The 114,084-nt window shown below is 73.1% G+C and carries 98 protein-coding genes, 1 pseudogene and 1 riboswitch (1 of these 100 running past the window's edge); of the genes and pseudogenes, 54 read left to right on the top strand and 45 right to left on the bottom strand.

Going from position 1 to position 114,084, the window contains the following annotated elements:
• Window positions 1-1,379, top strand: partial view of a LuxR C-terminal-related transcriptional regulator gene (locus tag ACIRPH_RS22075; protein ID WP_402917153.1) — the 3' portion only. It extends 898 nt beyond the left edge of the window; 1,379 of the gene's 2,277 nt are visible here — the last part of the coding sequence; its start codon lies beyond the left edge, outside the window; the stop codon is at window positions 1,377-1,379.
• Window positions 1,380-1,578: 199 nt separating this feature from the next.
• Here ACIRPH_RS22075 and ACIRPH_RS22070 read toward each other — a convergent pair whose 3' ends face one another.
• The 3 genes from ACIRPH_RS22070 to ACIRPH_RS22060 all read right to left on the bottom strand — a co-directional run bounded on the left by ACIRPH_RS22070 (window position 1,579) and on the right by ACIRPH_RS22060 (window position 6,631).
• A complete protein-coding gene (locus tag ACIRPH_RS22070) occupies window positions 1,579-2,940 on the bottom strand; it encodes a glutamine synthetase family protein (RefSeq protein ID WP_267948838.1) in 1,362 nt (453 codons plus the stop codon).
• A 280-nt stretch (window positions 2,941-3,220) separates the two neighbouring features.
• Window positions 3,221-6,247, bottom strand: a complete 3,027-nt coding sequence (locus ACIRPH_RS22065; RefSeq protein ID WP_402917150.1) for an AAA family ATPase — start codon at window positions 6,245-6,247, stop codon at window positions 3,221-3,223.
• 204 nt (window positions 6,248-6,451) lie between these two features.
• A complete protein-coding gene (locus ACIRPH_RS22060; protein WP_402917148.1) occupies window positions 6,452-6,631 on the bottom strand; it encodes a hypothetical protein in 180 nt (59 codons plus the stop codon).
• 265 nt (window positions 6,632-6,896) lie between these two features.
• Here ACIRPH_RS22060 and ACIRPH_RS22055 point away from each other — a divergent pair, with 265 nt between their 5' ends.
• The 3 genes from ACIRPH_RS22055 (at window position 6,897) to ACIRPH_RS22045 (ending at window position 10,191) form a co-directional block, all read left to right on the top strand.
• Entirely contained in the window at window positions 6,897-7,550 is a 654-nt protein-coding gene (locus tag ACIRPH_RS22055; protein WP_402917146.1) for a hypothetical protein, read from the top strand.
• 90 nt (window positions 7,551-7,640) lie between these two features.
• Window positions 7,641-7,979: a hypothetical protein gene (locus ACIRPH_RS22050; RefSeq protein ID WP_402917144.1), complete on the top strand. Its 339-nt coding sequence runs from the start codon at window positions 7,641-7,643 to the stop codon at window positions 7,977-7,979.
• 415 nt (window positions 7,980-8,394) lie between these two features.
• Window positions 8,395-10,191: a carbohydrate-binding module family 20 domain-containing protein gene (locus tag ACIRPH_RS22045; protein ID WP_402917142.1), complete on the top strand. Its 1,797-nt coding sequence runs from the start codon at window positions 8,395-8,397 to the stop codon at window positions 10,189-10,191.
• Between the two features lie 174 nt (window positions 10,192-10,365).
• Here the strand turns inward: ACIRPH_RS22045 and ACIRPH_RS22040 are convergent, their stop codons facing one another.
• Entirely contained in the window at window positions 10,366-10,980 is a 615-nt protein-coding gene (locus ACIRPH_RS22040) for a M15 family metallopeptidase (protein ID WP_402917140.1), read from the bottom strand.
• A gap of 166 nt (window positions 10,981-11,146) precedes the next feature.
• Between ACIRPH_RS22040 and ACIRPH_RS22035 the strand changes: the two genes are divergently transcribed.
• Together ACIRPH_RS22035 and ACIRPH_RS22030 are read left to right on the top strand one after the other, a co-directional pair.
• Window positions 11,147-11,821: a response regulator transcription factor gene (locus ACIRPH_RS22035; protein ID WP_402917138.1), complete on the top strand. Its 675-nt coding sequence runs from the start codon at window positions 11,147-11,149 to the stop codon at window positions 11,819-11,821.
• Window positions 11,818-12,957, top strand: a complete 1,140-nt coding sequence (locus ACIRPH_RS22030; protein WP_402917136.1) for a sensor histidine kinase — start codon at window positions 11,818-11,820, stop codon at window positions 12,955-12,957. Before ACIRPH_RS22035 ends, ACIRPH_RS22030 begins: the two co-directional genes overlap by 4 nt.
• 208 nt (window positions 12,958-13,165) lie before the next feature.
• On the opposite strand, the gene ACIRPH_RS22025 is transcribed toward ACIRPH_RS22030, so the two are convergent.
• On the bottom strand, window positions 13,166-16,216 hold the full coding sequence (locus tag ACIRPH_RS22025; protein WP_402917794.1) for a bifunctional [glutamine synthetase] adenylyltransferase/[glutamine synthetase]-adenylyl-L-tyrosine phosphorylase: 3,051 nt from the start codon (window positions 16,214-16,216) through the stop codon (window positions 13,166-13,168).
• Between the two features lie 558 nt (window positions 16,217-16,774).
• Window positions 16,775-18,199 carry a type I glutamate--ammonia ligase gene (gene glnA, locus ACIRPH_RS22020; protein ID WP_402917134.1) on the bottom strand — a complete coding sequence of 475 codons (1,425 nt, stop codon included), beginning with the start codon at window positions 18,197-18,199 and terminating at the stop codon, window positions 16,775-16,777.
• Between the two features lie 330 nt (window positions 18,200-18,529).
• Between glnA and ACIRPH_RS22015 the strand changes: the two genes are divergently transcribed.
• From ACIRPH_RS22015 to ACIRPH_RS22005, 3 genes are all read left to right on the top strand, one after another.
• On the top strand, window positions 18,530-19,012 hold the full coding sequence (locus tag ACIRPH_RS22015) for an RDD family protein (protein ID WP_402917132.1): 483 nt from the start codon (window positions 18,530-18,532) through the stop codon (window positions 19,010-19,012).
• A gap of 170 nt (window positions 19,013-19,182) precedes the next feature.
• Window positions 19,183-20,604: an LCP family protein gene (locus ACIRPH_RS22010; protein ID WP_402917130.1), complete on the top strand. Its 1,422-nt coding sequence runs from the start codon at window positions 19,183-19,185 to the stop codon at window positions 20,602-20,604.
• A gap of 188 nt (window positions 20,605-20,792) precedes the next feature.
• A complete protein-coding gene (locus ACIRPH_RS22005) occupies window positions 20,793-22,181 on the top strand; it encodes an LCP family protein (RefSeq protein ID WP_402917791.1) in 1,389 nt (462 codons plus the stop codon).
• A gap of 679 nt (window positions 22,182-22,860) precedes the next feature.
• On the opposite strand, the gene ACIRPH_RS22000 is transcribed toward ACIRPH_RS22005, so the two are convergent.
• The 4 genes from ACIRPH_RS22000 to ACIRPH_RS21985 form a co-directional block, all read right to left on the bottom strand.
• Entirely contained in the window at window positions 22,861-23,586 is a 726-nt protein-coding gene (locus ACIRPH_RS22000) for a DUF4191 domain-containing protein (protein WP_402917129.1), read from the bottom strand.
• A gap of 216 nt (window positions 23,587-23,802) precedes the next feature.
• The gene (gene lipA / locus ACIRPH_RS21995) at window positions 23,803-24,756 is read right to left on the bottom strand and encodes a lipoyl synthase (RefSeq protein WP_402917128.1); all 954 of its coding nucleotides are present in this window, start codon (window positions 24,754-24,756) and stop codon (window positions 23,803-23,805) included.
• Window positions 24,757-24,852: 96 nt separating this feature from the next.
• Entirely contained in the window at window positions 24,853-25,554 is a 702-nt protein-coding gene (gene lipB / locus ACIRPH_RS21990; protein ID WP_402917126.1) for a lipoyl(octanoyl) transferase LipB, read from the bottom strand.
• Between the two features lie 9 nt (window positions 25,555-25,563).
• Complete coding sequence (locus ACIRPH_RS21985) at window positions 25,564-26,496, bottom strand: TIGR01777 family oxidoreductase (protein ID WP_402917124.1); 933 nt, start codon at window positions 26,494-26,496, stop codon at window positions 25,564-25,566.
• Window positions 26,497-27,088: 592 nt separating this feature from the next.
• On the opposite strand from ACIRPH_RS21985, the gene ACIRPH_RS21980 reads away from it, so the two are divergent.
• The gene (locus ACIRPH_RS21980) at window positions 27,089-28,291 is read left to right on the top strand and encodes an aromatic acid exporter family protein (protein WP_402917122.1); all 1,203 of its coding nucleotides are present in this window, start codon (window positions 27,089-27,091) and stop codon (window positions 28,289-28,291) included.
• 135 nt (window positions 28,292-28,426) lie between these two features.
• A complete protein-coding gene (locus ACIRPH_RS21975; protein ID WP_402917788.1) occupies window positions 28,427-29,476 on the top strand; it encodes a glucose 1-dehydrogenase in 1,050 nt (349 codons plus the stop codon).
• 196 nt (window positions 29,477-29,672) lie between these two features.
• Here the strand turns inward: ACIRPH_RS21975 and ACIRPH_RS21970 are convergent, their stop codons facing one another.
• From ACIRPH_RS21970 to ACIRPH_RS21945, 6 genes are all read right to left on the bottom strand, one after another.
• A complete protein-coding gene (locus tag ACIRPH_RS21970) occupies window positions 29,673-30,239 on the bottom strand; it encodes an NADPH-dependent FMN reductase (RefSeq protein WP_402917120.1) in 567 nt (188 codons plus the stop codon).
• A gap of 209 nt (window positions 30,240-30,448) precedes the next feature.
• The gene (gene sucB, locus ACIRPH_RS21965; RefSeq protein ID WP_402917785.1) at window positions 30,449-32,209 is read right to left on the bottom strand and encodes a 2-oxoglutarate dehydrogenase, E2 component, dihydrolipoamide succinyltransferase; all 1,761 of its coding nucleotides are present in this window, start codon (window positions 32,207-32,209) and stop codon (window positions 30,449-30,451) included.
• Between the two features lie 122 nt (window positions 32,210-32,331).
• Entirely contained in the window at window positions 32,332-33,708 is a 1,377-nt protein-coding gene (gene lpdA, locus ACIRPH_RS21960) for a dihydrolipoyl dehydrogenase (RefSeq protein ID WP_402917118.1), read from the bottom strand.
• A gap of 142 nt (window positions 33,709-33,850) precedes the next feature.
• On the bottom strand, window positions 33,851-35,368 hold the full coding sequence (locus tag ACIRPH_RS21955) for a leucyl aminopeptidase (protein WP_402917116.1): 1,518 nt from the start codon (window positions 35,366-35,368) through the stop codon (window positions 33,851-33,853).
• A gap of 306 nt (window positions 35,369-35,674) precedes the next feature.
• Entirely contained in the window at window positions 35,675-36,433 is a 759-nt protein-coding gene (locus tag ACIRPH_RS21950) for an adenosylcobinamide-GDP ribazoletransferase (RefSeq protein ID WP_402917783.1), read from the bottom strand.
• 68 nt (window positions 36,434-36,501) lie between these two features.
• Window positions 36,502-37,497 (bottom strand): bifunctional adenosylcobinamide kinase/adenosylcobinamide-phosphate guanylyltransferase, encoded by a 996-nt coding sequence (locus ACIRPH_RS21945; RefSeq protein ID WP_402917781.1) that lies wholly within the window; start codon window positions 37,495-37,497, stop codon window positions 36,502-36,504.
• A gap of 206 nt (window positions 37,498-37,703) precedes the next feature.
• Here ACIRPH_RS21945 and ACIRPH_RS21940 point away from each other — a divergent pair, with 206 nt between their 5' ends.
• Window positions 37,704-37,910 carry a hypothetical protein gene (locus tag ACIRPH_RS21940; RefSeq protein ID WP_402917114.1) on the top strand — a complete coding sequence of 69 codons (207 nt, stop codon included), beginning with the start codon at window positions 37,704-37,706 and terminating at the stop codon, window positions 37,908-37,910.
• Between the two features lie 373 nt (window positions 37,911-38,283).
• On the opposite strand, the gene ACIRPH_RS21935 is transcribed toward ACIRPH_RS21940, so the two are convergent.
• Entirely contained in the window at window positions 38,284-39,291 is a 1,008-nt protein-coding gene (locus tag ACIRPH_RS21935) for an aldo/keto reductase family protein (protein ID WP_402917112.1), read from the bottom strand.
• Between the two features lie 143 nt (window positions 39,292-39,434).
• The gene (locus tag ACIRPH_RS21930; RefSeq protein ID WP_402917110.1) at window positions 39,435-40,109 is read right to left on the bottom strand and encodes a DUF3043 domain-containing protein; all 675 of its coding nucleotides are present in this window, start codon (window positions 40,107-40,109) and stop codon (window positions 39,435-39,437) included.
• Between the two features lie 96 nt (window positions 40,110-40,205).
• Here ACIRPH_RS21930 and ACIRPH_RS21925 point away from each other — a divergent pair, with 96 nt between their 5' ends.
• The 7 genes from ACIRPH_RS21925 (at window position 40,206) to rpsD (ending at window position 45,982) form a co-directional block, all read left to right on the top strand.
• Entirely contained in the window at window positions 40,206-40,973 is a 768-nt protein-coding gene (locus ACIRPH_RS21925) for a PspA/IM30 family protein (RefSeq protein WP_402917108.1), read from the top strand.
• Complete coding sequence (locus tag ACIRPH_RS21920) at window positions 40,970-41,248, top strand: hypothetical protein (RefSeq protein WP_330161715.1); 279 nt, start codon at window positions 40,970-40,972, stop codon at window positions 41,246-41,248. The genes ACIRPH_RS21925 and ACIRPH_RS21920 overlap by 4 nt, the downstream gene beginning before the upstream one ends.
• A gap of 345 nt (window positions 41,249-41,593) precedes the next feature.
• Window positions 41,594-42,514 carry a zinc metalloprotease HtpX gene (gene htpX / locus ACIRPH_RS21915; protein WP_402917105.1) on the top strand — a complete coding sequence of 307 codons (921 nt, stop codon included), beginning with the start codon at window positions 41,594-41,596 and terminating at the stop codon, window positions 42,512-42,514.
• A gap of 44 nt (window positions 42,515-42,558) precedes the next feature.
• On the top strand, window positions 42,559-43,158 hold the full coding sequence (locus ACIRPH_RS21910) for a hypothetical protein (RefSeq protein WP_402917103.1): 600 nt from the start codon (window positions 42,559-42,561) through the stop codon (window positions 43,156-43,158).
• Between the two features lie 295 nt (window positions 43,159-43,453).
• Window positions 43,454-43,801, top strand: a complete 348-nt coding sequence (locus tag ACIRPH_RS21905) for an iron-sulfur cluster assembly accessory protein (protein ID WP_267948866.1) — start codon at window positions 43,454-43,456, stop codon at window positions 43,799-43,801.
• A gap of 234 nt (window positions 43,802-44,035) precedes the next feature.
• The gene (locus tag ACIRPH_RS21900; RefSeq protein WP_402917101.1) at window positions 44,036-45,007 is read left to right on the top strand and encodes a carbohydrate kinase family protein; all 972 of its coding nucleotides are present in this window, start codon (window positions 44,036-44,038) and stop codon (window positions 45,005-45,007) included.
• 363 nt (window positions 45,008-45,370) lie between these two features.
• Window positions 45,371-45,982, top strand: a complete 612-nt coding sequence (gene rpsD, locus ACIRPH_RS21895; RefSeq protein WP_402917099.1) for a 30S ribosomal protein S4 — start codon at window positions 45,371-45,373, stop codon at window positions 45,980-45,982.
• A 174-nt stretch (window positions 45,983-46,156) separates the two neighbouring features.
• Here the strand turns inward: rpsD and ACIRPH_RS21890 are convergent, their stop codons facing one another.
• A complete protein-coding gene (locus ACIRPH_RS21890; protein WP_402917097.1) occupies window positions 46,157-46,405 on the bottom strand; it encodes a sulfurtransferase TusA family protein in 249 nt (82 codons plus the stop codon).
• Between the two features lie 537 nt (window positions 46,406-46,942).
• Between ACIRPH_RS21890 and coxB the strand changes: the two genes are divergently transcribed.
• From coxB to ACIRPH_RS21870, 4 genes are all read left to right on the top strand, one after another.
• Entirely contained in the window at window positions 46,943-47,764 is an 822-nt protein-coding gene (gene coxB, locus ACIRPH_RS21885) for a cytochrome c oxidase subunit II (RefSeq protein ID WP_330161710.1), read from the top strand.
• Window positions 47,765-49,432, top strand: coding sequence for a cytochrome c oxidase subunit I (gene ctaD, locus ACIRPH_RS21880; protein WP_402917095.1), 1,668 nt, complete (start codon window positions 47,765-47,767; stop codon window positions 49,430-49,432).
• Between the two features lie 10 nt (window positions 49,433-49,442).
• Window positions 49,443-49,868, top strand: coding sequence for a cytochrome c oxidase subunit 4 (locus tag ACIRPH_RS21875; RefSeq protein WP_267948872.1), 426 nt, complete (start codon window positions 49,443-49,445; stop codon window positions 49,866-49,868).
• Between the two features lie 243 nt (window positions 49,869-50,111).
• Window positions 50,112-51,410: an Ig-like domain-containing protein gene (locus tag ACIRPH_RS21870; RefSeq protein WP_402917093.1), complete on the top strand. Its 1,299-nt coding sequence runs from the start codon at window positions 50,112-50,114 to the stop codon at window positions 51,408-51,410.
• 30 nt (window positions 51,411-51,440) lie between these two features.
• On the opposite strand, the gene ACIRPH_RS21865 is transcribed toward ACIRPH_RS21870, so the two are convergent.
• The 5 genes from ACIRPH_RS21865 to ACIRPH_RS21845 all read right to left on the bottom strand — a co-directional run bounded on the left by ACIRPH_RS21865 (window position 51,441) and on the right by ACIRPH_RS21845 (window position 57,346).
• Window positions 51,441-52,589 carry a glycosyltransferase family 4 protein gene (locus tag ACIRPH_RS21865; protein WP_402917091.1) on the bottom strand — a complete coding sequence of 383 codons (1,149 nt, stop codon included), beginning with the start codon at window positions 52,587-52,589 and terminating at the stop codon, window positions 51,441-51,443.
• Between the two features lie 312 nt (window positions 52,590-52,901).
• A complete protein-coding gene (locus tag ACIRPH_RS21860) occupies window positions 52,902-53,942 on the bottom strand; it encodes an NlpC/P60 family protein (RefSeq protein WP_402917090.1) in 1,041 nt (346 codons plus the stop codon).
• A gap of 343 nt (window positions 53,943-54,285) precedes the next feature.
• Window positions 54,286-55,287 (bottom strand): NlpC/P60 family protein, encoded by a 1,002-nt coding sequence (locus tag ACIRPH_RS21855; RefSeq protein WP_402917088.1) that lies wholly within the window; start codon window positions 55,285-55,287, stop codon window positions 54,286-54,288.
• A 389-nt stretch (window positions 55,288-55,676) separates the two neighbouring features.
• Complete coding sequence (locus ACIRPH_RS21850) at window positions 55,677-57,068, bottom strand: NYN domain-containing protein (RefSeq protein WP_402917086.1); 1,392 nt, start codon at window positions 57,066-57,068, stop codon at window positions 55,677-55,679.
• Window positions 57,065-57,346 carry a hypothetical protein gene (locus ACIRPH_RS21845; protein ID WP_267948878.1) on the bottom strand — a complete coding sequence of 94 codons (282 nt, stop codon included), beginning with the start codon at window positions 57,344-57,346 and terminating at the stop codon, window positions 57,065-57,067. Before ACIRPH_RS21845 ends, ACIRPH_RS21850 begins: the two co-directional genes overlap by 4 nt.
• 131 nt (window positions 57,347-57,477) lie before the next feature.
• On the opposite strand from ACIRPH_RS21845, the gene ACIRPH_RS21840 reads away from it, so the two are divergent.
• The 4 genes from ACIRPH_RS21840 to ACIRPH_RS21825 are packed head-to-tail and all read left to right on the top strand — an operon-like array spanning window position 57,478 to window position 60,710.
• On the top strand, window positions 57,478-59,202 hold the full coding sequence (locus ACIRPH_RS21840; protein WP_402917084.1) for a DEDD exonuclease domain-containing protein: 1,725 nt from the start codon (window positions 57,478-57,480) through the stop codon (window positions 59,200-59,202).
• Entirely contained in the window at window positions 59,180-59,944 is a 765-nt protein-coding gene (locus ACIRPH_RS21835; protein ID WP_402917082.1) for a rhomboid family intramembrane serine protease, read from the top strand. Before ACIRPH_RS21840 ends, ACIRPH_RS21835 begins: the two co-directional genes overlap by 23 nt.
• 55 nt (window positions 59,945-59,999) lie before the next feature.
• Complete coding sequence (locus ACIRPH_RS21830; protein WP_267948881.1) at window positions 60,000-60,275, top strand: Lrp/AsnC family transcriptional regulator; 276 nt, start codon at window positions 60,000-60,002, stop codon at window positions 60,273-60,275.
• 6 nt (window positions 60,276-60,281) lie between these two features.
• Window positions 60,282-60,710, top strand: a complete 429-nt coding sequence (locus ACIRPH_RS21825; RefSeq protein WP_402917079.1) for a protein-tyrosine phosphatase family protein — start codon at window positions 60,282-60,284, stop codon at window positions 60,708-60,710.
• 96 nt (window positions 60,711-60,806) lie between these two features.
• On the opposite strand, the gene trpD is transcribed toward ACIRPH_RS21825, so the two are convergent.
• The 3 genes from trpD to ACIRPH_RS21810 all read right to left on the bottom strand — a co-directional run bounded on the left by trpD (window position 60,807) and on the right by ACIRPH_RS21810 (window position 62,619).
• Window positions 60,807-61,892, bottom strand: a complete 1,086-nt coding sequence (gene trpD / locus ACIRPH_RS21820) for an anthranilate phosphoribosyltransferase (RefSeq protein ID WP_402917077.1) — start codon at window positions 61,890-61,892, stop codon at window positions 60,807-60,809.
• 146 nt (window positions 61,893-62,038) lie between these two features.
• Window positions 62,039-62,161, bottom strand: coding sequence for a hypothetical protein (locus tag ACIRPH_RS21815; RefSeq protein WP_267948884.1), 123 nt, complete (start codon window positions 62,159-62,161; stop codon window positions 62,039-62,041).
• Window positions 62,162-62,181: 20 nt separating this feature from the next.
• Window positions 62,182-62,619, bottom strand: coding sequence for a hypothetical protein (locus ACIRPH_RS21810; protein WP_402917075.1), 438 nt, complete (start codon window positions 62,617-62,619; stop codon window positions 62,182-62,184).
• A gap of 553 nt (window positions 62,620-63,172) precedes the next feature.
• Between ACIRPH_RS21810 and ACIRPH_RS21805 the strand changes: the two genes are divergently transcribed.
• The 4 genes from ACIRPH_RS21805 (at window position 63,173) to ACIRPH_RS21790 (ending at window position 67,474) form a co-directional block, all read left to right on the top strand.
• Window positions 63,173-63,727, top strand: coding sequence for a heme-copper oxidase subunit III (locus tag ACIRPH_RS21805; RefSeq protein ID WP_402917073.1), 555 nt, complete (start codon window positions 63,173-63,175; stop codon window positions 63,725-63,727).
• Window positions 63,728-63,822: 95 nt separating this feature from the next.
• Complete coding sequence (locus tag ACIRPH_RS21800; protein WP_402917071.1) at window positions 63,823-64,683, top strand: cytochrome c; 861 nt, start codon at window positions 63,823-63,825, stop codon at window positions 64,681-64,683.
• Window positions 64,676-65,818 carry a Rieske 2Fe-2S domain-containing protein gene (locus ACIRPH_RS21795; protein ID WP_402917069.1) on the top strand — a complete coding sequence of 381 codons (1,143 nt, stop codon included), beginning with the start codon at window positions 64,676-64,678 and terminating at the stop codon, window positions 65,816-65,818. Before ACIRPH_RS21800 ends, ACIRPH_RS21795 begins: the two co-directional genes overlap by 8 nt.
• A 3-nt stretch (window positions 65,819-65,821) precedes the next feature.
• Window positions 65,822-67,474 (top strand): cytochrome bc complex cytochrome b subunit, encoded by a 1,653-nt coding sequence (locus ACIRPH_RS21790; RefSeq protein ID WP_402917067.1) that lies wholly within the window; start codon window positions 65,822-65,824, stop codon window positions 67,472-67,474.
• A 356-nt stretch (window positions 67,475-67,830) separates the two neighbouring features.
• Here ACIRPH_RS21790 and ACIRPH_RS21785 read toward each other — a convergent pair whose 3' ends face one another.
• The 4 genes and pseudogenes from ACIRPH_RS21785 to ACIRPH_RS21770 all read right to left on the bottom strand — a co-directional run bounded on the left by ACIRPH_RS21785 (window position 67,831) and on the right by ACIRPH_RS21770 (window position 72,491).
• A complete protein-coding gene (locus ACIRPH_RS21785; RefSeq protein WP_402917779.1) occupies window positions 67,831-68,340 on the bottom strand; it encodes a GNAT family N-acetyltransferase in 510 nt (169 codons plus the stop codon).
• 225 nt (window positions 68,341-68,565) lie between these two features.
• Window positions 68,566-69,012 (bottom strand): annotated as a pseudogene (locus tag ACIRPH_RS21780) (SAM-dependent methyltransferase); the annotation flags it as partial.
• 116 nt (window positions 69,013-69,128) lie between these two features.
• On the bottom strand, window positions 69,129-70,223 hold the full coding sequence (gene rsgA, locus ACIRPH_RS21775; RefSeq protein ID WP_402917065.1) for a ribosome small subunit-dependent GTPase A: 1,095 nt from the start codon (window positions 70,221-70,223) through the stop codon (window positions 69,129-69,131).
• A 468-nt stretch (window positions 70,224-70,691) separates the two neighbouring features.
• Window positions 70,692-72,491, bottom strand: a complete 1,800-nt coding sequence (locus ACIRPH_RS21770) for an AMP-dependent synthetase/ligase (protein ID WP_402917063.1) — start codon at window positions 72,489-72,491, stop codon at window positions 70,692-70,694.
• Window positions 72,492-73,031: 540 nt separating this feature from the next.
• Here ACIRPH_RS21770 and ACIRPH_RS21765 point away from each other — a divergent pair.
• Window positions 73,032-73,526 carry a hypothetical protein gene (locus ACIRPH_RS21765; protein WP_402917061.1) on the top strand — a complete coding sequence of 165 codons (495 nt, stop codon included), beginning with the start codon at window positions 73,032-73,034 and terminating at the stop codon, window positions 73,524-73,526.
• Between the two features lie 141 nt (window positions 73,527-73,667).
• Window positions 73,668-74,615 carry an ROK family glucokinase gene (locus ACIRPH_RS21760; protein ID WP_402917059.1) on the top strand — a complete coding sequence of 316 codons (948 nt, stop codon included), beginning with the start codon at window positions 73,668-73,670 and terminating at the stop codon, window positions 74,613-74,615.
• Window positions 74,616-74,735: 120 nt separating this feature from the next.
• On the opposite strand, the gene ACIRPH_RS21755 is transcribed toward ACIRPH_RS21760, so the two are convergent.
• Window positions 74,736-75,554 carry a lysophospholipid acyltransferase family protein gene (locus ACIRPH_RS21755; protein ID WP_402917057.1) on the bottom strand — a complete coding sequence of 273 codons (819 nt, stop codon included), beginning with the start codon at window positions 75,552-75,554 and terminating at the stop codon, window positions 74,736-74,738.
• A 403-nt stretch (window positions 75,555-75,957) separates the two neighbouring features.
• Here ACIRPH_RS21755 and ACIRPH_RS21750 point away from each other — a divergent pair, with 403 nt between their 5' ends.
• Genes ACIRPH_RS21750 through macS form a run of 3 tightly spaced genes read left to right on the top strand, consistent with a single transcriptional unit; the run spans window position 75,958 to window position 78,971 of the window.
• A complete protein-coding gene (locus tag ACIRPH_RS21750; protein ID WP_402917055.1) occupies window positions 75,958-76,755 on the top strand; it encodes an alpha/beta hydrolase in 798 nt (265 codons plus the stop codon).
• The gene (locus ACIRPH_RS21745) at window positions 76,752-77,666 is read left to right on the top strand and encodes a hypothetical protein (protein WP_402917053.1); all 915 of its coding nucleotides are present in this window, start codon (window positions 76,752-76,754) and stop codon (window positions 77,664-77,666) included. Before ACIRPH_RS21750 ends, ACIRPH_RS21745 begins: the two co-directional genes overlap by 4 nt.
• Before the next feature lie 3 nt (window positions 77,667-77,669).
• Window positions 77,670-78,971 (top strand): MacS family sensor histidine kinase, encoded by a 1,302-nt coding sequence (macS, locus tag ACIRPH_RS21740; protein WP_402917776.1) that lies wholly within the window; start codon window positions 77,670-77,672, stop codon window positions 78,969-78,971.
• Here macS and ACIRPH_RS21735 read toward each other — a convergent pair.
• The gene (locus ACIRPH_RS21735; protein ID WP_402917773.1) at window positions 78,935-79,519 is read right to left on the bottom strand and encodes a molybdopterin-dependent oxidoreductase; all 585 of its coding nucleotides are present in this window, start codon (window positions 79,517-79,519) and stop codon (window positions 78,935-78,937) included. The genes macS and ACIRPH_RS21735 overlap by 37 nt on opposite strands.
• A gap of 453 nt (window positions 79,520-79,972) precedes the next feature.
• Here ACIRPH_RS21735 and aroF point away from each other — a divergent pair, with 453 nt between their 5' ends.
• Window positions 79,973-81,019, top strand: coding sequence for a 3-deoxy-7-phosphoheptulonate synthase (gene aroF / locus ACIRPH_RS21730; RefSeq protein WP_267948895.1), 1,047 nt, complete (start codon window positions 79,973-79,975; stop codon window positions 81,017-81,019).
• A 66-nt stretch (window positions 81,020-81,085) separates the two neighbouring features.
• Here the strand turns inward: aroF and thiI are convergent, their stop codons facing one another.
• From thiI to thiO, 7 genes are all read right to left on the bottom strand, one after another.
• The gene (thiI, locus tag ACIRPH_RS21725; RefSeq protein ID WP_402917050.1) at window positions 81,086-82,375 is read right to left on the bottom strand and encodes a tRNA uracil 4-sulfurtransferase ThiI; all 1,290 of its coding nucleotides are present in this window, start codon (window positions 82,373-82,375) and stop codon (window positions 81,086-81,088) included.
• A gap of 340 nt (window positions 82,376-82,715) precedes the next feature.
• Window positions 82,716-83,741: a 6-phosphofructokinase gene (locus ACIRPH_RS21720; RefSeq protein ID WP_402917048.1), complete on the bottom strand. Its 1,026-nt coding sequence runs from the start codon at window positions 83,739-83,741 to the stop codon at window positions 82,716-82,718.
• A 164-nt stretch (window positions 83,742-83,905) separates the two neighbouring features.
• Window positions 83,906-84,562: a response regulator transcription factor gene (locus ACIRPH_RS21715; protein ID WP_267948898.1), complete on the bottom strand. Its 657-nt coding sequence runs from the start codon at window positions 84,560-84,562 to the stop codon at window positions 83,906-83,908.
• A gap of 204 nt (window positions 84,563-84,766) precedes the next feature.
• Window positions 84,767-86,734 (bottom strand): Stk1 family PASTA domain-containing Ser/Thr kinase, encoded by a 1,968-nt coding sequence (gene pknB / locus ACIRPH_RS21710; protein ID WP_402917046.1) that lies wholly within the window; start codon window positions 86,732-86,734, stop codon window positions 84,767-84,769.
• A gap of 505 nt (window positions 86,735-87,239) precedes the next feature.
• Entirely contained in the window at window positions 87,240-88,022 is a 783-nt protein-coding gene (locus ACIRPH_RS21705; RefSeq protein WP_402917044.1) for a thiazole synthase, read from the bottom strand.
• Between the two features lie 2 nt (window positions 88,023-88,024).
• The gene (gene thiS / locus ACIRPH_RS21700) at window positions 88,025-88,240 is read right to left on the bottom strand and encodes a sulfur carrier protein ThiS (RefSeq protein WP_267948901.1); all 216 of its coding nucleotides are present in this window, start codon (window positions 88,238-88,240) and stop codon (window positions 88,025-88,027) included.
• Between the two features lie 8 nt (window positions 88,241-88,248).
• Window positions 88,249-89,457, bottom strand: a complete 1,209-nt coding sequence (gene thiO, locus ACIRPH_RS21695; protein WP_402917770.1) for a glycine oxidase ThiO — start codon at window positions 89,455-89,457, stop codon at window positions 88,249-88,251.
• A gap of 29 nt (window positions 89,458-89,486) precedes the next feature.
• A riboswitch (TPP riboswitch) is annotated at window positions 89,487-89,599 on the bottom strand.
• Between the two features lie 107 nt (window positions 89,600-89,706).
• Here thiO and ACIRPH_RS21690 point away from each other — a divergent pair.
• Window positions 89,707-90,084: an Rv2175c family DNA-binding protein gene (locus tag ACIRPH_RS21690; protein ID WP_402917042.1), complete on the top strand. Its 378-nt coding sequence runs from the start codon at window positions 89,707-89,709 to the stop codon at window positions 90,082-90,084.
• A 67-nt stretch (window positions 90,085-90,151) separates the two neighbouring features.
• A complete protein-coding gene (thiE, locus tag ACIRPH_RS21685) occupies window positions 90,152-90,820 on the top strand; it encodes a thiamine phosphate synthase (protein ID WP_402917040.1) in 669 nt (222 codons plus the stop codon).
• An 84-nt stretch (window positions 90,821-90,904) separates the two neighbouring features.
• Here thiE and ACIRPH_RS21680 read toward each other — a convergent pair whose 3' ends face one another.
• The 3 genes from ACIRPH_RS21680 to ACIRPH_RS21670 form a co-directional block, all read right to left on the bottom strand.
• Entirely contained in the window at window positions 90,905-91,798 is an 894-nt protein-coding gene (locus ACIRPH_RS21680; protein WP_402917038.1) for an SDR family oxidoreductase, read from the bottom strand.
• A gap of 68 nt (window positions 91,799-91,866) precedes the next feature.
• The gene (locus ACIRPH_RS21675) at window positions 91,867-93,192 is read right to left on the bottom strand and encodes a DUF418 domain-containing protein (protein WP_402917036.1); all 1,326 of its coding nucleotides are present in this window, start codon (window positions 93,190-93,192) and stop codon (window positions 91,867-91,869) included.
• A 111-nt stretch (window positions 93,193-93,303) separates the two neighbouring features.
• Entirely contained in the window at window positions 93,304-94,395 is a 1,092-nt protein-coding gene (locus ACIRPH_RS21670; protein WP_402917034.1) for a polyprenyl synthetase family protein, read from the bottom strand.
• A gap of 205 nt (window positions 94,396-94,600) precedes the next feature.
• Here ACIRPH_RS21670 and metF point away from each other — a divergent pair, with 205 nt between their 5' ends.
• Window positions 94,601-95,530 carry a methylenetetrahydrofolate reductase [NAD(P)H] gene (gene metF, locus ACIRPH_RS21665; RefSeq protein ID WP_402917768.1) on the top strand — a complete coding sequence of 310 codons (930 nt, stop codon included), beginning with the start codon at window positions 94,601-94,603 and terminating at the stop codon, window positions 95,528-95,530.
• Here metF and ACIRPH_RS21660 read toward each other — a convergent pair.
• Together ACIRPH_RS21660 and ACIRPH_RS21655 are read right to left on the bottom strand one after the other, a co-directional pair.
• Window positions 95,442-96,056, bottom strand: coding sequence for a GNAT family N-acetyltransferase (locus ACIRPH_RS21660; protein WP_402917032.1), 615 nt, complete (start codon window positions 96,054-96,056; stop codon window positions 95,442-95,444). The genes metF and ACIRPH_RS21660 overlap by 89 nt on opposite strands.
• A 271-nt stretch (window positions 96,057-96,327) precedes the next feature.
• Window positions 96,328-96,822: a transcriptional regulator gene (locus ACIRPH_RS21655; RefSeq protein WP_013154123.1), complete on the bottom strand. Its 495-nt coding sequence runs from the start codon at window positions 96,820-96,822 to the stop codon at window positions 96,328-96,330.
• Window positions 96,823-97,320: 498 nt separating this feature from the next.
• On the opposite strand from ACIRPH_RS21655, the gene pyrR reads away from it, so the two are divergent.
• The 14 genes from pyrR (at window position 97,321) to ACIRPH_RS21585 (ending at window position 113,897) form a co-directional block, all read left to right on the top strand.
• The gene (gene pyrR / locus ACIRPH_RS21650; RefSeq protein ID WP_402917030.1) at window positions 97,321-98,004 is read left to right on the top strand and encodes a bifunctional pyr operon transcriptional regulator/uracil phosphoribosyltransferase PyrR; all 684 of its coding nucleotides are present in this window, start codon (window positions 97,321-97,323) and stop codon (window positions 98,002-98,004) included.
• Window positions 98,004-98,912 carry an aspartate carbamoyltransferase catalytic subunit gene (locus tag ACIRPH_RS21645; protein WP_402917028.1) on the top strand — a complete coding sequence of 303 codons (909 nt, stop codon included), beginning with the start codon at window positions 98,004-98,006 and terminating at the stop codon, window positions 98,910-98,912. The genes pyrR and ACIRPH_RS21645 overlap by 1 nt, the downstream gene beginning before the upstream one ends.
• Window positions 98,913-99,062: 150 nt before the next feature.
• The gene (locus ACIRPH_RS21640; RefSeq protein ID WP_402917026.1) at window positions 99,063-100,364 is read left to right on the top strand and encodes a dihydroorotase; all 1,302 of its coding nucleotides are present in this window, start codon (window positions 99,063-99,065) and stop codon (window positions 100,362-100,364) included.
• A 59-nt stretch (window positions 100,365-100,423) separates the two neighbouring features.
• Window positions 100,424-101,569: a glutamine-hydrolyzing carbamoyl-phosphate synthase small subunit gene (gene carA / locus ACIRPH_RS21635; RefSeq protein ID WP_402917024.1), complete on the top strand. Its 1,146-nt coding sequence runs from the start codon at window positions 100,424-100,426 to the stop codon at window positions 101,567-101,569.
• Between the two features lie 16 nt (window positions 101,570-101,585).
• Window positions 101,586-104,888 (top strand): carbamoyl-phosphate synthase large subunit, encoded by a 3,303-nt coding sequence (carB, locus tag ACIRPH_RS21630; protein ID WP_402917022.1) that lies wholly within the window; start codon window positions 101,586-101,588, stop codon window positions 104,886-104,888.
• 292 nt (window positions 104,889-105,180) lie between these two features.
• Complete coding sequence (locus ACIRPH_RS21625; protein WP_402917020.1) at window positions 105,181-106,080, top strand: dihydroorotate dehydrogenase electron transfer subunit; 900 nt, start codon at window positions 105,181-105,183, stop codon at window positions 106,078-106,080.
• 37 nt (window positions 106,081-106,117) lie between these two features.
• Window positions 106,118-107,059: a dihydroorotate dehydrogenase gene (locus ACIRPH_RS21620; RefSeq protein WP_402917018.1), complete on the top strand. Its 942-nt coding sequence runs from the start codon at window positions 106,118-106,120 to the stop codon at window positions 107,057-107,059.
• 319 nt (window positions 107,060-107,378) lie between these two features.
• Window positions 107,379-108,086 carry an orotidine-5'-phosphate decarboxylase gene (pyrF, locus tag ACIRPH_RS21615; RefSeq protein ID WP_402917016.1) on the top strand — a complete coding sequence of 236 codons (708 nt, stop codon included), beginning with the start codon at window positions 107,379-107,381 and terminating at the stop codon, window positions 108,084-108,086.
• A 414-nt stretch (window positions 108,087-108,500) separates the two neighbouring features.
• Window positions 108,501-108,824: an integration host factor, actinobacterial type gene (gene mihF / locus ACIRPH_RS21610; RefSeq protein ID WP_267948916.1), complete on the top strand. Its 324-nt coding sequence runs from the start codon at window positions 108,501-108,503 to the stop codon at window positions 108,822-108,824.
• Window positions 108,825-109,143: 319 nt separating this feature from the next.
• A complete protein-coding gene (gene gmk, locus ACIRPH_RS21605) occupies window positions 109,144-109,731 on the top strand; it encodes a guanylate kinase (RefSeq protein ID WP_402917014.1) in 588 nt (195 codons plus the stop codon).
• A gap of 144 nt (window positions 109,732-109,875) precedes the next feature.
• Window positions 109,876-110,142: a DNA-directed RNA polymerase subunit omega gene (gene rpoZ, locus ACIRPH_RS21600; RefSeq protein WP_267948918.1), complete on the top strand. Its 267-nt coding sequence runs from the start codon at window positions 109,876-109,878 to the stop codon at window positions 110,140-110,142.
• 201 nt (window positions 110,143-110,343) lie between these two features.
• A complete protein-coding gene (coaBC, locus tag ACIRPH_RS21595; RefSeq protein WP_402917765.1) occupies window positions 110,344-111,534 on the top strand; it encodes a bifunctional phosphopantothenoylcysteine decarboxylase/phosphopantothenate--cysteine ligase CoaBC in 1,191 nt (396 codons plus the stop codon).
• A 299-nt stretch (window positions 111,535-111,833) separates the two neighbouring features.
• The gene (metK, locus tag ACIRPH_RS21590) at window positions 111,834-113,027 is read left to right on the top strand and encodes a methionine adenosyltransferase (RefSeq protein ID WP_402917011.1); all 1,194 of its coding nucleotides are present in this window, start codon (window positions 111,834-111,836) and stop codon (window positions 113,025-113,027) included.
• 180 nt (window positions 113,028-113,207) lie between these two features.
• The gene (locus tag ACIRPH_RS21585) at window positions 113,208-113,897 is read left to right on the top strand and encodes a hypothetical protein (RefSeq protein ID WP_402917009.1); all 690 of its coding nucleotides are present in this window, start codon (window positions 113,208-113,210) and stop codon (window positions 113,895-113,897) included.
• The last annotated feature ends 187 nt before the right edge of the window (window positions 113,898-114,084 follow it).

Genomic DNA, 114,084 nt, shown 5'->3' with positions numbered 1-114,084 from the left:
GGCGCAGTGCGCTCCGCGGACTGGAACAGGCCCGCGCCGTCGGCGACCGCTACAGCGAGGCGGACCTCCTCGTCACCCTCGGCACCCTGTCCTCCACGGAGGAGCACGAGGCCGGACTGCGGATACTGGCCGGCGGCATCTCCCTCGCCCGGGAGTCGGGCTTCGTCGAAGTGGAACTGCGCGGCCTGAACAACCTGGGCGGCGCGTTCCAGCGGATCGGCAGGGGGGAGGAGCACGGCCGGATCGCCGAGGAGGGGCTGCGCCGCTGCGCGGAACTCGGCGTGGCCCGCACCCAGAGCGACCCCTTCCACCTGGGGATCGCGGTCAGGCTCTCCCACCAGGGCCGTTTCGCGGAGGCCGAGGAGCGGCTGGCGATGATCACCGGCGACACCGTGTTCATGGCGCGGGCCCGCACCCTCCGGATGAACATCGCCCACCACCGGTGGGACCTGCGCGGGGTCCGGGAGGCGATGGAGGACTTCCGGAGGCTGCTGCCCGAGCACGGCAGCTCACCCTCCGAGTACCTCCCCCTCCGCTTCACGGACATGCAGCTGGCGGCTGAGGAGGGGCGCCACGGCGAGGCCTTCGACCTGGCCGTGCTCCAGCTCGACAGCGGCGCGGATCACCGCGCCCCCTTCTCCGACGAGCTGTACGTGCTCGGACTGGCCCCGGTGGGCGACGTCGTCGACCTCCTGCGCGGGGAACCGGGCCGTGAGGGGGAGGTCCGCGTCCTCGCCGCCGGGCTCCGCAAGGTCTTCGACGGGTTCCCGCACGGCACCCGGCACCCCGGGCTCCTCCTGCTGCGCCACCAGGTCATGGCCCAGATCGGCGAGGCCCCCGAGGAGGCGCTGGCCGAGGCGGAGGCCGCGGTCTCCCTGGCCGGCGACCGGGAGGACGTGCTCACCGAGGGGCGCATCGGGCTGGTCGCCGCCCGGGCCGCCCTGCGGGCCGGCGACCGGGAACGGGCGGGCGCCCACCTCGCCGCCGTCCAGCGCCTCGCCCGCAGGTACGGACTGCGGCTGTTCGCGCGCCAGGCGCAGCGGCTGTGCCTGCGCCACGGGCTGCCCGATCCCGGGCGGTCCGCCGCGGTCGGCGCCTCCCCGGTCCCCCCGGCCCTCACCGACGGGTCGCCCCCCGGCGGGGGACCGGGGGCGTCCGCGGCCGCTGCCCGCGGGGGCGGGCGGCCCGCCGGCCTCACGCCGCGTGAGGCGGAGGTGCTGGCCGAGGTCGCCAAGGGGCGCACGAACCGGGAGATCGGCGAGGCGCTGTTCATCTCGGCGAAGACCGTGAGCGTGCACGTGACGAACATGATGGCGAAGCTGGGGGTGTCCAACCGCAACGCGGCTGCGGTGCGCGCCCGCGAACTCGGCCTGGGGTGACCCGGGCCCGGGCGCGGCCCGACCCGGTCTCCCGCGGGTCCGGGTCCGCCGAGGCACGCGCGGGGCGTCGGCGCGGGCGGTGCAGGGCGCCGAGGGCCTTCCGGTCCGGTGGTGGACGTCGCCGTCCACACCGGTGCCGGAGGCCCTCTTCGCCTGGGTCGGGAGGGGCGGACGCCACCGACCTCCGTGGCCGGTGCCCCTAGAGCGTCGGCAGGTACCGCTGGAGCTCGTACGGCGTGACCTGCCGCCGGTAGGAGTTCCACTCGGCCTTCTTGTTGCGCAGGAAGAAGTCGAACACGTGCTCGCCCAGGGTCTCGGCGACCAGTTCGCTGTTCTCCATGATCCGCAGCGCCTCGTCCAGGCTCTGGGGCAGCGGCCGGATGCCCAGCGCGCGGCGCTCCGCGTCGGTCAGCGCCCAGACGTCGTCCTCCGCGCCCGGGGGCAGCTCGTAGCCCTCCTCGATGCCCTTCAGCCCGGCGGCCAGGATGACGGCGTAGGCCAGGTAGGGGTTGCAGGAGGTGTCCAGCGAGCGGATCTCGATCCGGCTGGAGTTCGACTTGCCGGGCTTGTACATGGGCACGCGCACCAGGGCCGAGCGGTTGTTGTGGCCCCAGCAGATGTACGCCGGGGCCTCGCCGCCCATCCCGGCGGAGGCCGCGGGGTCGTCCCACAGGCGCTTGTAGGAGTTGACCCACTGGTTGGTGACCGCGGTGATCTCGTCGGCGTGGCGCAGCAGGCCCGCTATGAACCCGCGGCCCACCTTGGACAGCTGGAAGTCCGCCCCGGGCTCGTAGAAGGCGTTGCGGTCGCCCTCGAACAGCGACAGGTGGGTGTGCATGCCCGAACCCGGGTACTCGGTGAACGGCTTGGGCATGAACGTCGCGTAGACGCCCTGCTCCAGCGCCACCTCCTTCATCACGAGCCGGAAGGTCATGATGTTGTCGGCCGTGGTCAGCGCGTCCGCGTACCGGAGGTCGATCTCCTGCTGGCCGGGACCGCCCTCGTGGTGGCTGAACTCCACGGAGATGCCCATGGCCTCCAGCATGTTGATGGCGTTGCGCCGGAAGTCGTGCGCGCTGTTGTGCGGGGTGTGGTCGAAGTAGCCGCCCGAGTCGTTGGGCTCGGGGAACTCGCCCATCTCGGGCATCTTCTTCAGCAGGTAGAACTCGATCTCGGGGTGCGTGTAGAACGTGAACCCCAGGTCGGAAGCCTTGCCGAGCTGTCTCTTGAGCACGTGGCGCGGGTCCGCCGGCGAGGGGGAGCCGTCCGGCATCAGGATGTCGCAGTACATCCGCGCGGTGCCGTGGGGCTCGTTGCGCCAGGGCAGGACCTGGAACGTGGACGGGTCGGGCTGGGCCAGCATGTCGGCCTCGTAGACGCGGGCGAACCCCTCGATCGCCGAGCCGTCGAAGCCGATGCCCTCGGAGAAGGCGGCCTCCAGTTCGGCGGGGGAGATCGCCACGGACTTGAGGTACCCGAGCACGTCGGTGAACCACAGCCTCACGAACCGGATGTCGCGCTCCTCCAACGTGCGGAGCACGAATTCCTGCTGTCGATTCACGATCAACCTTCCTCGCTGCCGGTCGGTCCGGCGCCGGTCCGCTGCCTGCGGAGCCGGGCCGGGCACGGTGTCCCAGGGCCAGTGTGCCGTGCGGATATTTCCGGGGTATTTCCGCACACGCCCACCAGGCTGCCCGGACCGCCCCCGCACACGCATTATGACCTGTGACGGGGGGCCGGGGGCCAACGACCCACGCGCCCTTCGCCACACCGGCGCGCGCGGGCCCGCGCGCGCCCCGCGGGACGGCCGGGACCGCGTCCGGCCGCCGCCGGGGACGGCGTCAGCCCAGGCCGAGTTCGCGCAGCCGGGCCCCGGCCGCGGTCCGGTTGGGCACGCCCAGCTTCGCCAGGATGTTGGACACGTGCACGCTGGCGGTCTTGGCGGAGATGAACAGCTCCCCGGCGATCTGCGCGTTCGTGCCGCCCGCCGCCAGCAGCCGCGCCACCTCGCTCTCCCGCGCGGTCAGCCCCGACGGCGCGGCGGGCGGGGCGCCGCCGTCCCCCAGCGCCACCCCCATCCGCCGCGCCAGGTCCGCGGAGGCGTTGGCCAGCGGCACCGCGCCGCAGGCCTCGGCCGCCCCGTGCGCCCCGCGCACCAGGCACGCCGCCCGCGAGCGGTCCCCGGCCGCCACCGCCGCCGCAGCCGTGCGCAGCCGCGCCGCGGCCAGGTGCAGCCGCATCGGCGTGGCCTCCCACGCCGCCACCGCGGACGACCACCGCTCCAGGGCCTCCCCGGGCTCCGAGCCGTCCGCCTCCCCGAGGCGGGCCCGCACGGACGCCCGGTAGGCCTCCTGGGCGGTCCCGTGGGACGGCATCGACGACACCACCCCGGCCACCAGGGCGCCCACCCGGCGCGCCAGCGCGACCGTCTCCGCCGGGCGGCCGGGCACGGAGCCCGGACCGGGGGCGGCGGCCCGGCGCACGGCCTCGGACATCGCGTCCGCCAGCGGCCACGTGTACCCGTGCGCCTCCTCCAGCGCCATCTGCTCCAGCGCGCTCTCCGCCAGGGACAGCGCCGCGCCGACGGAGCCCTCGACCAGGTCGGTCTCCAGCTGCCCCAGAACGGCCAGCTGCACGATGTTCATCCGGGAGCCGGTCAGCGCCCGCTCCCGCTCCGCCGCCGACGCCGCCCGGCGGGCCGCGGCCAGGTCCCCCTGCGCCGCCGCGGCCCGCGCCAGGACCGCGTCCATGTAGGTGTGGTGCGTGTTCGAGGAGCTGGCGCGCAGGATCGGCTCGACGATCCTCCTGGCCTCGGCCAGGTTGCCCAGCTCGAAGTGGATCTCGGCCCGGTTCTGGTGGTTGAACGTCTTGTGGACCGAGGCCCAGCCCATCGCCTCGTGGCGGGCCAGGGACTCCTCCAGCACCGCCAGCCCCTCCTCGTGCCGGCCCAGCTCCCGGAGGAAGTGCGCGAGGTTGCCCGCTCCGCGCGCCTCCAGGGCGGGGTCCGAGGTCGCCGCGCCGTGGCGGATGCCCGCCTCGATGAGCGGGCGCCCCCGTTCCAGGTCCCCCGCCTGCATGTGGAGGCCGCCCAGGGTGATGCGCGCGTCGGCCGCCGCGCGCATGTCGCAGGACCGGGACGGGTCGGCGAGGGCGAGGACCTTCTCGGCCAGGCCCCGGGAGGTCCAACCGGCCCGTTCCAGCTCGCGCAGGCGCACCCGGTCGGGGACCTCCTCCCGGTCGATCCTGTGGAGGGCGGTCTCCCGGGCGAGGATGGACAGCAGCAGGGCGTACCCGGGCATGTGGGGCGGGTGGAGTTCCAGGGCCCGGGTCAGGTCCGCGATGCCCCCGCCGCGGGCCTCCTGGGAGCGCGCCATGCCCCGGCGGCGCAGCAGCTGCGCCCGCACGGCCCGCGTCGCGTCGTCGTCGCCGTCCTCGGGCAGGGAGGCCAGGGCCTCGTCGGCGAGTTCGACGGCGCGCCGGTGGCGCCCCGCCTCCACCGCGGCGCCGGCGGCCAGGCTGCCCACCTCGGCCCAGCTCCTGCCCTGCACGCGCTCGCGGGCGTCCGGGACCCGGTCCCACAGGGCCAGGACGCGTTCGAGCATGGCCAGCTCCTCGCCGTAGGCGAGGGTGTCGCCGGCGCGCACCGCGGCCCACCAGGAGGCCTGGAGGGCGCTGGGCAGCTCCTGTGCGGCGTTGTAGTGGTGTGCCTGCTCGGCGGCGCGGCGGTCGAACGGGACCGAGTCGGGGTACTCGTCGATGAGCTGCGCGAAGCGCATGTGCAGCCGGGCGTGGGGGCCGGGGAGGATCTCCTCGTGCACGGCGTCGCGCAGGAGGGCGTGCCGGAACCGGTAGCCGGTCCGGTCCGCGCGCAGCACGTTGGAGTCGACCAGGGTGTGCAGGGCGGCCTCCAGCTCCCGCTCGGGGAGTTCGGCCGCGTGGTGGAGCATGTCGTGCTCGACCAGGCCCGACACGGCGCCGACCGAGGCCACCCGCAGGACCGACAGGGCGGTGGCGTCGAAGCGGTGGAGCGGCTCCAGGAGCAGGTCGCGGAACTGGTCGGGAACCTCCGGCCCCTCGCCGGACCGGTCGACCGCCGCCGAGGCCAGCGCCTCGACGAACAGGGGGACCCCCTCGGTGCGCCGGTACAGCTCGTCCGTCTCGTGGGGTGTGAGGGCGGAGCCCCGTATCGCGGCGGCCTGGGCCCCGACCTCGGCGCGGCTGAGCGGCCCCAGCCGCAGCGGCTCGACGCCCGGCGCGCGCTGGAGCTCGGGGAGGAGGCGGCGGAGGGGGTGGCTGCGGTGGAGGTCGTCGCTGCGGTAGGTGGCGACGATCTGGACGCCGGGGAGGTCGAGGTTGCGGACCAGGAAGACGAGGAGGTCGCGGGTGGCGTGGTCCGACCAGTGCAGGTCCTCCAGGACGACGGTGACCCCGCCGCCCTCCGCAGCGCGGTCGAGCAGGCGCAGGACCTGCTCGAAGAGGATGCCGCGGTTCTCCGGACGCTGGACCGGCACGTCGCCCAGCTCGGGGAGGAGGCGGGCGAACTCGCCGAGGCCCCCGGGCGCCGCGGCCTCGAAGGCGGCCCGCCCGCGTTCGCGCAGCAGCTGGCGCAGGACCGCCGTGAAGGGCGCGTAGGACAGCCCGTCGACGCCGAGCTGGAGGCAGCCGCCCGTGAACACCGTCCCCGGGGGGAGGGCCGAGACGAACTCGCCGACCAGGCGGCTCTTGCCGACGCCCGCGTCGCCGCCGACCAGGACCATGCCCGACGCCTCGCCGCGGCAGCGCGCGGCGTGGTCCCGGAGGAGCCGGAGCTCGGGCTCACGGCCGACGAAGACGGTACTTATCTCGGCAAGTAGGGGCATACCGCACATTATGTCGAGCGCCGGTGACTCTTCCAGGGGTTTTCACCCGGCCGGGACCGCCGGCGCCGCCGGACCGAGGGGGCCGCCCCGTGTCGCGGCGCCACCGGGTCCCGCACCGCCGTGCAGCGCCGCCCGGGAACGTGCGGCGGCCCCGGGAGGACCCGGGGCCGCAGGGGGGGCGGGGGCGCCGGGGCGGGCCCGGGGACCCCACGGTCAGGCCGCCCGGCCGTAGCGCCGGCGGGTGCGGAGGAGGCCGCCCCGGCGGCGCTCCTCCCGGCGCCGGGCGCGCAGTTCGGTCCGGGCCTTCAGCGCGGCGCGGACGTCGGCCATCTCGCGGACGCGCTGCTCCGTCAACAGCCGGGCGTTGGCCGCGAGCAGTTCGCTGTGGAACATCGTGTGTCCTCTCTCCGTCGGCGCGGACCCCGTGTCCCGCCGTCCTGGTGACCACGATCGTCCTAAGAACCCCTCCGGGGCATCGGGAGGATGCCCCGTCCTGCGGCCGGGGACCGCCCCGCCGCCCCCCGGAACGGGCTAAGACGCCCCTTCCGCCCCGGGACGGGAAGGAGTCCGCCCGCCCAGGGCGTGTCACCGCACGGATTCGGGCGATCACCCGTAGTTGTCTAGTGCTGTCGGATCGCGAACACACAGGAGGCACGGGATGGCTCGGCTCGTTCGGGGAAGCAGTCGGAGCACGGTGTCCGGCCGGGGCGGCGCGTTCGCGGCGGGGCTGGTGGCGGTCGTCCTGGCCGCCGCGCCCGTGCCCGCGTCCGCGGAGGAGAACCCCCGGGGGCTGCCCGGGGCCGCCCCCGGCGAGGAGGGGCGGATGCCCCTGGTGGGGCTGGCGGTGGCGGTGGGCGACGAGCCGGCCAACCCGGGCGAGGAGGTCACCCTGCGCACGACCGTGGCCAACAGCGACGGCGATCCGGTCCGGGACGCGCTGCTCGCCCAGCACTTCCCGGAGGAGCTGGAGGTCCTGGAGGTCGACGGCGGGGGGACGGCCGACCAGGGCATCGTGAACTGGAGGGTGGAGGTCCCGGCGGGGGAGGAGGCCGTGTACACGGTGCGCGCCCGGGTGGCGGAGGGGGCCCCGCCCGACAAGAGGGTGATGAGCACGGCCTGCCTGCTGCTCGACCGCGACGCGGACCCGGCCGCGTGCGCCAGCGACACGGTGGTGGTCACCGAGGTCACGGCGATGTCCCGGGTCTCGGAGTACGTCGGCCGGGAGTGGCTGCTCAGGTCGGTGGGGGCGGCCCTGGTGGTGGGGCTGGCCTGGCTGATGTGGCGGCGGAGGGGGGTTCTGCGCAGGGGGTGAGCCGAGGGGGAGGGGCCGGGCGCCGGTTTTGTTACGTCAGTGTGTCATCAAAACGGGGTTCAAAACTACGGCTCGTAGTAGTGTATGGCCATGGACATCCTCTACTCCGCGCTCGTCTTCCTGCACATGCTCGGCCTGGCCGGCATCATCGCGGGCTTCCTCATGCAGCTCATGACCGACAACGCCAAGGCGCCCAAGGTCCTGTTGCACAGCTCGCTGCTCCAGTTCGTCACCGGGCTGCTCCTCGTGGGGGTCGCCGAGATGGCCGACCTCTCCGAGCTGGACCACGTCAAGATCGCCGTCAAGCTGGTCGTCGCCCTCGCCGTCGTGGTGCTGGGCGTCCTGAACCTGCGCAAGCCCGCCAGGAACCTCGCGACCATCGCGGGCGTGCTCGCCGTCGTCAACATCGGCGTGGCCGTCTTCTGGTAGCGCCTCCCGCGCCGGACGTTGCGCAGGCGGCTCCCGCAGGCCGCCCGGGACGGGGGCCGGTGGCGGTGCGGATCCCACGATCCGCACCGCCACCGGTTTTTTTGTGCGTGCCTTTCAGTAATCTTGCAGAAATTTTCTGTAGTCGGTCATGTGCGCACCGTGGTGCGTTCGCCCAGTTCACAGGGGGTCCCGGGCGGCGGCCTGGGGGGGTCTGCGCACGTCGTGGGCGCCGTTCTCGCACGTCGGTGCGGATGTCGTCACTCTTGGTGAGGGGAGGGGTGTGGCCGAAACGAGCTGTTCACAAGGGCGGCTCGTTCTGTTAGCTTCGTCACTCCCATGCAAGAACTTGCAAATACTGCAAGGGCATGGCGGCAGGGGCCCGACGGCCCCGCCGCGCACCCCCCAAGGAGCGCACATGAGTACACGAGGCCCCGGCGCAGCAGCCGCGGCGGTCCTGCTGGGAGTCACCCTCCTGGCCGCCCCCGGCCCGATCGACCCCCCGCCGGCCCAGGCCGCGCCCGCCCCCGCAGCGCAGGCGGACAGCGGTGAGACCGTCGTCCACCTGTTCCAGTGGAGCTGGGACGCCGTCGCCGCCGAGTGCGAGGACTTCCTCGGACCGAACGGCTTCGGCGCCGTCCAGGTCTCCCCGCCCCAGGAGCACGTCGTCATCCCCTTCGCGGAGGGAGGCAACCACCCCTGGTGGCAGGACTACCAGCCCACCTCGTACAGCATCGGCAACACCCGCCGCGGCACCGCCGAGGAGTTCGCCGCGATGGTCTCCACCTGCCGCGACAGCGGCGTGAGGATCTACGCCGACGCGATCGTCAACCACATGACCGGCGACGGGTCCGGGACCGGCAGCAACGGGACGCGGTGGGCCAAGTACGACCACCCCGACCTCTTCGGCGACGGCACCGCCGCCTTCGGGGACGGCGACTTCAACCCCTGCCGCGAGGACATCGCGGACTGGGGGAACAAGGAGGAGATCCAGAACTGCCAGCTCCTCGGCCTGGCCGACCTCGACACGGGCAGCCCCCACGTCCGGACCCAGATCACCCGCTACCTCAACGGGCTGGTCGGCCTCGGCGTGGCCGGCTTCCGGGTGGACGCTTCCAAGCACGTCCCCGAGGAGGACATCGGCGCGATCTTCGGCGGTCTGGACGAGGTCCCCGGGTTCGGCGGGCGGCCGCGCGTCTACCACGAGGTCTACGGCGACGCCACGATCCCCTACACCGCCTACACCCCCTACGGCCAGGTCACCAACTTCGACTACAAGCGCGACGTGTCCCGGAGGTTCGCCGGGGGCGACATCGCCGGGCTGACCGCGATGCCCGACTACGGGGGGCTCTCCTCCGACCAGGCCGTCGTGTTCATCGACAACCACGACACGCAGCGCTACGAGCCCACGCTCACCCACAAGGACGGCGACCGCTACCACCTCGCCACGGCCTTCATGCTCGCCCACCCCTACGGCACCCCCGTGGTGATGTCGAGCTACGCCTTCGGCGACAACGTGACCGAGGGCCCGCCCAGCGTCGGGACGGTGGAGGGCAACCCCGCCGGATGGATCACCGAGGACGCCGACTGCGCCTCCGCCGACTGGGTCTGCGAGCACCGCGACGGCACCGTCGCCGGCATGGCGGCCTTCCGCAGCGCGGTCGGGGACGCCCCGCTGGCCGAGAGGGCACGGGACGGCTCGTCCCGGGTGGCCTTCGACCGGGGCGGCAGCGGGTTCGCCGCCTTCAACGCCTCCGGCCAGGACTGGGACCTGAACGCCGCGACCGGCCTGCCCGACGGGACCTACGACAACGCCGCGGGCGAGGGCTCCGTCACCGTCGCCGACGGCCGCGTCACCGCACGGGTGCCCGCGGACGGCGCCGTGGCCCTCCACGTCGGCGGGGAGTGCGACGCCCCCGACGGCTGCGGCGGCACCGACCCGGGAGAGCCCGGCGGGACCCTCACCGCGACGGTCGACACCCGGCCGGGCCAGGTGGTGCGCGTCGTCGGCGAGACCGCCGGACTCGGCTCCTGGAACCCCGCGGACGGGGTCGCGCTGGCGGACGGGGGCGACGGCACCTGGTCCGGAGCCGTCGAGCTGGGAGCCGACACCGAGTGGAAGCTCGTCAAGGTCGACGGCGGGGGCCAGGTGGAGTGGGAGCCCGGCCAGAACCGGGTCGGCCCCGCCGCCGCCGTCACGTGGGGAACCCGCTGACCCCTCCGCCCGCGTCCGGACGCCGGTCCGCCCCCGGGGGTCCGGTCCGCACCGCCGGGCGGCGTCCCGCGGGACCCGCCCGGTGACGCCCGGGACGCGCGGCCCAGCGCGTCCCGGGCGCGCCCCCGCGCCGCACCCCTGCGGCGCGGGGCGCCCCCCGCGAGGCCCGGACGGTCAACCGGCCGAGGCGTCCGCCCGCGGGGCCGGACAGGCGCCCCCGGGCCCGTCCGCGAGCTCGAAGTGCCACATCTCGTTGGCGTAGGTCCGGCAGAGCCCGTGGGCCTCCCCGAACCGGCCCATCCAGTCGGCGGCGTCCGTCCGGCCGATGTCGACCGCGTCACCGCTCACGTGGGAGGAGGACTCCGCGGAGGCGACCCACCGCGCGGCCTCCTCCTCGCTCCCGTAGACCGTGACCGCCGAGTCCAGGAGGAACCGCTGGTAGCGCTCGCTGCGCCATCCGCTGGTGACGACCACGTCCACCCCGTCCTCCCGGGCCTCGGCCGCGGCGGCGCGCACGGCCCCCAGCAGTTCCGGGTCCATCCGCTCCAGCAGCGGCAGGCCCTCCGCGAACGGGGACACGCCCTCCCCCTCGGCCAGGTAGCCGTCCTCCTCGTCCAGCGGCGTGAACCTGGTGACGGGCGCCATCGCCCTCAGCGGCGGTTCCCCGTCCCCCTCCGGCCCCGGGGACAGGCCCCACAGGGCCGTCAGGGCCACGAGCGACAGGACCGCCGCGACGGCGACGGCGGCCGGGCGGCCGGTGACGCGCGGCATCGGTGGAACACGGACCACGGGATCCTCCCCTCTCCGCCGGACGGGTCCGCCCGGCGCGCCGCACCAGACCAGCAGGGGGGACGTTGCGGGAGCGTCGGCTCAACCGCCTACGTTTTCGCAACACGCCGCCGCCTACACTCGGGCGTCCGTCCGCGGGTGCGGACCGTCGAGGAGGAGGGACCACATGCGCGTGCTGATCGTCGAGGACGAGGTCTTCATGGCCGAGGCACTCCAGGCGGGCCTGCGACACGAGGCGATCGCCGCCGACACGGTGTTCGACGGGGACGAGGCCCTGGAGCGCGTGGGCGTCAACGACTACGACGTCGTGGTCCTCGACCGCGACATCCCCGGCACGCACGGGGACGACGTGTGCGCGGCCGTCGCCAGGGACCACCCCGGCACGAGGGTGCTCATGCTGACGGCCGCGACACGGCTCAGGGACAAGGTGGACGGGTTCGCGCTCGGCGCCGACGACTACCTCACCAAGCCCTTCGACCTGGAGGAGCTGGTCGTGCGCCTGCGGGCGCTCGCCCGGCGCCCGCGGACCGCGATCCCTCCCGTGCTGGAGTGCGGGGACCTGCGTCTGGACCCCTACCGGAGGGAGGCCTACCGGAACGGCCGCTACCTGCGGCTCGCGCGCAAGCAGTTCGCCGTCCTGGAGCTCCTCATGCGCGCGGACGGAGGGGTGGTGAGCGCGGAGACCCTGCTGGAGAAGGTGTGGGACGAGAACGCCGACCCGTTCACGAGCGCCCCCAGGGTCACGGTCTCGACCCTGCGCCGGGCCCTCGGCGAACCGGACCCCGTCATCACCGTCCCCGGGGCCGGCTACCGCCTCGGCGCCCCCGGCGGCAAGGAGTGAACGCCGCCCGCCCGCGCCCGGCGGGCCCCCTGGTCAGCGCGCGGTTCCGCCTGGCCCTGAGCTACGCGGCCTTCCTCGTCGCCGCCGGGGCCGTCCTCCTGGCGGGCGTCTACGTGGTCCTGCGCTACGTCCCGAACTACCCCCTGACCGCGGCCAACCCGTCCGAGGCCCACCTGCCCATCGCTTCGAGGGGGAAGATCCTCTCCGTCCTCGTCCACCTCTCCGGCGCGCTCCTCGCGGTCCTGGCCCTGATCGGGATCACCGGGGGGTGGTTCCTGGCCGGGTGGGTGCTGCGCCCCCTCCAGCGCATCGACGAGGCCGTCCGGCTCGCCGCGGAGGGGCGCCTCGACCACCGGATCCGCCTCACGGGGGTCAACGACGAGTTCCGGCGGCTCGCCGACGCCTTCGACCACATGCTCGACCGGCTCGACGACGCGTTCGCCACGCAGGAGCGCTTCGCCGCCAACGCCTCCCACGAACTGCGGACGCCCCTGGCCGTCACGGGGACGCTCCTGGACGTGGCGCGGCGGAACCCGGACGGGCAGGACTACCCCGCCCTGGTCGAACGGCTCAGCATCACCAACGCCAGGGCGGTGGGCCTCACCGAGGCACTGCTGCGGCTGGCCGACGCCAACGCTGTCACCGCCGCGGCGGCGCCGCTCGACCTCGCCGTGACGGTCCGCGCGGCCGTCCGCGAGACCGGTGACGAGGCGCGGCGGTGCGGCGTGACCTGGGACCTGCGCCTGGGGGCCGCACCGGTGCTCGGCGACGGGGCCCTCCTCGCGCGGCTGGCCGCGAACCTCGTCCAGAACGCGGTCCGCCACAACACCTCGCCCGGCACCGCCCTGGCCGCCACCGGTCACGACCCCCGGCGGGGCCTCGTCACGCTCCGGATCGAGAACACCGGGCCCGTGTACACGCCCGGGACCGCGGCGCGGCTGCGCGAGCCGTTCCTGCGGGGCGAGGGGCGCACCCGCCGACGGGACGGGCGGGGACCCGGGGCGGGGGGAGGCTACGGCCTGGGGCTCGCCCTCGTCTCCCGGGTCGTCGACGTCCACGGCGGCGCCCTGGACGTCGTCCCCCGGGAGGGGGGAGGGCTCGTCGTCACGGTCACCCTCCCCGCGCACCCGGTGTGACGCGCCCGCGGAGGAGCCGCCGCACGCCCGGAGGGGCTCCGCCGCCGCCCGGGGACGCGGGGCCCGCGGCGCGGCGGCCGGAGGGGCCGGGCCCCGGGTCCTCCGGCCGCCGCGGTCCCGGCCGGCGGAGCCCCGGGGCGCCGGGCCGCGCGAGGGCCCGGGGCGTCCGGGCGGGCCCACGCCCCCCGGGCGGCGCTCCCCCGGCCCGCTAGTCGTCGTAGAAGACGCGCTCCATCACCGCGCGCGCCCGCCGGGTGGCGCGCAGGTAGGCCTCCGTCAACTGCTCGGCCGGCCCCTCCCACACCCCCTCCTCGTCCTCGGAGCTGCGGCACCCCATCGCGCCCGCGACCGCGGCGCGCACCCGCAGGTCGGACGGCAGCGAGTCACCGCCCCGGCCCCGCACCAGCATCACCATGCCCCGCACACGCGAGGCCAGCCGCCACGCCTGCTCCAGCACCGCGCCGTCGTCCGCCGCGAGGAGCCCGTGGGCCACGGCCGTGTCCAGGGCCTCCAGGGTCCCCGTCGTCCGCAGGCCCGGGTACTCGTGGGCGTGCCGCAGCTGCGTCAGCTGCGCCACCCACTCCACGTCCGACAGCCCGCCCCGGCCCAGCTTCGTGTGCAGGGTGGGGTCCGCCCCCCGCGGCAGGCGCTCGGCCTCCATCCGCGCCTTGAGCTTGCGGATCTCCAGCACCGCCGACGGGTCGACGCCGCCCCCGGGGTAGCGGATCGGGTCGATCAGCTCCGTGAACGCCCTGCGCAGCTCGGGGTCCCCGGCGATCGGCCTGGCCCGCAGCAGCGCCTGGCTCTCCCACACCTGGGACCAGCGGCCGTAGTACGCCGCGTACGACTCCAGCGTGCGCACCACGGGCCCGCTCCGGCCCTCCGGGCGCAGGTCCGTGTCCACCTTCAGGGGCGGTTCGGCGGCGGGCATCTCCAGCAGCCGCGCCAGCTCGCGTACGATCGCCAGCGCCTGCCCGGTCGCGGCCCCCGTGTCGACGCCCGGCAGGGGGTCGTGCACGTACATCACGTCGGCGTCGCTGGCGTAGGTCAGCTCGCCGCCGCCGAACCGGCCCATGGCCACCACGCACACCCGGGTCAGCGGCTCGTCCCCGGACGCCGCGACGACCCGGTTCTGGGCCAGCCGCAGCGCGGCCTCGATTGTCACCGCGGCGATGTCGGTCAGCGCCGAGCCCACCTCCCGGACCGACGAGACCTCCAACAGGTCGGCGGCGGCCGTGCGCAGCAGCTCGCGGCGGCGCAGCGCCCGCACCGCCGCCACCGACTCCTCGGCCGTGTCGTACCGGCGCTGCGCCGCCTCGGCCTCGGCCTCGAGCACCTTCGGGCCGCGCCGCACCAGGTCCTGGTCGTCGGCCAGCATCGCCACCGCGTCCGGGGCCCGCAGCAGCAGCTCCGTCACATAGCGGCTCGTCCCCAGCAGCCACGCCATGCGCTCGGCCACCCGCACGTCGTCGCGCAGCAGCCGCAGGTACCACGGGGTGGTGCCCAGCGCGTCGCTCACCTGGCGGAAACCGAACAGGCCCGCGTCGGGGTCGGGGGAGTCGGAGAACCAGCCCAGCATCACCGGGAGCAGCGTCCGCTGGATCGCCGCCCGCCGGGACACCCCCGACGTCAGCGACTCCAGGTGGCGCAGGGCCCCGCCGGGGTCGGCGAACCCGAGCGCCTCCAGGCGGATCTTGGCGTGCTCCGGCGACAGCCGCGCCTCCTCGCCCGGCAGCTGCGCCACCGCGTTGAGCAGGGGGCGGTAGAACAGCTTCTCGTGCAGGCGCCGCACCTCCGACGTCACCCGGCGGCGCGCCTCGGTCAGCTCCCTCACCGGGTTCGCGGTGAACCCCAGCGCCCGCCCCAGGCGGCGCAGGTGCTCGGGGCCGTCCTGGCTCCCGGGGTCCGGCATCAGGTGCGTGCGCCGCAACCGCTCCAGCTGCAGCAGGTGCTCCAGCCGCCGCAGGAAGCGGTAGGCCTCCGCCAGCCCGGCCGCGTCGCGCCGCCCCACGTACCCGTACTCCGACAGGGCCTCCAGGGCCTCCAGGGTGTTGCCCGAGCGCAGCCGGTCGTCGGTGCGGCCGTGCACCAGCTGGAGCAGCTGGACGGAGAACTCGATGTCGCGGAGCCCGCCCGGACCCAGTTTCAGCTCCCGCTCGGCCTCGCCGGCGGGGATGTGCGCCACCACGCGGCGGCGCATCGCCTGCACGTCCTCCACGAAGTCCTGGCGGCCGGTCGCCTCCCAGACCAGGGGCAGGATCGCCTCCGTGTACGCCCGGCCCAGCCCGGCGTCGCCGGCGATCGGCCGGGCCTTGAGCAGCGCCTGGAACTCCCACGTCTTGGCCCAGCGCTCGTAGTACGACAGGTGTCCCGAGACCGACCGCACCAGCGGCCCGTTCCTGCCCTCCGGCCGCAGGGCGGGGTCCACCTCCCACAGGGCGCCCTCGGCGTCGGTCTCGGAGGGGATGCGCATCATCGCCGTGGCCAGGCGCGTGGCCGCGCGCATGGCGGCCTGCTCGTCCACCGGCGCCTCGGGGTCCGCGGGCTCGGCGGGCTCGGCCACGAACACGACGTCCACGTCGCTGACGTAGTTCAGCTCGCGGCCGCCGCACTTGCCCATGCCGATCACCGCCAGACGGCACAGCGCGGCGTCCTCGGGCTGCTCGGCCCGGGCCACGGCCAGGGAGGCGTCCAGCATGGACGCGGCCAGGTCGGCCAGCTCCGCGGCGGCCTCGTCGACCGTGCACAGACCCGTCAGGTCGCGTCCGGCCAGCCGCAGCAGGCGCCTGCGGTACGCCACCCGCAGGGTGTGCCGGAGGGTCTCGGACGTCCCGTCCCCGACCACGGCCGGGTCGGCGGCCGGCGCCGCGCCGTGGGGGTCGGCCCCCACGGTGTGCAGCAGACCCCGGCGCAGCTCGTCCGGCTCGGGGGAGCGGGCGGCGTCCGCGCCCCGCAGCTCCCGCCAGTCGCCGGGGTGGCGCACCAGGTGGTCGGTCAGCGCGGGGCTGGCGCCCAGGACCTTGCTCAGCCGCGCCCGCAGGTCGGACTCCTCGCGCAGCACGTCCAGCACCTCGGCCGGGTCCGGGTCGGACTCCAGGACCCGGATCAGCCCCAGCAGGGCCTGGTCGGGGTCGGGGGCGGCCGCGAGGGCGTCGATGACGGCGGTGTCGGCCCGGGCGTCCAGGCCCGCCTCCGTCATCAGCCGCAGGGCCCGGGTGCTGTCGCTGAAGCCACGCCTGGCGAGCGCGCCTGCTGTCATGGTGTTGTTTCCGTCCCTTGCCACGCGTCAACCGTAGCCGGACGGCCCGCGGGCACACCGTACGGCTCTGCTTGCGGTCGTCCGTTCCGGGGCCGCCGCGCCGCCCCTGCGGGCGCGGGGAGGTCCCGGAACCGGGTCGGGGCCGGCGTCCGGGCGGACGCCGGCCCCTGGGGAGAGGGCGCGGGGCGCCCGGTTCCGGGGGCGCCTCCACGGCACGCGCCCGGCCGCCGCGGTCGCGGGGACCGGGGCGGCGCGGGCCGCCGGGGCCCCGCCGGGACGGGACGTCACCTGTCGGTAACACGCCTCGTTTCGGTCCCCTGCGCACGGTGTATCCGGCCGGGGCCCACGGTGGTGGAAGTATCCCGGTTCGTACCCCTGGTCGCCCCCCGGGGGAGATCCGCGGGCCCGCCGTACGCGGCGCCGACGCCCTTCCCGCGGGAGCGTGAGGGGCCGCCTGCGGCGTGCGCGACGCCGCCGACGGCCCCCGGCCGGGAACGCGTCCGGCGTGCGCCTTCCGGGGATCGCTCCTCCGGAAGGCGCACGCCGGGGCGTCGCCGCCTAGATGTCGTAGTAGAGCTCGAACTCGCGCGGGTGCGGGCGCAGGCGCAGGGAGTCGATCTCCTCGGTGCGCTTGAAGTCCACGTAGGTCTCGATGAGGTCCTTGGTGAACACGCCGCCCTCGAGCAGGAACTCGTGGTCGGCCTCCAGCGCCAGCAGGGCGTCGTCGAGCGAGGCCGGGACGGTCTTGATGGCCGAGGCCTCCGCCGGGGGCAGCTCGTAGAGGTCCTTGTCGACCGGCTCCGGCGGCTCGATCTTGTTCTTGATGCCGTCGATCCCGGCCATCAGCATGGCGGAGAAGGCCAGGTACGGGTTGGCCGACGGGTCCGGCACGCGGAACTCGATGCGCTTGGCCTTCGGGTTGGAGCCCGTGAGCGGCAGGCGGATGCAGGCCGAGCGGTTGCGCTGGCTGTAGACGAGGTTGATGGGGGCCTCGTAGCCGGGCACCAGGCGGTGGTAGGAGTTCACCGTCGGGTTGGTGAAGGCGAGCAGGGCGTCGGCGTGCTTGAGCAGGCCGCCGATGTAGTAGCGCGCCGTGTCGGAGAGCTGGCCGTAGCCCGACTCGTCGAAGAAGAGCGGCTCGCCGTCCTTCCACAGGCTCTGGTGGCAGTGCATGCCGGAGCCGTTGTCGCCGAACAGCGGCTTGGGCATGAACGTGGCCGTCTTGCCCGCCTCGTTGGCGACGTTCTTGACGATGTACTTGTACAGCTGCACCTTGTCGGCCTGCTGGAGCAGCGTGCCGAACCTGATGCCGATCTCGGCCTGGCCCGCGGTGCCGACCTCGTGGTGCTGGAGCTCGACGTCGATGCCCGCGTCGATCAGCGCCTGCACCATGTCGGAGCGCAGGTCGCTGTAGTGGTCGACCGGCTCGACCGGGAAGTAGCCGCCCTTGTACCGGGGACGGTAGCCGCGGTTGCCGCCCTCGATCGCGGAGCCCGTGTTCCAGGCGCCCTCGATGGAGTCGATCTCGTAGTAGCCGGTGTTGGAGCGCGTCTCGAACTTGACGTCGTCGAAGATGTAGAACTCGGCCTCGGGGCCGAAGAAGGCGGTGTCCGCGACCCCGGAGCCCTTGAGGTAGGCCTCGGCCTTGCGGGCGACGTTGCGCGGGTCCCGGCTGTAGGACTCCAGCGTCAGCGGGTCGTGGACGAAGAACGTCATGTTCAGCGTCTTGTGCTTGCGGAACGGGTCCAGGACGCCGGTGCTCAGGTCGGGCAGCAGCAGCATGTCGGACTCGTGGATGGCCTGGAAGCCGCGGATCGAGGACCCGTCGAACATCTGGCCGTCGGTGAACGTCGAGGCGTCGACGTTCGAGGTCGGGAGGGTGACGTGGTTGACGCCCCCGAACAGGTCCGTGAATCGGACATCGAGGAACTTGACGTCCTCGTCCCGGATGTAGGCGAGCACCTCGTCGACGCTGCTGAACAAAACGAACCTCCGTGCAGGTGTCTGAGACGATGGGACCGGAGCCCGCTCCATCGCGGACACGTCGGATCACGCGCCGTCTCCCGGCTTCGCCAACGAAGCTAGGAGCGCGTGATTTCCGTGCCATGTCTCTATTGTTTCCTGCATGTTACGGAGCCAGGCGTTTTCGCAGACCAACCAGCCTGACCCGGTGATTCCACCGCTCGGCGTGCGAAATCGGGACATGCGGAACGGGTGGTTGTGGTCCGGGACACCCGCGTCCGTCGCCCTGCTCACGCCCCGTCCGGCCGTCCCGCGGACCGGCCCCTCCACCGGGTGTATACCGTGGATGCCATGAGCGACGAGAGCCGGGGCGGCGCCGCCGGGGCCATCCACGAGGACGACTTCCAGTACCGGGGGAACCGCCTCGGCCTGCCGGAGGAGGGTTCCGGCTCCGTCCCCGGCGTCATCAGGCGCCTCGTCGGCCTCGCCCTGGACTGGTGCCTGGCCCTCATGATCTCCTGGGGCCTCTACCGCCTGGGGGCCGTCGGAGCGGGAGCCGCCTCCCAGGAGGAGGTCGTCCCGGTGCTCAGCAACACCGCCCTGGTGGTCTTCGCCGTGATGAGCATCCTCCTCCTCACCCTCTTCGGCACCACCGTCGGGCGCCGCCTCGTCGGCGTGGGCATCACCGCCACCGGCGAGCGCTCCTGGCCGTGGTTCGTGTCGATGACCGTGCGCACGGTCCTGCTGTGCCTGGTCATCCCGGCCGTGATCTACGACCGCGACACCCGCGGGCTGCACGACCGCGCCGCGGGCACGGTGGCGACGCGTTACTGAGCCCGCACCGAGCGGAACCGGTCCCACCGGACAGCCGGAACGGTTGTACGGACAGGGCTCCGGCTGCTGTTAGCATCCGTTCATCGCTTTCCCCGGGGACGGTCGCGACCCTCACGGTGTCCTGCCCCCGCACCTCCCCCCACGTCTCATCGCACCCTCCGAAGGTTCGCATGGCTGGAAGACGCTCCACCCCCCACCCCTCGGGCGCGCTCGGTGCCGTGCGGATGTCCGCAGGACAGTGGGTCGCCTGCGCCGCCACCGCCCTCGCCGTCGTCGTCAGCCTGGGCGGCTACGGCTGGTACCAGGGCATCGTCGGCAACATCACCACCACGCAGGTGGACACGACGTGGGACCGCCCCACCAGCGTCGAGGGCGTGATGAACCTGCTCATCATCGGCTCCGACGTCCGCTCGGGCGAGAACGCCGACTACGGCGAGGCGGAGGGCGAGCGGCCCGACACGATGCTCATCGCCAGCATCAACGTCGACAACGGGGCGGCCACCCTCGTGAACCTGCCCCGCGACCTGGTCGTCGACCTGCCCGCGTGCGAGGCGGTCGAGGGGTACGAGGGGATGTCGCCGCACAGCGGCATGATCAACTCCGCGATGACCTTCGGCGGCATCGGCTGCCAGTGGCAGGCCGTCGAGAACGCGACCGACGTGCACCTCGACCACTTCGTCATGATGGACTTCACCGGGTTCAAGGACATGGTCGACGCCATCGGCGGAGTGGAGATGTGCATCCCCGAGCCCGTGGACGACCCCAAGGCCCACCTGGTCCTGGACGCCGGGCTCCAGACCCTGGACGGCGAGGACTCGCTCGGGTTCGTGCGCTCCCGCTACGCGCAGGGCGACGGCGGCGACCTGTCCCGCATCGACCGCCAGCAGGAGTTCATGGGCGCGATGCTGCGCCAGGTACTCAGCAGCGAGGTCATGACCAGCCCGGTCACCATCACCAACTTCCTCGGCGCCGTCACCGACTCGGTCACCACCGACGAGGACCTCACCGTCGACACCATGACCGACCTCGCCATCTCCATGCGCGAGGTCGACCTCCAGCGCATCCAGTTCGTGACGGTCCCCAACGGCCAGCACCCCGCGGACCCCAACCGCCTGATCATGAGCGACGCCGCCCCCGCACTGTTCGAGGCGATCAACGCCGGCGCGGACATGTCGGGCGGCGGGGAGGACGGCGGCGGGGAGTCCGAGGGGGAGGCCGAGCAGGGCCCGGCCCCCGAGGACGTCTCCGTGGAGATCCTCAACAACGCGGGCGTCGACGGCCTCGCCCTGGAGGTGCAGGCGGTCCTCGCGGGAGAGGGCTACACGGTCACCGGCACGGGCAACCCGGTCGCCCGGTTCCCCGAGGCCACGACGGTCTACCACGCCCCCGGCGAGGAGGCCGCGGCCGAGATGCTGGCCGGGTCCATGGAGTCCGCGGTCACCGAGGAGGCCGAGGGCCTCTCCCAGACCCTGGAGCTGGTCCTGGCCCCCGACTGGGCCGGGTTCGCCGACGGGGCCTCCTCCGCCCCCGAGGTGTCCGTCACCGACGACCTCGGCGGGATCACCGCGGAGGAGGCGGAGAGCGCCTGCTGATCCGGACGCCCGATCCGGATACGATCTGACATGGTGCGTACCCTTCCGGTACCATCCGGCCGTTACGTCCGCGTCGCCCCGCGCCCTCCGCGCGGTGCTCTCCTCCGAGCGGACCCGCCCTTGTCCCATACCGGATCGCAGGTGCCCTCTTGGCTCCCAGAAACGTGTCTTCGGCCCTCGCCGCGAAGATGAGTCTTGGTCAGTGGGTCGCGTGCGGGGTGACCGGAGTGCTCATAGCGACGAGCCTGACCGCCTACGCGGGGTACCGGGACGCCCTCAGCATCGCCACCGAGGAGATCAACACCGACGCCTGGGGGGACCGCCCCAGCCAGGTGGACGGCATCCACAACATCCTCCTGCTCGGCACCGACGAGCGGGCGGGGGAGGACGCCTCCTACAACGAGCTGAACGGCATCCGGCCCGACGTGCTGGTCGTGGTGAGCATCGACGTGGACCGGGGCGGGGTGACCATGGTCAACATGCCGCGCGACCTGATCATCGAGATGCCCGACTGCGCGCCCAACGGCGAGGCGCCGGGGGTGACCGCCGGAACGGTGGACCAGCTCAACCACGCCATGACCTACGGCGGCATGGACTGCCAGGGCAACACCGTGGAGACGCTCACCGGCATCCACCTCGACCACATGGTGATGGTCGACTTCGCCGGGTTCCAGAACATCGTCGACTCCGTCGGCGGCATCGAGATGTGCGTCCCCGAACCGATCGACGACCCCAAGGCCCACCTGGTCCTGGACGCCGGGATGCAGACCCTGAACGGCGAGCAGGCCCTCGGCCTGGCGCGGTCCCGGGACAGCACCGAGCAGGGCAGCGACCTGAACAGGATCGAGAACCAGCAGAGGATGATCGGCGCGATCCTGCGCGAGGTCACCAGCGGCGACATCCTGAGCAGCCCGACCACCCTCTACGACTTCATCGGCTCGGTCACCGACAGCATGGTGACCGACGACGGCCTGACCACCGACAAGATGGCCGAGCTGGCCATCGCCATGCGCCAGGTGGACCTCGGGCGGATGAACATGGTGACGGTCCCGGTCGTCGACGCCCCCAGCAACCCGAACAAGGTCGCGTTCCAGCAGCCCGCCGCCGACGAGCTCTTCGCCTCGGTGGCCTCCGGCGAGGTGCTGGCGGAGGAGGAAGAGGAGGCCGCCCCGGAGGAGGAGGCTCAGGAGGAGGTCTCCGTGGAACCCGGGGACGTGTCCGTCCGGGTCCTCAACGGCACGGGCGTCGACGGGCTGGGGAGCCAGGTCGAGCAGCGCCTCCTGGAGGGCGGGTTCGTCGTCACCGGGACGGGCAACCCCGAGGCCCGCCAGCCGACCGCCACCACCGTCTACCACGGCCCCGACCGGGCCGCCCACGCCGAGGAGCTCGCCTCGGTGCTCACCGCCGCCCAGGTCGAGGAGGTCCCCGACCTCGGGACGGATCTGGAGCTGGTCATGGGCGCCGACGACTGGGGCCCCATCACCTTCGGGGGCGACGGCGGCGGCGGGGGCGGGAGCGGCGCCCTCGCGGACCTGGAGGGCACCTCGGCCGCCGACGACACCGTCTCCTGCGAGTAGGGCCCGGGACGGCGCCGCCGCGTCGAGAGGCCCCGTCGGCGCCTGTCCGGTGCCGGCGGGGCCTCGTCGCGTTCCGGGCCCGGCCCGGGAGGACCGTCCCCGTCGCCGGGGGCCGGACCCGCCCGGGACGGTGCGCGACGGGCCGCGGGCCCGGCCCGGCCCGGACCGGACCGGTCCGACGTCCGGTCGGCGAGGGCGGCGCCCCCTCCGTCCCCCTCTTCACCGGCTTCCCCCGGCCGCGCGGAGGTGGCGACCGTCGGGGACTGGAGGGTCGAGGCCGTCGGCTTCCCCCGGCCGCGCGGGCGGAGGCCTTCCGAGAGGACCCCGGGACGCGTCGGGGCGCCGAGGGGCCGGTCCGACGCCCCCGAGGACGACGGCGGCGTCCGTGCGCGTCCGGACGGGCCCCCGGCCGAAGGCGGTACGACCCCCGCCGATCGGGTCGGCGCCACCGTCGTCGGCCCGTCCGTGCCCGCGAACGACCGGGTGGGTGAGGACGGCTCCTCCACCCTCGCGGCCCCGGGCCGGGAGCCCGATCGCGGGCCCGGGGGCCTGCTCGGCCACGGGCCCGCGCAGCACCCCGCGGACCGCGCCGGGGCGGGGCCGCGCACGCGAACGGGGGCCGCCGCACCTGTCGGTGCGACGGCCCCCGTCCCGTGTCCGTGAGAGGCCGGCCGGGTCGCTACCCGCCCATCTGGCCCCGCATGCCCCGGGGCATCTTCGCGCTCTTGGGCATCGGCCCCTTGGGCATCTGCATCTTGGCGGGCAGGGCCTTGAGGCGGTAGTTCAGCTCGGCGGCCCCGGACTTGTCCAGGTTGCGCGGGAGCCGGACCAGCGTGCGCTGGAGCTTGGAGATCGGCACCAGGCCCTCGCCGTTGCCGACCTTGAAGTCGTAGATGGGAGTGTCGTGCGCGACCCGCGCGACCCGCTTCTTCTCCCCGGCGATCAGCGGCTTGAGCCGGCCCGGGTCGCCCTCGCCGACCAGGATCACGCCCGGCCGCCCCACCACGCGGTGGACGACGTCCATCTGCTTGTTGGCGGCCACGCCCGGCTCGACCACCCAGTTGCCGCGCATGTTGTCCAGGATCGCCATGCCCGCGCCCAGGCGCCCGTCCAGCATCTTGTACTGGACCCGCTGCGCGGAGCGCGTGAAGATGATGAAACCGGTCAGGAAGGCGACCGGCAGGCCCGTCAGCGGCCACAGGATCCAGGAGCCGGTCCAGATGCCGATGCCGACGAAGACCGCGAGGACGACCACCGCGACACCGACCGCCAGCGGGATGCTGCGGGGACTCTGCTGCTGGACGACCTTGGCGACCATGCCGATCTGCTTGAGCCGACCGGGCTGCTTCTCGGCCCCGCCCTTGGCGGGGGTCGTGGTCTCTGAACCCTTGGGCTTTTTCGCCATCGTGCTCTCAGGCAGCGCGCGCCGACGCGGTGTCGGCGGGGACGGGGTCCCGGGGCTGCCTTGCCTCCTCTTCGCGGTCGACCTGGGTGCTGCGCCTCACGGCGCCGGCCAGCTGGGCGCCTCTCGCCACCAGGATATGTGGACGTGCCCCTACATGAGGAACGGTGGCCCGCGGGCCACCGTTCCAGCTTGGTCACGACTCGGGCGAAACGTCCATTACGCGCCGCCGGCCAGGGCGGCGTTCTCGGCGTCGCGCTTCTCGCGGGCCTGCTTGTACAGGCGGCCGGCGCGGTAGGACGAGCGCACCAGCGGTCCCGACATGACGCCGGCGAAGCCGATCTCCTCGGCCTCCTGGCCCAGTTCCACGAACTCCTCGGGCTTCACCCACCGGTCGATCGGGTGGTGCAGCTTGGAGGGGCGCAGGTACTGGGTGATGGTGAGCAGGTCGCAGCCGGCCTCGTGCAGGTCGCGCATCGCCTCGCTGATCTCCTCACGGGTCTCGCCCATGCCCAGGATCAGGTTCGACTTGGTCACGAGGTCGTCCGCGCGCGCCTCGGTGATGACCCGGAGGGAGCGCTCGTAGCGGAAGCCCGGACGGATGCGCTTGAAGATCCGGGGCACCGTCTCGACGTTGTGCGCCAGCACCTCGGGCCGCGAGCCGAAGACCTCGGCCAGCTGGTCGGGGTCGGCGTTGAAGTCGGGGATGAGCAGCTCGACGCCGGTGTCCGGGTTGAGCTCGTGGATCTTGCGGACCGTCTCGGCGTACAGCCAGGCGCCGCCGTCCTCGAGGTCGTCACGGGCCACGCCGGTGATGGTGGCGTAGCGCAGCTCCATCTTCTTCACGGAGTTGGCGACCTTGGTCGGCTCCATCCGGTCCAGGGCGCTGGGCTTGCCCGTGGCGATCTGGCAGAAGTCGCAGCGCCGCGTGCACTGGTCGCCGCCGATGAGGAACGTCGCCTCCCGGTCCTCCCAGCACTCGTAGATGTTGGGGCACCCGGCCTCCTGGCACACCGTGTGCAGGCCCTCGCTCTTGACCAGGGACTGGAGCTCCGTGTACTCGGGCCCCATGTGCGCCTTGATCTTGATCCACGGCGGCTTCTTCTCGATGGGGGTCTCGCTGTTGCGCGCCTCCACGCGCAGCAACCTGCGGCCCTCAGGAGCGATGGTCAACGTGAACCCGTTCCCTTCTGTGCCCCGTGACGGGACCCTCTCGCCCTTCGTGGGGGCGGCTGCGTCCCGGTGGGGACTGGCTCATGGTGTGGTGTGTCATCCACGGGCGGTGGCGCCGAGCAGCTCCGCGCCGTCGGCGTGGCTGTACCCCTCCGCGCCGAGGACGTCCGCCAGGTGCCGTTCCATCCTGGGCCTCACGTCGGCCACGGTCACCTCGCGCCCGAGTTCGGCGGAGAGCGAGGTCACCCCGGCGTCGGTGATTCCGCACGGGACGATCCGGTCGAACCACGACATGTCATTGTTGCAGTTCAGTGCGAGTCCGTGCATACCGACCCCGCGGGCGATCCGGCACCCGATGGCGGCGACCTTGCGCTCGATCAGGCCGCGCCCGGGGTCGGCGTCGAGCCACACCCCGGTCCGCCCCTCCACCCGCCTGCCGGTCAGGCCGTACTCCGCGACGGTGCGGATGACGGCCTCCTCCAGCATGCGCACGTAGGCGATCACGTCCACGGGGTCCGGCATGCGCACGATGGGGTACACCGTCAGCTGGCCGGGGCCGTGCCAGGTGATCTTGCCGCCCCGGTCGATGTCCACGACGGGAGCGCCGGGGTCGGTGATGGGACGATCCCACCTCCCGGTGCGCTTTCCCGCGGTGTAGACGGGCTCGTGTTCCAGGAACAGGACGGTGTCGGCCACCTCATCGGCGACGCGGCTCTCGTGGAGCCGCTTCTGGAGATCCCAGCCCTGGTGGTACGGGACGGGAGCGTCGCCCAGCCATGCGTAAACGAGATCACTCACACGACCACCTTACGCCCCGGCGCGGTGCGCCGGTCGGGCCAGGATGTCGGATAGCGCACTGTCGATGGTGGGCAGCAGGAAGGAATAGCCGGCCCGCTCCAGGCGTTCGGGTACGGCCCTCAGGTCGATCAGGGAGGTCTCCTCCGCGAAGTCGCCCAGGGTCGCGCGCAGCGCCGTCGCGGGGACCGGGATGACCGTGGGGCGCCGCAGGACCTCCCCCAGGGCCTGGGTGAACGCGGCGTTGCTCACCGGCTCCGGCGAGCACATGTTCACCGGCCCCGTCACCTCGGGGTGCTCCAGCAGGAACCGGATCGCCCCCACCTGGTCGCGCAGCGCGATCCAGCTCATGTACTGCGCCCCCGACCCCAGGCGTCCGCCCAGGCCGGCCCGGTAGAGCGGCAGCAGCGTGCGCAGCAGGCCCCCCGAGCGGTCGAGCACCACCGCCGTGCGCATGTACGCCACGGACAGGCCCGCTTCGAGGGCCGGGGCCGCCGCCTCCTCCCAGACCTGGCAGGTCCGGGCCAGGAAACCCGCGCCCGGAGGGCTCTCCTCCGTGGCCACCCCGCCCCCGGTGTCCCCGTAGTAGTGCATCCCCGACGCCGTCAGCAGCCGCGGGGGAGGGGAGGGCATCCCCGCCAGCGCCCGGGCCAGGGTGCGGGTGCCGCGGACCCGGCTGCGCCGGATGACCGCGCGCCGGTGCCTGGTCCACACGGTGGGGCCGACCGGAGCCCCGGCCAGGTGCACGACGGCGTCGGCCTCGTGCAGGGCGACGGTGTCGACGCGCCCCTGCTCGGGGCGCCACTCCGCCTCCTCGACGTTCGCGGGGGTGCCGCCGCGCGGAAGGCGCCGGACCAGGCGCACCACCGTGTGTCCGTCGTCGAGCAGGGACGCGGCCAGCGCCCGGCCGATGAGCCCGGAGGCTCCAGTGATAGCCACTCTCATGCCCAGGGTCTACCCGGAGGATCCCGGACCTCCCGCGGAAGAGGGGGCGGAAGGCCCCGCGGGGCCTCCCAGAAGTTTTCTCGGGCTTTTTCTGCGAAAACGCTGCGGGGACGCCCTCCCCTCTTCTACTTTGAACGTGGAGCAGGGAACTCCGCGTCAGCGCGGAATCACTGTGGGCGACACGCTGTCGGGCTGGCTGTCGTGGCGCCCGTCCACAGACCTTTGATGATGGGGATCATCAGGGGATGGTGATTGGTGGGGTAGAAAGACGGGGCGGCGCCACAGGCGCCGCCCCGTCCGCCTTCCCCGCGCCGACCCCCCGGAGCCCGTCCCGCGCACCCGCCCTCCTCGCGCCGAGGGTAAGGACTGGGCCATGCCCGGCCCTCTCCGGTGTGTCCGCTCCCGATGAGGGCCCCCGCGGCGGAGCATGGACGCAGTGCCCGTTCTCGCCCAGGGCGTCCAGGACAGGAAGGCGTCGCCATGCTCCACGCCCGTGCCGCCGGGACCGGCCCCCGCGGCGGACCGGTCCCGGATCCCGCGATCCCGCCGGCCCCCGGCCCCTGAGGCGGCCGTGAGGAGGAGCGACTCGCCGGTGCGCGCCGGCTGGCGCCGGTTGACGGTCGTGGCCGAGGACGCCCGGGAACGCGTGTCCGTCCACTTCTGGTCGGTGCTCCAGGCCGTCGTGGCCGCGGTGGTGGCGTGGACCGTGGCCGGCGGCCTCGTCAAGGACCACGACCCCTTCTTCGCGCCGATCGCGGCGGTCATCGCGCTCAACACCTCGGGCGGGGAGCGGGGCGCCAACGCGGTCCGGCTGCTCACGGGGGTGGTGTTCGGCATCATCTCCGGCGAGGTCGCGATCGCCCTCACCGGGGGCGGCGGCTACGGCGCGCTCGCGCTGGGCGTCGGCCTGGCGATGACGGCCGCCTTCGCGATCGGCGTCCAGCGGATCGTGATCGGCCAGGCGGCGGCCAGCGCGATCCTCACCGTGGTCTTCGCCGTGAACTTCGGGGGAGGGCACGCGGGGCTGGGCCGGCTCACCGACGCGCTCATCGGGGCCGGGGTGGCGCTCGTGTTCAGCCAGCTGCTGTTCCCCGCCAGGCTGGTCGCCATCCTGCGCCGGATCGAGGCGGACGCGCTGACCGAGATGGCCCACATGCTCGACGTCTCCGGCCGCGCGCTGCGGCGGGACGACGAGTCCTCCAGCCAGGAGATGGTCACGTGGCTGGGAGACCTGAGCAGGCCGATGGCGGAGCTCAGCCGCGCCAGGGAGAACAGCCGCCACACGGTCCGCCTCTCCACCATCCGGTGGGGCGACCCGGCGCCGGTCCTCGCCGAGGACGAGGTGATCGACCGCCTCATCCTGCTCGGGGAGAGCTGCCTGTTCCTCGCGCGGACCACCGCGGCCATGAGCGAGGACGAGCGCCACGAGCTCGCGCCGGTCGTCAGCCGCATGGCCTCGGCGCTGTACACGCTCGCCGACGACCTCAGCAGCCGCCGGGCGCGCCAGGAGGCGGTGGAGGGGGCCCTCCGGTCCGCCAGGAGGTTCGACGCGCAGGACACGGGCGGAGACCCCGTGACCACCGCCACGCACCTGGCGGTCGAGATGGTCGCCACCGACATCATGGTGTTCGCCGGGATCAGGTTCGAGGAGGCCGAGGAGGCGTTGCGGGAGGACGAGGCCGACCTGGAGGTCCCGCACCCCCCGGGGGTCCCGTGGCTGCCGTGGCTGCCGTGGCGTCCGCCCCTGGACCGGTACCGGCACCGCTGGTACTCGTGGCGGCGGGGGCGCCGCTGACCCCCCGGGCGCAGCCTCCGCCGTGGCAATAACGCGGACATGAGTCCCCCAACCCGGCTTTCCGCTCACGGGGCGGGGGCAGGACCCGAGGGCGGGCGCATGCCGCGCCGCGGGCACGACGACAGCGGGGGACTCATGCGGGCTCTGATGGTGACGCCGATGACGGCCGGATCGGTGACGGTGGACGAGATCGACCCGCCGGTGCCGGAGGAGGGGGAACTCCTCGTCGACGGCGTGGCGCTGGGAATCTGCGGGACCGACAAGGAGATCGCCGACGGCGAGTACGGCACCGCCCCGCCCGGCCACGAGCGCCTCGTCCTGGGGCACGAGTCCCTCGGCCGGGTGCGCCAGGCGCCGCCCGGCTCCGGTTTCGCCCCGGGCGACCTGGTGGTCGGCATCGTCCGCAGGCCCGACCCCGTCCCCTGCGGGCCGTGCGCGCACGGGGAGTTCGACATGTGCCGCAACGGCGGGTTCACGGAGCGCGGCATCAAGGAGATCCACGGCTACGGCTCGGAGCGGTGGACCGTCCCGGCCGACTACGCGGTCCGGCTCGACCCGGCGCTGGAGGAGGTCGGCGTCCTGATGGAGCCGACCACGATCGTGGCGAAGGCGTGGGAGCACGTGGAGAGCATCGGCCGGCGGGCCTGGTTCGAGCCCCGCACCGCGCTCGTCACCGGCGCCGGGCCCATCGGACTCCTGGCGGCCCTGATCGGGGTCCGGCGCGGCCTCGACGTGCACGTCCTCGACAGGGTCGGGAGCGGCCCCAAACCGGACCTGGTCGCCGCCCTGGGGGCGACCTACCACACGGGGGGCGTCGCGGAGATCGCCCAGGAGTTCGCGCTCGACGTGATCATCGAGACCACCGGCGCGGACTCCCTGATCCTCGACACGGCGATCCACAACGCCGCCGACGGCATCGTCTGCTACGTCGGTCTCAGCACCGGCCGCACCCGCGTCGAGGTGAGCCCCGGGCACCTGAGCCGGAGGCTGGTCCTGGAGAACGACGTGCTCTTCGGCTCGGTCAACGCCAACCGCCGCCACTACGAGCTGGCGGCGCGGCACCTGGCCGGGGCGGACCGGGGCTGGCTGGAGGGGCTCATCACCCGAAGGGTCCCCCTCGACCTGGCCCCCGGGGTGTTCGCGGAGCCCGCCGGCGACCAGGTGAAGGTCGTCATCGACCTCTGACCCCACGGGGACGGGCACGGTGCGCGCGTCGGCGGGTGCCCGCCCCGGCGCGGTGTCCGGAAGAAGGGCCGCCCGGCGGGGCCCGGCCCCGCCGGGCACCGTGATCCGGTACCCGGGGCGGGGCCGGCGCCAGGAGCGGCCGGAGGTACGGGGCCGGGGGACCGGCGGCGCCCGGGCAGCGGTTCCGGCCGGCCCGCTAGCCGGGGTAGGGGCGGCGCTCGCGGGCCTCGCGCAGGGCCTGCGCCCACCAGGCCAGCTGGTCCAGCATCCGCTCCACGGCCGCGTCCGCGCCGGACATGTCGACGGCGGGCTCGCCGTCGTCGCCGAACATCGACTGCGCGTTGTGCAGGCTGACGGTGTCCCGGATGGTCGCGGTGTGCAGCTCCGAGAAGACCGAGCGCAGCTGCTCGATCGCCCGCAGGCCGCCGGACATCCCGCCGTAGGAGACGAACCCCACGGCCTTGGCGAACCACTCCCGGCGCGCGGAGTCGATCGCGCTCTTGAGCCCGCCGGGGTAGCCGTGGTTGTACTCCGGCGTGACGACCACGAACCCGTCGGCGGCGTCGACGACCTCCGCCGCATGGGGCGCCATCGGCCCGCCGTGGCCGTCCTCGGGGCCGATGCCGTCCACGTCCAGGACGTCGAACCGCAGGCGGGGGTCGGGGTGCTTCGCCGTGCGCCCCACGAACCACCGCGAGACGGCGGGGCCGGTTCGGCCCCTGCTGTTGCCAGCGAGGATGACCGCGATCCGAAGGTTTTCCATGTGGTCCTCGTCGTCTTCGTGCCTGACGGCCCTGGGCACGCGGGGACCGGCGGCCCCACGGGGATTCGGGCGGAACGGCGTCCGTTCTCTTCCGGGTGACGGAACAACGTTAGGACCTGAACCGCGATTCAGGTCAAATCAGGCGCGCTGGAAACAGAACCGGGCCGGGCGCCGAGGACGGCGCCCGGCCCGGCCGGAACACGCGGATCCTAGGACAGGCCGAGCTCGCGCTCGAAGTCGCCCTCCTCCAGCCGCTCCCTCACGGTCTGGAGGAAGCGTCCGGCGTCGGCGCTGTCGATCAGGCGGTGGTCGTGGGCCAGCGACAGGTAGACCATCGAGCGCACCGCGATCACCTCGCCGCCCATGGCCGGGTCCTCGACCACGACGGGGCGCTTGACGATCGCGCCGGTGCCGAGGATGGCCACCTGCGGCTGGTTGATGATCGGCGTGCCGAACAGGGCGCCGGTGCACCCGGTCTCGGCGATGGTGAACGTGCCGCCGCCCAGCTCGTCCGGGCCGAGCCTGCCGGTGTGGGCGCGCTCGCTCAGGTCGGTGATCGTGCGGGCGAGCCCGTCCAGGTTCAGCGTGCCCGCGTCCTTCACGACCGGGGCGAGCAGGCCGCGCTCGGTGTCCACCGAGACGGCGAGGTTCTCGACGTCGTGGTAGGTCACCTCCTGCTTGTCACCGTCGATGACCGCGTTGAGCTTGGGGTGGGTCCTGAGGGCCTCGACCGCGGCCAGGCCGAAGAACGCGAAGAAGTCCGGGGCGGCGCCGTCCCGCTTGGCGACCTGCTCGCGCAGACGGGCGATCTTGGTGACGTCCACCTCGATGACCTGCGTGGCCGTCGCGGAGACGTGCAGCGACTCCACCATGTGGTCGGCGATGGACTGGCGCAGGCGGGTGAGCTTCTCGGTCCGTCCGCGCAGCGAGGTGTCGGAGGCGACCTTGCGGGGGGCCGAGGAGGGCGCCGCGGGGGCGGCGGCCCGCGCGGCGGCGGCCTTCTGCTCCTCCGCCGCCTTGAGCACGTCCTGCTTGCGGATGCGGCCGCCCACGCCCGTGCCGCTCACGCGGCCCAGGTCCACGCGGTGCTCGGACGCGAGCTTGCGCACCAGCGGCGTCACGTACGCCTCGGTGACGGCGTCGGTGCCGGAGGCCCGGCCGGTGCCGCTGAGGGTCTCGATGTCCACGGACGGGCCGTCGTCCGACGAGTCCGCGCGCGCGGCGGGGGCGGGCTCGGCCTTCGGCTCCGGGGCGGGCGCGGCCTTCGGCTTCGCGTCGGCCTTCGGCTCCGGCGTGGGCTCGGCCTGAGGGGGAGCGGGCGCCTCGGAGGCGGCCGGCGCCTCGCCTCCGGTGCCGCCGATGACGGCGATCTCGGCGCCGATCTCCACGGTCTCGTCCTCGTCCACCAGGATCTTGGTGAGTACACCGGCGACCGGGGACGGGATCTCGGTGTCCACCTTGTCGGTGGAGACCTCAAGGAGCGGCTCGTCCACCTCGACGGTGTCGCCCACGCTCTTGAGCCACTGGGTGACGGTCCCCTCGGTGACGCTCTCACCCAGGGCGGGCATGGTCACCGAGGTGGTGGGTCCGTCGGAGGACGGGGCGGACGCGGCCGGCTCGGGCTCGGCCTTCGGCTCCGGGGCGGGCTCGGCCTCCGGAGCGGCCTCCGGCTCGGGCTCCGGCTCCGGCTCCGCTTCGGGCTCGGGCCGGGCGGCCTCGGCGGCGGGCGCGGCCTCGTCGCTGCTCTCGCCTTCGCCGCCGATGACGGCGATCTCGGCGCCGATCTCCACGGTCTCGTCCTCGTCCACCAGGATCTTGGTGAGTACACCGGCGACCGGGGACGGGATCTCGGTGTCCACCTTGTCGGTGGAGACCTCAAGGAGCGGCTCGTCTACCTCGACGGTGTCGCCCACGTTCTTGAGCCACTGGGTGACGGTCCCCTCGGTGACGCTCTCACCCAGGGCGGGCATGGAAACGGAAGTCGGCATGGGTTCCTCGTTGGATCTGGGCGCGGTCTCTGCCCAACCCCTTGACTGGGCAGCGCGGATGTGTGCGGGGGCGGGCCGTGTGGGCCCGCCCCCGGGTGGTGCGGTCAGTCGTGGACGTGCAGCGGCTTGCCGGCCAGGGCCAGATGCGCCTCGCCCAGCGCCTCGGACTGGCTCGGGTGCGGGTGGATGAGCTGGGCCACCTCGGAGGGCAGCGCCTCCCAGTTGTAGATGAGCTGCCCCTCGGCGATCAGCTCGCCGACGCGGCTGCCGACCATGTGGACGCCCAGCACCGGCCCGTCCTTCTCGGCGATGACCTTGATCGCGCCGGAGGTCTGGAGGATCTGGCTCTTGCCGTTGCCCGCCAGGTTGTAGTTCATCTCCACGATGTCGTGGCCGCGCTCCTTGGCCACCGCGGAGGTGAGGCCCACCGAGGCGACCTCGGGCTCACAGTACGTGACCCGGGGAACACCGTCGTAGTCGATCGCGGGCGGGTTCTGCCCGGCGATGTGCTCGGCGACGAAGATGCCCTCGGCGAAGCCGACGTGGGCGAGCTGGAGGGTGGGGATGAGGTCGCCCACGGCGTAGACGCCGCCGACGCCGGTGTGCAGGTTCTCGTCGACCTGGACGAAGCCGCGGTCCAGGGTGATCCCCTGCTCCTCGTAGCCCAGGCCCTCCGACACGGGGCCGCGGCCGATGGCGACCAGCAGCACCTCGGCGTCGAGGGTCTTGCCGCCCTTGAGGGTGACCGTCACGCCGGAGTCGGTGGTCTTGACCGACTCGAACGGGGTGCCGAGCTCGTACTTGATCTTGCGCTTGCGGAAGGCGCGCTCCAGCAGCTTGGAGCTCGACTCCTCCTCGACCGGCACCAGGTGCGGCAGGGCCTCGACGATGGTGACGTCGGCGCCGTAGGAACGCCACACGCTGGCGAACTCCACGCCGATCACGCCGCCGCCCAGGACGATGACGGACTCGGGGACCCGGCCCAGGTCGAGGGCCTGGTCACTGGTCATGACCTTCTCGCCGTCGATCTCCAGGCCCAGGGTCTTGGGCTTGGAGCCGGTGGCCAGGACGATGTTCCGGCCCTTGTACACCGCGTCGCCGACGGTCACCTCGTCCTTGCCGGTGAGCTTGCCCTCGCCCTCGACCACGGTGATCTTGCGGGACTTGACGAGACCGGTCAGACCCTTGAAGAGGCCGCCGATCACCTTGTCCTTGTACTTGTGCACGGCCTCGATGTCGATGCCCTCGAAGCTGGCCTTCACGCCGAAGGCCTCGCTCTCCTTGGCGGAGTCGGCGACCTCGGCGGAGTGCAGGAGGGCCTTGGTGGGGATGCAGCCGCGGTGCAGGCACGTGCCGCCGAGCTTGTCCTTCTCGATCAGGACGACGCTCATGTCCAGCTCGGCGGCGCGGAGCGCTGCCGCGTAGCCGCCGCTGCCGCCGCCAAGGACGACGAGGTCGAAGGTGCCGCCGTTCTCACTCACGGGAACGAACTCCTAGTTGTGGTGGCTGGTGTGGGTGGTGGATCCGCGGGTGGCGCCCACAGAGGGGGGAGGGTGTCGGCGACCGCGGTGGCCGTGCGCGGGCGGCATCCCGGCTCACTGGGGTGGAACCCGCGCACGGTGACTACTCGGCGTACCCCTCGGCGATGCGGACCAGGGTGCGGGTTCCCGCGCCGGTGCCGCCCTTCGGGGTGTGGCCGTGCGGACCGCCCTGGTTGAAGGACGGGCCCGCGATGTCGAGGTGCGCCCACTTGACGCCCTCGCCGATGAACTCCTGGAGGAAGACGCCCGCCGAGAGCATGCCGCCCCAGCGCTCGCCCGCCACGTTCGCGATGTCGGCGACCGCGGAGTCGAGCCCCGCCCGCAGCTCGGAGGGGAGCGGCATCGGCCAGGAGGCCTCGCCCTCCGCCCCGGCCGCGGCGACGACCGCCTCGCGCACGCCGTCGTCGTTGGCCATGACCGCGAACACCCGGGTGCCGAGCGCGACCAGCTGCGCGCCGGTCAGCGTGGCGATGTCCACGACCAGGTCGGGCTGGTCCTCCTGGGCCCGGACCAGGGCGTCCGCCATGACCAGGCGGCCCTCGGCGTCGGTGTTGAGGACCTCGACGGTCTTGCCGCCGTAGATGCTCAGCACGTCGGAGGGGCGCTGGGCGGTGCCGCTGGGCATGTTCTCCGCCACGGCCAGGTAGCCGACGGCGTTGACCTTCAGGCCCAGGGTGGAGATGGCGCGCATGGCGGCGAGCACGGAGGCGGCGCCGGCCATGTCGGACTTCATCCAGTCCATCGAGCCCGCGGGCTTGAGGGAGAGGCCGCCCGAGTCGAAGGTGATGCCCTTGCCGACGAAGGCGACGGTCTTGGTCGCCTCCGGGTGGCTGTGGGCGAGACGGACCAGGCGGGGCGGGTTGGACGAGCCCTGGCCGACGCCGGTCAGGCCGCCGTAGCCGCCCTCGGCCAGGGCCCGCTCGTCCAGGACCTCGATCTCGAGGCCGGCCTGCTGGGCGATCTCCTGGGCGGCGGCGGCCAGGTCCTCGGGGACCAGGTCGGCCGGGGCGGTGTTGACCAGGTCGCGCGTGAAGTTGACGGCCTCGGCCATGACCGCGGCGCGCTCGACGGCCGCGTCCGCGCCCGGGGCGGAGCTGGCCAGGACCAGGGAGCCGGCGGCGCGGCCCTCCGCCTGCTCACGGGCCTCGTCGCCGGTGCGGTACCGGTCGAAGACGTAGGTTCCGAGCTGGGCTCCGAGGGCGACGGCCCCGGCCTCCTCGGCGCTCCCGGCCGGCAGGGCCAGGACCACGCGGCCGGCGCCACCGGGGCGCGAGGCCAGCGACCGCAGGGCGGCGCCCGCGGCGCGGGACAGGACGTCGGGGTCGACGGGGCGCTCGGCGGGCGCCGGGCCGAGACCGACCGCGACGACGACCGGGGCCCTGACGGCTCCGAGGGAGGCAATGGTGTGCACCTCCTCAGGTGCGCCGCTCGCTCCCAGGAGCGACAGGGTCGAGGCGAGGCCGCCCGAGAAGGCGGCGTCGACGTCATGCGCGCCCGACGCGGGTTCCGGAGCGTCGCCTCCGGAGTGGTAGCCGACGACAACCGCGTCGGCGTCGAGCGAACTGGGGGACTCCGTGTTTACTGCCAACGACGTGCTCACACCCCCGATGCTAGTCGCCTCCCGCGCCGGGCGGGGACGCGGCACCCCGGCTCCCCAGGGGGTCTGACGCCGCGCTCCGCGCGACCGGGGGCGGGGGGTGTTCCCGGGGGCGGCCCCGGCCCGCCCGCGCGGTGAGGGGGCCCCTGGTCGCCCACGGGGGGCGTCGCACGCCCGTCCCCGCGGACCCGCGCCTGCCCGCGGGGGCGGGCCGTGAAACTCCGTGTGAAAAAATGTGACGATGGCGACATCCCGCCACCGGATGCGCCCGCACGGCCGTGAACCCCCTGGTGGGAACCGTGCCCGGCCTCACACCCACGCGGTCGCCGCGGCCGCCGCCACCAGCGCCGCGGTCGAGGCCGTCTCCACCAGGGCCCCCAGGACGTCGCCGGTGACACCGCCGAGGCGCCGTACCGCCCGGCGCAGCAGCGCTCCGGCGGCGACCAGGCCCGCCGCCGCCGCGAGGGCGTGGGCCGCGGCCAGGGCCGGCGCCTGCGCCGCCCCCGTGAGGCAGAGGGCGGCGACGAACGCCGCGGCCGCCGCCGCACGCGGCCGGTCCACCGTCCCCGCGACGAAGGCCCCCAGGCCCCCGGGCCGCGCCGGCGGCACCCGGGGGACGCACGCCAGCGTCACCGCCAGCCGTCCCGTCGCGCCCGCGACGGCGGCCCCGGACAGGGCGGCCCAGGGCGAGACCGCCACCAGCTGTCCCAGCGCCAGGACCTGTGCCGCCATCGCCACCACGACCGCCACCACCCCGAACGGTCCGATGTCGGACCGGCGCATCACCTCCAGCGCCCCCTCCGCCGGCCTGCCGCTCCCCAGCCCGTCCGCCAGGTCGGCCAGCCCGTCCAGGTGCAGCCCCCGCGTCGCGAGCGCGCCCAGGCCCACGGCGAGCACCGCCGCCAGGGAGGGGTCCAGGCCGGCCCGCGCGCCGCCCGCCGCGACCGCGCCGGCGAGGAGGCCCAGCACCGCGCCGACCACGGGCGCCCACGCCATCGCCCAGCCCGCGGCCGCACGGTCCACCCGCCCGGCCCGCACGGGGAAGGAGGTGAACGTGCCCAGGGCCATCCGGGCCCCCGCGAGCGCGTCGGCCGCCGGGCCGGCGGAGGGGGGACCGTCCCCGGTCGGCGCGCCCGTCAAGGCAGCTCCAGGACGCGGCCGGCCGTCACGAGGACCACGTCCTCGGACTCGGCCGCCACCCACTGGTTCAGCCGTCCGAGGTGGTCGCGGAAGAGCCGCCCGGAACGGGTCGCGGGCACCACCCCCGACCCCACCTCGTTGGTGACGGCCACGACGTAGGCCCGGGTCCCGCGCCAGGCCTCCAGCAGACCGCGGACCGCCGCCTCCACCCGCTCCTCCGCGTCGGGGGGCGGCGCCTCGTCCCACAGCCCGGCCTCGTCCATCACCCGGGTCAGCCAGGTGCCGAGGCAGTCGACCAGGACCGCCCCCCTCGCCCGCCCGAGCAGCGGGACCAGGTCCGCGGTCTGCTCGGTCCGCCACCACCAGGGGCGGCGGCGCACGTGCCTGTCCACCCGGTCGGCCCACTCGGGGTCCTCGGACGGGTCCGGCTCCGGCCCGGTCGCCGCGTACACCACCCTCGGCTCCGCGAGCAGGCGCAGCTCCGCCTCCGTCGACTTCCCCGAGCGGGCGCCGCCGGTGACCAGGGTCCGGTGCGGCCCCTGCGGGCGCGGCTCCGGCCACACGGACGGCGGGCACGACATGACCTGCCCGTCCCCGGGGGCCAGGGCGCCCCACAGCCGCGCGCGCCGGGCGAACTCCTGCTGCGAGGGGATCCGGTGGTCGCCGCCCACGGCCACCACGGCGGTGGTCACCCCGATCACCCCCGAGCGCCGCAGCTCGCCGATGACCTCCGGGCGCCGCGCGGCGTCCACGACGACCATGTCCACCTGCTGTTCGGGCCGTGCCGAGGAGTAGTCGGAGACACCCTCCGCCCGCGCCTCCACCGGGGGGCCGCCCGGCAGCGGGCCAGGCCCCGAGCGGGCGTAGAGCAGCCGGCCGCCGTCGGCGGCCTCGACCAGGCAGCCGTCCGGCGTCGCGGACACGGTGTATCCCGGGGGCACGGGGCCGACCGCGCCCGCCTCGCGGACGCGGAAGCGGTCGTCGACGGTCACGCGCACGGGCAGGCGGCGCTCGGCCATGGCCTTGTTGCAGGAGGAGCAGGTGCACTGCGGCGCCGGCCAGCCCGCGTGGCCCGCCGTCCCCTGGAATCGGATACGCACCGGAAAAGTAAACAGCATGCCGACCCGCGCCTTGGTTAAGCTCGGCACAGGATCACGGTGACCACCACCGTGGCCTGCGTGACGAAGGGCGGTCGAACATGGCGTGGACCTGGCGGTACTTCGAGGCCGACGGCGCCGACCCGCTGGCGGAGGGCCTGCCGTCCGAGTCGTTCACCTCGCGGGGCGACGCGGAGAGCTGGCTGGGGGAGAACTGGCAGGAGCTCGCCGAGGGGGGCGTCGGCCGCGTCGCCCTCATGGAGGAGGGCCGGGAGGTCTACGCGATGGCCCTGGAACCCGTCGAGTAGGGCGTCCGGGCCCCGGAGGACGCGGCCCGGACACCGGCCCGCCCGGGCGGGTGAGCGCCCGGCGGGCGCCGGTGCCCGCGCGGAGCGGCCGACGCGAAGACCGCCGCGGTCCGCCGGTGCCGGGCCCGCCCCGGAGCCCGCTCGGAGCCGCCTCCTCCCGCCGTCCCCTGCGGGCGCGACGGGAGGAGGGCCCGGAGGGCGGGGCGTGGTCCGCGGGCGCTCGCGGTGGTCCCGGCGCTCGCGCCGGTCGCCGCGAGCGCCCGCCGGGACGGCTCTCGCGGGACGCGTAGCGCAGGCCGGTCGGGACGGGCGGCCGGCGCGGCGGGAGGACGCCCGGCGGACGCGGGCGCCGGACGGCCCGCGGCCCCGCCGCCTAGACGGCGTGGACGTCCTCGGGGCTCTTGGTCAGCGCGGCGTCGCGCTCGACGCTGTCGCCGAGGACCTCGTCGATCCGCTCCAGCAGGTCCGCGTCGAGCCGGACCCCCGCGGCCTTCACGTTGCCCTCGACCTGCTCGGGGCGGGAGGCGCCGATGATCGCCGACGACACGTTCGGGTTCTGGAGGACCCAGGCCAGGGACAGCTGCGCCAGGGTCAGGCCCGCCTCGGCCGCCAGCGGCTCCAGCCGCTGGACCCGCTCCAGCAGGACCTGGTCGCCGACCTTGTCGGCGATGGCCTGCTTGATCTTGGGGTCGGTCGCGCGCGAGCCCTCCGGCAGGTCCTGGCCCGGCTTGTACTTGCCGCTCAGGACGCCTCCCGCCAGCGGCGACCACACGATCTGGCCGATGCCCTCGCGCTCGCAGACCGGGACGACCTCGGACTCGACGACCCGCCACACCATGTTGTACTGCGGCTGGCTGGAGACGATCCGGTCGAAGCCCATCTCGTCGGCGATCCGCAGCGCCTGCTCGATCTCGTCCGCGCGCCACTCCGAGACGCCGATGTAGAGGACCTTGCCCTGGCGGACCAGGTCCTCGAACGCCCGCATCGTCTCCTCCAGGGGGGTGGAGTAGTCGAACCGGTGCGCCTGGTACAGGTCCAGGTAGTCGGTCCCGAGGCGGCGCAGGGAGTCCTCGGCGCCGCGGAGGACGTGCTTGCGGGAGAGGCCGCGGTCGTTCCTGCCGTCGCCCATGGGCCAGTAGACCTTGGAGAAGATCTCGAGGCCGTCCCGGCGCTCGCCCTTCAGCGCCCGGCCGAGCACCTCCTCGGCCTTGCCCCTGGCGTACACGTCCGCGGTGTCGAACGTGGTGATGCCCGCGTCCAGGGCCGCGCGGACGCAGGCCGCGGCCGTGTCCTCCTCCACCTGGGATCCGTGGGTGAGCCAGTTCCCGTAGGCGATCTCGCTGACCATGAGACCGCTGTTGCCTAGATGCCGAAAGTCCATGGGCAGCACTCTAGTGGGGGATCGTGTCGCTCTGTCGGGAATGTAACTGCATGACTGGGAACGCTCCCGCGCCGGGGAGGAGTGAAGGGCCGGTGCGGACACCGGCCCTACTCACGCGGCGCGGGGAGGGGAGGCGCGGGGCGTCAGCGCGCGCCGCGGGGCGTCGGGTCCTCGCCGACCTTCAGCCGCGGCTTGGGCAGGCGCAGGCGGCGGAACTGCAGCTGGCGCATGGCCGCGTACATCCCGATGCCCCGGATGGCGGTGTCGTCCGGGAAGTACTCCAGGGCGCGCTTCTTGACGGCGCGGCCCACCAGGACGCCCTCGGCGATGATCGTCACCATCATCAGCGGCCAGGCCACGTAGGCCACGCCCACCTGGAAGAGCGGGTTGTTGATGAACAGCAGGACGATGATGAGGATCGAGAACGGCAGGAAGAACTCGCTGGCGCTGCGGCGCGAGTCGATGTAGTCGCGGGCGAACGCGCGGGCCTCGCCCAGGTCCTGCTGGCGGTAGTAGCGGGCCTCGTCCTTGGGCACGCCCTTGAGGCCGCCGGAACTCCGGACGCCCTGGCCGCGTTGACGGTCGAGACGGTCCCGGTAGGCGCGGTAGGCCTCCTTACGGCTCTCGGGGGCCTTCACCGGCTTGCGGGGGATCGTCTCGGATTCCCTGCGCTTTGGGGTGGGGACACCCTTCTTGGGGGTGTATCCCTTAGGTTGGGTGGCCTCAGTGGCCTCGGGGCTGGCGGATTCGGAAGAGTGCGAATCCGTGGCTGCGGAAGCGGAGCGACGTCGGAACACACCCACAGGGTAGCCGGTCATAGCTTTATGGCGACCGCGGGCCAGACCGCGTAGGGTTGGGCAAAGCGCCCGCTGGGAACAGCCGATGTACGCACCGAGAAGGGGACGGCCACGCCGATGAGCGTGTTTCAGCGACTTTCGATGATCTTCAAGTCCAAGGCCAACAAGGCCTTGGACTCGGTCGAGGACCCCAGGGAAACCCTCGACTACTCGTACCAGAAACAGCTCGAACTCCTGCAGAAGGTCCGTCGCGGGGTGGCGGACGTCGCGACCTCCCGCAAGCGGGTCGAGCTCCAGATCCAGCAGCTGGAGCAGCAGTCCGGCAAGCTGGAGAACCAGGGCCGGGCGGCCCTGACCCAGGGCCGTGAGGACCTCGCCCGCGAGGCCCTCACCCGCCGCTCCGGCCTGGCCACGCAGATCGAGGGCCTGCGCGAGCAGCACGCCAACCTCCAGGGCGAGGAGCAGAAGCTCACGCTGGCGGCCCAGCGCCTCCAGGCCAAGGTGGACGCCTTCCGCACGCGCAAGGAGACCATCAAGGCGACGTACACCGCCGCCCAGGCCCAGACGCAGATCAGCGAGGCCTTCTCCGGCATCTCCGAGGAGATGGGCGACGTCGGCATGGCGGTCCAGCGTGCCGAGGACAAGACCGCCGAGATGCAGGCCCGCGCCGGAGCCGTCGACGAACTGCTCGCCTCCGGCGCGCTCGACGACGTCACCGGCACCGCCAAGGACGACATCCAGAGCGAGCTCGACCGGATGGCCAGCACCACCGGCGTCGAGGCCGAGCTGGAGCGCATGAAGATGGAGCTCGGCGGCGGCGGCTCCACCCCTCAGATCGAGGGCGGGAACGGCGCCGGCAGCACCGGGAACCGGGAGGGCTCGTGATCGTCCGCATCATGGGTGAGGGCCAGGTCGACCTGACCGACGCCGACCTGCAACTGCTCAACTCCTTCGACTCCGCGCTGGAGTCGGCGATCGAGTCGGGTGACGAGGAGACGTTCCGCCAGGCCCTGCACGACCTTCTCGCGAAGGTCCGGGAGGACGGCAGGCCGCTGCCCCCCGACGCCCTGGAGCCGTCCGAGTTCATCCTCCCGCACGCCGACGCCAGCATGGAAGAGGTGCGGCAGATGCTCCAGGACGACGGGCTCATCCCCGGCTAGGACCGGACCTCTCCGTCCGCGCACACCGCATCCGTCCAGGTGTGCGCCGGACAGGGGCCGCGGGATCCGACAGGCCCGGCCACGGCCGGTCGGAACCGCGCTCGGTGCCTGCGCGCGCGTGTTTTCGCCGAGGCCGCCGTGACACCGTCACGGCGGCCTCGGCGCGTGCGGGGACCGGTGTGCGCCGGAACACCCCCGCCCGACCGCCCCGGCGGAACCCGGCGCCCCCGCCTCCCCGTTGACCGGAGAGGGGGACGCACCCGGGGGAACACGCTGTACACCGCTTTGACCCCTTTCTCACCTGTGCGAACTACACTCCGAGACAGTCGGGGAGAGGAGTGCGGCATGGCTGGTTCCAAGTTCAGGCCGGACCGCGGGCTCACCACCCGGATGGTGACGACCATGGGCCTCCTGGCCCTGGTGTACGCGGCCTTCGTGGTCGGCCTGGTCCTCGTGGGGCTCAACGTGTGGCTCGTGGTCCTCCTCGTCGCCGGGTTCGCGCTCTTCAGCTACTTCGCCTCCGACAAGATCGCCATGTTCTCCATGGGGGCCAAGGAGGTCACGCCCCAGCAGGCGCCCGAGCTGCACGCCGTGGTCGACCGGCTGTGCGCCATGGCCGACATGGCCAAGCCCAGGGTCGGGGTCGCCGACACCGACGTCCCCAACGCCTTCGCCACCGGCCACAACGAGAAGAGCGCGGTCATCTGCGTGACGACCGGCCTCATGCGCCGCCTGGAGGGCCCCGAGCTGGAGGCGGTCATCGCCCACGAGCTCTCCCACATCGCCCACCGCGACGTCATGGTCATGACCGTCGCCGGGTTCCTCGGCATCGTCGCGGGCTTCCTCACCCAGGCGGGCCTGCGCTTCGCCATGTTCGCCGGGGCGAGCCGCGGCAACAACAACGGGCCGGCGCCCGCGGTGGTCGCCCTCCTGGTGGTCCTGGTCAGCGCCGTCGCCTGGGCGCTCAGCTTCCTGCTCACCCGGGCGCTGTCCCGCTACCGGGAGCTCTCGGCCGACCGGGCCGCCGCCTACCTGACCGGGCGCCCCTCCGCGCTGGGGAGCGCCCTCACCAAGATCACCGGCGACATGGCGCGGATCCCCAGCCGCGACCTGCGCCAGGTGGAGCCGTTCAACGCGTTCTTCTTCGCCCCCGCACTCTCCCGCAAGGGGTTCAGCTTCAGCCGGCTGGTCGCGACCCACCCCCCGGTCGACCAGCGCCTGTCCCAGCTCTCCGAGATCTCCCGGCAGCTCGGACAGGGCCGCTGAGCGGGGTCGCGGCGGACGCCACCCGACCGACGAGGGAGCACACGATGAGTTTCTGGCGGGCCCTGCTGGGCCGCTCCAAGCCGACCGCACCCGACCTCGACGCCCTCTTCGGCCTGCCCTCGGCGGCCGTCACCCTGCGGGCCGCGGCCGGGTTCCGGCCCACCGGAACCGGGTCCGTCGCCTTCCGCGCCACCGAGGGCGCGGCCTTCGCCGACCTGGAACGCGACATCACCGCGCTGCTCGACGCCGGTGACGGGCCGCCCGTCGACCAGGTCACCGACGACTACGGCTACACGTGGCTGGTCGTCCGCTCGCACGACCCCGTGGGAGCGGGGGGAGAGGTCGCCGACCCCGACATCACCGGCCTGGTCACCGACCTGCACGCCGTCAACTCCACCCTGGAGGCCAACGGGTACGGGCCCTCGCTCCTGTGCTCCCTCGTCGGGTTCACGGACGGGACGCGCTCCCTGGGCCTCGTGTACCTGTACAAGCGCGGGACCTTCTACCCCTTCGCGCCCACCGGCGGCGGCAGCCGCCGGGACAACGCCCTCGAACTCCAGCTCGAGGCCGCCGTCGGCGACGACCTGCCCCTGGAGCGGGACCGCTCGCGCTGGTTCCCGGTCTACGGCGCGCCGGGCCTGTGAACCGGGGCGGAGCCCCGTCCCGGCGGCACGGGCCGTGCCGGGAGATGGCGTCCCGGGGCCGGACAAATTACCCTGGGGGGACGAGCACACCCGTGCTTCGCCGGAACCTCCCCCACGCCAGGGGGCACTGGGGAACGGTGACAGGGAGAACACAGCGGCGGCGCGGCGGAATGCCGGACCGGCCCCGGGCGTTGGGATCCGTTGAAGAGGACAGGACCCGCCGCGGCGGGCCGGTCCCCCAAGCGACCAGGGGTCGCCAGGCAGCCGCAACCCCTTTTCAGAGGAGCTTTACAACATGACGGTTCAGAGCGAGGTCACCGAGGGGATCAACCTCACCGACGAGGCGTCCGGCAAGGTCAGGGCGCTCCTGGAGCAGGAGGGCCGGGACGACCTCCGTCTCCGCGTGGCCGTCCAGCCCGGTGGTTGCTCGGGGCTGCGTTACCAGCTCTACTTCGACGAGCGCGACCTGGACGGGGACGTCGTCACCGACTTCGGCGGCGTCGAGGTCGTCACCGACCGGATGAGCTCCCCCTACCTCGTCGGCGCCACGATCGACTTCGTGGACACCATCGAGAAGCAGGGGTTCACGATCGACAACCCCAACGCCACGGGTTCCTGCGCCTGCGGCGACTCCTTCAACTAGGGAGCGCGCCCCCGCCGCCGGCCGCGGCGGGGGGCCGGGCACCGGGGGAGGGCGGACATCCGCCCTCCCCCTCGTCGTTTCCGCAGCCCCGCGCGGGGGAATCCCGATGACGGAATCCCGACCGGGAGCGGCACTGGGTACCCTGGGTCGGTCCGAAACGGGCACGTTCTCGGCCTGCCCGCACCCGTCCGGTCGCCCCGACCGGACGCCTCCCACCCAAGGAGCCTTCGTCCCGTGCGTATCGCGGTTGCCGGATCCATCGCCACCGACCACCTCATGTCCTTCGAGGGCCGGTTCGCGGAACAGATCATCCCCGACCAGATCCAGCAGTTGTCCCTCTCCTTCCTGATCGATGAGCTGGACGTCCGTCGCGGAGGCGTCGCGGCCAACATCTGCTTCGGCATGGGCGGCTTCGGCCTCGCCCCCGTCCTCGTCGGCGCGGCGGGGGCCGACTTCGAGGACTACCGCGCCTGGCTGGACCGCCACGGGGTCGACACGTCCGCCGTGTACATCTCCGAGCTGCGGCACACCGCCCGGTTCATCTGCACCACGGACCGCGACCAGAACCAGATCGCCTCGTTCTACGCGGGCGCCATGGCCGAGGCGCGCAACATCGAGCTGCAGGCGGTCGCGGAGCGGGTCGGCGGGCTCGACCTCGTCCTCATCGGCGCCGACGACCCGCTCGCCATGGTCCGCCACAGCGAGGAGTGCCGCACGCGCGGCATCCCCTTCGCGGCGGACCCCTCCCAGCAGCTGGCCCGGATGGAGGGCCCCGAGGTCCGCACCCTCATCGAGGGCGCGACCTTCCTGTTCGGCAACGAGTACGAGAAGGCCCTCGCGGAGCAGAAGACCGGCTGGTCCGACGAGGACGTCCTGAGCCGGGTCGGCACCCGCGTCACCACCCTCGGGGCCAAGGGCGCCCGCATCGACCGGGAGGGCGAGCCGGCCCTGCACGTCCCCGCGGCCTCGGTCGACCACCTCGTCGACCCCACCGGCATGGGGGACGCCTTCCGCGCGGGCTTCCTGGCCGCCCACTCCTGGGGGCTGTCGCTGGAGCGGGCCGCCCAGGTCGGCAACGCCACCGCCGTGCACTGCCTGGAGGCCGACGGCCCGCAGGAGTACACCATGACCGGCGCCTCCCTGCTGGAGCGCGTGGAGAAGTCGTACGGCTCCGCGGCCGCCGCCGAGGTCCGGCCGTTCGTCTGACCGGGGGTCCCGGGCGCCGTCCCCCGCCCGCCCGGGTCGGGGCGGTGCCCGGGAACCCGTACAGTAGATAGTCGCGACCCGCACGACCCGATCCGACCCCGGACCGGGCCGCGCCCCGAACGGTCGGCCGCGCGCCCCAGGGCGCCCCGGCCGCCTGCACGGGGAGCCCCGTGCCCGCCGGTGCGCTGAAACGCGTACCGGTTACCTAGCCCAAGCCGTCCGCGCAGGGTCGCCGCGACGGTGGGGAACCCACCCCGGACCCCCGTGCCACGGCACGCGGTCGGGGCTCGGGCGCCGTGAGCGCCTCCCAGATCTAGGCAAGCCTTACCTGGGATTCCCTGATTCACCCTGAAAGGACATTGCATGCGCTACACCGGACCGAAGGTGCGGTTGTCCCGGCGCGCCGGCACCCCGCTGACCCGTAAGGCGGTCAGCTACTTCGAGAAGCGTCCGTACCCGCCCGGTGAGCACGGTCGCCGTGTCCGCCGCAACAGCAGCGACTTCGCCGTCCGTCAGGCGGAGAAGCAGAAGGTGCGCTGGTACTACGACCTGACCGAGAAGCAGCTGGTCAGGATCTACGAGAACGCGAAGAAGCGCTCCGGCCGCACCGGTGAGGAGATGCTCGCCGAGCTGGAGATGCGTCTGGCCACGGTCGTGCTGCGCGCCGGTCTGGCCGCGTCGATCTACGCCGCCCGCCAGTTCATCAACCACGGCCACATCACCGTGGACGGCAAGAAGGTCGACATCCCGTCGTACCAGGTCAAGCCCGGGCAGATCATCGAGGTGCGGGAGAAGTCCCGCAACATGGTGCCGTTCGTCGAGGCCGCCGAGGGCGTCCACGCGGACGACAAGATCGCCGGCTTCCTCGCGGTGAGCCACAAGGACCTGCGCATCGCGGTCATCGACCGCCCCAAGCGCGAGCAGATCCCGGTGCCCTTCGACGAGCAGCTCGTCGTCGAGTTCTACGCCCGCTAGTCGCGAACCCCGCCCCGCGTGCGTCCCCAGGGGCGCGCAGAGGACCGGAGAGGCCGCGCGGACCCCGTCCGCGCGGCCTCGTCGTGTGCGGGCGCCCTCCCTCGCCACTCCCGGGAAACACCGGGCGGCGAATCGTTATCGCAACGGGATCGCGGAGCGTGCGCCGGAGCCGGTTCAGTACATCCGGCGGATGTGAAACGCGCTACCCCGCTCCAGCGGCTCCTCCGCGAGGAACTCGTGCATCTTCATACGGCACCATGCGGGGATGTCGGCCCGTGCGGCCGGGTCGTCCGCGGTGACCGCGATGACCGACCCGATGGGCACTTCTCCCAGCCTGGCGGCCAGCATGATGATCGGGACGGGGCACTTGCGGCCCACCGCCTCGACCGTGACCAGCGGGGCCTGCGGCGGATACCCGGGCACCGAACACCCCCTGTGGGTCGTCGTCCTGTCCCCCCATCTTGACCCGACCCGCCCCGTAAGGCGAACCCGGTTAAGGGCGTCGTAAACCCAGCGATACGCTCGCCTTGGTCTTTCCTCGCGAAGCTTCCGGAACCGCCGCCCACGAGCGGCGGGGTCGCCCGCGGGGAGGAGGGCCCGGGGGGACGCCGGGCCGCGCTCCGTAGCCAGCCGGGAGGGTATCCTCCGCGGGCGAACGGGCCCGGCTCCACGTACCGCCGCGCGTTCCGCGCAGGGGCGTCTGGCAACACGCTGACCAGGTAAGCCCATGAACGGCACGCCGGGCGGTTCGCGATAATGTTTCCCCTTGACAAGCTTTGGACACTTAGGCCGCCCGTGGAGGATCCACGGGCTTCACCGCTGGGAAGGCAATCCGTGAGTCCGACCCGCCAAGAAAATCGGCGCCCCAATCCGCGCCGATGGGCACCACGCGGCGCCGCGCTCGCCGTGCTGGGGCTGGCCGCGACCGGCTGCGCGTCGAACGATCTCACTCGTTTGGGCATGCCGGAGCCGATCACCGACCAAGCCGAGCGTGTTCTCTCGCTCTGGCAGGGCTCCTGGGTGGCGGCTTTCGCGGTCGGCATTCTCGTGTGGGGACTGATCATCTGGTCAGTCATCTTCCACCGCAAGCGCTCTGAGCAGTTGCCGCCGCAGGTGCGGTACAACATGCCCATCGAAGCGCTCTACACCGTCCTGCCGATCGTCGTCATCTCCGTGCTCTTCTTCTTCACCGCGCGGGACCAGGCGATCATCCTGGACACCGACGAGCCGGCCGACGTGAACATCGAGGTCGTGGCCTTCCAATGGGCCTGGCAGTTCAACTACCTCGACGACACCAAGGAGAACGGCGGCGAGGTGCTCTTCTCCGAGACGGGCATCCCCAACCCGGACGGCACCGCCGACCCCTCGACGCAGACCACCCTGGTGCTTCCCGAGGGCGCGACCGTCCACTTCGACCTCCACTCGCCCGACGTCATCCACTCGTTCTGGATCCCCGAGTTCGGCTTCAAGATGGACGTCGTCCCCGGACGTGACAACGCGTTCCAGGCGAGCCTCACCGAGGACAGCGCGGGCCAGTACATCGGCCGCTGCGCGGAGCTGTGCGGAGTCGACCACACCCGCATGCTCTTCAACGTCGAGGTCCTTCCCCAGGACGAGTACGACGCCTGGGCCGCCGAGCAGGAGCAGGCGGCCGTGACCGCCGACAACGAGGCCGCCGAGGCCGTGGATTCCGAAGCGGACTCCGCCGACGGCTCGGGTGCCGAGGGATCGGATGCCGAGGGCACCGGTTCGGGCGCGGCCGACGCCGAGGAGAACGAGTAAATGACCACGACGGCAACACCGGCTCGCACCGACGGCAAGGCGCCGTCGAGCGCGGGCTCGATCATCGTCAACTGGCTGACGTCGACCGACCACAAGGTCATCGGGTACATGTACCTGATCACCTCGTTCGCGTTCTTCCTCTTCGGCGGCGTCCTGGCGCTCCTCATGCGCGCCGAGCTGTTCTCACCGGGCATGCAGGTCATGTCCAACGAGCAGTTCAACCAGCTGTTCACCATGCACGGCACGATCATGCTGCTGATGTTCGCGACCCCGCTCTTCGTCGGGTTCTCCAACATCCTCATGCCGCTGCAGATCGGCGCCCCCGACGTCGCCTTCCCCCGGATCAACCTGTTCGGGTACTACCTGTACCTGTTCGGCAGCCTCATCGCCGTGGGCGGGTTCCTCACCCCGGGCGGCGCGGCCAGCTTCGGCTGGTTCGCGTACACGCCGCTGTCCGACGCGGTCCGCTCCCCGGGCCTGGGCGGCGACCTGTGGATCCTGGGCCTGGCCGTCTCCGGTCTGGGCACCATCCTCGGCGCGGTCAACTTCATCACCACCGGCCTGTGCATGCGCGCACCCGGCATGACGATGTTCCGCATGCCGATCTTCACCTGGAACACGCTGCTCACCAGCGTCCTGGTGCTCATCGCGTTCCCGGTGCTGACCGCCGCCCTGATCGCCCTGGGCGCCGACCGCATGGTGGGCACGCAGGTCTTCAACGCCGAGCACGGCGGCGCCATCCTGTGGCAGCACCTGTTCTGGTTCTTCGGGCACCCCGAGGTGTACATCATCGCCCTGCCGTTCTTCGGCATCGCGACGGAGATCCTGCCGGTGTTCAGCCGCAAGCCGATCTTCGGCTACAAGAGCCTGGTGGCCGCCACCATCGCCATCGCGGGCCTGTCCGTCACGGTGTGGGCGCACCACATGTTCCCCACGGGCGCGGTCCTGCTGCCGTTCTTCTCCTTCATGACGTTCCTCATCGCGGTCCCGACCGGCGTGAAGTTCTTCAACTGGATCGGCACGATGTGGCGGGGGCAGCTGACCTTCGAGACGCCGATGCTGTTCACGATCGGCTTCCTGGTCACGTTCCTCTTCGGCGGCCTGACCGGTGTGCTCCTGGCCTCCCCGCCGATCGACTTCCACGTCACCGACTCCTACTTCGTGGTGGCCCACTTCCACTACGTGGTCTTCGGCACCGTGGTGTTCGCGATGTTCGCGGGCTTCTACTTCTGGTGGCCCAAGTTCACCGGCAGGATGCTCAACGAGAAGCTGGGCAAGTTCCACTTCTGGCTGCTCTTCTTCGGCTTCCACGGCACGTTCCTGGTGCAGCACTGGCTCGGCGCCATGGGCTTCCCGCGCCGCTACGCCGACTACCTGCCCGGCGACGGCTTCACCGAGCTCAACCAGATCTCCTCGGTCTCGTCGTTCGTGCTCGGGGCCTCGACGCTCATCTTCTTCTGGAACATGTACATCACCGCGAAGAGGGCGCCGCTGGTCACCGTGGACGACCCGTGGGGGTACGGCTGCTCGCTGGAGTGGGCGACCTCCTGCCCGCCGCCGCGGCACAACTTCACGTCGCTGCCGCGCATCCGTTCGGAGCGTCCCGCGTTCGACCTGAACCACCCGCACGCCGCGGTTCCGGCGGGCACGGACCCCGAGAGGAACTAGGGATCTCGCCATGAAGACGCAGGCCTATCTGTTCATGGGCATCTCGACCTTCTTCGGTCTTGCTGCCGCCCTGTACGTGTACTGGTCCTACCAGGACACCGGCGCCATCGAGTGGACGGGCACCACCGCCCTGGTGGTCTCCATCGGCTTCGGCTGGATGATCGGCTTCTGGCTCTGGCAGGCGGCCCGCCGCAGCGAGCGCTTCCACGGGCTCCCCGCGGAGGAGCGGCTGGACGGCGAGATCGCCGAGAACGCCGGGGAGTACGGGTTCTTCAGCCCGCACAGCTGGTGGCCGATGTTCGTCGCGATGGCCGTCGCGTTCACCGCGGTGGGCGTGGCCATCGGCTGGTGGATGGTGATCACGGGAGCCTTCGCGATCATCCTCACCTCGATCGGCTGGATCTTCGAGTACTACCGCAAGGAGTTCCAGCACTAGGACGCGCCACCCCGAGCGCTGGGCACATAACGTGCCCGAATGCGCACTCCGGGTAGTATGCGACTGTCGCCACCCCGGCGGCCGGTCCGTCTCGCACCGCGAGGCCGACCGGCCGCCGGGGTCGTGTTTTCGGTGGCCCCGCCGTGGCGCGGGGCCCCGTGTCCGGTGCGCGGCGTGTCCGGGACCGGCGCCGTCCCGCGCACCGGGGACATGTCGCAACCGACGCTGGAGGTCCTTGGCGTGATGGGACGAGTCTTCCGATCGGCGGCCCGCCGCCTCGTGGCCGCGGTCGCCGCGGTCGTCCTCGTGGCGACGGCCTGCACCACCGCGGGCGGGGAGCCGGGGGGTCCCGGCGGGGAGGGCGCGCCCGGCCCCGAGATCACCGTCACCCCCGGGACGGGCGCCGCCCCCGTGGCGCCCAACACGCCGGTGCGCGTGGAGGCGTCGGGCGGGACCCTCACGGACGTCCGCGTGGAGCAGGCCGCCGCGGACGAGCTCGCGGAGGCCGGCGGCGGGACGGGGGAGGCCGGGGAGGGGCAGGAGTTCCCGGGAACCCTGAGCGGGGACGGCACCCGGTGGAAGAGCGACCGGAACCTCACCCCCGGCGCGTCGGTGAGCGTCTACGCCACGGCGGAGGACGCCGGCGGCGAGGAGACCGAGGTCGTCGCGGAGTTCCACACCGAGGGCGTCGACGAGGACTCACGCCTCGGACTCGTCTCCCACTTCCCCCGGAGCGGCCAGACCGTGGGCGTCGGCATGCCCGTCGTCATCGGCTTCGACCTGCCGGTGGAGAACAAGGCGCAGGTGGAGAACTCCATCGAGGTGACCTCCGAACACCCGGTCGAGGGCGCGTGGAACTGGGTCGACGACGAGACGGCGGTGTTCCGGCCCCGGGAGTACTGGGAACCCCGGCAGAAGGTCTCCGTGGACCTGAGGCTGGCCGGCGTGGAGGCGTCCGAGGGCGTCTACGGGGTGGAAAACGACCGTGTCGACTTCGAGATCGGCCGGGAGCTCGTCGCCACGATGCACGTCCCCGACCACGAGCTCCGGGTGGAGATCGACGGCGAGGTCGTGCGCACGATCCCGGTGAGCAACGGCAAGGGCCTGGAGCGCTTCAACACCACCACCTCCGGCACCCACGTCACCATGGAGAAGTACGCCGAGCTCGTGATGGACTCGGCGACGGTCGGCATCCCCGAGGGCTCGCCGGGCCACTACCGGCTCGACGTGGACTGGGCCGTGCGCACCTCCGACAGCGGCGAGTTCACCCACGCGGCGCCGTGGAACGGCGCCATCGGCCACGCGAACACCTCCAACGGCTGCACGAACATGTCCGTGCGGGACGCCCGGTGGTTCCACGACCAGGCGCTGATGGGCGACATCCTGGAGACCACCGGCACCGGGCGCGAACTGGAGTGGGACAACGGGTGGGGCTTCTGGCAGCGCTCCTGGGAGGAGTGGTTGAAGCACAGCGAGACCGGTGAGCCCCAGGTGACCGACGGTTCGGGCACCCCGGGCAGCGTGCACGGCGAGGGCCTGTAGCGGGCAGCGGGGCCGACGCCTCCCCGCGGCTCAGCCGCCCGCACCCCCCGGAGCCGCCAGCAGCGCCTCCAGGCGCTCGGCCGTGTGCTCCCAGGTCCACGTCCGCGTCACCCACTCCCGGCCGCGTGCGCCCATCTGGGCGGCGCGGTCGGGGTCCTTCAGGAGTCCGATGAGGGCTCGCGCCACGGGCCCGGGCCGCGAACCGTCCACCACCCGGCCCGTCTCGCCCTCCAGGACGGCGTCGGGCGCGCCGCCGGAGTCGCCGGCCACCACCGGCAGCCCGGTGGCGGAGGCCTCCAGGTAGACCATCCCCAGCCCCTCCACGTCCAGGCCGCCCCGGCGGGTGCGGCACGGCATGGCGAACACGTCGCCCGCGTCGTGGTGGGCGGGGAGCTCGGCGGCGGGCACGGGGCCGGTGAAGACCACCGAGTCCATCCCCGCCGCCGCTGAGCGCAGCCGGGGTCCGTAGGGGCCGTCGCCGACGACGAGCAGGGCCGCGTCGGGCACGTCCGCCAGGACGCGGGGCCAGGCGCGGATCAGGGTGTCCTGGCCCTTGCGGGGGACCAGGCGCGACACGCACACCACGACGGGACGCCCGCCCAGGCCGTGGCGCGCGCGGACCTCCCCGCCCCCCGCCCCGGGGCGGAACCGCTCGACGTCCACCCCCGGGGCCAGGCGGCGCATCCGGTCGGCGGCGGCCGGGGACAGGGCCCGGGAGAGCCGCCTGCGGGTGTAGTCGCCCAGGTAGGTCACGGTGTCGGTGGTGTCTCCGATGCGGCGCAGCGCCGCGCTCGCGCCGGGGACCGCCGACCAGCCGGTCTCGTGCCCGTGGGTGAGGGCCACCTGGCGGCGGACCCGGCCGCGCAGGCCGCCCGCGAGCAGGCCCAGGGGCGCGGCGGCCCCGTAGAGCACCGTGTCGCAGTCCTCCAGCTCGGCGATCGCGCGCGCCCGTGCGGCCACCCGGGGCGAGGGGAGCAGCACGCCCGCCGCGTCGCGGACGACGGGGAAGGGCCGGCGCAGGTCGAAGTGCGGGTCCGCGGCGGCGTCGCCGGGGGAGGGGGAGGAGCAGTAGACGACCACGGAGCCCTCGGGCCGGCGCAGGGCCAGCTCGTGGACGAAGGACTCGATGCCGCCGGAGCGCGGCGGGAAGTCGTTGGTGATGATCAGGGTGCGCGCCACGGGAGCGAGTCTAGGGCGTCCCGCGCGGCCGGACCGGGACGACCCGGCGTCCGCGCCGGACCGGGGCGGGCACCGGGCCGCCCGGCGAGGGCGGTGGCGGTGGCGCGGTCCGTCCCGCCGGCCCGGCCTGCAGTGATCTACGCCGTACAGGTGGCGGAGGGGGCGCCCCCGGACGGGGGCGGGAACCCGGTCCTGCGCGCCCCGCGGTCCTGCGCGAACGGCACGGTGGCCGCGACCCCCCCGGGAACCAGGGGGTCGCGGCCACCGGGGGAGCCCGCCGGTCCGCCGCGGGCCCCGGGGCGCGTACCGCCGCTACGGGCGGACGGCGGTCACGAAGTTGGAGCGGTAGTAGTCGTTCAGGGTCACCGTGCCGATGGGACGGGACGACGTGGAGGCGTGCACCATCACGTTGTCGCCCGCGTACATGCCCACGTGCTCCGGGCCGCTGCCGCCCGGGTAGAAGAACAGCAGGTCGCCGGGCTGCTTGTTCTCCCAGGACACCCGCTGGCCCGCGTTCACCTGGGAGTAGGTGGTGCGCGGCAGGCTCACGCCCGCGGCGCCCCAGGCGGCCTGGGTCAGACCGGAGCAGTCGTACCCGTTGGGGCCGGTGCCGCCCCAGACGTAGGGCATGCCGATCTTGGAGTAGGCGAAGTCCAGGGCGGTCCTGGCGTTGCCCGAGGCGGGGCCGGTGTAGCTGCCGCCACCGCCGCCGCCGGTGCTGCCGCCGTCCCCTCCGCCGGACCCGCCGACGTTCTCCGTCGCCGCCTCCTGCTCCTCGGCGGTCAGCTGGGAGAGCAGTTCCTCCTGCTCCGCGAGGGCGTCCTCGGCCTCCTCGGTGGCGTCCTCGGCCTCCTGGAGGGCTTCGGCCGCCTCCTCCTCGGTCTCGACCGCGGAGGCCTCCAGGGTCTCCAGGTTGGCGAGCTCCTCGGCGTACCGCGCCAGCTGCCCGTCGTTCTGGCCGGCGAGGTAGGTCAGGTCCGCCTGGTGGGCCAGGGCGTTCTCGGGCCCGGTCGAGGTGACCAGCTCGTTGAAGGAGGTGAAGTCGGGGCTGGAATAGGCGGCCCCGGCGAGCTTGCGCACGTCCAGGCCCAGCTCCTCCACGTTCTCCTCGGCGGTCTCGATCTCCGCCAGGACCTCCTCGAGCTTCTCCTCCGCGGCCTCGTGGGTCTCCCGGGCCTCGTTGTAGGTCGCGTTGAGCTCGATGAACTCCTCTTCGAGGCGCTCGATCTCCTCGCGGACCTCCTCGGAGGTCGGGTCGGCGTGCGCCACCGCCGCGGGCGTGACGAGGGCCCCGAGGGTGAGGGCGGCGAGGACCGCTGTGCGGCGCCTGCGGCCGCCAGGGGATGCAGACACGTTGGGTTACACCTTTCTCCCCTTGTCCCGGGCCGTGCGGGGTTCAGCGGGAGCAAGGGACTGCGCCGGGTGGGGGTTCAAGGGCCGGGGAGCCGGCCCGAACGCTGTGGGGCCCGGTCGGGACACGGCTGTCACCACCTGGGGGCGGTGAAGAGGAGCAACCGCTGTCGGCGATGAACACTAGTGCATCGCGCGGGTCCACCTCAACCTTTTCGTGACGTTCCAGCGTGGGAGGCCGAGTGTCCGGAAACCCCTTTCGTGTCCCTTACCCGTGTACGCTCCGCACACGGAGAGGCCGCCCCCGGCGAACCGGGGGCGGCCTCTCCGCGTGCGCGGGGCGTGCCTAGGGGCGGACGCCGAACTCGAACTGTCCGGCCCAGTACGCGGCCAGGTCCACGACCTCGATGTTGCGGCCGCTGCTCGGCGCGTGCACCATCTGGCCGTTGCCGGCGTAGAGGCCGTTGTGGTTCACACCGGAGAAGAACATGATGTCGCCGGGCTGGAGCGCGCTCATGTCGTTGATCCGGTGGCCGACCTCGGCCTGGGAGAAGGTGGTGCGGGGCAGGTCGACGCCGGCGTTGCGCCAGGACGCCTGGACCAGGCCGGAGCAGTCGTACCCGTTGGGGCCGGTGCCGCCCCAGACGTAGGGCAGGCCGACCTTGGAGTAGGCGAAGTCCAGCGCAGCCCCGGCACTGCCGGACGCGCCGCCGGTGTACGACTGGCCGCCGCTGGAGTCGGCGCCGTCGGCGGAGCGGTCGGCGTCGGGGAACTGGGCGAGGATCTCCTGCTGCTCCTCGATCTTCGCCTCGACGTCGGTCTTGGCCTCGTCGGCCTCCTCCAGGGCGGCCTCGGCCTCCTCCAGGGCCTCCTCCGCCTCGTCCTTGAGGCTGAACAGCCGTTCGGAGGACTCGCCGAACTCGTCCAGCTCGGCCTTCTGGGCCTCGGAGAGGTAGTTGAGGTCGGCGTTCTGCTCCAGGAGGGCCTCGGGGCCGTCGGAGGTCAGGATGGTGCTCGTGGAGTCCAGCTCACCCGACTGGTAGGTGGCGCTGGCCAGCTGCTGGACCTTGCCGCGCAGCTCCTCGTAGCGCTCCTCCTCGTCCCCGACCTGCTCCTCGAGCTCCTCGTACAGGGCCTCGGCGACCTCGTGGTCCTCCTTGGCCTGGTTGTAGGTCTCGACGGCGGCCGCGGCCTCTTCGTTGAGCTCCTCGATCCGGTCCTCGACCTCGTCCTGGGTCGGCTCCGCGTAGGCGGTGCCCGGGGCGATGAGGGTACTCGCGACGACAGCGCTGAGACCGGTCGTGGCTGCGATGCGGCGGGCTGTACGCCGACCACCGGGGTTCTTCATGGCGGTCCGCTCCTTGAGGTTGGGAAGTCCGCATAGGGGTGCTGGAGGACAGTGTCCGCGCGGAGGCGGTGCGGGTGAGTGTGCGGGTCCCGACCGGAGGGCACAGACCCTGCCTTCGCTCCGACTGAGCACTCACGTTCGGGAAGAACCTAGCGGACCGCTCTGCTCGTCTCAACCACATCTGTGGGCACAACCCCCGAATCATGGGGGAACCCACCGTTCCCGCATGGACGTTACGCCTGGAAGGAGCGGTCGTGCGCGGCGTGACCCGGAACGTGCGCGCTTCTGTGCGCTGTGCGCCTCGCCACGCACCGGCGGCGCCGGGAGGGGAGGCGCCGCTCCCCCCGGTCGGGACCTACGGGGGCCCGGCCGGGGGGAGGGAGGGCGGCTCAGCCGTGCGCCTCCAGGCGGCGCAGGAAGATCGCCGAGGGCACCGCGCGCGCACCCGCGCGCCGGACCGCGGACACGATCTCCTTGTCGGAGGTCACCACGGCGATCGGGCGTCCGGGCGGCTCCGCGCGCACCAGCCGCACGATCAGCTCGTCGGCGGTCTCCCCGGGCGCGCTGAAGAGCAGGCGCACCCGCCGGGTGGGGGCCGCCACGGGGGGAGCGTCGATGTCGGCGCCGTCGAACACGCACGTGATCTCGGCCTTGGTCCGGCTGGCCAACCCCTCCAGCGAGGCCATCAGGCGTGTGCGCTGGTCGGCCAGGGGGAGGGTCCCGTACCCGGTCTTGGTCACGTTGTAGCCGTCCACCAGGAGGTGGACCCGGGGCACCGTCAACAGGTGCTCCAGCAGGCCCGGGTCGTCGTCGGGCAGGCCGCCCAGCGACACCCGCCGCTGCTGCTCGGCCTCGGCGACCAGGTCCGCGGGGCTGTCCAGGGCCGCGGGCAGCGCCAGCTCCCTGCGCAGCCCGTGCGCGGAGTCGACCAGCACGTCCAGCAGGACCCGGAGCCGGGCCTCGTCCGCGTTGCGTCCGGCGCGCACCGCCCGGCGGGCGTTCTCCACCTGCGCCTCGGCCGCGGCCAGCCGCGACCGCAGCCGCCGGTTCTCCGACTCCAGGGCGTTCATCTGCGTGGCCGACTCCGACTCGCGGCCGGAGGTCTCGGCCAGGACCCGCGCGGCCTCCGTCACGGCGCCCTTGGCCCGCTGCCGCTCGGTGTGCACCTTGCGGCGCAGCTCGGCGATCTCGGTGCGCTGCTCCCTGAGCTGGGAGCGCAGCCGCTCCGTCTCCGACTGGTGCTCGCTCCTGGCCTCGTCCAGCTGGCGGCGCACGGAGTCCAGCGCCTCGGCCGCCTCGTCCACCTCCCTGGCGCTTGCCAGGCGCTCCAGCTCCCGGTGGACGTCCTCGATGATCTCCGGCCAGCCCTTGGGGCGCAGCAGGTACGCGCAGGCCGCCACCGTCACGGGGTCCGCGGCCGGGGGCACCACGCCCGAGTACAGGCCCTCGGCCAGCTCCGGCCACACCTGCCGCACCCGGGTCGCGACCATGTCGCGGAAGCCGGCGTCGGTCTCCAGCTGGGCGGCGATCTGCGGGCCGGCGAGCCTGGCCCGGCGGCGCGGCTCGAACTTGGCGACCCTGCGCAGCAGCGGGGGGAGTTCGCTCGCGCGCATGCCGCCCAGCACGTCGGAACCGTACTCGACGACCCGGGCGCGCACCGGCTCGGGCAGGGGGCGGCGCAGCCGCTCCCCGTCGCTGTCGGCGCCGGGCGTCACGTCGACACTCTCGTCGCGCGGGCCGGTGCCGTCGGAGTCGCCGCCCGCCTCGGGGCGGGCGCTCATGCCTGACCCGTCGGGCTCTCCGCCGAGGAACCGGTGGCCGACCGGTCGGCGTCGGGGCGGGCGATGACCTCGACGCTGTCGGTGGCGCCGCACCAGCGGCACTTCACGCGCTCGACCGTCTCCGAGAGAACGGTCCGCTCCTCGACGCGGCCCTCACCGGCCAGGTCCAGGTGGAGGTAGTCCTGGGAACGGGTCGTCCTGGTCACGTCGAACCGCGTGAGGTTCCCGCATCCGGTGCACCGCCACCGCTCCTTGTCACCCGGCATAGCGATCCCCACGGTTCCTCCTCGTGTCGTGCTCGTCACGGGGCCGCGGACCTTCCGGCCCCGTCCCCCACATCTTTCCACGTCGGGCAGGTCAGACCGTATCCCGACCGATTTCGGTCGTCACCGCCGACTAGCCTGACCGCGTGGTTCGACAGTCCGCGGCGCCCGCCGGCGTCCAAACGAGCATCAGCGACCTCGGCACGCCCCTGGCCGCGGCGACGTTCGTCGTGCTGGACCTGGAGACCACCGGGACCAGTGCGTCGGCCGCCCGTGTCACGGAGGTCGGCGCGGTCAGGGTGCGCGGGGGAGAGGTCCTCGGCGAGTTCTCCACCCTGGTCGACCCCGGCGTGCCCATCCCGGCCGCCATCACCCTGCTGACCGGGATCACCCAGTCCATGGTGGCGACCGCGCCCCCCATGGAGGAGGTCCTGCCCCGCGTCCTCGCGTTCCTCGACGCGGAGCCGGACACCGTCCTGGTCGCCCACAACGCCGCCTTCGACACCGGTTTCCTGAAGGCCGCGTGCGAGCGCCACGGGTCGGCCTGGCCCGGGTACCCGGTGGTGGACACCCTGCGCCTGGCCCGGGCGCTCCTCCCGCGGAGCGAGACCCGCAACCACAGGCTCGCCACCCTCGCCGCGTTCTTCGGGGTTCCGGTCACCCCCAACCACCGCGCCCTGGACGACGCGCGCGCCACGGTCGGGGTCCTGCACGGGCTGATCGAGCGCCTCGGGCCGATGGGCGTGACCAGCGTGGAGGAGCTGCGCGCCGTCAACAAGCCCCCCAGCCGGGCCCAGAAGGCCAAGCGGCACCTGGCGGAGGGCCTGCCGGAGGGGCCGGGGGTGTACGTGTTCACCGACGCGCGCGGGGCCGGCCTCTACGTGGGCAAGAGCAACAACCTGCGGCGGCGTGTCCGCTCCTACTTCACCGCGGCGGAGAACCGACGGCACATCCGCGAGATGGCCGCGCTGGTCGAGGGCGTCACCCCCATCGAGTGCGCCACCGAACTGGAGGCGTCCGTCCGCGAGCTGAGGATCATCGCCGAGCGCAAGCCCCCCTACAACCGGCGCTCGCGCAACCCCGAGCGCGCCTCGTGGGTCAAGCTCACCACCGACGCCTACCCGCGCCTGTCCGTGGTGCGGACGGTCAAGGACGACGGGGCCCCCTACATCGGCCCCTACGCCTCGGCCAGGGACGCGGAGCAGGCCAAGGAGGCCCTGCTCCACACGTTCCCGCTGCGGCAGTGCACGCACGCCTTCTCCGAGAGCAGGAGGATCGACCCGTGCGTCCTGGCCCAGCTGGGACGCTGCGGAGCCCCCTGCGACGGCACCGAGGCGCACGACGCCTACACCGTCCACGCCGACGCCGCGCGCGAGGCCATGACCGGGGACCCCGCCGCCGTCGTCGCGGCGCACACCTCGCGCATCGCCGAACTCGCCGACGCCCTGCGCTACGAGGAGGCCGCCGCCCTGCGCGACCGCCTGGCCGCCTTCCTGCGCGGCGCCCGGCGGGCCCAGCGGCTGTCGGCCCTGGCCTCGGTGCCCCAGGTGGTCGCCTCCCGGCGCTCCGCCCCGGGCTGGGAGACCTGCGTGGTCCGCCACGGGCGCCTCGCGGCCAGCGCGGTCCTGCGGCCGGGCACCGATCCGACCGCGTTCCTGGACTCGCTCGTGGCGACCGCCGAGTACGTCCCGCCGGGGTACGGGCCGAGCCCCAGGGCCCTTCCCGCGGAGACCGAGCTCGTCCTGGACTGGCTCACCGACCCCGCGACGAGGCTCGTCGACATCGACGGGGTCTGGACATGCCCGTTGCGGAGCGCCGAGGCGCACACGGAGATGACACACTGGGCGCATGGCCGCGCTTCCGCTCAATGACGACTACCCCGTCCGCCGCGCCCCCGTCGTCGCGTACACGCTGATCGCGGTCAACGTCCTCGTCTACCTGCTGTCGCCCCAGGCCGCCACGGCCGTCTGGTACCCGGTCGACATGGTGGGCCGCTTCTGCGCCGTCCAGGACTACTTCATGCGCTGGGGCGCGGTGCCCGCCGAGATCCTCGGACAGGTGGACCGGGTCCCGCACGCGGTGCCCGAGTGCGGGGCGGTGGACGGCAAGTCCGTGTGGTTCTCGGTGCTCAGCTCGATGTTCGTGCACGCCGGCGCCATGCACCTGCTGGGCAACATGGTCTACCTGTTCGTCTTCGGCCCCGTGGTGGAGGACCGCATCGGCCGCGTCCGCTTCCTGCTGCTGTACGCGGTCACCGGTGTGGCGGCGGCCTACGGCTTCTCCCTGGTGGAACCCGGAGGGGAGATGCCCATGGTGGGGGCCTCGGGCGCCATCTCCGGCGTGCTCGGCGCCTACCTCGTCGTGCAGTTCCGCAGCAGGGTCACCACGCTGGTGTTCGTGGTGATCCCGATGCGCCTGCCGGGGTGGGCCCTGGTCGGAAGCTACTTCGTGCTTCAGTATCTTCTCTACGTCACCACATCGAACTCCCCCGGCGCCGGGAGCGGAGTCGCCTACGCGGCGCACGTGTACGGGTTCATCGCCGGGGTGATCGCGGGACTGGTGGTCTACCGGCTGCGATGGCGCTCCGGGACGCGGCTCTCCGACGTCTACTAGGGGCGCCCCGCGCGGCCGGGGCCGCCTTCCCGCGGCCAACCGCCCTGGAGGCACAGTGATCACCGCGATCGTCATGATCAAGGCCGACGTCAACCGCATCCCCGAGGTCGCCGAGGCGATCGCGGAGATCGACGGGGTGAGCGAGGTCTACTCCGTCACCGGAGGCGTCGACCTCATCGCCATGGTGCGCGTGCGCCGGCACGAGGACCTGGCGGAGGTGATCCCGGGGCGGGTCAACAAGGTTCCCGGGGTCCTGTCCTCCGACACCCACATCTCCTTCCGGGCCTACTCCAAGCACGACCTGGAGTCCGCCTTCGCGATCGGCTGGTAGGGGCCGGTGACATCTTCCTGGGACCCCTCGGCGCCCGGTGTGCTCCGGCTCCCCTCGGGGGCGCTGGTCCGCGGCCGGGGCCTGCGCCGCCCGCTCCCGGAGGGCCCCGCCCCCTCCTTCGCCGTGTACCTGCTCGGGCAGGAGCCTCCCCCCGTGCCCTGGGAGGCGCGCTGGGTGAGGTGGCGGGACTTCGGCCTGCCGTCCGACCCGGCCGGCCTGCGCGGCGCCCTGCGGGAGGCGCTGGAGCGGGCCGGGGCCGGCAGGGTCGAGGTCGCCTGCTCGGGCGGACGGGGCAGGACCGGCACCGCGCTGGCCTGCCTCGCCGTCATGGACGGGGTGCCCGCCGGGGAGGCGGTCGCCTACGTCCGGGAGCACTACTCGCCGCGTGCGGTGGAGACCCCGTGGCAGCGGCGCTTCGCGCGCCGCTTCGGGTGAGCGGCGGGCCCGCGGCCGGACGCGGGGCGGGCGCCGGGATCCCCGGCGCCCGCCCCGCGCGGTCGGCGACGGGGCGCTGGCCCGGCCACCGCGTCCTCAGACCGCCTTGGCGTGGCCCTGGCTGACCTCCACCCAGTTCTCCAGGGCGCGCTCGGCCGCCCCGGAGTCGACGGCGGCGGCCGCCCGCGCGTACCCGGCGCCCACGGCGTCCAGCAGCGGTCCCTCCACGCCGTCCACGGCGGCCAGCGCGGCGCCCGCGTTGAGCAGCACCGCGTCGCGCACCGGACCGGGGCGCCCGGCGACGAGGTCGCGCACCGCCTGGGCGTTGAACTCCACGTCCCCTCCGCGCAGGTCCTCGGCCCTGGACCGGGCGATGCCCAGGTCGGCCGGGTCCAGGGTCTCCCTGCGGGCCGCGCCGTCGCGGACCACCCACACCGTGGACGTGGTCGTCGTGGTCAGCTCGTCCAGGCCGTCGTCGCCCCGGAACACCAGCGCCGAGGAGCCGCGGCGCGCGAACACGCCGGCGATGACCTCGCACATGCGCTCGTCGAAGACGCCGATCGCCGAGGCCGTGGGCTGCGCGGGGTTGGTCAGCGGCCCCAGGAAGTTGAACACCGTCGGCACGGCCAGCTCGCGGCGCGGCTTGGCGGCGAAGCGCAGGGACGGGTGGAACAGCGGCGCGAAGCAGAAGGTGATGCCCGCCTCCTCGGCCACCCGCGCGGTCAGCGCCGGGGGCAGGTCCAGGACCACGCCCAGCCGCTCCAGCACGTCGGCGGTGCCGCAGGAGGAGGACGCGGCCCGGTTGCCGTGCTTGACCACGCGCGCGCCCGCCGCGGAGGCCACGATCGCCGCCATCGTGGAGACGTTCACGGTGTGCGCCCGGTCGCCGCCGGTGCCGACGATGTCCAGGGTCGGCCCGGACACGCTCACGCGCACGGCGTTGTCGAGCATGCCCTGGGCCAGGCCGGTCACCTCGGACACGCTCTCGCCCTTGGCGCGCAGCGCGATGGCGAACCCGGCGATCTGGGCGTCGGTCGCCGACCCCGACATGATCTCGTTCATCGCCCAGACGGTGTCGGCGCTGCTGAGGGTGACACCGCCGAGCAGGGCGGTGATGAGGTTCGACCAGGTCCGCTCGGTGACGGCGGACGGTTCGGGGGCGGGCGAGGCAGGGGCGTTCATTCTGGTGACTCCACGGTGAGGAACGGGCGTAGGGACCCGGGGAGGCGGCGCACGGCGGAGGGGTTCCGCGGTGCGCGGCACCGGGGCGGGACCCGCCTGCGCGCGGCGGCCCTCACGGGCGCCGGCGGACGGCGGGCGGGCCGCCCTCAGGCCCCCGGGGACGGGGACGGGGCGCGGCCGCGCCATCGCCCGATGTCGGCGCCGTGGTTGAGGGATCCGCCCACCACGAGGCGGCGGCGCATGTCCCGCTCGCCGCTGTCGTCCACCACGCGTGCGCCTCCCACCCGGGTCACCCGCTGAGGGCCGCGACCCGTCGGCGCATCAGCTCGGCCAGCGACTCGGCGAGCGCGACGGGGTCGATCGGGTGGCTGACGACCTGCTCGGCCTGCGACCAGGTGGCGAGCCAGCCGTCGTCGCGGCGGCCCACCAGGAGCAGGACCGGCGGGCAGCGGTAGATCTCGTCCTTGATCTGGCGGCACAGGCCCATCCCGCCGACGGGGGAGGCCTCGCCGTCGAGGACGGCCACGTCGATCGCCGCGGCGGGGTCGGTGTCCTCCAGCCGACGCAGGACGACGGGCGCGGTCGCGCACTCGACGAACTCCACCCGGGGGACGTCCGCCGCGGGGCGGCGGCCGATCGCGAGCCGGACCTGCTCACGGGTGTCGGCGTTGTCGCTGTAGACCAGCACGCGCATCCTGGCATCCGTGTCCGTACCGCTGACCACCATCGCGCAACCGTCCCATCGCGTCTGTCCGCGGCCGCCGCCGTGGGGGGTGCGGCCGTGGCGTTCGTTGGCTGTATGCCTATGACTGTATTGCCTCGTGGCCCCGCTGCCCAGGAGAACGGGTGGGTCCTTCGGGCGGCTGAGACCTTCGACACCACAGGATGCCAGTACCTCGGAGGGGTTCGCCCACCCGCCCCGGGCGCGGCGTTGTCCAACAGTGATCGTTTCGATACCTGGGCGTTGGCCGCGCTGGGTTGGAGTGGCGGGGAGCGGGGTACGAATCGCCCCAGCCGCCCAGGATCGCGCTTTTCGGCCCCCGGGGGCGCGGCGGATGCGGACTCGCGGTGCCCGAGCCGCTACAGTAACGCCCGAGTCACGGCGTGAGGGCCGTGGCGACGGTCCGAGACAGCCCATACCGGGACTGATCCGCCTCCTTACGGGGGGTCGAGTACGGACCTTCGCGAGATGCCGTAATAATGCTCCCGTGGCGACAGCAACCGCGAACCCAAAAACAGCACCGACACCAGCACATGGTGCGGCAAAGCGTCCTGACCTGGTGAGCGTTGGCACCATCGTGTGGTTGGCCAACGAGCTCATGTTCTTCGCTGCGCTGTTCGCGATGTACTTCACCATCCGATCGGTGACCAACGGAAACCCCGACCTCGGGGCCTGGCCGGCAGCCCACCTGAACGTCCTGTGGGCGTCGACCATCACCGTGGTCCTCGTGGCTTCGAGCTTCACCGCGCAGGCCGGCGTCTGGGCCGCAGAGCGCGGCGACGTCAAGAAGCTGCGCATGTGGTTCTTCGTGACGTTCTTCATGGGACTGTTCTTCATCCTGGGACAGGCCTACGAGTACTACGAGCTCATCGTCCACGAGGGCCTGACTCTTCAGTCGAACGCCTACGGGTCGATGTTCTACCTGACCACGGGCTTCCACGGACTCCATGTCATCGGTGGGCTGGTCGCGTTCCTCATCATGCTGGGACGCACGTACGCCGCGAAGCGCTTCACCCACCAGCAGGCAACCAGCGCGATCGTCGTGTCCTACTACTGGCACTTCGTCGACGTCGTCTGGGTCGCTTTGTTCTTCACCATCTACTTCATCCAGTAACCCGAAACGGGGAAACCGTGAAATGGATTACCGCGCGGCGACGGCATCCCCTTGCGGGGTATGTCGTCGTCATCCTCGCGCTAGCCCTGTTCGGGGTGGGGTATGCCGCCCTGGCACCCACCGCGGACCAGGCCCAGGCGCAGACTCTCGCCGCTGACGTCCCGTCACCGGATGACGTGGACATCGCCGAGGGCAAGACCGTCTTCGACCAGACGTGCGCGAGCTGCCACAACTACGACGGGAGTGGCAGCTACGACGCGGAGGGGAACGTGACCAACGGTCCCGACCTCCGCGACGTCGGTCCCGCGGCCATCGACTTCCAGGTCAGCACCGGGCGCATGCCGTCCATGGACCCGAGCAGCCAGATGCCGCGCAAGCCCATGGCCATGTCCGAACAGGACCTGGCCAACCTGATCGCGTACTACAACGCGGAGATCAGGAACGGCGAGAGCGGCGCCGAGGTGCCCTACGAGGTCCCGGACTCCGAGCCCAACCGCGCCGACTTCGAGGACGAGGCGGCGTACGAGGCGGCCGTCGAGGAGTGGGAGTCCGAGTACGACTCCTACATCGAGGGCGCCGAGGACACCGACATGGGCATGAAGCTCTACCTGACCAACTGTGCGCACTGCCACAGCTGGTCCGGTGGCGGCGGCGCCCTCACCGACGGCCGCTGGGCCCCCGAGATCCACGACGCCTCCCCGCGCGAGATCTACGAGGCCATGGTCAGCGGCCCCGGCGCCATGCCGATGTTCAGCGACGGCGCCATCACCCCCGAGGAGAAGCACGAGCTCATCTCCTACGTGAAGACCCTCCAGGCGGAGCCGAACGCCGGCGGCGTCTTCGACCTCCAACGGATCGGCCAGGTCGCCGAGGGCTTCATCGGGTGGGTCGTCGGCCTGGCCCTGATCGTCGCCTGCGCGATCTGGATCACCGCGAAGCAGCGTGCACATGACTGAGAACGACAACAACGACAACAACGAGGCCGGGGCCCACACGCCTGAGCGCGTGGTGGGGACCCCGACGGCCGCCGCGGAGGAACGCGTGGTGACCGAGTCCTCGGCCGAGGCGCCCGAGGACCACGCCGGCCCCTACCGGGCGTCGGAGACCCACGCGCGCCCGGAGGAGGTCCAGCGCCGCGGTGAGAAGGCCGCGTCCGCGTGGTTCATCATCGCCTTCCTCGGCGGTATCGGGTTCCTCGTCTCCTACTTCCTGTTCCCGCCCAACGCGGCGGGCGAGCCGGCGATCGCCGACCCGCAGATCGGCCAGTACTCGAACATGCTGCTCGGTGGCACGCTCACCGTCGCCATGTTCGGTATCGGCGCGGGCATGACGGTCTGGGCGCGCCAGGTGATGCCCCACTACGAGGTGCACTCGCCCTACGACGACCTGGCGTCCGACGAGAAGGAGAAGGGCTCCTTCAGCGACTTCTTCATGAAGAGCGCCGACGAGAGCGGCTTCACCAAGCGCCCGCTCATGCGGCGCACGCTCATCCTCGCGATGGTGCCCCTGGGCCTGGCCCCGATCGTGCTGCTGCGCGACACGGGCCCGCTGCCCGGCGACAAGCTGAAGCACACCCCGTGGGAACCCGGGATGCGCATGTTCGTCGAGGGGACCCACCGGGAGATCCGCGCGGAGGACCTGGAGAACGACCCGTACGGGATGATCTCCGCCCTTCCCGCGATCGACGACGGGCACCACCCGCACGGCATGAGCCTCACCGACCAGGCGAAGTCCGTGATCCTGTTGATCAAGATCCCGGAGAACGACTGGAAGGAGGGCATGACCGCGCCGATCGAGGGGACCGATGAGACGCGTCTGAACTGGACGCACAACGGGATCATCGCCTACTCCAAGATCTGCACCCACGTGGGCTGCCCCGCAGCCCTGTACGAGCGCACGACGCACCGCATCCTGTGCCCGTGCCACCAGTCAACGTTCGACGCTGCGGACGCCGCCAAGGTCGTCTTCGGACCGGCGCACCGCGCTCTGCCGCAGCTTCCCATCAGCGTCGACGATGAGGGCTACCTCATCGCGACCGGCGACTTCACGGAGCCGACCGGTCCGACGTTCTGGGATTATGCGAAGGACTAGTCGATGAGTAAGACCACGCAAGCACCCAAGGCGCTGCGCGGCGTCGGAAACTTCATCGACGACCGCTTCCACCTGGCCAAGACCGGTGAGAAGAACCTCCGCAAGGTCTTCCCGAACCACTGGTCCTTCATGCTGGGCGAGATCGCGCTGTACTCGTTCATCATCCTGCTCGTCACCGGCGTCTTCCTCACGCTCTGGTTCAAGCCGAGCATGCTGGAGGTCGTCTACGACGGCTCCTACGAGCGCCTCCAGGGCGTTCCCATGTCGGAGGCGTACGCCTCCACGCTGTTCATCGACTTCGATGTGCGTGGCGGCTTCCTCGTCCGGCAGATCCACCACTGGGCCGCCCTGATCTTCCTGGCGGCGATCGTGGTGCACATGCTCCGCGTGTTCTTCACCGGTGCGTTCCGCAAGCCGCGCGAGATCAACTGGCTGATCGGTATCGCGATCTTCGCGCTGTCGATCATCGAGGGCCTCTTCGGCTACTCGCTGCCGGACGACCTGCCCTCGGGCATGGGCGTGCGGATCCTCCAGGGCGTGATCCTGGCGCTGCCGCTGGTGGGCACGTACGTGTCGATGTTCCTCTTCGGCGGGGAGTTCCCCGGCGAGGACATCATCACGCGGCTGTACATGCTGCACGTGCTGGCGATCCCGGCGGTGCTCCTGGCCCTGATCGTGGCGCACTTCATGATCCTGTGGCACCAGAAGCACACGCAGTACCCGGGGATCGGGCGCACGGAGAAGACAGTGGTGGGGACGCCCATGTTCCCCGCGTTCGCGGTCAAGGCCGGCGGGTTCTTCTTCTTCACGTTCGCCGTGATCGCGGGTCTGAGCGCGTTCGTGCAGATCAACCCGATCCACCTGTTCGGGCCCTTCACGCCGACGTCCATCACCTCCGGGCTCCAGCCCGACTGGTACATGGGCTTCCTGGAGGGGTCGCTGCGCATCTTCCCGAACACCTTCGACTTCAGCGTCTTCGGTTACGCGGTGCCGATCGCGGTGCTCGTCCCGGGGCTCGGGGTCATGGGCATGCTCTTCGTCCTGCCGGGCGCCTGGCCGTTCGTCGAGCAGTGGATCACCGGGGACAAGCGCGTCCACAACGTGGCCGACCGTCCGCGCAACGCGCCGGTCCGCACCGGCCTGGGCGTCGCGGGCATGACCGCCTACGGTGTGCTCTGGCTCGCCGGGTCCAACGACATCCTGTCGGAGACCTTCTCGATCGACCTGTACCTGACCACGTACATCTTCCGTGTGCTGGTCTTCGTGGGGCCGGTCGTGGCGTTCATCGTCACCAAGCGGATCTGCCTGGGCCTCCAGCGCAGGGACCGCGACACCCTGGAGCACGGGTACGAGAGCGGCACCATCCGCCAGCTGCCCAGCGGTGAGTTCATCGAGGTCCACAAGCGCAACTCCGAGGAGACCACCGAGGTGCTGGAGAGCAAGCCGCTCATCAGCTCCACGGCCCTCGCGGACGACGCGGACGTCGACGACAAGGGCGTGGAGAACCCCGAGGCCCGCAAGGGCATGGGCAAGCTCCGCCGCGCCCTGGCCCACTGGTACACCAAGGACAACGTGTCCATCGACGGTGTCGAGGCGCACAGCGGCCACCACCTCCACCACTCCGCACCGGAGGGTGAGAAGGAGTCCGCACACTAGGACCGCCTCCTGTTCGACGGACCCGGCCGCACCGCGCGGCCGGGTCCGTCGCGTTCGCGCCCCCCCGGACCGCAGGACGGCGCCGGGCCGACCGCGTCCCCGCCGCCGGGGAACGGCGGCCGGGAGCGAACGGCCCCCGGCGGCCCTGTGAGCCCCCGGGGAGCGCCGGGCGGGCCCCGGTCCGGCCGGGGCCGGACCGGGGAGGCCAGCGAGGGGCGAGGGGCGCCCCGCAGCGGGCGCCGTACTCCTGGACACACGCCCCGCCCCGCGGCAGCCCCCGTTCCCCACTTCTGGAATCACGCACCGCGACGGCGGCCGCGCCCCCGGGGGGAGTCCCCCCGGAGGCGCGGGAGGGGTCAGACCCCGAACGCGGCGGGGTAGCCGATGGTGCCGGTCGGGACGGGGCGGGCGCCGTCCAGGGCCATGGCCATCATGGCCTCGTCCGGTACCTCGAAGGGCGCCCGGATACCGAAGCGGGACGCCGGGGTGAAGCCGAACCGCGGGTAGTAGTCGGCATGGCCCAGGACGAGGACGAGGTTCTCCCCCATGGCCCGGGCGGCGTCCAGGGCCGCGCGAATCGCGGCCGAACCGGCCCCGGTCCGCTGGGCGGAGGGCACCACCGCGCACGGGGCCAGGGCGAGGGCGGGCTCACCGTCGACGTGGCAGCGGCTGAGCAGTGCGTACCCGACCGGAGTGCCCTCGGAGGTCGTCGTGACCATCGACAGGCCCTCGATCCACGCCCGGTGGTCGGCGCGCAGGGCGTCGACGATGTCGGCCTCGGCGGCGGTGGGGAAGGCAGCCAGGAGGATCTCGCGGACGGCGGGGACGTCGTCGGTGGTCTCGGGGCGGGTGGTCCAGGTAGTCATGGTTCCGTTCTCTGTGTCGTCGTGGGGGCGGAGCAGGTAGACGGCGTAGTCGTAGTCGCCGCCGTGCCGGCGCCGCATGTCGATCTCCGCCCGGTGCGCGGCCAGCGCCTCCGGCATGCCGGGGCGCCGCGGGTCAGCCCGGGCGATGCGCTGTACGAGGGGCGTGTAGTACTCGTCCCACCAGTCGCTCTCGGGCAGCGGCCAGTGCGCGAGCACCTCGTAGCCGGCCGCCCGCGCGGCGGCGACGTTGGCCGCGCGGGTGCGCAGCGGGTAGGCCTCCTCCCAGTAGGCGCGCGCCGCAGCGGCCGGGTCGGGCGTTGTCCATTCGATCTCGGTGAGGGCCAGGACGCCGTCGGGAGCCAGCAGGCGTCGCCAGGAGCGCAGGGCGCGGTCGAAGCCGATGGTGTACACCGATCCCTCGGCCCAGATCAGGTCGAAGCCGTGATCGGGGACGGGCAGCTCGTCCATCGAGCAGTGGAGGACCGTGACCCGCTCGCCCAGGCCCCGGCGTGACGCCTCGGCGGCGAGGCCGTCCAGGAACGGCTGGTGCAGGTCGACCGCGAGCACGCGGGCGCCGGCCTCCTCGGCGAGCAGCAGGGCCGAGCGCCCGGGGCCGCAGCCCGCGTCGAGCACCCGCGGGTGCTCGGGCAGCGGGCCGACCGCCCCGAGCATGCGGCGTGTGGTGGCGTCCGACCCCGGGCCCTGCCGGGGCAGGTCCTGGTGCAGGGACAGGAGGGCCTGCGTCACCGGGTCCTCGCCGACGCCCCGGTGGGCGCTGTCGGTGTCCTTCACCGGCCACGCTCCCGGAACCGGTAGGTGGCACGCAGGTGCCGGGTGATGTCCTTCTTGGCGGCCTCGCGGCCGGCGCGCAACCGGGCGTCGGTGCGGGAGGCGGCGTAGGCGTTCTCCCGGAGCAGCTGGTGGTAGCTGTCCAGACGGCGGTGGGGGATCTCCCCCGCCTCGACCGCTGCCAGCACCGCGCAGTCCGGTTCGCTCGTGTGGGAGCAGTCGGCGAACCGGCACTCCCGTGCGAGGTCCTCGATCTCGGCGAAGGTCTGTTCCAGACCGCCCTGGGCGTCGTGCAGACCGATCGCCCGCAGGCCGGGGGTGTCCAGCAGCACGCCCCCGCCGGGCAGCGGGAGCAGCTCCCGCCAGGAAGTGGTGTGCCGTCCCTTGCCGTCCGCCTCACGCACGGCGCCGGTGGCCAGCAGGTCCTGGCCCAGCAGCCGGTTGCCCAGGGTGGACTTGCCGGCCCCGGAGGGGCCGAGCAGCACGACGGTGCCGTCGAGGACGGCGGTCAGGACGTCCAGGCCCTGGCCGGTCCGGGCGCTGGTGACCAGCACGTCCACGCCGGCGGCCGCCTGTGCCACCTGTTCCTGCGCCGAGGGCAGGTCCGCGCACGCGTCGGCCTTGGTCAGGACCACGACCGGTCGGGCGCCGCTTTCCCAGGCCAGGGCGAGCATGCGTTCGGTGCGGCCGTGCTTGAGCGGTGCGGCCAGGGAGACCGTCACCACGACGGTGTCGACGTTGGCGGCCAGGATCTGGCCGTGCGAGGTCCGTGAGGAGGAGGCGCGCACCAGGGAGGTGCGTCGCTCCAGGACCTCGTGCAGGAGCGGTGCGGCGCCGGCGAGGGGGCGCAGGGCCGCCCAGTCGCCGGTGCACGGTGCTGTCAGCGGATCGCTCCGGTCCGCGGTGCCGGGGAGGTCCGCGCGGACGGTTCCGGCGTCGGTGACGGCCTCGCACGAGCCGCGGTCGGCCCGGACGACGCGGGCCGGGATCAGCCCTTCGGCGCGACGGGGGGCGAAGGCGTGCTCGCACGCCTGGTCCCAGCCGTAGTCCGCCAGGGAGTACGGCTGAGCATGATGCGAAAGGGATGGAGACAACGTAGAGACCCTTGAACAGGGGCCCCGATGAGCACGGAGTGCTGACTCCCGTGAGCCCTCAGGGCTCGGACGGGGGGAACAGCGTCAGGTCAGACCGGGGCCCGGGACGTGAGGATGGTCCGACGGGCGCTGCACAGGGCAGCGGCCTTCACCGCAGACATCAACTCACCTCCCATTTCTGGTCCCGCAGTCGACCGGGTTGTCTCTGCGTCGGCAATGGTAGCACGGAGATGGGAGATCCGGGCCTGTCGCGCGGGGATTCTCCCGACCGGGCCGTCGCCCGAGGTCGCCGCGGGGCCGGGCCGCTCGGCCGAGGAGCGCGGGTGCTGGGGGGACGGTCGCCCGGCCCGCGCCCGCGGGATCGCCCGTCCGGTCGCCTCGTCGGCCTCCAGGGGCTCCTCCGCGCCCCGCGCACGGAGAAGGGGCCGGCCGCCGGGAGGCGGCCGGCCCCTTCCGGAGTCCCGGGGATCAGGCGCCGTAGATGTCGTCGATCTCCTTGCTCCACTGCTTGCTGACCACGTGCCGCTTGACCTTCAGGGAGGCGGTCATCTGGCCGCTCTCCTCCGTGAAGTCGCTGGGCAGGATCTTGAACTTCTTGATGCCCTCGGCCTTGGACACCGCGTTGTTGGCGTTGTCCACGGCCTCCTGGACGGCGGCGTTGAGGTCCGGATCCTGCGTCAGGTCCGCGATCTCGCCGGTCTTGCCGTTGGCTTCCTTCCACTGCGCGAACGACTCCGGGTCGATCGTGATCAGCGCGGCGATGAACTTGCGGTTGTCGCCGACCACCATGCACTGGCTGACCAGGGCGTTGGCGCGGATGCGGTCCTCCAGGACGGCCGGGGCGACGTTCTTGCCGCCCGCCGTCACGATGATCTCCTTCTTGCGTCCGGTGACGCTCAGGAAGCCGTCGTCGTCGAGGGTGCCGAGGTCGCCCGTGCGGTAGTAGCCGTCCTCGGTGAAGGCCTCCGCGGTGGCCTTCTCGTTCTGCCAGTAGCCGACCATGATGTGGTCGCCCTTGAGCAGGATCTCGCCGTCGTCGGCGATCTTCACGGTGGTGCCGGGCAGGGGCTGGCCCACGGTGCCGATCTTGTTGAACTCGGGGCTGTTGACCGAGGTCGGAGCGGTCGTCTCGGTGAGGCCGTAGCCCTCGATGATGGTGAAGCCGATGCCGCGGAAGAAGTGGCCGAGGCGGGCGCCCAGGGCCGAGCCGCCGGAGACGGCGTAGTCGGCGTTGCCGCCGAGCGCGGCGAGCAGCTTGCCGTAGACCAGCTTGCTGAACAGCTTGTGCTTGAGCTTCAGCCCGAGCGGGATCTGCCCGGTGGGGAGCGCCTTGCTGTAGGCGATGGCGGTCTCGGCGGCGGCGTTGAAGATCTTGCCCTTGCCCTCGGCCGTCGCCTTCTGCTCGGCCTTGGTGTAGACCTTCTCGAACACGCGGGGGACCGCGAGGAGGAAGGTCGGCCGGAAGACGGAGAACTGCTCGATCAGCTCCGGGCCGGTGGACGGGAAGTGGCCGAGGGTCGCCTTGCCCTCGACGACCATCACCTGGACGAAGCGGGCGAAGACGTGGGCCAGGGGCAGGAAGAGGAGGGTGGAGGGGTTCTCCTTCCCGCGCAGCACCTGCTTGGCGGGGCCCGCGAGGGCGCTGTGGGCGATGAAGAGGAAGTTGCGGTGCGTGAGCTCGCAGCCCTTCGGGCGGCCGGTGGTGCCCGAGGTGTAGATGAGGGTGGCGATGTCGTCGACCTTGACGGCGGTGCGGCGCTTCTCCAGCGCCTCGTCCGTGACCTCGGTCCCGCTGGAGCGCAGTTCCGCGAACTCCGGGCCGTCGAAGCGCCAGACCGGGCCGAGCGCGGGAGCCTTGGCGCGGATCGACTCGACGCGCTCCGCGTGGTCCCCGGTCTCCACGAAGGCGGCCTTGGCGGCGGAGTCGGAGAGGATCCACTCGATCTGCTCGGCGGAGGAGGTCTCGTAGATCGGGACGGTCACACCGCCGACGGACCAGATCGCGTAGTCGGCGACGGTCCACTCGTAACGGGTGCGCGACATCAGGGCGACGCGGTCTCCGTGCTCGACGCCCGCGGCGATCAAGGCCTTGGCGTACGCGGCGATGTCGCCGTGCAGCTCCGCGACGGTGACGTCGCGCCACTGGCCGGACTCCTGCCGACGGGCGGCGACGGCAGAGGGCTCGCCGACCGCGCGCGCGTAGAGCGTGTCGGTCAGGCGCGCGTCGTCGGAGATCTCAGCCTTCGCGGGAGAGCTGTATTCGCGCACGTGGTGCTCCTGGACGTGTACGGGTTCTGGATAAGTGGGGACGTGACGACCGTAACAACAGAATGCTACTCATGAGTAGAACGTGTTGCCGTTCGGTATCCAACGGTGATCCGGAGCCGGGGCGTGGCAGGGAGTGAACGCGCTGCTCAGCGTGGTGTCCCCCTGTCGTCAGGCGTGTCGGGTCCGGGTCCCCGAGGTGTCGTGCGGTACGCGGGCCCGCCCGGTCCGACGGCGTGCGGCGCCTTCGGGGAGATGTGGAAGTGCGCAGGTCAGGAGGGTGATTCCGCTGACTTCGCGTACGCACGCGAGACTATACGCCTGCCATGGTCTTTGTGCACATCACGTTAACTCTGTGTCATATGAGTTATATGAGGCGGTTAGTCACGTTTTGAAAGCGGACGCCCCGCCGTCTGCGACAACGCCGGGGGAGCCCCGGCTCATCCCTGGCCCGTCCCTGAACCTGCCCTGAGAAAGCCCGCCGGGCGCACCGGGGCCGGTTACCGTGAAGCCAGGAACGTGGCGCGAGGAGAGGAAGCGGACATGGCGGAGAACACCGGTCGCGACGGCGGTTCGGGTGCGGGAAGGGGGGACGCCCCGGACCTCATCGACGACGCGCTGAGGCTGGTCGACACCCTCCAGCGCAGACTTCTGGTCGCCGGGGTGAAGCGCGGGGTCGGCGCCGTCACCTCTCCGCCCCCGTCCAAGGGGGACGTGTGGGAGGAGGCGATCCGGCTGGAGAGCGAGGAGGAGCGGCCCCCGCTGGAGGAGGTCCTGGACATCGTGCGCAGGTCCGCCCCCGAGGTCGCCGGGCACCTGGGGCGCGCCGGGCTGGCCGCCTTCGACGCCTTCGGCCGCACCTGGGGTGTGGTCGAGCGCTCCCTGGAGCAGGGCCGTGCGGACGCCGCGGGGCGCCGGGAGGCCGGGCGGGCCCCCTCCGCCGCCGAGCCGTCGGCCTCCTCGCCGTCCTCCGGGGCCCCGGGGGACGGCGCCCCGGAGGCCGTGGACGGGCAGGCCGGGGCGGGGGATCGGGGTTAGCCCGGCGGCTTTGGCTTCCGGGGTGTCGGGGGTCGCCCCCGGCCTGGTTTAATCGAATGGTTTACACCATTTGAAAACCCTCTGCCATGAACCTTGAGACTTATGTCAGAGTTCGGGCGTAAGTGCGAAGGAGCAGCCCCCATGCTGACCATCGGCGTAGACATCGGCGGAACCAAGGTCGCCGCCGGGGTCGTCGACCGCGACGGGCGAATCCTCGACAAGGTCAAGTACCCCACCCCCTCCGCCGACCCGGAGGGCCTGGCCGACGTCGTCGCCAAGGCCGTCGCCGAGCTGTGCGGCAGGCAGGAGCCGGAGGCGGTCCGGGCCGTCGGCGTGGGCGTGGCCGGCTTCGTCGACGAGGACCGCGCGACCATCCAGGTGGCCGTCAACCTGGGGCTGCACGACGAACCCCTCAAGGAGCGGGTCCAGGAGCGCGTCGGCCTGCCGGTGGTCATCGAGAACGACGCCAACGCCGCGGCCTGGGCGGAGGCCCGGTTCGGCGCCGGGCGCGGCAGCGACCACATCGTCTGCGTCACCCTGGGCACCGGTATCGGCGGGGGCCTGGTCATGGGCGGGGCCCTGCAGCGCGGCCGCTTCGGCGTGGCCGCCGAGGTCGGCCACTACCGGATGGTCCCGCACGGGCGCCGCTGCGCCTGCGGCAACCACGGGTGCTGGGAGCAGTACGCCAGCGGCCGGGCCCTGGTCGCGGAGGGGCAGGACCGGGCCCGCACCGACCCCCGGGCGGCCGAGCGCATGCTCAAGCTGGCCGACGGGGTCGTCGAGCAGGTGGAGGGGCACGTCATCACCCAGGCGGCCATGGAGGGCGACCAGGCCGCGCTGGAGTGCTTCGGGATCGTCGGGGAGTGGGTCGGGCTGGGGCTCGCCGACCTGGCCGCCATCCTGGACCCGGAGTGCTTCGTCCTGGGCGGCGGGGTCTCCGACGCCGGGTCGATCCTGCTGGACCCCGTCCGCGCCTCCTTCGCCCGGCACGTGTCGGGGCGGCCCGACCGGCGCCTGGCCGAGGTGCGCCTGGCCGAACTGGGCGGGGAGGCCGGCATCGTCGGCGCCGGGGACCTCGCCCGCCACTGACCCGCCACGCCGCCGACCCGCGAGGCCCCGGGACCCGCGCCCCCGGGCCGCCGCCGTCGGAGCACGTGCGGGAGCGGGCCCCGTGCCGCCACGGGGCGCGCTCCCGCACGCCGTGGGGGGCTACCCCTTCGCGTCGTCGCCGCCCCGCGCGGCCCGCTTCTCCTCCTTGCGGGCCCGCCGCTCCTCCTTGCGGCGCTCGCGCTCCGCGCGCCTGCGGTCCTTGTCGCCGGCGTGCTGCTCGCGCCGCGCCTCCTTGGCCTCGGCCTCCAGCTCCGCCTTGATCGACTGCGCGTAGCGGTCCACGTACTCCTGGCCGGACAGCTCCATCAGCGCGTACATGATCTCGTCGGTGACGGCCCGCAGCACGCGCGGGTCCGTCTCCATGCCCTCGTAGCGGGAGAAGTCCAGCGGCTTGCCGAACTTGACCTTGGGGCGCACGCCCAGCTTGGGGAGGGTGCGGCCGGGAGGCATGATCTTCTCCAGGTTGATCATCGCCATCGGCACCACCGGGGCCTTGGACTCCAGGGCCAGCCGCGCCACGCCGGTACGGCCGCGGTACAGCTTGCCGTCCGGGGAGCGGGTGCCCTCCGGGTAGATGCCCAGCAGGTCGCCGCGCTTGAGCACCCGCAGGCCGGTGCGGAGGGCCGCCTCGCTCGCCTTGCCGCCGGACCGGTCGATCGGGATCTGGCCCACGCCGGTGAAGAACGCCCGGCTCACCAGCCCCTTCACGCCCGTACCGGTGAAGTACTCGGACTTGGCCAGGAAGGTGATCTTGCGCGGCAGCGGCAGCGGACCGAAGAAGTGGTCCGAGAAGGACAGGTGGTTGCTGACCATGATCGCCGGACCGCGCCGCGGCACGTTCTCCACGCCCTCCGCGCGCGGCTGCCACAGTACGGCCAGGACCGGCCCCAGGATCGCCTTGACCACCCAGTAGAACATCGCTCAGATCACCCCTGCACACGCGGGGAGGACTGGGCAGGGCCTGCCACGATTCACTGTCCCGCTCGACCGACATTGCCAGAGGGGCTCGCGCCCCGGGAGGACGTCGGAGCCGCCGCCTGACGTGCGCCATCCTCCCACCGTGCGGGGGCAACTGCCAAAGTGCCCCCAAACGGGCCCCGGCCCGACCCAGTCGAGGATACTCAGTCGGCCCCCGCGGCGCGCTGTGCCCCTCCCGCCCCCGGAGGGCTGGGGGTTAGTGTGCACCCATGACAAACACTCCGCCGAGCGGCTAGCCTCACGGCTGGAGCCGGGGCCGGTCCGCCCCGCGGCGCCCGGTCCACGGCCGCCGCCGGCGCCGCCGGCACCGACGCGCACCGCACGATCCCCTGGGAGCCGCTCCGTGAGACCGACCGACACCGTACCCCTCATCCCCGGGGCGGAGCCCTTCAGCCACCGCGGGTCGGAGGTCGGCGTACTGCTCTGTCACGGATTCACCGGCTCCCCGTACTCGATGCGCCCCTGGGGCGAGCACCTCGCCGCCGCGGGGTGCAGCGTGGAGATCCCCCTCCTGCCCGGGCACGGCACGGTCTGGCAGGACATGAACCTCACCACCAGCGACGACTGGTTCGCCGAGGCCGAACGGGCCCTGCTGGACCTGGCCTCGCGCTGCGAGGAGGTCTACGTCATGGGGCTGTCCATGGGCGGGGCCCTCACCTTGCGCCTGGCCCAGGAGCACCCGGACCTCGTGCGCGGGGCGGTGCTGGTCAACCCGTCCCTGGCCCTGGAGGACGCGAGGCTGCCGTTCATCGCGCCGGTCCGCCGCCTGGCCGCGCGGATCATGCCCTCCACGCCGGGGCTCTCCAGCGACGTCTCCAAGGACGACACGACCGAGGGCGGGTACGACAGGGTCCCCACCGCGGCCGCCGCGACACTCCCGAAGCTGTGGCGCGCAGTTCAGGAGGGCATGTCCGGTTTGCGAGCGCCGATTCTGGCCTATCGCAGTACCCAGGACCACGTCGTCGGACCGCGGAGTCTGCGTATCCTCGCTAGGAGAGCGGTCAACACCCGGCTGACGATCCACCTGCTGCACGACAGCTACCACGTGGCGACCCTCGACCATGACGCCGCCGCCATCTTCGACGGAAGCCTCGCCTTCGTGCGGGAGCACCGTAGAAGCGGGGAAGGAGCCGACCGATGACGCAACGTCGGGGTAACGGCCTGCTCGCCGACGCCTACGTGCCCCTCATCCTGCTCGCGCCGTCGCACGCCGACACGATGCTGGAGGCGCTGCGACGCAGCGGGATCGCCGCCTACGCGGTGCCCCTGGACGAGGACGTCCTCGATCCGTCCGGAGGCGGGGCCGACGACCCTCCCACCGACCACCTCTACGTGGACGCCGAGGAGCGGGCCGCGGCGGAACGGGTCCTGGGCGCCGAGCTGCCCGACCTGGGCCCCTCCGACCCGGACCTGCTCGCTCCGCACGGGGACTCCAGGCCCGAGGCCGACGGCGCGGAGGGCGGGGCCGCCCCCGACGCCCAGGCCGACGGCCCCGCGGGCGGCGACCTGCTCGACGGGCCCCACGGCGACGCCGCGCAGGCCCGGCCCTCCGACGAGGACCAGGTCTGGAACGACCTGGTGGCGCGCTTCTACGACGAGGACGCCTCCGACCGGCCCACCCGCGTGGCCTGGCCGGACGCCGAGAACCTCGGGGTCTCCGACCGGAGCGAGGACACCGGGCCCGGTGACGGCGGCGACCCCGGCGGCGACCCCGGCGGCGACCTGCTCGCAGGCCCCGCCGACGCCGCCGGGGAGGACGACGGGGACGAGGACGCCCGGCGCCGGGCCGAGGCGGAGCTGGAGGGCCACTACGAGCCCCCGCCCCCTCCACCCCTGCTCAAGGGCGACCGGGTCGGCATCGCCGCCTGGTTCGGACTGCTGGGCGGACCCGTGCTGGTGTTCGGCGCGGCGTTCGCCGGCGTCTCCCTGCCGAACTGGATGATGTTCCTCGCCGTGGTGGCGTTCCTCGCCAGCTTCGTCGTGCTCATCCTCCGCATGACCGACTCGCGGCCGCCCGGGGACAACGGGCCGGACAACGGGGCGGTGGTCTGACCGCTGGGCTTCGACGTCCCCCTCTGGCGCGCGTTCGCCGTCTTCCGCGCCGCGACCCTGGTCTACTCCCTCGTCCTCCTGGTCCAGAACCACGGAGCCCTGACCAGGCCCTGGCTCGCCTGGACCGTCCTGGCGGCCATGGCCGTGTGGACCGTGGCCGCCACCTACGGCTACGCGCGCCCCGAGCACCGCACCTGGCGCCTGCTCACCGCCGACCTGGCCGTGGCGTTCGCCTGTTTGTTCGCCACGGCCGCCGCCGCCACGCCCTTCTACCTCACCCAGGCCCCTCCCCTGAGCGGCTACTGGTTCGCGGGGGCGGCGCTCTCCGCCGCCGTCATCTGGGGACGGCGCGGAGCCGGGATCGTCGCCCTCCTCTACGGCTTCGCCGACCTCACGCTGCGCGTCGTCATGGACGCGAACATCACCGCCGCCACCGCACGGGGAGTGGTGCTCCTGCTGCTGGCGTCCCTGGTCGTCGGGTACATGGCCAAGGTCGCCGAACAGGCGGAGCGGCGCTTCGCCCAGGCGGTCTCCCTGGAGGCCCGCCTCCGTGAGCGGGAGCAGCTCGCCCGCTCGATCCACGACTCCGTGCTCCAGGTGCTCGCCCTCGTCAGCCGGCGCGGGGCCGAGGCCGGCGGCGAGGCAGCCGAACTCGGCCGGATGGCGGGCGAACAGGAGGTGCGGCTGCGTGCCCTCTTCGCGGACGGCGGGGACCCGCCCGGCGGGTCGTCCGGGGAGGGCGCCGCGCGGCCGGCGGCCCCGGGGGGCCGCGGAGCACCGTGGGGGGCCGCCGGCCGAGCCGCGGCCGTGCACGCCGACCCCCTGTCCGGGGGAGGGGCCCGGGGCGGCGGTCCGGGGGAGGGGCTCGACGGCGCCCCCGTGGACCTGCGCGAACCGGTCCGCAGGGCGGAGTCGTCCCGCGTCTCGGTGTCCGCGCCGGCCTCCCCCGTCCTCCTCCCCGCCCGCACGGCCGAGGAGCTGGCCGCCGCGGTCCTCGCGGCCCTGGACAACGTGGAGCGCCACTGTCCCGACGGCACACGCGCCTGGGTGCTGCTGGAGGACGAGCCCGACGGGGTGACCGTGTCCGTGCGCGACGAGGGGCCGGGGATCGCGCCGGGCCGGCTGGAGGAGGCGCACGCGGACGGCCGCCTCGGCGTGGCCCAGTCCATCCGGGGGCGCGTGCGGGACCTGGGGGGGACCGTCGAGTACGTCTCGGTCCCGGGGCAGGGGACGGAGGTGGAGATGCGCGTCCCCCGCGGGGACGCGCCTCAGAGGGGAGGCCCGTGGCCCGGCTCCTCCTGGTAGGAGAACCGCTGCTCGCTCCACGGGTCGGCGCGGTTGTGGTAGCCGCGCTCCTCCCAGAACCCCCGCCGGTCGGCGGTCATGTACTCCACCGCGCGCAGCCACTTCACGCTCTTCCACCCGTAGAGGTGGGGGACCACCAGCCGCAGCGGGAAGCCGTGCTCCGGGGCGAGGGGCTCCCCGTCGCGGTGGGTGGCCAGGAGGACCTGCTCGGACAGGAAGTCGTCCAGGCGCAGGTTGGCGCTGTACCCGTACTCCCCCCAGGCCATCACGTGCGTCACCTCCGGGGCCGGGGGAGCGGCGGAGACCAGGTCGAGGGCGCGGACCCCGCCCCAGGGGACGTCGGGGACGCTGAACCGCATCACGCAGTGGAAGTCGCTCACCGAGTCGGCGCGGGGCAGCGTGCCGAACTCCTCCCACGTCCACCGGTAGGAGCCCAGGGTCTCCGTCGCGCCCATGACCCGGAAGTCCCACCTGCGCGGCCGGAAGACGGGGACGGGTCCGTAGTGCAGCGGTCTGTGCTCGTACCGTACGGCCTGGCCCGGCGGGATCCCGGGCCCCCCGGCGCGCCCCGCGCGATCCTCCCCCGTACCGCCGTCCCCGTCCGCTCTCTCGGACAACACGTCCCCCTGCTCGTCTCGCTCCGGCCGCCCGGCCCTTGCAATACGCCCCTGCCCACGGGTCGGGCGTGTCCCCCGCCGGGACCTCCCCGTCCCGTACCCCGCGGGGGAACGCGGCGTCCGGCCATCCTGCCAGGCGCCGACGAGAGCCAGGTCACTCACCCCGTGCGTGCGGGCGCACCGCGACCGTGCGCTATAGTCGCAGCCATGCAGCGAAACTTCTGGCGCTTTTATGGCTACCGGCCCGATACCCCGGTCGCCTGTAAAGCGCTGCGCTGACACAGACGACTTGAGCCCCGGGCCGGTAGAGCCCGGGGTTTTTTCGTGTCCCGGGCGCGAACCGGTCCCGCCACTCCCACCGACAAGCAGCTAGGGACGAACCACATGGTCATCGTGATGGCGCCGGACGCCACCCCCGACAACATCGACTCACTCGTCGAACTGGTCACCTCCTCCGGAGGCGAGGCCTACGTGACCCGAGGGGTCAGCCGTACGATCATCGGCCTGGTCGGGGACGTCGAGCGGTTCCAGAACCTGGGCCTGGCCGCGAAGCCCGGTGTCAGCGACGTCCTGCGCATCTCCGCGCCGTACAAGCTGGTGAGCCGCGAGAACCACGACAGCCGCAGCGTCGTCAGCGTCCGCGGGGTGCCGATCGGCGGGGACAACGTCACCGTCATCGCCGGCCCGTGCGCCGTCGAGACCCCGGAGCAGACCCTCGAGGCCGCCAGGATGGCCCTCACCGCGGGCGCCTCCCTGCTGCGCGGCGGCGCGTACAAGCCGCGGACCTCGCCGTACGCCTTCCAGGGGCTGGGCGAGGCGGGGCTGAAGATCCTCGCGGACGTCCGCGAGGAGACCGGACTGCCCGTCGTCACCGAGGTGGTGGACGCCGCCGACGTCGAGCTCGTCGCCTCCTACGCCGACATGCTCCAGATCGGCACCCGCAACATGCAGAACTTCGCCCTGCTCCAGGCGGCGGGCGACGCGGGCAAGCCCGTCATGCTCAAGCGGGGGATGAGCGCCACCATCGAGGAGTGGTTGATGGCGGCCGAGTACATCGCCCAGCGGGGCAACCTCGACATCGTCCTGTGCGAGCGCGGCATCCGCACCTTCGAGAAGGCCACCCGGAACACGCTCGACATCAGCGCGGTCCCGGTCGCCCAGAACCTGTCCCACCTGCCGGTCATCGTCGACCCGTCCCACTCGGGCGGCAAGCGCGAACTGGTGCTCCCGCTGTCCCGCGCGGCGGTCGCGGTCGGCGCCGACGGCGTCATCGTGGACGTGCACCCGCACCCGGAGACCGCCCTGTGCGACGGCCCGCAGGCCCTCCTGGAGGAGGACCTGGCCCAGCTGCGCGACCTGGCCGGCACCCTCGCCGCCCTGAGCGGGCGCACCCTCACCCCGGCGCCCGGCCGCGAGCTGGCCGGTCTCTGAGGCCGGAGCGACGGCGCCGCCCCGCCACGTCCGACGTGGTGGGGCGGCGCCGTCGCGGGGCCCGTGTCAGAGGCGGGCGGCGGCGGGCTTGCTCGCGCCGTCGAGGCGCTTGGGCGCGGCGTCGCCGAGGAAGCTCGGCTTGTGCACCTGGGCCGTGGTGACCAGGTGCTCGACCAGCTCCTCGGCGTCCAGGCGCTTCTCGATCTGGCGCAGGTCGGGGATCTTGGCGGCGGTCTCGACCTGGCGCGGGGTCAGCATGGTGCAGCAGTCCTCGTCGGGCAGCTCCGAGATGGCCAGGGTGCCGATCCTGCGGGCCTGGTCCATGATCTCGGTCTTGTCCATGCCGACGAGGGGGCGCAGGATCGGCAGGTCGACGGCGTCGTCCAGCGCGGTGAGGTTGGTCATGGTCTGGCTGGAGACCTGGCCGAGGGCGTCCCCGGTGACCAGGCACTCGGCGCCGAGGTCGTCGGCGAGGGCCTCCGCGGTCTTGAGCATCAGACGCCGCTGGGCGACGATCTGGAGCCGTTCGATGCCGGAGCTCTTCAGCTGCTGCTGGGCCTTGCCGAAGGGGATCACGAACAGGCGCGAGCCCACCTGGTAGCGGTCCAGCTGGCGGACCAGGCTGTAGGCCTTGTAGATGGACTCGGGGCCGGTGAACGGCATCCCGGAGAAGTGCAGGAAGTCGACCTTCAGCCCGCGCCGGATCATCCGGTGCGCGGCCACGGGGGAGTCGATCCCGCCGGACATCAGCACCAGCCCGCGACCGCTCATCCCCGCCGGCAGGCCGCCCTGGCCCGGGATGCCGTCGGTGAACACGAACGCCTCGTCCTTGTCCACCTCGACGTACAGGGTGTTGTCGGGCCGCTTGAGGTTCACGGGGTAGCCGTGCGCCTCGATGACCTTGGAGCCCAGGTACCCGGCCAGCTCGGAGGAGGTCATCTCGAAGCGCTTGTCGCGGCGGCGCGCGCGCACCGCGAAGGAGCCCTGGCGCCCGGCCAGGGAGCGCACGCCGATGTCGGTGATGGCGTCCAGGTCCTTGGCCACCCGGCGGACCAGGTGCACCCACACCACGCCCATGACGTTGGCCATGCGGTCGGCGATCTCCGCGACCTCCAGGTCGGAGGCGCCGGGCTTGCGGACGATGATGACGCCCGCGCCGCGCTGCGAGAGGCGGACGTCGCCCAGGTCGCGCACGGAGGCGCGGATGTTGTTGTGGAGCCGCCGCTCGAACAGCTTGCGGTTGGAGCCCTTGAGGACGATCTCGCCGAGCTTCATGAGCACGCAGAGCTCGCCCAGCCCGGCCTCGGCTCCTACCTCGGTGACGGGGAGCGGCGCGGACTCGAGCGACGCGGACATGGTGCTACCTCCGGTGAATGCCTACGGCCCGGTACGAGGTGGGAGCGTCGGCGGTGGAACCGGGTGTCCAGCGCCGCCCTCCAGTATCGAACATCCCCCCGACCGCTCGAACCGTTTTCCGACGGGGTGGGAGGGCATGCGGCGGTAAACACAGTGTTGCGGCGGTCCCGGACGCGGACGCGCCCCCTCCCCTGGGAGCTGGGGAGGGGGCGCACACCGGCCCGGGTCCGGCGCACGCGGACGTCGGTCGGCGGGGCCGGCGGTGTCCGGGAGGCGCCGGAGGTCCGTGTTCCGACGGTTCCGGCCCGTGTCGTGGTCGCTCCCGGAGCTCGCGGCCGGCCTAGCCGAAGAAGACCTCGGCCTCCTCGTAGCGCTCGGCCGGGACCGTCTTGAGGGTGTCGGTGGCCTCGGCCAGGTCGACGCGGACGATGGCGGTGCCCTGGAGGCCGACCATCTTGCCGAACGACTTGTCGTGCACGGCCTCGATGGCGTTCACGCCCAGGCGGGTCGCCAGCACGCGGTCGAACGCGGTGGGGGTGCCGCCGCGCTGCACGTGCCCCAGGACCACCGAGCGCGCCTCCTTGCCGGTGCGCTTCTCGATCTCGTCGGCGAGGCGCTGGCCGATGCCGCCCAGGCGCACGTGGCCGAAGGAGTCGGTCTCGCCGGTGGCCAGCTCCATCTGGCCCTCCTTGGGGTGCGCGCCCTCGGCGACGACGATGATCGGCGCGTACTGGGTCTGGAAGCGGCTCTCGACGTGCTTGACGACCTCGTCGATGTCGAAGGGGCGCTCCGGGATGAGGATGACGTTGGCGCCGGCGGCCATGCCCGAGTGCAGGGCGATCCAACCGGCGTGGCGTCCCATGACCTCCACGACGAGGGCGCGGTGGTGCGACTCGGCCGTGGTGTGCAGGCGGTCGATCGCCTCCATGGCGATGTTCACGGCCGTGTCGAAGCCGAAGGTGTAGTCGGTCGCGTTGAGGTCGTTGTCGATGGTCTTGGGCACGCCCACGACGTTGACGCCGCGGTCGTGCAGCTGGCGGGCCACGCCCAGGGTGTCCTCGCCGCCGATGGCGACCAGCGCGTCGACGCCGAGCGCGGCCATGTTGTCCTTGACGCGCTCCACGCCGCCCTCGATCTTCATGAGGTTGGTGCGGGACGAGCCCAGGATGGTGCCGCCCCGGGGGAGGATGCCGCGCACGGACTCGACGTTCAGCGGAACGGTGTCGCCCTCCAGCGGTCCGCGCCAGCCGTCCCGGAAGCCGATGAACTCGTACCCGTAGTCCTTGATGCCCTTGCGGACCACGGCGCGGATGACCGCGTTCAGACCAGGGCAGTCTCCGCCACCGGTCAGCACCCCGACTCGCATACGAATTCTCCTCGACGTTGTGTGTTCCCACGGCGCGAGGCGCCATATGGTCTAGACCATAGTGGGCCCGGCTCCCCGGGGCCAACCCGGGGAGGCGAACAGTCCCGGAACGCCGTCGCCGTGCGCGTGGGAGCGTGACCGGAACCGGGCGGGGGCGCTGTCCGCTACTCGTCCAGGCCCTGGTCGATCGCGTACCGCACGAGCTCCACCCGGTTGTGCAGGTGCAGCTTGGTGAGGGTGTTCTGCACGTGGTTCTGCACGGTGCGGTGGGAGATGGTCAGGCGCTGGGCGATCTGCTTGTACGCCAGCCCCTTGGCGACCAGGCGCAGCACCTCGGTCTCGCGCGGGGTCAGCGCGGGCGCCCGGGGCTCCCGGACGCGGTCGGACGACGACAGCCTGCGGTACTCGCCCAGCACGAGCCCGGCCAGACCGGGGGTGTACACGGCCTCGCCGGTGTTCACGCGGCGCACCGCGTCGAGCAGCTCGTCCCGCCCCGCCGACTTGACCAGGTAGCCGGTGGCCCCGGCCTTCACGGCCGCCAGCACGTCGTCGCCCGCGCCGCTCGCGGACAGGACCAGTACCTGCGGGGGCTCGGGCATCGCGACGAGGCCCGCCGTCAGTTCGACCCCGGTCATGTCCGGCAGGTGCAGGTCCACCACCGCCAGGGTGGGACGCGCGGCCGGGGCGATGCGCAGCGCCTTGGCGCCGTCGCCCGCCGTCCCCACCACCTCGATCCCGGCCTCGCCCAGGTCGCGTGCGACAGCCTCGCGCCACATCGGGTGGTCGTCCACCACCAGTACCCGGATCTCCTCGGTCGCCATGCAGGGACCCTATCCCGACCGGGGCGGCCCCGGGCCGGCGGTCCGCGCACCCGCGCGGGACGTGTCGGCGCGGGGGCCCGCCGGCCTCGCCGTCCCGGGTGCGCGACGGCGGAGGGGGGGGGGGGGGGGGGGGGGGGGGGCCCCCCCCCCCCCCCCCCCCCCCCCCCCCGGCCCGCGCGCCCGGCCCCCGGGCGCGCGGACGCGTCAGTCGTCGTCCTCGAGGTCCCCGAAGTCGATGCCGCCCGGGGTCGCGGTGATCGTGATCGCCGTGCCCTCCGGCGCCTCGCCCGTGTGCGACTGGTGGGAGACCACCCTGCCGCCGAGGACGCGCTCGACCTCCACGTCGAAGCCGGCGTCCTCCAGCTCCTCCCTGGCGTCCCGCACCGGCATGCCGACCACGTCGGGGATCGCGACGCCCGGGGGTCCGGTGGAGACGGTCAGGGTGACCTCGCCGTTGGCGCCCACGCTGGCGCCGTTGTCCGGGCTCTGCCGGATCACGAGGCCCTCGTCGACGTCCTCGCTCTCCTCCTCGACCACCCTGACGGACAGGCCGAGTTCCTCCAGGGCCGTCCGGGCGGCGCCCTGCTCCTGGCCGACCACGGCCGGGACGGAGATGCTGCGGCTGACGGTGACCGTGACCGTGTCCTCCCGGTCGGCCTCGGCGCCCGCCTCGGGGTCGGTGGAGATCACCTCGCCGGGCGGGACGTCCTCGTCGTCGACGTCCACCTGTTCGAGGTTGTCCGGGGAGAACCCGAGGTCCTCCAGCGCCGCGAGGGCGTTCGCGGCGTCCTCGCCCCGCAGGTCCGGCATGGTCACGTTCTGCGGGCCCTGGGAGACGTAGACGGTCACCTCGTCCCCGGGCGACAGGCGCTCGCCCTGCCCGGGGTCGGTCCGACCGACGCTGCCCGGCTCGGCGTCGCTGTAGACGGGCTCCTCCGCGAGCGTGTAGACCAGCCCCTCGTCGAGGATGGCCTCGCGCGCGGCCTCGGGGCTCTGCCCCACCACGTCCGGCACGGTCTCGAACCGCCCGACGAGGAACCACCAGCCGGCGAGGAGCACCACCAGCGCCAGGACGGCGGCGCCGATCCCGATCAGCAGCCTGCGGCGCCGCGGGGAGTCGCGCTCGTCCGGGTAGTCGTCGTAGCCGTCGTCGTCGTAGCCGTCGTCGCGCAGCCCCGCGCTGTTCATGTCCACGACCATGGTGGCGTTCTCGGTGCCCGGCCCCGCCCCGCCCGCGATGAGCTGGGGGGCGGTGACGGACGCCGTCGCGGCGGTCGGGGCGACGGGCGCGAGCGGCGCCTCGCCGCCGGGGGCCGTGGCCGGCAGGCGGTGCAGGACCTCCAGCACCTTGGCCAGGTACTGGCCCGCGTTGCTCGGACGGTAGCGGGGGTCGCGCTCGGTGGCCTTGGTGACCAACGCGTCCACCTCGGGCGGAAGGCCCGGCAGGAAGTGCGAGGGGCGCGGCACGTCCTCGTTGACGTGCTGGTAGGCGATCGCGATGGGCGTCTCGCCGGTGTGCGGCTGGCCGCCGGTCAGCAGCTCGTAGAACATGATGCCCGCGGCGTACACGTCGCTGCGGGCGTCGGCGACGCCCTTCTCGATCTGCTCCGGCGCCAGGTAGGCGGCGGTGCCCATGAGGGTGCCGGTCCGGGTGAGGCCCTGGTTGGACTGCTCCACGGCGCGGGCCAGGCCGAAGTCGGCGACCTTGACCCGGCCGTCCTCGGTGAGGAGGACGTTCTCGGGCTTGACGTCGCGGTGGACCATGCCCGCCTGGTGGGCGGCGCCGAGCGCGGCCAGGACCGACGCCATGACGTTCAGGGCCTCGCGCGGGGACAGGCGCCCGCGGGCCTTGAGCAGGTCGCGCAGGGTGCGGCCGGGCACGTACTCCATCGCCAGGAACACGTGTCCCTGGTCCTCACCCTGGTCGAAGACCTGGACGACGTTGGGGTGGGAGAGCTTGGCGACGGAGTGCGCCTCGTTGATGAAGCGCTGGACGAAGGTGGGGTCCTGGGCCAGCGACGGGTGCATCACCTTCAACGCCAGGCGGCGGTCCAGCCTCAGGTCGTGGGCGACGTAGACGGTCGCCATCCCGCCTCCGGCGATCCTGGACTCGACGAAGTAGCGTCGGTCGAGGGTCGCGCCTACGAGCGGGTCGGAAGTCGTCATGTCCACGGCGGAGTAGTGTCCTTGCTGCGGGGAGCGCGGGCTGTCGCGGTTGGTGGCGCGTACCCGACACCGGGTGTCGAACCGACACGATAGCGGAAGCCCACGCCAGGTCTGCCCCGCGGTTCGCGGTCGCGTCGCGCCTCCCCACCCTCGGTGGCGGGCGTTCGCGCCTGGTTCATCGGCGAGCGTGCTGTGCCCTCCGTCGGGCCGCACACCCATCCCACGTTAGGGGACGGTGCCAAACGTTCCGGGGACGGCGCCCGGGTCCTCACGGGACTGGTGCGCGCCGGGCCGCCCGGTCCGGGAACCGGGAGGCCCGGTCCCCGCGGGGGCGCGGCACCCGGGGGCCGTCCGGGCGGACCGCCCGGGGTGGGACCGGTCACGCCCGGACGGAACACGCGCCCCGTGCGCCCCGGCGGCCGGGGCGCGTCACGCCCCGGCGGGGGCCGAACGCGCCGTCGGCGGGACGTGTGCGGCGGTGCGCGGCGGCGGGCCGCCCCGGGGGCGGGCGCTACTCCACCGCGGGGGACGACGCGAGGGCGTGCCGGCGCACCGGGATGCGCCCGGCCAGGCGGGCGCCCCGGCCGGCCCGGACGGCGTCGCGCATCGCGGCGGCCATGCGCACCGGGTCCTGTGCGCGGGTCACGGCCGTGGCCAGCAGGACCGCGTCGCAGCCCAGCTCCATCGCGAGGGCGGCGTCGCTGGCGGTGCCGATCCCGGCGTCCACGATCACGGGGACCCCCGCCCCCTCCACGATCAGTTCGAGGTTGTGCGGGTTGCGGATCCCCAGCCCGGAGCCGATCGGCGCGGCCAGCGGCATCACGGCCGCGCACCCCAGCTGCTCCAGGCGCCGGGCCAGCACCGGGTCGTCGTTGGTGTAGGGCAGGACGGTGAACCCCTCGTCCACGAGCTGCTCGGCGGCGTCCAGGAGTTCCACCGGGTCGGGCAGCAGGGTGTGCTCGTCCGCCACGACCTCCAGCTTCACCCAGTCCGTGCCCAGTGCCTCGCGGCCCAGCCGGGCGGTGCGCACCGCGTCCGCCGCGGTGAAGCACCCGGCGGTGTTGGGCAGCGCGCGGATCTCGTTGCGGGAGAGGACGTCCCACACCGACCCCTGCGCGCCGGGGGAGACCCTGCGCATGGCCACGGTGGTCAGCTCGGTCCCGGAGGTCACCAGGGCCTCCTCCAGGACCTCCAGGGAGGGAGCCCCGCCGGTGCCGGTGATCAGCCGCGAGCCGAAGGAGGTCCCGGCGATCACCAGGGGGTCCTCGGCGCGGCCGGTCGCGTGTCCGTCCATGCTCAGCCTCCCTGGACCGCGGTGAGGACGTCCACGCGGTCGCCCGCGCCCAGCGCGCCGTCCGCCCACGCGGCCCGGCGCACCACCTCGTCGTTGACGGCCACGGCGATCCCGCCGGGGATCGTGCCGCCGCCCGGCGCGGTCAGGTCGCGGACGACCGCCTCCACGGTCGTGCCGTCGGCGAACTCGCGGAGGTCGCCGTTGATGATGAGTTGCACTGCCTCTCCTACTCCCACGTCGTCGTGTGCGCGTCGCCGGTCGCCCGGTCCGCGGCGAACCTGCGCGCGTACTCCGGAAGGGCGCCCGTGGTGAGGGCGCGCGCCATGGCCTCCCCGGTGGCCGGGGTCAGCAGGACCCCGTGCCTGAAGTGCCCCGCGGCCAGGTGCAGGCCGGGGACCCGGGTCGGCCCCAGCAGGGGTTCGTTGTCCGGCGAGCCCGGGCGCAGGCCCACACAGGTCTCGGTGACCTCCAGCTCGGTCACCCCCGGGACGAGCTCGCGCGCGTCCCTCAGGACCTGCCAGAGGCCCCCGGCTGTGAGCGAGGTGTCGTAGCCCAGCTCCTCCTGGGTGGCGCCGATGATCACCTCTCCGTCGGCGCGCGGCACCAGGTAGGTGGTGAAGCCCCTCACCAGGCCCCGGACCGTGCGGCCGACGAGGGGCGCCTCCCCGGCCGGTACCCGGGCGCGCAGGAGCTGGCCCTTGACCGGGCGCAGCGGCGGCACCACCGGTTCGGGCACCGCGACGCGGTCGCTCCAGCAGCCGGCGGCCAGGACGACCTGGTGGGCGGGCAGGACCCGGCCGTCGTCCAGGCGCACGCCCAGCCGGGCGCCCCCGGGGCCGGGGGCCGTGACCTCCTCCGCCCGGCCGGCCGTCTCGGTGACCCCCGCGCGTCCGCCCGCCGCGGCCAGGGCGCGCAGCAGCAGCCGGGGATCGACGGAGTGGTCGTCGGGGGCGAGTACGCCGCCGCGCACGGACGGGGCGAGCATCGGCTCCAGCCGGCGGCACTCGCGGCTCGTCAGGCGCTCGGTGGCGATGCCCAGGCGCTCCTGGAGCCGGTGCAGGTCGGCGAGGACGGCCATGTCGTCGCGGTCGAAGGCCACCAGGAGGGTCCCGGTGGTGCGGTAGCCCACGCGGATCCCGCCGGCCGCCTCCAGCTCGGCGACGAACCCGGGGTACATGCCCGCGGAGCGGACCCCGAACTCCATGAGGGGCTCCTCGCCGAACACGGCCTCGGTGGCCGGGGTGAGCATGCCCGCCGCGACGGTGGAGGCGGCACGGGCTCCGGCGGGGCCGGTCACGGGGTCGGGCTCGACCAGGGTGACGCGAAGGCCCTCCTGGGCCGCCCGCCAGGCGGTGACCCTCCCCACGAGGCCGCCGCCGACCACGACGACGGTCCGCTCCGGCGCGTCCCCGGGACCGCCATTGGTAGGACGAATCGTTTCGTGTCGGGGGTCGTTCTCGGTGCGCACGGCGCTGTTCCCACTCCCTTCGCCGGCATGACCCGGATCAGGTTCGTGCGGTCGGAGGCTCACAGCCTCCCTCTCAGCCGGGTCCCACCCGGCTCCCGCGGGATGTGCAGAGGTCTGTCCCCATCCTAGAACCTCCTCCCGGAACGCGTGGCAGTGGCGGGTATCTCCACGGCGCCCGGACCCCGCCGCGCCGGAAGGTGTCCGGGCCCCGCGGGGATGTGGCAGATTGGGGGAGTGACACGAAGCGACATCGACATCGACACGCTGGTCGGCGAGTGGCTGACCCTGAAGGAGGCGGCCGCGCCGCTCGGCGTGAGCCCCAACCGGATCAAGACCCTGATCCGCGAGAACCGCATGATGGGTGTGGTCCGCGGAGGGCAGCTGTCCGTCCCCGCCGCCTTCATCGACGGCGACGACCTCGTCAAGGGGCTGCCCGGGACCCTGGTGCTGCTGACCGACGCGGGCTTCTCCACGGAGGAGGCCCTGCGCTGGCTCTTCACCCCCGACGACACCCTGCCGGGGACTCCCATCCAGGCGATGCGCGAGAACCGGGGCACCGAGGTGCGCCGCCGCGCCCAGGGCATGGCCTTCTAGGGAACGGCGCGCCGTCGGGCGGCCTCCCCTCCGGGGGGCCGACCGGCGAGGGCCTAGGGTGGGCGGGGTGAGGACCAGCCATGGAACCAGCCTGCGCAAGCGCCTGGACGCATCCCTTCTGTACCTGTGCACCGACGCCCGGACCGGGCGCGGTGATCTCGCCGAGTTCACCGACGCGGCCCTGGCCGGAGGGGTGGACATCATCCAGCTCCGGGACAAGGGGCTGGAGGCCCGCGAGGAGATCGCGGCCCTGGAGGTCATGCGGGAGGCCTGTGAGCGGCACGGGGCCCTGCTCGCGGTGAACGACCGCGCGGACATCGCCCGCGCGGTGCGCGCCGACGTCCTGCACCTGGGCCAGCGCGACCTGCCGGTGCCCATGGCCCGCGACATCATCGGGGCCGACCCCGTGATCGGCCGCTCCAACAACGACATCGCGGCCGCCTCCTCCTCCGCCGGGGAGGCCGGGAGCGACTACTTCTGCGTCGGCCCCACCTGGGCCACCCCCACCAAGCCGGGCCGCCCGGCGGCCGGCCTGTCCCTGGTCGAGCGCGCCGCCGCCCTGGGCACGGACCGCCCGTGGTTCGCCATCGGCGGGATCGACGCGACCACCATCGACGCGGTGCTGGAGGCGGGGGCCCGCCGGGTCGTGGTCGTGCGCGCGATCACCGAGGCCGAGGACCCCCGGGCCGCCGCGGCCGGGCTGCGCGAGCGCCTGACCGCCCGCACCGGGGGCTGAGCGGGAACTCCCGGCCCGGTCGCGCCCCGGGACGACGAAACCGCCGCGCACGGGGCGCGGCGGTGGCGGGCGGGCGTGCGGCGGTCAGACCCCGACGTGCGACAGGGCGCTCGGATGGCGCCGGAGGAACCCCTCGATGGACTGGGCCGGGTGGCCGGTCAGCTTGGGCACCGTCGGGGCGACCTCGTCGAGCTCCCCCGCGGCGATCGCGGCGTACGACGAGGCCCACCCCTCGACGGCCCACTCCGGGGCGCCGGTGGGGCGGCGCGACTCCAGGGCCTCCTCCCAGGTCTCCGGCACGTACCGGACGGAGCGGCCGGTGAGCGTGCCCAGCTTGTCGACCGTGGCGCCGAGGGTCAGGGCCTCCGGGCCGGTGACGTCGTGGGTCGTGTCCTCCGAGGCGAGCGCGGTCGCCGGGTCGGTCAGCACCGCCGTCGCCACGTCCGCCACGTCGTCCCGGGACACCCACGCGACCCGGCCGTCGCCGGCCGGGCCGCGCACCACGCCGTCGTCCCCCACCCAGCCGGGCAGCAGGTCCAGGTACAGGCTGGGTCTCAGGAACGTGTACCGCACCCCCGTCGACCTGATGTGGGCCTCGGTGTAGAAGTGCGTGCGCGCGAACGTGAACGTGGCGGCCGGACCCGCGCCCAGGAAGGACAGGTAGACGATCCGGGACACCCCCGCGCGGACCGCCCCGTCCACCGCGCTCAGGTGGACGGCCATCCGGTCCTCGGACTCGGTCGCCGAGACCAGGAACAGCGTGTCCACACCCCGGCAGGCCCGCTCGAAGCCCGCCGTGTCCTCGTAGGCCGCCATCGCCGCGGTGCTGCCCGGGTACTCCGGCGCACGGTTGATGTCGCGCACGATGAGCCGCTGCGCCAGTCCGAGCCGTGCGATCCGGGCTGCCACCCGCCCGCCCAGCGCCCCGGTCGCCCCGGTCACACCTATGGTGTGGTTTGTCATGTGATCGTCGCCCATGACACCCCATCCTGAAGTACGAGGGCCTGCCGGGCACTCACCGGCACGCGGCTTTTTGCGCGTCCGGGTCAGGGGGTGGTGAGCTCTTGGCCCTTCCCCTCGCCGGACCCCGCGGGAGGGCCTGCGCCGTCGCCCCCGGGAGCGCCCTCGGGGGACTCCCGGCGCGCGGTTCCCGCGGTCCCCCGGTAGGCCAGCCGGCGCAGCAGCACCTCGGCCGGGCCCCGCCTGCCCGCGCGCTCCAGCGCGTACGCCCCGACCACCGTCACCAGCCAGACCCCCACCGCGAACAGGAACATCGACCACGGCGACAGGTGGGCCGCGACCCCCAGCCCCCAGGCGGTCAGGACCGGCGCGCACAGGACCGACTGGGCGAGGTACGCCGACAGCGACCGCTTGCCGGTCGCGCTCAGGGCGGTCGCCACCGGGCCGGGCCCGCGGCCCCCCGCCCGGATCCGGTGGGCGACCAGGGCGATCAGCGCCACGTAGCCGACGCCGCAGGCCAGACCGGTCACCATGTGGGGCAGCGCCAGCATGCCGCCCTGGGCGACGGTCAGGTCCCACGCCCCGACCTGGACGAGCGCGGAGGGGAGGCCGCCCAGCCACCCGACGGAGACGCCGACGGCGGCCGTCAGCCGCAGCAGGACCAGGTGGCGTCCCGGTTCCTCCAGGATCCGGCGGCGAGCCGCCCAGAAGCCGAGCAGGATCGCCGTGGGCACGGCCAGGCCGAGCAGGCCCTGCCCGAGCACGATGAGCGGCCACACCGACAGCCGCCCGAGCGCGGCGCCCAGGATCGAGGGGTTGCCGATGTTGAAGGCCATGTCGTCCATGCCCGGACCCGCCATCGCCGGCTGGTCCGCGGGCATCAGCGCCAGGCCGACCAGGCCGGCGGCCGACAGCAGCAGCATGAGGCCGGTCAGGAGCCCGGCCCACACCAGCAGGGTGGCGTCCCTGCGGCGCAGGAACAGCCAGCCCAGGAGCAGGCCGGCCAGCCCGTAGGCGCCCAGGACGTCGCCCATCCACAGCAGCAGCGCGTGCACGAGGCCGAACGCGAGCAGCCACAGGTTGCGGCGGCGGAGCAGCGCGTCGACGGCCCTCGCGTCCGCCCCCGCGGCCTCCTGGCGCCGTGCGAGCTGCACCATGCCGTAGCCGAACAGGAACGCGAACATCGGGTAGCTGCGCCCGTCGACCGCGACGACGGTGAAGAACTGCGCCGCCGCGTCCAGCACGCCCCCGGGCTCCGGGTGGGCGCTCAGGCCGCCCATGGGGACGGCCCACAGGTACCAGACGGTGTTGGCGATCGCGATGAACAGGAGCATGAACCCGCGTGCCAGGTCGGGGGCGAGCGCCCGTTCGCCCGCGTCCGTCGGGCCTCGTGAGACGGTGTGCCCAGACATGGGGTGTCCTCCGGTCGCGCTAGGTCTTTCGACGATTCAACCGGAGGACGAAGTCGGGCACAACGTACTTTTGTGCTGGGAAAACCCCGGGATCCCCCCTAAGGGGCGGGTTCAGTGGGTGCGTGCGGTCGCCGCCACCACCAGGGCGCGCAGCGGCTCGCGGGCGTCCGCGTCCAGCTCGGGGCTGTCCAGGGCGGCCACGGCCTGCCCGGCGTACTCCTCGACGAGGTCCTCGCAGGCGCGCAGCGCGCCCGAGCCCTCGATCAGCCCGCACATCCACTCGACCGCGTCCGCCGACAGTCCGGGGTCGCCCAGCAGGGAGGCGAAGCGCCTGCCGTCGGCGGCCCCGGTGCGGGCCAGCGTCTCGGCGACGATGAGCGTCCGCTTGCCCTCGCGCAGGTCGTCGCCGGCGGGCTTGCCCGTGGTGGACGGGTCGCCGAACACGCCGAGGACGTCGTCGCGCAGCTGGAAGGCCACGCCCAGCGGGAGGCCGTAGTCCGTGTAGACCCCCGCCAGCTCCTCGTACCGGCCCGCCAGGGCCGCACCCAGGTGCAGGGGGCGCTCCACCGTGTACTTGGCCGACTTGTACCGCATCACGCGCAGGGCGGCCTCGCGGGTGCTCGTGCTGCGCACCTGCTCCAGGGTGTCCAGGTACTGCCCGGCCATCACCTCCGTGCGCATCGCGTCGAAGGGGCGCCGCCCCTCCCGCAGCACCTCCGGCGGGAACCCGCTGGCCTGGTACATCTCGTCCGACCAGACCAGGCACAGGTCGCCGATGAGGATCGCCGCGCCTCGGCCGAACCCGTCGCCGTCGCCGCCCCAGCCCTGGTCGGCGTGCAGCGCGGCCAGCCGCTTGTGGGTGGCGGGCAGACCGCGGCGGGTGTCGCTGTTGTCGATCACGTCGTCGTGGATGAGCGCGCACGCCTGGAGGTACTCCAGGGACGCGGCGGCCCGGATCAGCCGCTCGTCGTCGGCGGCGCCCCCGGCGCCCCTCCATCCCCAGTAGCAGAAGGTCGGACGCAGGCGCTTGCCGCCGGAGAGCATCGCCTCCAGGGCGTCCATGGCGGGTGCCAGCTCCTCGCCGATCCCCAGGACCAGCTCGCGGTGCGCGGCGCCGAACCCGGCCAGCTCGCGGTCCACCGCAGGGCGGGCCTCGAAGACGGACGGGGAGAGTGCGGAAGTGGAAGAAGAGGAAGGGGCCATGTCCTGCACGTTATCGGCTGTTCGGGGCGTCCTCACCCCGGTTCGGCCGACCCGCCCCGCCGGGGCGGGGCGAGCCCGCCCGCCCCGGCGGGCGCGCCCCGCGCCGGCGGGTCCGGACACGGTCTCGCACAGTGGGACGCCTGTCCCTGTCCGTGAGTGCGCTTCGCCTAAGCTGGTGCACATGCTGGCAGCACCGACACGCCCCGTGGCGCCCCGAAGCCCGGCCCCCAGGCCGCGTCATATCCGCGAACTCCTCAACGCGGGCGAGCCGATGTTCTCCTTCGAGTTCTTCCCACCGCGCACGCCCCAGTCGCAGGAGCGGCTGTGGCGCGCGATCCGGGAGATCGAGGCGCTCGGCCCGTCCTTCGTCTCGGTCACCTACGGCGCGGGCGGCAGCACGCGCGGACTGACCGTGGAGACGACCGAGCGCATCGCCACCGACACCACCCTGCTGCCGGTGGCGCACATGACGCTCGTCGACCACTCCGTCGCCGAGCTGCGCCACCTCATCGGGCGCTTCGCGGACGCCGGAGTCTCCAACATGCTCGCCGTGCGCGGCGACCCCCCCGGCGACCCCGACGGGGAGTGGGTCAGCCACCCCGACGGACTGACCTACACCGAGGAGCTGGTCCGCCTCCTCAAGGACAGCGGCGACTTCTGCGTGGGCGTGGCCGCGTTCCCGTACAAGCACCCGCGCTCGGCCGACGTGGAGACCGACACCGACCACTTCGTGCGCAAGTGCGAGGCGGGCGCCGACTACGCCATCACCCAGATGTTCTTCGACCCGGAGGACTACCTGCGGCTGCGCGACCGCGTGGCGGCCCGGGGGTGCGAGGTGCCGATCATCCCCGAGGTCTTCCCCGTGGTCCGCTCGTCCTTCATCCCCCGCTCGGAGAAGCTCTCCGGGGCCCCCTTCCCGCGCGCGCTGGCGGAGCGGTTCGAGTCCTTCGGCGACGACGCCGAGGCGGTGCGGGCCTTCGGCATCGAGCACGCCCAGCGCATGTGCGAGCGCCTGCTCGACGAGGGCGCGCCGGGCATCCACTTCATCACCTCGAACCAGTCCAAGGCCACCAGGCAGATCTACCGGGAGGTCTCCGGCCGCCGGGGCCCGTCAGGGGCAGACGCGCGGCCATGATCGAGAAGGGCTGGTCGGGGCTGCCGGGGAAGGCGAAGTCCTCCAGCACCTCGGTGAACCCGCACGAGCGGTAGAGGTGGCGCGCCGCCGACGGCCCCGTCCGCGTGGACAGGACGGCGGTGCGCTCACCGCGCCCCTCGCACAGGGCGTGGAGCACGGCCCGCCCCACGCCCTGGTTCTGCGCCTCGGGGTGGACGTGCACCTCGGCGATCTCCAGGGGGTCGGTGAGGTAGCGGCGCGCCTGGCGCGCCCGCCCGCCGGCGTGCAGCCCCTCGGTGACCATGTCGTGCCACCACTGGCCGCGCACGCCGTGGAAGCCGTAGGCGAAGCCGACGGGGCGCCCCTCGCGGAGCGCGACCACGGCGCGGAAGCCCGGGTAGTAGGCGTGGCCGTTCATGACGGCCGCGCGGCCGGGGAGCTGCTCGGGCGGCGGGCGCATGGCGGCCTCGTACACCCGGAGCAGCGCGGGGACGGCGTGCGTGAAGGCGGGCGGCGCCAGTTCACGCAACTCGGTATCGGCTACCACAGCCCGATGTTAGGGCACGGAGCGCCGGCGCGCCCTCGGAGCGGGAGACCTTGACGGGTCGGACGGGCTGGGGTTAACTGAGTTCTATCGAACAGGAGTTCGATTAACTTCCGCCGAGCCCGCCCGGCGGAGTGCGGCGCGGCCGGGTTGGGGAGGGGAAGCCCCACGCCCGGCCGCGCCGTTCGGCCGGCCCCGGACACGACGAGAACCGGCGCCCAGAGGGGTGCCGGTTCTCGTCGAGCGGGTGCGACCTTCGTGTGTTCCCCGGTCCCTAGAAGGCGTCGACCGCGCGGCGCGCCTCGGGGTCGAGGACCCCCCAGTTGATCAGCTCCTCGGTCAGGTCGCCGGGCGACTTGTCGTAGATGACCGCGAGTGAACGCAGGTCCTCCTGGCGGATGGACAGCACGCGCCCGTTGTAGTCGCCGCGCTGGCTCTGGATGGTGGCGACGTAGCGGGAGAGCGGTCCGGCCTTCTCCTGCGGCAGCTGCTGCATGCGCTCCAGGTCGATCACCAGCTTGGGCGTCGGGCCCAGGGGCGTCGGCGCGGCGCCGCCCGGCAGCAGCTCCGACATGGGGACCCCGTAGAAGTCGGCCAGCTCGGCCAGCTTCTGGACGGTGACGGCGCGGTCGCCGCGCTCGTAGGAGCCGACCACGACGGCCTTCCAGCGTCCGTGGGACTTCTCTTCCACCCCGTGCAGGGACAGGCCCTGCTGGGTGCGGATGGCACGCAGTCGCGCACCGAGGGACTTGGCGTATTCGGATGGCATGTTCTTGTCGCTCCCGGCCGTGACGGTGGCTGGCGTGGTGGGGGGACGTCCGCTCGTACTCGGCGAGCCGCCTGCGCGGCTCAGCGGATGGTCACGGGGTGCAACCCCACCCGGTAGTGGTTACAGACAGTGACGGTAGGGGGGTCTGCCCCCCAGGTCAAGCCGTTGGTGTGAAACGCGACTAATCGGTGGCCAAACCGTGCGTAAGTGAGACTCCTCTCATGTCCGGACGGTTCGGGGCGAGAGGGGCGTCGCGCTGGTCCGCAAAGCCCGTTTCTACAGGGAATTTCACCTTTCAACCATTCTGTGGTCGTATCCACTGAGTGGCGATATGACTACTCCTGGGCGAGGAGAGTCCCCCCGATTGTGTGACGAGAGTCACATCGACTGTTTCCGGGCTCGGGCCGCCCCTCGGGTGGCCCGATCGTCGCTGGTAGCGTGGGGCCGATCGACATCCTTTAACGACCTGTTCTGTGAGGCAGGGAAGGGGTCACTACTTTGCGTGTCCAAAAACCGACGAAAGGTGATGCCGAAGGCGTCGCCGATCCGTCACCGGAGGTGCCCGACGGCACCCGCGCCGTCCTCGACGGCAACGAGATCAACCGGGCGCTGACCCGCATCGCCCACGAGGTGCTCGAACGCACCAAGGGCGGCGAAGACGTCACCCTCCTGGGGATCCCCTCCCGCGGGGTCCCGCTCGCCCGGCGCCTGGCGCAGCGCATCGGACGCGTCGAGGACCTCTCCGTCCCCGTCGGCTCCCTCGACATCACGATGTACCGCGACGACCTGAGGTCGGCCCCCGTGCGCGCCCTCGGCAGAACCGAGATCCCCGGCGGCGGACTCGACGACCGCGTCGTCGTCCTCGTGGACGACGTGCTCTTCTCCGGCCGCACCGTGCGCGCCGCCCTCGACGCCCTCGGCGACCTGGGCAGGCCCCGCGCCGTCCAGCTCGCCGTGCTCGTGGACCGGGGCCACCGCGAACTGCCCATCCGCGCCGACTACGTGGGCAAGAACCTGCCCACCTCCCTGCGCGAGAACGTCACCGTGCGCCTGGAGGAGACCGACGGACACGACGCGGTCCTGCTCGGCCCCTCGCGGCCCCCGTCCGGCCCCTCCCGGGACGGAGCCCTCCGCCCCGGGGCCCCCGGACCCCGCTCCGGCTCCACCGAGGGGAGCGCCTGATGCGCCACCTGCTGTCCACCGGAGACCTCAGCAGGGACGAGGCCACCCTCGTCCTGGACACCGCGGCCGAACTCGCCCAGGTCGGCGACCGCTCCGTCAAGAAGCTCCCGACCCTGCGCGGCCGCACCGTGGTCAACCTCTTCTACGAGGACTCCACGCGCACCCGCACCTCCTTCGAGCTCGCCGCCAAGCGCCTGTCCGCCGACGTCATCAACTTCTCGGCCAAGGGCTCCAGCGTCTCCAAGGGCGAGAGCCTCAAGGACACCGCGCTGACCCTCCAGGCCATGGGGGCCGACGCCGTCGTCATCCGGCACAGCGCCTCGGGGGCCGCCCACCGCCTGGCCAACTGGGTGGACGGCTCCGTCCTCAACGCGGGCGACGGCACCCACGAGCACCCCACCCAGGCACTGCTCGACGCGTACACGATGCGCGACCGGCTGGGACGCCTGGACGGCCTCAGGGTGGCCATCGTCGGCGACATCCTGCACAGCCGCGTCGCACGCTCCAACGTCCTGCTGCTCACCACCCTGGGGGCCCACGTCACCCTGGTCGCGCCGCCCACCCTGCTGCCGGTCTCGGTCTCCACGTGGCCGTGCGAGGTCTCCTACGACCTCGACGACGTGCTGCCCAAGTCCGACGTCGTGATGATGCTCCGCGTCCAGGCCGAGCGCATGCGCGACTCGTTCTTCCCGTCCGTGCGCGAGTACAGCCGCAACTACGGCCTCGACGGCGAGCGCCTGGCCCGGATGCCCGAGGACGCCATCGTCATGCACCCCGGACCCATGGTCCGCGGCATGGAGATCGCGGCCGAGGTCGCCGACTCGCCCCGGTGCACCGTCACCGCGCAGGTCGCCAACGGCGTCAGCCTGCGCATGGCCGTGCTCTACCTGCTGCTCGGCGGCTCCTGACCCGCACCCGCCCCGGGGGACGCCGCCCCGCCCGAGGCCCGGCGCCCCCGGGGCCGGCGCCCGAGCCGGCCCCGCGCGGCGAGCGCCCTCCCGACGGCGCCCGCGCGAACCACGCCTCCACCCGAGAAACACGAGGAAGTCACCACCGCCATGCCCGACACCAACGGACCGCACCTGATCCGCGGAGCCCGCCCGCTCGGCGGGGACCCCGTCGACATCCTCATGGCCGACGGCCTGATCACCGCGATCGGCCCGGACCTGGAGGCCCCCGAGGGGGCCGAGACCGTCGACGCGACCGGGCTGGTCGCCCTGCCCGGACTGGTGGACCTGCACACCCACCTGCGCGAGCCCGGGCGCGAGGACGCCGAGACCGTCGCGTCCGGCTCCCGCTCCGCCGCGGCCGGCGGCTACACCGCCGTCCACGCCATGGCCAACACCGACCCCGTCGCCGACACCGCGGGGGTCGTCGAGCAGGTCTGGCGCCTGGGCCGCGAGGCCGGCTACTGCGACGTGCGCCCGGTCGGCGCCGTCACCGTGGGCCTGGCGGGGGAGCGGCTCGCCGAGATCGGCGCGATGGCCGAGTCCGCCGCCCGGGTGCGCGTCTTCTCCGACGACGGCATCTGCGTCTCCGACGCCCTGCTCATGCGCAGGGCCCTGGAGTACGTCAAGGCCTTCGACGGCGTCGTCGCCCAGCACGCCCAGGAGCCCCGCCTCACCCAGGGCGCCCAGATGAACGAGGGCCGCGTCTCCGACCGGCTCGGCCTGCCCGGCTGGCCCGCCGTCGCGGAGGAGGCGATCATCGCCCGCGACTGCCTGCTCGCCCAGCACGTCGGCTCGCGCCTGCACGTGTGCCACGTCTCCACCAAGGGCTCGGTCGACATCATCCGCTGGGCCAAGGCCCGCGGCTGCGACGTGACCGCGGAGGTCACCCCCCACCACCTGCTCCTCACCGACGAACTGGTGGAGAGCTACGATCCGATCTACAAGGTCAACCCGCCCCTGCGCACGGCCGAGGACGTGGAGGCACTGCGCGAGGGCCTGGCCGACGGGACCATCGACATCGTCGCCACCGACCACGCCCCGCACCCGAGGGAGGCGAAGGAGACCGAGTGGTCCACCGCCGCGATGGGCATGGTCGGTCTGGAGACCGCGCTGGCGGTCGTGCAGAGGACGATGGTCGACACCGGCCTGCTCACCTGGGCCGGGGTCGCCGACCGCATGTCCGCGGCGCCGGCCCGCATCGGCCGCGTCGGGGGGCACGGCCGCGACCTCGCGGAGGGCGAGCCCGCCAACGTCGTCCTGTACGACCCGGCCGACCCGGTCGCGGTGGACGGCGCGGCCATGGCGACCAAGAGCAGCAACACCCCCTTCCGGGGCATGACCCTGCCGGGCCGGGTCCGCGCCACGTTCCTGCGCGGCGCCCCCACCGTCCTGGAAGGCAAGATCAAGTGAACACGGCAGCGACAGCAGCGAACGCCCAGGCCGGTCCTGGTGCGGCAGAGGGGGGACACGTGTCCGAGGAAACCGGCGGACCGGCGATTCTGGTGCTCGAGGACGGCCGGGTCTTCCGCGGCCGATCCTTCGGCGCCACCGGCGAGACCTTCGGCGAGATCGTCTTCAACACCGGCATGACCGGGTACCAGGAGACGCTCACCGACCCCTCGTACCACCGCCAGATCGTCACGATGACCGCCCCGCACATCGGCAACACCGGCGTCAACGACGACGATCCCGAGTCCGGTCGCATCTGGGTCGCCGGGTACGTCGTCCGCGAGCCCGCGCGCATCACCTCCAACTGGAGGGCCCGCCGGACCCTGGACGAGGAGCTGCGCCGCCAGGGCGTGGTCGGCATCGCCCTCACCGGCACCCGCGCCCTCACCCGCCACCTGCGCGACCGGGGCGCCATGCGCGCGGCCGTCAGCACCGTCGAGACCGACCCGCAGGCCCTGCTCGCCCGCGTCCTGGAGGCGCCCCGCATGGCCGGCGCCGACCTGGCCGCCGAGGTCAGCACGGACGCCGCCTACGAGGTCCTGCCCCCCGAGGGGGTCCCGACCCGGTTCCACGTCGCCGCCGTCGACCTGGGCATCAAGGCCATGACCCCCCAGCGCCTCGCCGAGCGCGGCTGCCGGGTCACCGTGCTGCCCTCCGCGGCCACCGCGGAGGACATCCTCGCCCTGGACCCGGACGGCGTGTTCTTCAGCAACGGCCCCGGCGACCCCGCCACCGCGGACGGCCCCGTCGACGCCATGCGCGGCGTCCTGGACGCGGGCAAGCCGCTCTTCGGCATCTGCTTCGGCAACCAGATCCTGGGGCGCTCCCTGGGCCTGGGCACCTACAAGCTGCCCTTCGGCCACCGCGGCGTCAACCAGCCGGTGATCGACACACGCACCCGCAAGGTCGCCATCACCAGCCAGAACCACGGCTTCGCCGTGGACGCCCCGCTCGACACCCCCTTCGACACCCCCTACGGCCGGGCCGAGGTCAGCCACATCGGCCTCAACGACCAGGTCGTCGAGGGCCTGCGGCTGCTGGACCGGCCCGTGTTCAGCGTCCAGTTCCACCCGGAGGCCGCCGCGGGCCCCCACGACGCCGCCGAGCTCTTCGACGAGTTCGTCACCCTGATGTCCGACGCCCAGCCCGCTCCGGCTGCCAAGTAGTTAGAGGAACAAGAGCATGCCGCGCCGTAGTGATCTTTCATCCGTCCTCGTGGTCGGTTCCGGCCCGATCGTGATCGGGCAGGCGGCCGAGTTCGACTACTCGGGCACCCAGGCCTGCCGGGTTCTGCGGGCCGAGGGCCTGCGGGTCATCCTGGTCAACTCCAACCCGGCCACGATCATGACCGACCCCGAGATCGCCGACGCCACGTACGTCGAGCCGATCACCACCGAGATGATCGAGAAGATCATCGCCAAGGAGCGCCCCGACGCGCTCCTGCCCACCCTGGGCGGGCAGACCGCGCTCAACGCCGCCGTCTCCCTGCACGAGGCCGGGATCCTGGACAAGTACGGCGTCGAGCTCATCGGCGCCAACATCGACGCGATCCAGTCCGGCGAGGACCGCGAGAGCTTCAAGCGCATCGTCGAGCGCATCGGCGGCGAGTCCGCCCGCTCGCGCATCTGCCACACCCTCCAGGAGTGCCTGGACGCCGCCGAGGCGCTGAACTACCCGGTCGTCGTGCGCCCCTCCTTCACCATGGGCGGTGCGGGCTCCGGCTTCGCGCACAACGAGACCGAGCTGCGCCGCATCGCCGGACAGGGCCTCGCGCTCTCCCCGACCACCGAGGTGCTCCTGGAGGAGTCCATCCTCGGCTGGAAGGAGTACGAGCTGGAGCTCATGCGCGACACCAACGACAACGTCGTGGTGGTCTGCTCCATCGAGAACCTCGACCCCATGGGCGTGCACACCGGCGACTCGATCACCGTCGCCCCCGCCATGACCCTCACCGACCGCGAGTACCAGGAGCTCCGCGACCTCGGCATCGCGGTCATCCGCGAGGTCGGCGTGGACACCGGCGGCTGCAACATCCAGTTCGCCGTGCACCCCACCACCGGCCGGGTCATCGTCATCGAGATGAACCCCCGCGTCTCGCGGTCCTCCGCCCTGGCCTCCAAGGCCACGGGCTTCCCGATCGCCAAGATCGCCGCCAAGCTCGCCGTCGGCTACACCCTCGACGAGATCCCCAACGACATCACCAAGGAGACCCCGGCCAGCTTCGAGCCCACGCTCGACTACGTGGTCGTCAAGGTCCCGCGGTTCGCCTTCGAGAAGTTCCCCGGGGCCGACCCCACCCTCACCACCACGATGAAGTCGGTGGGCGAGGCCATGGCCATCGGCCGGTCCTTCCCCGAAGCCCTCCAGAAGGCCATGCGCTCGCTGGAGAAGGCCGGGGTGGGGCTGACCTGGGCGGGCAGCCCCGGTGACAAGGACGAGCTCCTGCGCAGGGCCGCCGTCCCCACCGAGCACCGGCTGCGCCAGGTCCAGCAGGCCCTCCGCGCCGGGGCCACCGTCGAGGAGCTCCACGAGGCCACGAGGATCGACCCGTGGTTCCTGGACCAGATGCTCCGCCTGGAGGAGGCGGCGCGCGTCCTCGCCGAGGCGCCCAAGCTCGACGCCGACCTGCTCCGCGAGGCCAAGGGCCTCGGCTTCTCCGACGTCCAGATCGGCGAGATCACCGGCCGGAGCGAGGACGTCGTCCGCGAACTCCGCCACGCCCTCGGCATCCACCCCGTCTACCTGACCGTGGACACCTGCGCGGCCGAGTTCGCCGCCCGGACGCCGTACCTGTACTCCAGCTACGACGAGGAGACCGAGGTCCCCGACGGCGACAAGCCCAAGATCATCATCCTGGGCTCGGGGCCCAACCGCATCGGCCAGGGCGTCGAGTTCGACTACTCCTGCGTCCACGCCTCCTTCGCCCTCTCCGAGGCCGGGTACGAGACCGTGATGGTCAACTGCAACCCCGAGACCGTCTCCACCGACTACGACACCAGCGACCGGCTCTACTTCGAGCCGCTCACCCTGGAGGACGTGCTGGAGGTCGTCCGCGCCGAGCAGCTCAGCGGCACGGTCGCCGGGGTCATCGTCCAGCTGGGCGGCCAGACCCCCCTCGGCCTGGCCCGCCGGCTCAAGGAGAACGGGGTGCCCGTCATCGGCACCAGCCCCGAGGCCATCGACCTGGCCGAGGACCGCGGCGAGTTCGGCAAGGTCCTCGCCGAGGCGGGGCTGCCCGCGCCCAAGTACGGCACCGCCTACTCCTTCGCCGAGGCCAAGGCCGCGGCGGACGAGATCGGCTACCCCGTCATGGTCCGCCCCTCCTACGTGCTGGGCGGCCGGGGCATGGAGATCGTCTACAGCGAGACGATGCTCGCCGACTACATCGAGCGCAACGCCCAGGTCAGCCCCGAGCACCCGGTGCTCATCGACCGCTTCCTGGACGACGCGATCGAGATCGACGTGGACGCGCTCTACGACGGCACCGACCTGTACCTGGGCGGGGTCATGGAGCACATCGAGGAGGCCGGCATCCACTCCGGCGACTCGGCCTGCACCCTGCCCTCGATCACCCTGGGACAGGAGGACATCGAGCGCATCCGCTACTCCACCGAGGCGATCGCCCGCGGCACCGGCGTGCGCGGCCTGATCAACGTCCAGTACGCGCTGGCCTCGGGCGTGCTCAACGTGCTGGAGGCCAACCCGCGCGCCTCCCGCACCGTGCCGTTCGTGTCCAAGGCGACCGCCGTGCCGCTCGCCAAGGCCGCCGCCCGCGTCATGGCGGGCACGTCCATCGCGGACCTGCGCGCCGAGGGCATGCTGCCCGCCACCGGCGACGGGGGCGACCTGCCCGCCGACGCCCCGGTGTCGGTCAAGGAGGCCGTGCTGCCGTTCAACCGGTTCATCGACAAGGAGGGCGAGGGGGTCGACACCATCCTCGGCCCCGAGATGCGCTCCACGGGCGAGGTCATGGGCCTGGACGTCGAGTTCGGCGCCGCCTACGCCAAGTCCCAGCTGGCCGTGAACGGCTCCCTGCCCACCCGGGGCAAGGTGTTCGTCTCCGTGGCCAACCGCGACAAGCGCTCGATGATCTTCCCGGTCAAGCGCCTCGCCGACCTGGGCTTCGAGATCCTCGCGACCGAGGGCACCGCCGTGGTGCTGCGCCGCAACGGCGTGCGCGCCACCGTCGTGCGCAAGCACAGCGAGGGCCCCGGCCCCGCGGGGGAGCGCACGATCGTGCAGCTCATCCACGAGGGCGGGGTGGACCTCATCGTCAACACCCCGTTCGGCGGCGCCGGCCAGGCCGGGCCGCGTCTGGACGGGTACGAGATCCGCACCGCCGCGGTGGTGCGCGGCGTGCCCAGCGTCACCACCGTGCAGGGGCTGGCCGCGGCCGTCCAGGCCATCGAGGCGCGGGTGCGCGGCGACGTCGGGGTGCGCTCCCTCCAGGAGCACGCCAAGGCGCTCGACGCCGACCGGGAGTAGCCGGGCCTCCCCGCCCGGGGCCGGGCCCCGGGCGGGACGGGGTGTGAGGAGCGCCACCGGACGGTCCGGGCGCCGGCGGCGCGTGTCCTCCGATCCGCCGGGAGCGGGGCGGCCGCGGCGCCGTCCCCCCGGGGCGGCGCCGGTGCGCTGAGCGGGGCACGCCCACCGAACGGCCTAGGCTGTAGGGACGGGGACGCCCCGCCTCCGGGCGGGGCCCCGGCAGTAGAGTGCGGGCGCCGCGGGGACTCCGCGGCGCCCGCGCGCCCGAGGCGAGAGAGGCTTCTCCGAGACCATGAGCGACAACGGACCGGTGCAGGTCAGGTGCCCCGTGCTGAACGTGCGCAGGGTGGACGCCTACTACGCCATCACCGTCGTCGCCCCGGGGATCGCCGAGCGGTTCCGTTCGGGCCAGTTCGTCTCGGTGGCGGTCGGCGGCGACCACTCCAGCACCCTGCTGCGCCGTCCCTTCGCCATCCACGACGTCAAGCCCGACTACGGCGGCACCGTCGAGTTCCTGTTCTCCGTGCGCGGCACCGGCACCGCCTGGCTGTCCGAGCGGAGGTCGCGCGACCTGCTGGACGTGGTCGGCCCCCTGGGCCGGCCGTTCCCGCTGCCCCGCGAACCCGTCAACTGCGTGCTCGTGGGCGGCGGTTCCGGCAGCGCGCCGCTGTTCCCGCTCGCCCAGTCGCTGCGCAGGCGCGGGTGCCGGGTCGACTTCGTGCTCGGCGCGGCCTCCGCCGACCGGGTGTTCAGCGCGATCACCGCCCGCCGCATCGCCGAGACCGCCGCCTTCACCACCGACGACGGCTCCTTCGGCACCAGGGGCCGGGTCACCGACGTCCTGGGCCGCGTGATCGAGGAGTGCCGGTCCGACGCGGTGTACGCCTGCGGCCCGATGCCCATGCTCCGCGCCGTCACCGCGGTGGCGGGCAGCCACGGGGTCCCCGTCCAGGTGGCGGTGGAGGAGACCATGGCCTGCGGCACGGGGATCTGCATGACCTGCGTGATCCCCGTGGTGGGGCAGGACGGCATCACCCGGATGGTGCGCTCCTGCGTGGACGGCCCGGTGTTCCGCGGCGAGCAGGTGCGCTTCGACGACGTGGGGACCATCCCCTTCGACGCCCTGGGGGCCCCGGGGTGGAAGGGCTCCAGCGCCGCCCGCGCCGCCGAGTCGGCGCGCGACATCGCCTGACCCGGGCGGCGACACACACACGACCGAGTGAAGGCACGTGAACGCAGACCTCAGGACCCGGGTGGGCGGTATGGACCTGCCCAACCCCGTGGTGACCGCCGCCGGATGCGCCGGCTCCGGCCGTGAACTCTCCCAGTTCTTCGACATCGCGTCGATCGGCGCCGTGACGACCAAGTCGGTGATGCTGGAGCCCCACGCGGGGCGCCCGGCGCCGCGCATGGCCGAGACGCCCAGCGGCATGCTGAGCACGACGGGCATGCAGGGCCCCGGGGTGGACGTGTTCCTCCAGCGGGACCTGCCCTGGCTGCTGGCCCGCGGCGGCCGGGCCATCGTCTCCATCGCGGGAGCGGGGGTGGGCGAGTTCGGCGAGCTGGCCAGGCGGGTCTCGGCCGCCGAGGGCGTCAGCGCCATCGAGGTGAACCTGTCCTGCCCCGACCCGGCCGACCCCTCGGGGCGCCACTTCGCCGACGACGCCTCCCAGGCGGCGGCGGTGGTGCAGACGGTGCGCTCCCACGCCCGCTCGGACCTGCCGGTGCTGGCCAAGCTGGCCGCCGACGTCCCCGACGTGGTGGAACTGGCCGCGGCGTGCGCGGAGGCGCGCGCGGACGGCCTGTCCATGATCAACACCGTGCGCGGCATGGCGGTGGACACCCGCACCCTGCGGCCCGCGGTGGCCGGGGGGATGGGCGGGCTGTCCGGCCCGGCGATCCGGCCGCTCGCGGTGGGGTGCGTCTACCGCGTGCACGAGGCCCTTCCCGAGGTGCCCATCATCGGGATGGGCGGCGTCCGCACGGGCACCGACGTCCTGGAGTTCATGGCGGCCGGGGCGAGCGCCGTGGCGGTCGGCACGACCAACTTCTCCGACCCGTCCGCGTGCAGCCGCGTGCTCCGGGAGTTCGCCGAGGCGCTGGAGGCGCGGGGCTTCGCCAGGGCCTCGGACGTGGTGGGAGCGGCCCACCGGCAGGGGGCCGGGGCGTGACAGGTCGGGCACACGGCGCACAAGGGCCCTGACCGGCCTGAACGGCGTTGAGATGGCTCTGTGCGACCAAACAGGCGCATCCTGGCGCAACAGGGCGGCCCCGGGGGAGCGTCGGGCTACGGCCGTTTGGGCGGCCGTTACGGGGAAGTGATACGGAATGGGCGCATGAAGCGACTCATCCGGGGAATCGCACACCTTGATGGTGTGCACAGGACAGTGGACGTGCATCGGCCGATGCTTCGGTAAGCACATCGGTAAGCACGTGCGGATGTTGCACGCACCGGCACGGAGCCGGTGGCACACGATTGGAGAGACCGACATGACCGCGCCTTCCGCGCCCATCGCCGTCGCGATCGACGCCGGCGACATCGAGACGGCGGCCACCTGGGCCTCGGCCGTCGCACCCCACGTGAGCACGGTCAAGGTGGGGCTGGAGCTGTACCTGCGCTACGGGCCGGAGGTGGTCAGCGCGGTCCGCGGGGCCAGCCGGGTCGGTGTCTTCCTCGACCTCAAGCTCCACGACATCCCGGCCACGGTCCAGGGCGCCGTGCGCAGTGTCGCGTGGCTGCGCCCCGCCTTCCTCACGGTCCACGCGTCGGGCGGGGCGGACATGGTCCGCGCGGCCGCCGAGGCGGCCCCGGACACCAGGATCGCCGCGGTGACCGTGCTCACCTCCATGGACGAGGCGGACCTGGAGCAGGTGGGGCTGCTCGGCCCGTCCCGGGACGCGGTGCGGCGCCTGTCGGCGCTGGCGGTGGGCGCCGGGGCCCGCGCCCTGGTGTGCTCCCCCCGGGAGGTGGCGCTGGTGCGCTCGGAGGTGGGGCCGGACGTCACCCTCATCACGCCGGGGGTGCGCCCGGCGGGGGCGGACAGGGGGGACCAGTCGCGCGTCGCCACCCCCGAGGAGGCCATCGCGGCGGGGGCGGACCTGTTGGTCATCGGCCGCCCCATCACGCGGGCGCCGGACCCCGGCGCGGCGGCGGCCTCCCTCGCGGCCGCCGTGCGGCGGGCCGGGGCCCGGGTCTGAGGCGGGCGGACGGACGGGAAACCGGCGCCGGGAGCACCCTTCGACGGTGTCCCGGGGGAAGGGGCGAGGGGATCGAAGGATCCCGGGGACGAACCAACGAAGCGAGCTCATCACGCGCGGTTATGGATCACTGACGGTCACCAATTAGGTTTGTCCGAAACTCGGAACGGGCTGCCCGGAGTGACCCGGGTCACCCCTCTGTGACCTGCGCTGGTGACGCGCTTTATGCCCGGCCCAATCGGGACCAAGGTCCTGTATTTCGTCTCCGACCGCAATTGAGGGGTAACTCTACGTAGTTAGTTCGATGAAATAGCCGTTGAAAGGGCACTTTACGTTGCCTAACAGGGGTCAGACCTACTAACTTGCGCAGGCGTCCGCCCTCTACAAACGAGTAGAAATCCGAGGTGACCCGGCGTGGCCCTTCCTCCCCTCACACCTGAACAGCGCACCGCGGCTCTGGAGAAGGCCGCTAAGGCCAGAAAAGAGCGCGCGGAGGTCAAGAACAAGCTGAAGAACGGCGGCATCTCGCTGTCCGAGGTGCTCGCCAACGGCCTCAAGGACGACGTCATCGGCAAGATGAAGGTTTCGGCTCTGCTGGAATCCCTCCCCGGTGTCGGCAAGGTCCGCGCGAAGCAGATCATGGAGCGTCTCAACATCGCTGAGTCGCGCCGTGTCCGCGGTCTGGGGACCAACCAGCGCGCGGCCCTGGAGGCCGAGTTCGGTGACCTCACCAAGTAACACCCGGTAGGAGCAGTACGCAGTACACCGGCCCGTCCGCGTCCCCCACAGTCGCGGCGGAGAGCGCGCCGCGACAGCGGCGGGCTCCCGGTGAAGCCACAGCGCGAGCCGCGGTCGGCGGACGGATGGCCCCAGGTCACAACCGTCCGCCGCACCGCGGCTCGGTGGTATAAATGGAGCTTCCCGCGACCGTTCGCGGACACCCCCGCACAGCAGCCGCCCGCACGGCGACGCGCCCGGCCCCTCCAGGTCCCCGGAGCGCGGCCGAAGGCCTCCGGCCCCGCGGCGGACAGGCCCCGAAGGGAAGCCCCGAACACACATGCCTGAACTCGCATCCGAGTCCCGTCCGGCCGAGAAGCGGTTGATCGTCCTGTCCGGCCCCTCGGGTGTGGGGAAGAGCACCGTGGTCGCCAACCTGCGGCGCGAGCACCCCGACGTGTGGCTCTCGGTCTCGGTCACCACCCGCGCCCCCCGACCCGGCGAGCAGGACGGCGTCCAGTACCACTTCGTCACCGACGAGGAGTTCGACCGCCTCGTCGCCGAGGACGAGCTCCTGGAGTGGGCCAGGTTCGCGGGCAACCGCTACGGCACCCCGCGCGGCCCCGTCCAGGCCCGGCTGACCGCCGGGGCCCCCGTGCTGCTGGAGATCGAGCTCCAGGGCGCGCGCCAGATCCGCGAGACCATGCCCGACGCCTACCACGTCTTCCTCGCGCCGCCCTCCTGGGACGAGCTGGTCCGCCGCCTCACCGGGCGCGGCACCGAGTCCGACGAGGTCATCCAGCGCCGGCTGGAGGTCGCCAAGGTCGAGCTCGCCGCCGAGAAGGAGTTCGACACCACGCTCGTCAACACGTCCGTGCAGGAAGTGTGCGCCGAGCTGCTAGCGTTGATCAACGCGCCCAAGGTGTGATAGCGGCGGGGCCCACGGCCACCGCCGCCCGCGTCCGCCCGCGCCGGGGGCCGCCCCCGGAGGCGCCGCGTATCCTCGAACACGTCCCGACCGATCACGTCACGGCTTCCGACGAGCCGGAGACCTTCCCTGGGGGTAAACGAAGTGGCTGGTACCGAGCCCGTCGCCGAAGGCATCACCAATCCGCCCATCGACGACCTGCTGCAGCTCGTCGACAGCAAGTACAGCCTGGTCACCATGGCCTCCAAGCGGGCCCGCCAGATCAACGCCTACTACGCCCAGCTCGGCGAGGGCCTCCTGGAGTACGTCGGCCCGCTGGTCGAGACCCAGGTGCAGGAGAAGTCCCTGTCCATCGCCCTGCGCGAGGTCAAGTCCGGCCTGCTCACCGCCGAGCCCTACGAGGGCACCTGATCCGCCCCTCCGCCGCGGCCGTCCCGTGCCACGGGCCGGCAGGCGCGGCGGAGCCCGGCGCGACCGCCGGGGCCCGCACACCGCCCTCCACCGCCCCGACGGGCGTGCGGAGGGCGCGGCCGTCCGCGGGGCCGGGGCGCGCCCGCTCGGCCGGGCCTGGTAGAACTCCTTCCTGTGAGTGAGACACAGAGCGTTCCCCGGGTGGTCCTCGGCGTCGGCGGCGGCATCGCCGCCTACAAGGCGTGCGAGCTGCTCCGCCGCCTGACCGAGTCCGGCCACCGCGTCCGGGTCGTGCCCACCGCCGAGGCGCTCCGCTTCGTCGGCGAGCCCACCTGGGCGGCCCTGTCCGGACAGCCCGTCACCACCGGGGTGTGGGACGGGGTCGACGAGGTCCCGCACGTGCGCATCGGGCAGGAGGCCGACCTCGTGTTCGTGGCCCCGGCCACCGCCAACCTCATGGCGAAGGCCGCCGCGGGTCTGGCGGACGACCTCCTCACCAACACCCTGCTCACCGCGCGGTGCCCCGTGGTGTTCGCACCCGCGATGCACACGGAGATGTGGGAGCACCCCGCCACCCGGGCGAACGTGGCCACCCTGCGCGCGCGGGGCGCCGTCGTCCTCGACCCGGCCGTGGGGCGCCTCACCGGCGCCGACAGCGGACGCGGCCGCCTCCCGGAGCCCTCCGAGCTGTTCGCGGCCGCACGGCTGGTCCTGCGCCGCGGGGCCGCCGCCCCCGACCTGGCCGGCCACCGCGTCGTCGTCTCCGCCGGGGGCACCAGGGAGGCCATCGACCCGGTCCGGTTCCTCGGCAACCACTCCTCCGGCAAACAGGGGTACGCCCTGGCCCGCACCGCCGCTGCGCGCGGGGCCGACGTCACCCTCGTCGCCGCCAACGTCTCCCTCCCGGACCCGGCCGGGGTCCGGGTCGTGCGGGTGGGCTCGGCAGCCGAGCTCGCCGAGGCGATGGAGGCCGAGAGGCGCGGCGCCGAGGCGGTCGTGATGAGCGCGGCCGTCGCCGACTTCCGGCCGGTCAGGAGCGTCGCCTCCAAGATCAAGAAGTCCGGTGAGGCCCCCGGGCCCATCGAGCTGGTCGAGAACCCGGACGTCCTCGCGGGCCTGGTGGCCTCCCGGGCGTCGGAGGCGCCGGGACAGACCATCGTCGGGTTCGCCGCCGAGACCGACGACGTCCTCGCCAACGGCCGCGCGAAGCTGGAGAGGAAGGGCTGCGACCTCCTCGTGGTCAACCAGGTCGGGGGAGGGCGCGCGTTCGGCGCCGAGGACAACCAGGCGGTCGTCCTGGGCGCCGACGGTTCCGTCACGGACATCCCGACCGGGCCCAAGGACGACCTCGCCGACCGCGTGTGGGACCTGGTCGTCGAACGCCTCCCCTGAACGGCCTCCGCGGCCCCGGTCCGCCTGCGCGGGCGTCCGCACAGGCAGGGCGGGTGTCCGCGGACGAACAGCCTGGACACCAGGACTGGATTCCTACCGCCGAGTACGCCACACTGCGAACGGGTGTCCTTGCCGACATGCGACGCGGTCGGCAGCCGGACGCCCGTCCCCACCAGTCCGGTTACAGTGGACCGATAACCAACCGCGTCGGTCGGCATTGGCCGCCCCCGGCAGGCCGCCGGAGCGCCGTGCCGCACCGACACATGTCAGCCAGCAGCCGCTGCAAGGAGTCACGCAACGTGTCCCGCCGCCTTTTCACCTCCGAGTCGGTCACCGAAGGCCATCCCGACAAGATGGCCGACCAGATCAGTGACGCGATCCTCGACGCGATGCTCGCCCACGACCCGCGCAGCCGGGTCGCCGTCGAGACGCTGATCACCACCGGTCAGGTCCACATCGCGGGTGAGGTCACCACCCAGACCTACGTCGACATCCCCGCCATCGTGCGCGAGAAGATCCTCCGGATCGGATACGACTCCTCCGCCAAGGGGTTCGACGGTGACTCCTGCGGGGTCAACGTCTCCATCGACGCCCAGTCCCCGGACATCGCCCAGGGCGTCGACACCGCCTACGAGGCGCGCGTCGAGAACGAGGACGACGCGCTCAACCGGCAGGGCGCCGGCGACCAGGGCCTGATGTTCGGCTACGCCAACCGGGAGACCCCCGAGCTGATGCCGCTGCCGATCAAGCTGGCGCACTCGCTCTCCGAGCGGCTGGCGGCGGTCCGCCGCAACGGCACGGTGCCCTACCTGCGCCCGGACGGCAAGACCCAGGTCACGGTCGAGTACGAGGGCCAGGTCCCCGTGCGCCTCGACACCGTCGTGGTCTCCAGCCAGCACTCCGCGGACATCAACCTGGAGGAGATGCTCGCCCCGGACATCCGCGAGCACGTCATCGAGCCGGTCGTGGCCGCCTTCGGACTGGAGTCCGACAACTACCGGCTGCTCGTCAACCCGACCGGCCGCTTCGAGATCGGCGGCCCGATGGGCGACGCCGGGCTGACCGGGCGCAAGATCATCGTGGACACCTACGGGGGCTACGCCCGCCACGGCGGCGGCGCCTTCTCCGGCAAGGACCCGTCGAAGGTGGACCGCTCGGCGGCCTACGCGACCCGCTGGGTCGCCAAGAACATCGTCGCCGCCGAGCTCGCCGAGCGCGCCGAGGTCCAGGTGGCCTACGCCATCGGCAAGGCCCACCCGGTCGGGGTGTTCATCGAGACCTTCGGCACCGAGACCGTCGCCCCGGAGCTGATCGAGAAGGCCGTCAAGGAGGTCTTCGACCTCCGTCCGGCCGCGATCGTGCGCGATCTGGACCTGCTGCGCCCGATCTACTCCGCGACGGCCGCCTACGGCCACTTCGGCCGGGAGCTGCCCGAGTTCACCTGGGAGAGCACCGAGCGGGCCGCCGCGCTGCGGTCGTTCGTGGGCGTCTGAGCCCGACCTCTCCCGCTCCGTCCCCGGACGGGGCCCGCCCCGGGGGCGGGCGGCCCGAGCGGCCGCCCGCCCCCGGTGTGCTCGTGCCCGCGTCCCGCATGGCACACGGCCAAAACAACTACTCCGTGTTATGACATATGCACGCAACGTAATTCTGTGCTCGCACGCGGAGGAAGCACCATGGCCGTGACCACGGCGATGTCGGCACTGGGCCTGGCGGCCATGATCGCCCTGCCCGGCGCCCACCACGCACCCGGCCCGGGCCCGTCGGCGGACGACGCGGCCGTACCGGGGGCGGACACCCTGCACGTGTCCCTGGGGACGCGCTCCGACGAGGAGCGGCTGAGCCCCGGGGACCACGTCGAGTACACCATCCGGGTGCGCAACTCCGGCGCCGGAGACCTCCCGGACGCCGAGATCGTTCAGTTCCTGCCGTCCACGATGCGCTACGTCTCGGGCTCGGCCGGGACCAGGGCCGGGGTCGGGGAGGGGCAGGTGACGTGGACCCACGACCTGGCGTCGGGCGAACGGGCGGACTTCCGGGTCACCGGGGAGATCACCGGTGTCAGGGAGGGCGGCGCGCACCCCGTCACCACCGTGTGCCTGCGGCCGGAGCCGGGGGCCGCGCTGGCCGCGTGCTCCTCCGCCGTGCACAGGGTCCACGGCTCGGCGCCCCTCGCCTGGGTGCTCGCGGGCCTGCTCCTCCTGGTCGCCGCCGCGGCCTGCGCCGTCGGCTACGCGCGCCACCGGGGCGACCGGCGGGCCGACCCGCTCCTGGACCTGCCCGCCGGTCCCGTGCCGGAGCCCGCCGCGAACGTCAGGACGCTCACGGGCGACGCCGACGTCTACGAGCTGGACGCGCACCGCTAGAGGCCCGGACACGGGACGCGCCGCACCCGGCGCGGACGTGCCGTGCCGGCGCCGGACACGCGGAAGGGGCGCGCCCCCCCGGGCGCCCCCCCCCCCCCCCCGCCGCCCCCGCGCCCCCAGCGCACCGCGTCGCCGGGCCTATCCCCCGCCGGCCCCCCCCCGCCGGGCCCCGGCCCGGCGGGCACGG

Origin of the sequence: Nocardiopsis sp. NPDC101807 (genome assembly GCF_044766605.1) — a bacterium.
GTDB classification, from domain to species: Bacteria; Actinomycetota; Actinomycetes; order Streptosporangiales; family Streptosporangiaceae; genus Nocardiopsis; species Nocardiopsis tropica.
This window is presented reverse-complemented; position numbering and strand designations above follow the sequence as displayed.

What these genes read in the sequence shown, in the direction of transcription:
- ACIRPH_RS22065 (WP_402917150.1), bottom strand. Translation starts at nt 6,247, where the DNA reads ATGTGCGGTATGCCCCTACTTGCCGAGATAAGTACCGTCTTCGTCGGC.
- ACIRPH_RS22060 (WP_402917148.1), bottom strand. Translation starts at nt 6,631, where the DNA reads ATGTTCCACAGCGAACTGCTCGCGGCCAACGCCCGGCTGTTGACGGAG.
- ACIRPH_RS22055 (WP_402917146.1), top strand. Translation starts at nt 6,897, where the DNA reads ATGGCTCGGCTCGTTCGGGGAAGCAGTCGGAGCACGGTGTCCGGCCGG.
- ACIRPH_RS22050 (WP_402917144.1), top strand. Translation starts at nt 7,641, where the DNA reads ATGGACATCCTCTACTCCGCGCTCGTCTTCCTGCACATGCTCGGCCTG.
- ACIRPH_RS22045 (WP_402917142.1), top strand. Translation starts at nt 8,395, where the DNA reads ATGAGTACACGAGGCCCCGGCGCAGCAGCCGCGGCGGTCCTGCTGGGA.
- ACIRPH_RS22035 (WP_402917138.1), top strand. Translation starts at nt 11,147, where the DNA reads ATGCGCGTGCTGATCGTCGAGGACGAGGTCTTCATGGCCGAGGCACTC.
- ACIRPH_RS22025 (WP_402917794.1), bottom strand. Translation starts at nt 16,216, where the DNA reads ATGACAGCAGGCGCGCTCGCCAGGCGTGGCTTCAGCGACAGCACCCGG.
- ACIRPH_RS22015 (WP_402917132.1), top strand. Translation starts at nt 18,530, where the DNA reads ATGAGCGACGAGAGCCGGGGCGGCGCCGCCGGGGCCATCCACGAGGAC.
- ACIRPH_RS22010 (WP_402917130.1), top strand. Translation starts at nt 19,183, where the DNA reads ATGGCTGGAAGACGCTCCACCCCCCACCCCTCGGGCGCGCTCGGTGCC.
- ACIRPH_RS22005 (WP_402917791.1), top strand. Translation starts at nt 20,793, where the DNA reads ATGAGTCTTGGTCAGTGGGTCGCGTGCGGGGTGACCGGAGTGCTCATA.
- ACIRPH_RS22000 (WP_402917129.1), bottom strand. Translation starts at nt 23,586, where the DNA reads ATGGCGAAAAAGCCCAAGGGTTCAGAGACCACGACCCCCGCCAAGGGC.
- ACIRPH_RS21985 (WP_402917124.1), bottom strand. Translation starts at nt 26,496, where the DNA reads ATGAGAGTGGCTATCACTGGAGCCTCCGGGCTCATCGGCCGGGCGCTG.
- ACIRPH_RS21975 (WP_402917788.1), top strand. Translation starts at nt 28,427, where the DNA reads ATGCGGGCTCTGATGGTGACGCCGATGACGGCCGGATCGGTGACGGTG.
- ACIRPH_RS21970 (WP_402917120.1), bottom strand. Translation starts at nt 30,239, where the DNA reads ATGGAAAACCTTCGGATCGCGGTCATCCTCGCTGGCAACAGCAGGGGC.
- sucB (WP_402917785.1), bottom strand. Translation starts at nt 32,209, where the DNA reads ATGCCCGCCCTGGGTGAGAGCGTCACCGAGGGGACCGTCACCCAGTGG.
- ACIRPH_RS21950 (WP_402917783.1), bottom strand. Translation starts at nt 36,433, where the DNA reads ATGGCCCTGGGCACGTTCACCTCCTTCCCCGTGCGGGCCGGGCGGGTG.
- ACIRPH_RS21940 (WP_402917114.1), top strand. Translation starts at nt 37,704, where the DNA reads ATGGCGTGGACCTGGCGGTACTTCGAGGCCGACGGCGCCGACCCGCTG.
- ACIRPH_RS21935 (WP_402917112.1), bottom strand. Translation starts at nt 39,291, where the DNA reads ATGGACTTTCGGCATCTAGGCAACAGCGGTCTCATGGTCAGCGAGATC.
- ACIRPH_RS21930 (WP_402917110.1), bottom strand. Translation starts at nt 40,109, where the DNA reads ATGACCGGCTACCCTGTGGGTGTGTTCCGACGTCGCTCCGCTTCCGCA.
- ACIRPH_RS21925 (WP_402917108.1), top strand. Translation starts at nt 40,206, where the DNA reads ATGAGCGTGTTTCAGCGACTTTCGATGATCTTCAAGTCCAAGGCCAAC.
- htpX (WP_402917105.1), top strand. Translation starts at nt 41,594, where the DNA reads ATGGCTGGTTCCAAGTTCAGGCCGGACCGCGGGCTCACCACCCGGATG.
- ACIRPH_RS21910 (WP_402917103.1), top strand. Translation starts at nt 42,559, where the DNA reads ATGAGTTTCTGGCGGGCCCTGCTGGGCCGCTCCAAGCCGACCGCACCC.
- ACIRPH_RS21905 (WP_267948866.1), top strand. Translation starts at nt 43,454, where the DNA reads ATGACGGTTCAGAGCGAGGTCACCGAGGGGATCAACCTCACCGACGAG.
- rpsD (WP_402917099.1), top strand. Translation starts at nt 45,371, where the DNA reads ATGCGCTACACCGGACCGAAGGTGCGGTTGTCCCGGCGCGCCGGCACC.
- coxB (WP_330161710.1), top strand. Translation starts at nt 46,943, where the DNA reads ATGCCGGAGCCGATCACCGACCAAGCCGAGCGTGTTCTCTCGCTCTGG.
- ctaD (WP_402917095.1), top strand. Translation starts at nt 47,765, where the DNA reads ATGACCACGACGGCAACACCGGCTCGCACCGACGGCAAGGCGCCGTCG.
- ACIRPH_RS21875 (WP_267948872.1), top strand. Translation starts at nt 49,443, where the DNA reads ATGAAGACGCAGGCCTATCTGTTCATGGGCATCTCGACCTTCTTCGGT.
- ACIRPH_RS21870 (WP_402917093.1), top strand. Translation starts at nt 50,112, where the DNA reads ATGGGACGAGTCTTCCGATCGGCGGCCCGCCGCCTCGTGGCCGCGGTC.
- ACIRPH_RS21855 (WP_402917088.1), bottom strand. Translation starts at nt 55,287, where the DNA reads ATGAAGAACCCCGGTGGTCGGCGTACAGCCCGCCGCATCGCAGCCACG.
- ACIRPH_RS21850 (WP_402917086.1), bottom strand. Translation starts at nt 57,068, where the DNA reads ATGAGCGCCCGCCCCGAGGCGGGCGGCGACTCCGACGGCACCGGCCCG.
- ACIRPH_RS21835 (WP_402917082.1), top strand. Translation starts at nt 59,180, where the DNA reads ATGGCCGCGCTTCCGCTCAATGACGACTACCCCGTCCGCCGCGCCCCC.
- trpD (WP_402917077.1), bottom strand. Translation starts at nt 61,892, where the DNA reads ATGAACGCCCCTGCCTCGCCCGCCCCCGAACCGTCCGCCGTCACCGAG.
- ACIRPH_RS21810 (WP_402917075.1), bottom strand. Translation starts at nt 62,619, where the DNA reads ATGGTGGTCAGCGGTACGGACACGGATGCCAGGATGCGCGTGCTGGTC.
- ACIRPH_RS21795 (WP_402917069.1), top strand. Translation starts at nt 64,676, where the DNA reads ATGACTGAGAACGACAACAACGACAACAACGAGGCCGGGGCCCACACG.
- ACIRPH_RS21790 (WP_402917067.1), top strand. Translation starts at nt 65,822, where the DNA reads ATGAGTAAGACCACGCAAGCACCCAAGGCGCTGCGCGGCGTCGGAAAC.
- ACIRPH_RS21785 (WP_402917779.1), bottom strand. Translation starts at nt 68,340, where the DNA reads ATGACTACCTGGACCACCCGCCCCGAGACCACCGACGACGTCCCCGCC.
- ACIRPH_RS21765 (WP_402917061.1), top strand. Translation starts at nt 73,032, where the DNA reads ATGGCGGAGAACACCGGTCGCGACGGCGGTTCGGGTGCGGGAAGGGGG.
- ACIRPH_RS21760 (WP_402917059.1), top strand. Translation starts at nt 73,668, where the DNA reads ATGCTGACCATCGGCGTAGACATCGGCGGAACCAAGGTCGCCGCCGGG.
- ACIRPH_RS21755 (WP_402917057.1), bottom strand. Translation starts at nt 75,554, where the DNA reads ATGTTCTACTGGGTGGTCAAGGCGATCCTGGGGCCGGTCCTGGCCGTA.
- ACIRPH_RS21745 (WP_402917053.1), top strand. Translation starts at nt 76,752, where the DNA reads ATGACGCAACGTCGGGGTAACGGCCTGCTCGCCGACGCCTACGTGCCC.
- aroF (WP_267948895.1), top strand. Translation starts at nt 79,973, where the DNA reads ATGGTCATCGTGATGGCGCCGGACGCCACCCCCGACAACATCGACTCA.
- thiI (WP_402917050.1), bottom strand. Translation starts at nt 82,375, where the DNA reads ATGTCCGCGTCGCTCGAGTCCGCGCCGCTCCCCGTCACCGAGGTAGGA.
- ACIRPH_RS21720 (WP_402917048.1), bottom strand. Translation starts at nt 83,741, where the DNA reads ATGCGAGTCGGGGTGCTGACCGGTGGCGGAGACTGCCCTGGTCTGAAC.
- ACIRPH_RS21715 (WP_267948898.1), bottom strand. Translation starts at nt 84,562, where the DNA reads ATGGCGACCGAGGAGATCCGGGTACTGGTGGTGGACGACCACCCGATG.
- ACIRPH_RS21705 (WP_402917044.1), bottom strand. Translation starts at nt 88,022, where the DNA reads ATGGACGGACACGCGACCGGCCGCGCCGAGGACCCCCTGGTGATCGCC.
- ACIRPH_RS21690 (WP_402917042.1), top strand. Translation starts at nt 89,707, where the DNA reads ATGTGGCAGATTGGGGGAGTGACACGAAGCGACATCGACATCGACACG.
- ACIRPH_RS21680 (WP_402917038.1), bottom strand. Translation starts at nt 91,798, where the DNA reads ATGGGCGACGATCACATGACAAACCACACCATAGGTGTGACCGGGGCG.
- ACIRPH_RS21675 (WP_402917036.1), bottom strand. Translation starts at nt 93,192, where the DNA reads ATGTCTGGGCACACCGTCTCACGAGGCCCGACGGACGCGGGCGAACGG.
- ACIRPH_RS21670 (WP_402917034.1), bottom strand. Translation starts at nt 94,395, where the DNA reads ATGGCCCCTTCCTCTTCTTCCACTTCCGCACTCTCCCCGTCCGTCTTC.
- ACIRPH_RS21655 (WP_013154123.1), bottom strand. Translation starts at nt 96,822, where the DNA reads ATGCCATCCGAATACGCCAAGTCCCTCGGTGCGCGACTGCGTGCCATC.
- ACIRPH_RS21645 (WP_402917028.1), top strand. Translation starts at nt 98,004, where the DNA reads ATGCGCCACCTGCTGTCCACCGGAGACCTCAGCAGGGACGAGGCCACC.
- ACIRPH_RS21640 (WP_402917026.1), top strand. Translation starts at nt 99,063, where the DNA reads ATGCCCGACACCAACGGACCGCACCTGATCCGCGGAGCCCGCCCGCTC.
- carB (WP_402917022.1), top strand. Translation starts at nt 101,586, where the DNA reads ATGCCGCGCCGTAGTGATCTTTCATCCGTCCTCGTGGTCGGTTCCGGC.
- ACIRPH_RS21625 (WP_402917020.1), top strand. Translation starts at nt 105,181, where the DNA reads ATGAGCGACAACGGACCGGTGCAGGTCAGGTGCCCCGTGCTGAACGTG.
- pyrF (WP_402917016.1), top strand. Translation starts at nt 107,379, where the DNA reads ATGACCGCGCCTTCCGCGCCCATCGCCGTCGCGATCGACGCCGGCGAC.
- gmk (WP_402917014.1), top strand. Translation starts at nt 109,144, where the DNA reads ATGCCTGAACTCGCATCCGAGTCCCGTCCGGCCGAGAAGCGGTTGATC.
- ACIRPH_RS21585 (WP_402917009.1), top strand. Translation starts at nt 113,208, where the DNA reads ATGGCCGTGACCACGGCGATGTCGGCACTGGGCCTGGCGGCCATGATC.